Raw genomic sequence first — 111,807 nt, forward strand, 5'->3', positions numbered from 1 at the left:
CCTGCCGTTCTGCACCATGCCCACTACGCCAGTACCGGCCAAGCCGCGGTGGAAAGATATGCCCCACTCGGTCAGCTGACGTGCCACCAGGTCGGCGGTGCGTACCTCCTGAAAGCTCAGCTCCGGGTGGGCGTGCAGGTCGCGGCGCAAGGCTGCGATGCCGGGGGCCTGCTCGGCAATGGCTTCAATGATGGACATGGCTTGGCTCCTTCAGGTGCGTACCCGCCCATCGCCGGTCAGCATGGACAGGTCTACATAGCTCGACCCCACGTGGTCGGTGGAGGAAAAGGTGACGGAGAAACCCCCATAGGACTGCGCGCCCAGCGACTCCAGCCCACTCACCACCGACTCGCGGGACAGGCCCTTGCCGGCCGCTGCGCGCTTCAGGCCGTCCACCATCACCATGGCGGCCAGGTAACCCTCCATACTGGAGAAGTTGGCCTTGGCATCGCCGCCCGCGGCCTTGACCGCCTCCACGAAGCCGTGGGCCAGTGGCGTGCTCGCGCTGTACGGCGACGGCACCACCTGGCTTACCACCACGCCCGCGGCGTCGCGGCCCAGCTCGTCGGCCAGGGCCTGGGTTCCGACAAAGGACACATTGAAAAACTGCCCGCCATAGCCTGCCTTGCGTGCCCCACGAATAAAAGCGGCACAGGATTTGTAGGCACTGATCTGCACAATCGCATGCGGTGTGGCGGCGCGCAGGATCTCCACCGAACGCGCCACATCGACGGAATTGCGCTCCACCGTGGCGGTAGCCACCGGCTTGCGGCCCAGCTTGGACAGGGCCAAATTCACGCCGTCCAACCCGGCCTTGCCGTAAGCGTCGTTTTGGTAAAACACCGCGATACGGTCCAGGCCCAGCTGGGTCAGCTGCTTGACGATGCGGGCGGTTTCGTCCTGGTACGAGGCCCGCACATGGAAAGCATATCTGCTGAATGGATCACGCAGCGACATGGCGCCGGTCAGCGGCGCCACGAAAGGCGTTTTGGCCTGGATCGCCAGCGGCAACGCCATCAGGCTGGTGGGCGTACCTACATAGCCAAACAGAGACAGCACGTCGGCAGCCAATAGTTTGCGGGTGTTTTCCAGGCAGCGGTCAGGCTCGTAGCCGTCATCCAGCGAGCGCAGCTCGATCTGCCGCTGGGCAATCCCCCCTTGGGCATTCACGTGGTCAAAGTACAGCTGGGCACCCTGCGCATACTGGATACCCAGCTGGGCTGCAGGCCCGCTGAGTGCTGCAGATTGGCCCAGCACGATTTTCCCGCTGGACTGGGCACGCACCATGGGGCTGCCTGCCATGGCAGCAACCCCAGCGGCAATAGAAAAATGTCGGCGATTTATCATGGGTCCATTCTGTCAGAAGCGAATTAACCATCATGCACGTACCCGAATCCAGCAGCACCCACCAAGTGCGCGGCGCCTGCCCCCACGACTGCCCGGACACCTGCTCCCTGCTGACCACGGTGCAGGATGGCATCGCCCTCAAGGTACAGGGTAATCCGGCGCACCCGCACACCGACGGAGTGCTGTGCGCCAAGGTGTCGCGCTATACCGAGCGCACCTACCACCCCGAACGCCTGCTGCAACCGCTCAAGCGCACGGGCCCCAAGGGATCGGGCCAGTTTGCCCCCGTCAGCTGGGACGAAGCGCTGACGGACATCGCCGCACGCCTGCAGTCCATCGCCGCCCGCAACCCCGAGGCCATATTGCCCTATAGCTACGCCGGCACCATGGGCCTGGTGCAAGGGGAAAGCATTGCTGCACGCTTCTTCCACAAACTGGGCGCCTCGCTGCTGGACCGCACCATCTGTGCATCCGCCGGTGGCGAAGGGTTGCTGCAGACGCTGGGCGGCAAGGTGGGAATGCGGGTGGAGTTCTTCGCCGAGTCCAAGCTGATCCTGATCTGGGGCAGCAACTCTATCGGCAGCAACCTGCATTTCTGGCGCTATGTGCAGCAAGCCAAACGCAACGGCGCACGCCTGGTCTGCATAGACCCACGCAAAACCGAAACCGCAGAAAAATGCCACGAGCACATCGCCCTGCGCCCGGGTACCGACGCGGCCCTGGCCCTGGCCTTGATGCACCAGCTTATCACCCACGACTGGTTGGACCACGCCTATCTGGCCGACCACACGTTGGGCTGGCCGGGGCTGCGCGAACGCGCACTGCAATGGCCGCCAGAGCGCGCCGCCGAAGTCTGCGGCATACCTGTGGAGCAAATCCAGGCGCTGGCCCGTGATTACGGCCAATGCTTTCTGGACGGGCAGCCCGCCGCTATCCGCCTGAACTACGGCATGCAGCGCACCCGGGGTGGTGGCAATGCCACGCGGGCCGTGGTCAGTCTGCCCGCGTTGATTGGCGCCTGGCGGCACCGGGCCGGCGGCGTGCTGATGAGCAGCTCGGGGTTGTTCCCGGTACAGCGCGCCGCGTTGCAACGCCCTGACCTACTGGCCGGCCGGCAACCCCGGACCATCAATATGAGCACGATTGGCGACGCCTTGCTAGACACGTCTACAGCACCCATCGAGGCCCTGCTGGTCTACAACAGCAACCCGGTGGCCGTGGCCCCCGAATCCGGCAAGGTGGTGCAAGGCTTCGCGCGCGAGGACCTGTTTACCGTGGTGCTGGAACACTTCCAGACGGACACGGCCGACTACGCCGACTACATCCTGCCAGCCACCACGCAGCTGGAGCACTGGGACGTACACAGCGGCTACGGCCATACCGATGCGCTGCTGAACCGGCCGGCCATCGCACCCGTGGGGCAGTCCAAACCCAATACACAAATCTTTCGCGAGCTGGCGGCCCGCATGGGCTTTGACGAGCCCTGCTTCAGCGACAACGACGAAACCTTGTGCCGCACCGCCTACGGCGAGCAGCTTGATTTTCAGCTCTTGCTGGAGCAAGGTTTTGCCACCATCGCGCTACCGGACGCGCCGTTTACGCAAGGGCAATTCCCCACGCCTTCGGGCAAATGCGAGTTCTACAGCGCACGCCTGGCCGCGCAGGGCCTGGATGGCCTGCCCGATTACCTGCCGAACTACGAGGCTGCAGGCGCCTCTACAGACTATCCGCTGGCCATGATTTCACCGCCGGCACGCAACTTTCTCAACTCCAGCTTCGTCAACGTCACCAGCCTGCGCGACATCGAAGGCGAACCCTTGCTGGAAATCCATGCGGATGACGCACGGGCACGCGGCATCAGCAACGGAGCGGTCGTCCGTGTCTTCAACCAGCGTGGGATGTACCGCTGCAAGGCGAAGGTATCGCCCCGAGCCCGTCACGGAGTCGTCAACGGGCTGGGTATCTGGTGGCGCAAACTAGGCCTGGACGGCAGCAACGTGAACCAGCTCACCAGCCAAAGGCTGACCGACCTGGGACGCGCGCCAACGTTTTACGATTGCTGGGTGGAAGTCGCGTTGGACATCCCAGCTGAAATGCCTGGAACCCCAATCGCTTAGGCAGCGACGGCGTTCTTCTCCGACTTGCTTTTAGCTGCAGTGGCAGCTGGTGCACCGACTACCTGCCAAATAGTCTTGAACTTGGTTTCAGGAATGGGCAGGGGTTGGGTACGTTCTGCCTCTACGGGCGCTGCGGGAACCACGGGTGCTTTCTTAGCCATGAATACTTTCAAATTTTCGAGAGCGCCGATTGTCGCAGCTACGGAGCGACGTTCCGCATTGCGGGGCATCTGAAAACCATGACAACACCCACTCGCCGAGCATAAATGTTGCCCCCATGCGACATATATCCGAGCCCTACCGATGGACCTCACCAAACGGTCGCCTGCGACTATCCAGCTTATGGTTGAAAATGAGGGTCCTCGGGGCACGCAGACTGGCGCCCTTCCACTTTCAGAACACTCCATTTCCTGTGACCACTTCCCTCGCTCCGTCGCCTGCCTCCAAGAACGCACGCAAGCCACGCCCCGCACGTGCCCCACAACCCAGCCGCACCGTGCACCCACTGCTGGATGTACTGCGCAATCTATATCCCCAGGTTTTTGGCGACCGCGTAGTGCCCCTTAAGCTAGGCATCTTCCATGAATTGGTCGCAGCCCATCCTGAGGCCTTGGAAGCCAAGGCCTTACGTGAGGCCTTGGGCCAACACACACGTTCCACGCGTTATCTGGACCGGGTGGCCAGCGGCCTACCGCGCCACGGCCTGGATGGCCAAGCTGTGGAGAAGATGGCTCCAGAACACGTGCACCAGGCCATCATGGAAGTCGCTCGCCGGGACCGCAACAGCCAGAGCGCCGCCTCCCAAGCCAAACTGCGCTTACGGCTACGAAATGCCTTTGAAGCATCAGGACTTAGCCGTGGCGACTATGCAGAGCGCGTCAAGCCACCGCTGGAAGCCTGGAATGCATTGTTAGATGAGGCTTACACAGAGCATGGTGCTGAAGCCGCCAAACGAGAAGCTTTGCTGAAGGCATTTGAAGGTAGCGGCCAAACCCCTGCACAATTTGCGGACAGCTACGGTATGGATGCCCAAACTACAGAAAAGTCTTTGGCCCTGGCGCAGCAAGAGCGTGCATGCAAACAAGGTAATTAAAAGCATCCAGCGGGCATGCCCCGCTGTGAGCTCTGTACTTTTGAGGCTACAAACCGCTGCTGGATGGCGTTAAAAACTGAAAGATCCAGAAATGAAAAAACCCACTCAAGGTGGGTTTTTCATTCACGACAAATACTTGTCGAAACTGGTTGCGCGAGTAGGATTTGAACCTACGACCTTTGGGTTATGAGCCCAACGAGCTACCAGGCTGCTCCATCGCGCGGTATGTTTCTATTATAGCAGCTTATTCTTGGTCAGCTGATATTTCTACAACTTCTTTTGTCTCAGCACGATCGACCAGCTCGACCAATGCCATAGGCGCGTTATCGCCCACACGGAAACCCATCTTCAAAATACGGGTGTAACCACCTGGACGGGCGTTAAAACGCGGGCCCAGATCATTGAATAGCTTAGTCACGCTATCGCGATCGCGCAGGCGGTCGAACGCCAGACGGCGGTTCGCAACAGTTGCTTCCTTGGCCAAAGTGATCATGGGTTCGATCACGCGGCGCAATTCCTTGGCCTTGGGCAAAGTGGTCTTGATGACTTCGTGTTCAATCAACGAATTCATCATGTTGCGCAGCATAGCCAGGCGGTGCGAGCTAGTGCGGTTAAGTTTACGAAGTCCGTGTCCGTGGCGCATGGTGCATTCCTTTCAATTATTTTGACGCGCAGCCGGATCAGGTACTGCGCGTTGCACGCTGTCCTTTGCAGGACATTTTTAAATTAACGCTTGTCGAGGCCAGCAGGTGGCCAGCTTTCAAGCTTCATTCCCAAAGTCAGACCGCGGGAAGCCAAAACTTCCTTGATCTCATTCAAGGACTTACGCCCCAGATTAGGAGTCTTCAACAACTCATTCTCGGTGCGCTGAATCAGATCACCGATGTAGTAGATGTTTTCAGCTTTCAGGCAGTTTGCAGAGCGAACCGTCAATTCCAGCTCGTCTACGGGACGCAACAAGATAGGATCGAATTGAGTGCTACCGCGTGGTGCAGGCTGTTCAAATACGCCGGCCAACTCGCTACCTTCCAACTGCGCAAACACCGCGAGTTGTTCGACCAAGATTTTAGCCGATGCGCGCACAGCATCTTCTGCAGAGATCGCACCATTGGTTTCGATCTCAACCACCAGCTTATCCAGATCGGTACGTTGTTCAACGCGGGCGCTTTCCACCGTGTAGCTTACGCGCTTCACTGGGGAGAAAGATGCATCCAGAACAATGCGGCCAATCGACTTAGTCTGCTCATCCGCATAACGGCGCATGCTACCTGGAACATAACCACGGCCTTTTTCAACCTTGATTTGCATGTCCAGCTTGCCGCCCTGCGACAGGTGCGCAATGACATGTTCTGGGTTGATGATTTCCACGTCATGCGGAGTTTGGATGTCGGCAGCGGTAACAACACCGTCACCGTCCTTGCGCAGACTCAGCGTAACTTCATCACGGTTGTGCAGCTTGAAAACCACGCCCTTGAGATTCAACAGAATGTTGACAACGTCTTCTTGAACGCCATCGATCGAAGAATACTCATGCAAAACACCTGCAATCGTCACCTCAGTCGCTGAATAGCCCACCATAGACGACAGCAGCACGCGACGCAACGCATTGCCCAGCGTGTGCCCGTAACCACGTTCAAATGGCTCCAGCGCTACTTTGGCACGGTTGTGTCCCAATTGCTCAACATTGATGGCTTTGGGTTTCAGCAAATTAGTTTGCATGCATGCTTCCTCTCAATACCCCCAGCTCGTTACACCGGTAAGGCAAGTGTTGGTTCTAGACTGCAGTGCCCCGCAGCCTAGGAACAAAATCAAACGAAAAATGCGGAATTAACGCGAATACAACTCAACGATCAGAGATTCGTTGATGTCAGCAGCAAACTCGTCGCGATCAGGAACCTTCTTGAAAGTACCTTCAGCTTTCTCGACACTCACTTCCACCCAGGCAGGCAAACCAACTTGTTGTGCCAATTGCAGGGCTTCAACAATACGGTTCTGCTTCTTGGACTTGTCGCGAACGGAGACGATATCGCCAGTCTTAACCATGTAAGAAGGGATGTTCACCGACTGACCATTCACCGTGATAGCCTTGTGGGACACCAACTGACGTGCTTCAGCACGCGTGGAACCAAAACCCATGCGGTACACGACGTTGTCCAAACGGGACTCCAGCAGGAACAACAGGTTTGCACCGGTATTGCCCTTGCGACGATCTGCTTCTTCGAAATAGCGACGGAACTGACGCTCCAGAACACCATACATGCGCTTTACTTTTTGTTTTTCGCGCAGTTGGAGACCAAAGTCAGAAGTACGTGCACCAGAAGTACGGCCGTGCTGACCAGGTTTGGAGTCAAACTTAGCCTTATCGCTGATCGAACGGCGTGCGCTCTTCAGGAACAGATCTGTGCCTTCACGGCGAGAGAGTTTGGCCTTGGGGCCGAGATAGCGTGCCACTTGAGCTTCCTTTTATATTATCTTCCGCGAAAAATCCGCGGGAGCCGTCTGATTAATACAGACGGCGGTGGGCTTATTTAAAAACGTACCCAAAAATGTTGATCTGGAATTAGATCCGACGACGCTTTTGAGGGCGGCAACCGTTATGCGGCACAGGCGTCACATCCGCGATGGACGTGATACGGATACCGAGGGCACCCAATGCACGGACAGACGATTCACGACCAGGTCCAGGACCCTTGATTTCTACATCCAGGTTCTTGATACCTTGCTCAATGGCAGCACGACCAGCCACTTCCGATGCAACCTGGGCAGCAAACGGTGTGGATTTACGCGAACCCTTGAAACCCTGACCACCGGACGAAGCCCAGGACAAGGCATTGCCTTGGCGATCGGTAATCGTGATGATGGTGTTATTGAAGGAAGCATGCACGTGGGCCACGCCGTCGGAAACGTTCTTGCGAACTTTCTTGCGCACGCGCTGCGATGCATTACTTTGCTGAGCTTTTGCCATAGTGATCTCTCAATCTCTTTATTTCTTCAGGGACGCCGCAGCCTTACGCGGACCCTTACGGGTGCGGGCGTTGGTACGGGTACGCTGACCACGCATAGGCAAACCGCGACGGTGGCGGAAACCACGGTAGCAGCCGATGTCCATCAATCGCTTGATGTTCATCGTGGTTTCTCTACGCAAATCGCCTTCAATGGTGAATTGAGCGATCTGGTCGCGGATCTTTTCCAGATCTGCGTCGGTCAAGTCCTTGACCTTCTTGGAATATGCAATGTCGCATGCTTCGCAAATCTTGCGAGCGCGTGTGCGACCGATGCCGAAAATAGCCGTCAAGCCAATTTCTGCATGCTGTTGCGGCGGAATATTAATACCAGCGATACGTGCCATGTGCGTCCTCTAAAACTTTTCTATCAACCTTGACGCTGTTTGTGGCGGGGATCTGTACAGATCACACGAACCACACCCTTGCGGCGGATGACTTTACAGTTACGGCAGATTTTCTTAACCGAAGCTGAAACTCTCATTTAACTCTCCTAAAACTTTTTTGCCAGTCCTACCTATATCGGCCGGAACACAATACGAGCCTGCGAAAAATCGTAGGGCATCACCTACAAATACTCTTATCAAGTACCTGCTGAAGATTTGAAATTTGCCTTTTTCAGCAATGACTCATATTGCTGCGACATCATGTAGTTCTGCACTTGGGCCATGAAATCCATGGTCACTACAACAATAATCAACAGCGAAGTACCACCAAAATTAAACGGCACATTGTATTTAAGCACCAGTATTTCAGGGATCAAACAAACAAAGGTGATATAGACAGCGCCAGCCAAAGTCAGGCGGAGCAAAATTTTGTCTATATAACGCGCTGTATGCTCACCAGGCCGAATACCAGGAATAAAAGCGCCACTCTTCTTCAGGTTATCTGCTGTCTCACGGCTATTGAAAACCAAGGCCGTATAGAAGAAGCAGAAAAACACTATCGCACTTGCATAAAACAGCACGTAGACTGGTTGACCAGGACTCAGCATTCCTGCGACATCCTTTAACCAACGCAGCGATTCCGTTGTGCTAAACCAGTTCACTACTGTGGCTGGCAACAAGATGATGGAAGATGCGAATATTGGAGGAATCACGCCCGCCATATTTAGCTTCAACGGCAAGTGCGAAGACTGACCACCATAAACTTTATTACCAACTTGCCTTCTGGCGTAATTCACCAAAATCTTGCGCTGACCCCGTTCAACGAAAACAACGAAGTAGGTAACCAATGCAACTACAGCAACAATGAAAATGGAAGAAATAATGCTCATCGCACCAGTCCGCACCAATTCCAGCAGTCCACCAATAGAGCCAGGCAAACCCGCAGCAATACCAGCAAAAATCAGAATCGAAATACCGTTACCCAAACCGCGCTCAGTGATCTGTTCACCCAACCACATCAAGAACATGGTTCCTGCTGTCAAGCTGACAACAGCCGTCATACGGAAACCGAAACCAGGCGACAAAACCAAACCAGGCGAACTTTCCAACCCTGTTGCAATTACCAAGGATTGAAACAACGCCAAACCTAACGTTCCATAGCGTGTGTACTGGGTAATCTTACGACGACCAGATTCGCCTTCCTTTTTCATCTGCTCAAACATCGGCACCACATATCCCATCAATTGCATAATGATGGAGGCCGATATATAGGGCATGATTCCCAAGGCAAATACTGTGAAGCGCGACAAAGCGCCACCCGAAAACATATTGAACAGACTCAATATGCCGCCTTGCTGCCCTTTGAAAAGCTGTTGCAGTTGTGCTGGATCAATTCCGGGAACCGGAATATGCGCACCAATTCGGTACACAACCAGCGCCAGCAACAAAAACACCAAGCGGCGACGCAGGTCACCAAACTTACCCGTTTTTGCAATTTGAGCGCTAGTTGCCACCGAATATTTCCTTCAACTGTAAAGTCAAACCAAGCTGCCGCCAGCAGCTTCGATCGCAACCTTGGCTGCGGCCGTAGCGCCGATACCGGTCAATTTGACAGCCTTGGTCAATTCGCCAGTCTTGATGACCTTGACGACCTTGGCCAATTCACCAATCAAACCAGCTTGCTTCAACAGCATGACGTCAACTTCTGCTGCGCCCAGTCGCTCGAGAGCAGTGAGAGTCACTTCAGCATTGAACTTCAGCAAATGCGATTTGAAACCACGCTTTGGCAAGCGGCGTTGCATAGGCATTTGACCGCCTTCAAAACCTACCTTGTGGTAACCACCGGCACGCGATTTTTGACCTTTGTGGCCACGACCTGAGGTTTTGCCCAGGCCAGAGCCAATGCCGCGACCGACGCGACGCTTGGCGTGCTTTGCGCCCGCTGCGGGCTTAATGCCATTGAGTTCCATCGTCATCCCTTAGAGGACTTTGACCAGATAACTGATCTTGTTGATCATGCCGCGGACTTCAGGCGTATCTTGCAATTCGCTAACACTGCGAATCTTGCGTAGACCCAAACCACGAACGGTAGCGCGATGCGATTCTTTCGTGCCGATAGGGCTACGAACCAGCGTCACTTTGATTGTTTGTTGCGTTGTCATATCAATGCCCTTGCTTAAGCGAGGATCTCTTCAACGTTCTTGCCGCGCTTGGCTGCAATATCCGCTGGAGTGGTCGAATTACGCAAGGCGTCCAGAGTTGCACGCACCATGTTGTAAGGGTTGGACGAACCGTGGCTTTTCGCAACGATATCGGTGATACCCATTACTTCAAAGACAGCGCGCATTGGGCCGCCTGCAATGATGCCGGTACCCTTGGGAGCCGGAGCCATCATTACGTTGGCTGCGCCATGCTGGCCGGTCACCTTATGAAAAACGGAGCCGTTCTTCAAGGTCACCTTGACCATATTGCGACGCGCTTCTTCCATCGCCTTTTGAACAGCTGCTGGAACTTCCTTGGACTTGCCCTTGCCCATGCCAACGCGGCCTTCGCCGTCGCCGACCACGGTCAAAGCTGCAAAACCGAGAATTCGGCCGCCTTTAACAACCTTGGTCACGCGGTTCACCGCGATCATCTTCTCGCGCAGACCGTCCTCAGGCCCTTCAGCCTTACCCTGCATTTTTCCTTGAACTTTAGCCATGATTTTTTCCGATCTGCTTAGAACTGCAAGCCAGCTTCGCGGGCAGCATCGGCAAGCGCCTTGACGCGGCCGTGGTACGCAAAACCTGAGCGATCAAACGCTACTTTTTCAACACCAGCGGCTTTGGCTTTTTCGGCAATCAGTTTGCCGATAGCTTGAGCAGCAGTTGTGTTGCCACCCTTGCCAGAACCACCAAGCTCTTTGCGAACCGCAACTTCTGCAGTCGAAGCGCTGGCCAAAACCTTGGCACCGTCGCCAGAGATAACACTGGCGTAGATGTGCAGATTCGTACGATTTACCGTCAAGCGTGCAACGCCTTGGGTCGCAATACGAATGCGGGTTTGGCGAGCACGGCGGAGACGCTGTTCTTTTTTGGTCAACATGTTGCGGCTCCTTACTTCTTCTTGGTTTCTTTGATCGTGATCTTCTCATCCGAATAACGGATGCCCTTGCCCTTGTAAGGCTCGGGAGGACGAATCGCACGAATCTCAGCAGCCACTTGGCCAACGCGTTGACGGTCCGCACCCTTGATCAGAATTTCTGTCGGGGTGGGCGTCGCAACGGTGATACCAGCAGGCATATCGATATTAACGGGGTGGGAGTAACCCACAGCCAAGTTCAGCTTGGCACCTTGAGCGGCGGCTTTGTAGCCCACGCCTATCAGGCTCAGCTTCTTCTCGAAGCCCTTGGTCACACCAACAACCATGTTGTTTACCAGCTGACGCATGGTGCCCGACATGGCATTGGCTTCACGTGATTCATTCGCTGGGGCAAAGGTTAACTTGCCGGCATCATTCACCACTTTGACCAGTGCATTTTGGGTCAACGACAGCGTGCCGCCGGTGCCCTTGACATTGATTTGGTCGTCCTTGATTGCCACATCCACACCAGCGGGGATGGCAACAGGCATTTTTCCTACGCGAGACATTTGCTATTTCTCCTGCTTAAGCGACGTAGCACAAGACTTCGCCGCCAACGCCGGTAGCGCGGGCTTTGCGGTCGGTCATCACGCCTTGAGGGGTGGTGACAATCGCCACGCCCAAGCCATTCATGACTTGAGGAATGGCATCATGGCCTTTGTAAACACGCAGGCCAGGACGGCTTACGCGCTCGATACGTTCGATCACTGGACGACCGGCGTAGTATTTCAAAGTAATTTCCAGCTCGCTTTTGCCGGCATCGGTTTTCACCTTGAAGCCGTCAATGTAGCCTTCGTCCTTCAGCACTTGGGCAATCGCCACCTTCACTTTGGAAGAGGGGATCGATACGGTAGTCTTGGCTACCATTTGCGCATTGCGGATACGGGTCAGCAAGTCGGCAATGGGGTCACTCATACTCATGTCTAGTTCTCCTGCCTTACTTACCAGCTGGCCTTAACCATACCGGGGATATCGCCAGCGAAAGCCAGCTCACGCACCTTAGCGCGGGCCAGACCGAACTGACGGAACGTGCCACGTGGACGACCCGTGATCGCGCAACGATTGCGTTGGCGAGTGGGGTTTGCGTTACGTGGGAGCTGTTGCAGAGCCAGACGGGCTACTGCGCGCTCTTCTTCGCTTTTCTTTGCGTCGTTCGAAGTTGCCTTCAGTTCCGCATGCTTAGCTGCATATTTGGCGACCAGACGGTCACGCTTGAGCTCGCGCTCGATCAAAGCTTTTTTAGCCACACGTCACCTCAGTTCTTGAACGGAAAACGGAAACCAGCGAGCAGTGCCTTGCACTCTTCATCGCTCTTTGCCGTCGTCGTGATGCTGATATTGAGACCGCGCAAGGCATCAACCTTGTCGTACTCGATTTCAGGGAAAATGATCTGCTCTTTTACGCCGATGTTGTAGTTACCACGGCCATCAAAAGCGCGACCGGAGATACCTCGGAAGTCACGTACACGGGGCAAAGCCACGGTCACGAAACGATCCAGGAACTCAAACATCTGAACGCCGCGCAGAGTCACCATGCAACCAATGGCCTGGCCTTCGCGAATCTTGAAACCGGCGATAGCCTTCTTGGCCTTGGTCACCACAGGCTTTTGGCCGGCGATCTTGGTCAGGTCAGCAACGGCGTTGTCCATAACCTTCTTGTCGGATACAGCTTCGCTCACACCCATATTCAAGGTGATCTTGGTGAAACGTGGAACTTGCATCACCGAGGTGTAGCCAAACTTGGCCATCAACTCTGGAGCGACTTTTTCGCGGTAGTGTTGTTGTAAACGTGCCATGCTCATGCCACCTTGATTTCTTCGCCGCTGGACTTGTAAACGCGTGTGCGCTTGCCGTCCGCCAGCACCTTGATTCCAACACGATCAGCCTTACCGGTAGCAGCATTGAAAATGGCTACGTTGGACTGGTGAATTGGCATGTTCTTTTCGACGATGCCGCCAGCCTCACCCTTCATGGGATTGGGCTTAGCGTGCTTCTTGACCATATTGATACCATCGACCAACAGGTAAGAATCATCTTTACGCAGCGCGACAGTACCGCGCTTGCCTTTATCGCGCCCGGTGAGCACGACGACTTGGTCGCCTTTGCGAATCTTGTTCATGTCGCGTCCTTACAGAACTTCAGGGGCCAAGGACACGATCTTCATGAACTTTTCAGTGCGCAATTCGCGCGTCACTGGTCCGAAGATGCGGGTGCCGATGGGCTCCAGCTTTGCATTCAGCAACACAGCTGCGTTGCCATCGAATTTGACCAGCGAACCGTCTGCACGACGGATACCTTTGGCCGTGCGCACCACCACCGCACTGTAGATCTCGCCTTTTTTGACGCGACCACGCGGAGCGGCTTCTTTGATGCTCACTTTGATGATGTCGCCAACGCTAGCGTAACGACGCTTGGACCCGCCCAGCACCTTGATGCAGAGAACGGATTTCGCGCCGGTATTGTCGGCAACATCTAACCGGGATTCAGTTTGGATCATGTCTATGTTTTCCCAACTTGCATCGAGTGCCTCAGCCTAAGCCGCAGCACGCAATCAGTCTTGGGCCCGTCGTCCACGCTACAAACCACTCATAGCGCTTCCTTTGGGCAGAAGCATCGCTTTTTAGGAGCGAAGCCCGCAATTATGCAGAATATTTAAAAGCGCGTCAACTGCGTGCATATAAAAGACACGCACAGCAACGCCAACTATGTTTTTTCAGGTCGAAATGCCGCCAGAACGGCGTTTGCGACCTCGGCAAAGCCCGCGCCCCGCTCATTTTCGGCCACGTACTGTGGTTTAAATGCCAAATCTGCCTCAAATCTGCGGATGTTGGCTACGCCCACGGTTTGCTGCATCGCCTCGAACATGCGCTGGTCATTGGTCGAGTCACCTATATAGACCCAGCGATCCATTTCTGCCTCCAGCGCCCGCCCAAACAGCGTTTGAACGATCCAGCGCGCGCCCTCCCACTTGTTGTGCTCGCCAAGCCAGCCATTGATATGGATGGAACTGACGGTGGCGCGCATGCCACCCGCCTCCAGAACAGCAACCACCTGGGCGATCTGGGCCGGCGACAAATGGCTGAATTCGCTGTGGTCAATAGCGATATCGGTTTCCCGGCCCGCAGAATCTTCGGCCAGGCAAGCACCGGGCACTTCGGCCAGCACGCGCTCTGCCAGCCTCTGCATGCGCACCTTATTGGCTTGCCGCGTAACCGCGTCCTGCATATATATTTTTGATAGCGCCTGATGCAGATGGGTACTGCGCTGAAGGCCAATTTCATTGCTCTTTATCAGCGCGACGGCGCCATTCTCGGCAACAATGGCATCGACCGGCCAAGACTGGGCAAACGGCTCGCTCCAACCCACCGGGCGCCCGGTAATTGCAATCACCACCAGACCAGCAGACTTCAAATCCTGCAAAGCCTGCAAGGCGTCGGGGGTGATGGCACCGTCTGTTGTCAGGGTGTCGTCTATATCCGTCAGCACACCCCGCACGCCACGCCGCTGCGCGAGCGGCCATTGCGCCAGGGGTTTCATGCAGGCAAGGTGGCGTATTGCTCGGCCAGGGTCAAAAACGCCTCGGTCTGCGGGTCCACACCGGTTTCTTGCAACAGGATGTCTGCCACCGCCGGCGCCAAGGAGGCGGCCTGGCGCGCGTCCAGAAACAGCAGCCGACTACGGCGGGCCAACACGTCCTCTACCGTGCGGGCATATTCAAAGCGGGCAGCAAAGCGCACCATGGCTTCGCTCAGGCCTCCGCCCAGCGCGCGCCCACCACCAGGTAGAGACCGCACCAGATCCTGTTCTGTACCGTAGGCTTGCAAGCCCGGCGCATCGCTCATTTTGTGCTGCAAGCCACCCGCAGGCACCGTGCCCGCGCCAATCAGGCGCAAGGTCGCTGTACAGACCGGCTTGCGCGGCTGTAGCAACTCCGCGCCAAAGCATTTGTCCAACACGTCCTCGGCCATCGCGCGGTAGGTGGTCCATTTGCCGCCGGTCACCGTGACCATGCCGCTGCGGCTGACCAACACCGTGTGCTCGCGGCTGATGCCCTTGGTATTGCCGCCATCCTCATCTTGCGGCTTGACCAGCGGACGCAGGCCAACCCACACGCTTTTCACGTCTGCCCGGGTAGGCGCCCGGCTCAGATATCTACCTGATTCACCCAAAATGAACTCCACCTCCTCCTTGAACGGCAAAGGCTCACGGTCCAGGTCATGGCGCGGCGTATCCGTGGTGCCCAGAATGGTCTTGCCCAACCATGGCACGGCAAACAAAACCCGGCCATCGGCGGTCTTCGGCACCAGCATCGCATGGTCACCTGGCAAAAATTCACGGTCCACCACGATGTGCACACCCTGGCTGGGCGCTACCATGGGCTTGGCGGTGCGACCTGTTGCGTCGCCGTCCTTTTGGCGAAATTCGTCCACCCAGACACCGGTGGCATTCACCACACACCTTGCGCGCAGCGTCATGTGGGCACCGGTTTCGCGGTCCTGGCAATGCACGCCCGCCACCTTGCCGTCTTCATGCAACAAACCGGTCGCGGCGCAGTAATTGACCACCACAGCCCCTTGGTCGGCCGCAGTGCGGGCCAGCACCAATGCCAAACGGGCATCGTCAAACTGGCCATCCCAATACTTGACCCCGCCCTTGAGCCCCTGCGCACGTACAGTCGGCAGATAGTGCAGGGTCTTTTCTTTACCCAAAAATTCTGTGGACCCCAGGCCCGCCTTACCGGCGAGAGCGTCGTACATCTTGAGCCCTATGCCGTAAAAGGGCGTGTCCAGCAGCTTGTAGGACGGCATCACAAACGCCAGCGGCTGCGCCAGATGGGGCGCGTTATGCAGCAGCGTGGTACGTTCGTGCAGGGCTTCACGCACTAGCGCGATATTGCCCTGTGCCAAGTAACGCACACCGCCGTGCACCAGCTTGGTTGCACGCGATGAAGTGCCCTTGGCAAAGTCATGTGATTCGATCAAGGCCACGCTGAATCCGCGCGAAGCCGCATCCAGAGCCACCCCTAGACCTGTCGCGCCACCGCCAATAACCACCACATCGAATTGAGCAGGCCCGCTGAGCTGCGCCATTACTGCAGTGCGCAAAGTCGATCGGGGCGAGGGGGCAAGCGTCATAAACCAAGATTCCAGCAATCAAACAAGTTGACATGCGCGAAGCATGCCAACCAAAAGGGCTGCGTGGCGCAGAGGGCCACGCAGCCATTGCAGAGCTTATTGCATCTCTGTTACGCGCTTAGCGGACCTTGCCGTTCTTCCAAGCGTTCAACAAGGTGTCATAGGCAATGGTTTCGCCCTTGGGCTTTTCGTTCGCCAGCTTCTTCCATGGGGCATGTGCATCGCTCAGATACTTGTTGGGATCACCCTTGGGATTGAGCTTTGGCGCGCAATTGGCCATGCCAGCGCGTTCCAGACGCGACATCACGTTGTCCATCTCATCGGCTAGGTTATCCATGGCTTTCTGCGGCGTTTTCTCACCCGTTACCGCCTCGGCCACGTTCTTCCACCACAGCTGCGCCAGCTTGGGGTAGTCGGGCACATTGGTGCCGGTCGGCGTCCAGGCCACACGTGCTGGGCTGCGGTAGAACTCGATCAGGCCGCCGTACTTGTTGGCGTTTTGCGTGAAGTAGTCAGCACGAATATCGCTGTCGCGGATGAAGGTCAGGCCAGTGATCGACTTCTTCAAAGACACAGTCTTGCTGGTCACGAACTGGGCGTAGAGCCAGGCCGCCGCGACCTTGTTGGCGTCGTGGTCCTTGAAGAAGGTCCAGGAACCCACGTCCTGGTAGCCGTTCTGCATGCCTTGCTTCCAGTACGGGCCATTCGGGCCGGGAGCCATGCGCCACTTGGGCGTGCCGTCCGCATTAACGACGGGCAGACCGGGCTTCACCATATCGGCCGTGAAAGCGGTGTACCAGAAGATTTGCTGGGCGATCTGGCCTTGTGCTGGTACTGGACCGGATTCTCCAAAGGTCATGCCCATGGCTTCCTTGGGCGCGTACTTCTTCATCCAGTCGATGTACTTGGTCAAAGCGTACACAGCCGCTGGCGAGTTGGTCGCCCCACCGCGCGACACCGATGCACCCACCGGGGTGCATTTGTCATCGGCCACCTTGATGCCCCATTCATCGATAGGCATGCCATTTGGAATGCCTACGTCTGCCGCACCCGCCATCGATAGCCAGGCATCGGTGAAACGCCAGCCCAACGATGGATCTTTTTTGCCGTAATCCATGTGACCGTAGATAGGCTTGCCATCCAGTGTCTTCACGTCTTCGCTGAAGAAGGCGGCGATGTCCTCATAGGCGCTCCAGTTCAGTGGTACGCCCAGGTCGTAGCCATACTTGGCCTTGAACTTGTCCTTCAGGTCCTGGCGCGCAAACAAGTCGGCACGGAACCAGTACAGGTTGGCGAACTGCTGGTCCGGCAGCTGGTACATCTTCTTGTCGGGCGCCGTGGTGAAACTGGTGCCGATGAAGTCTTTCAAATCCAGATCCGGATCGGTGAACTCCTTACCCGCGCCAGTCATATAGTCCGACAGCGACAGTATCTTGCCGTAACGGTAGTGGGTACCAATCAGGTCAGAGTCCGAAATCCAGCCGTCGTAAATCGACTTACCCGACTGCATGGAAGTCTGCAGCTTCTCGACCACGTCGCCTTCCTGGATCACGTCATGCTTGACCTTGATGCCGGTGATTTCTTCAAACGCCTTGGCCAGGGTCTTGGACTCGTATTCATGCGTGGTCAGGGTTTCTGACACCACCGAGATTTCCTTGACACCCTTGGCTTGCAGCTTCTTCGCGGCTTCGATGAACCACTTCATCTCAGCGGCCTGTTTGTCCTTGCTCAGGGTCGATGGCTGGAACTCGCTGTCGATCCACTTCTTCGCAGCCGCTTCGTCGGCGAACGCATGGCCCGTCAGCGCACAAGCTGCGGCGATGGCCAGTATGGAATAACGCATCTTCATGTCTCGTCTCCTCATTGGTATACACCCCCATTCAACGAAAGGCGTGCTCGGCTCTGGGGGCAGTAAAAGCCGGATCCTCGGAACACCATGCCTAGCCCTTGCGCATGATCACCATCAGCAGGGCTACGGACAGCACAAAACTGATCCAGATGGACGGGTCGCCGTCCAGCTGGAACCACTCGGCAAACTTGCCACTCAATCCCACAAAAGCCAGATTCACATAGGCCGCGCTCAGCAAGCCAATGAACAAACGGTCGCCGCGCGTGGTGTCCATCGGCAAGAAGCCGCGCCGCAAGGTTGTGGGCGACTTGATCTCCCACACCGTCATGCCCACCAACATCAGCGCAATACAAATAAAGAACACTGCGACCGGCAAGGTCCAAGCCATCCACTCAAACATACAAATCTCCTGTTAGACCAATCACACCCGCCCCATGGCGAAGCCCTTGGCGATGTAGTTGCGCACAAACCAGATCACGATGGCGCCTGGGACAATGGTCAAGACACCGGCCGCCGCCAGCGTGGCCCAGTCCATGCCCGACGCCGACACGGTGCGCGTCATGGTCGCCACGATAGGCTTGGCATTCACACTGGTCAGGGTGCGGGCCAGCAGCAGTTCTACCCAGCTGAACATGAAGCAGAAGAATGCCGCCACACCCACACCTGCCTTGATCAGTGGCAAGAAGATGGTCAGGAAAAAGCGCGGGAAGGTATAGCCGTCGATATAAGCCGTCTCGTCAATCTCACGCGGGATACCGCTCATGAAGCCTTCCAGAATCCACACCGCCAGGGGCACGCTGAACAACAAGTGCGCCAGTGCCACGGCCAAGTGCGTGTCCATCAGGCCCACGGTGGTGTAGAGCTGGAAGAACGGCAGCAAGAACACCGCGGGCGGGGTCATACGGTTGGTCAGCAGCCAGAAGAACACATGCTTGTCGCCCAGGAAGCTGTAGCGCGAGAACGCATAGGCCGCAGGCAGGGATACGGTGAGCGTGATCACCATATTCATGCTGACGTAGATCAGGCTGTTGATATAGCCCGAGTACCAGGACGAATCCGTCAGGATGGTACGGTAGTTGCCCCAGGTGAAATGCTGGGGCAACAGCGAAAAGCTGGCCACGATCTCCTGGTTGGTCTTGAACGACATATTCACCATCCAGTAGATGGGTACCAGGGCGAAGATGATGTAGGCGAACAAAAAGATCGTCCGCTTCTGAAATTTTGGCTTATTCATGGCCGCCTTCTTTTTCTTGGGTGCCAACGCGCTGCATCCAGTTGTACAGAATGAAACACAGCAGCAGGATGATCAAAAAGTAGATCAACGAAAACGCTGCGGCCGGACCCAGGTCAAATTGGCCCACGGCTTTTTGCGTCAAGAACTGCGACAGGAAGGTGGTCGCATTGCCAGGCCCCCCGCCCGTCAACACAAAGGGCTCGGTGTAGATCATGAAGCTATCCATGAAGCGCAGCAGCACGCCAATCATCAGCACGCCGCGCATCTTGGGCAGCTGGATATAGCGGAACACCGCAAACTTGCTGGCACCGTCAATCCGCGCGGCCTGGTAGTAGGCATCTGGAATGGAGCGCAAACCCGCATAACCCAGCAAGGCAACCAACGGCGTCCAGTGCCACACATCCATCACCAGCACCGTCAGCCATGCATGGGTGGCGTTGCCGGTGTAGCTGTAGTCGATACCCATGCCCTGCAGCGCAGCCCCCAGCAAACCGATGTCGGAACGGCCAAAAATCTGCCAGATAGTGCCCACCACGTTCCACGGAATCAGCAGGGACAGCGACACGATCACCAACACCACCGACGCCTTCAAACCCTCGGCCGGCATAGACAATGCCAGCAAAATGCCCAAGGGCAACTCCACCGCCAGAACCGACAAGGAGAAAACCAGTTGGCGCAACAGCGCGGCATGCAGCTCCTCGTCGCGCATCACCTGCACAAACCATTCGGTCCCCACGAACACACGCCGCTCGGGCGAGATGATGTCCTGCACCGAATAGTTCACCACCGTCATCAGCGGCACAATGGCAGAAAAAGCCACGCAAATCAGCACCGGCAAGATCAAGAACCAGGCTTTCTGGTTCACCGGTTTGGTTGTGGTGCTCATATAGCCCCCACGCTTGCCGCCAAGGCGGTGGCGCTCCCCCCCAAGGGGGCGCGAACTTGTTTGAAGCGGTTCGGCACGGCGTTCATTGCACAATCTCCTCGTTCTTATAAAAGCAGGTGTGCTCGCCCAGCACCTGCAGCCAGACCACTTCACCCACCGCTGGCAGTTGCACCTCGGGACTCAGCCGGGCCTTGAGCACCTGTCCATCGACCGCGGCAGTCAGCATCACATGCGTGCCCACGTCCTGGATCTTCGATACCGTGCACAGCAGAGCCCCCCGCGTGGCTGGTTGTGCCAGCGAGACGTATTCCGGCCGTACGCCCAGCTTCAACGCACCCTGGGGCAGCGCCCGTGGCAGCTGCCATTGCGCACCGGCCACTTGCAAGGTTTCGGCCGAAGCATGGACAGGCAAAAAGTTCATCCCCGGCGAGCCGATGAAGTTCCCCACAAAGGTATGGCTGGGCCGCTCGAACAAGGCATCGGCCGAGCCCACTTGCACGGCACGGCCACGCGTCATCACCACCACCTGCTCGGCAAAGGTCAGCGCCTCCACCTGGTCATGGGTCACGTAGATCAGCGTCAATTTCAGCTCGCGGTGGATCTGCTTGAGCTTGCGGCGCAGCTGCCATTTCAGGTGCGGATCGATCACCGTCAGCGGCTCGTCGAACAGCACGGCCGACACGTCGGGCCGCACCAGGCCTCGGCCCAGCGAGATCTTCTGCTTAGCGTCTGCCGCCAGGTTGGCGGCGCGCTGGTTCAGCTGACCACTCATCTCCAGCATCTCGGCAATTTCGCCCACGCGCTTGTCGATCTGCGCCTGCGGCACCTTGCGGTTGCGCAGTGGAAAAGCCAGGTTTTCAGCCACCGTCATGGTGTCGTAGATCACCGGGAACTGGAACACCTGGGCGATGTTGCGCTCCTGCGGCGAGGCGAGGGTCACGTCTTTGCCGTCAAACAGCACTGTGCCCTGCGATGGCGCCAGCAGACCAGACATGATGTTCAGCATGGTCGTCTTGCCGCAGCCCGAGGGGCCGAGCAAGGCATAGGCACCGCCGTCGTTGAAGCTCATCTTCAAAGGCAGCAGCGCGTAGTCGCTATCTTGCGTTGGGTTGGCGCGGTAAGCGTGCGCCAGGTCCAGTTCAATGCGGGCCATTACACAGCTCCCAGGCGGACCGGGGCCAGCAGCAAGTCGCCCTGACCGTCAAACACATAAGCCTGGGTGGCATGGAAATACAAGGTCAATGCAGCCCCCAGTTCGAAATAATGCACGCCGGTGAGTTGAGCCACCAGTTCACCAATCGGCGTCGCCACGTGCACAAAGGTGTCGGAACCGGAGATTTCCGCCAGCTCGACCTGTCCGTTCAGGGCCACGTCACCGGGGCGCTGCTGCACCCGCAGCGCACTGGCGCGCAGGCCTACCGTCAAGCCCCCGGCCTGCGTAGCCGGCAAGGCCAGGGCCAGCAGCGGCCCTGCCTGCAACTGCACGCCGCCAGCCGCCGTGTGGCCAGCAGCCAGGTTCATCGGTGGATCGCTGAAAGCCCGCGCCACGCGCAGCGACTTAGGCCGGTGGAATACCTCGGCCGTGGGACCGTATTGCAGTAATTCGCCCGCATCCATCACTGCGGTATAGCCGCCTAGCAGCAAGGCCTCGCCCGGCTCGGTCGTGGCATAGATGACAGTGGATTCACCCGCGGCAAACAGCGAGCTGAGTTCGTCGCGCAGTTCTTCGCGCAGCTTGTAGTCCAGATTCACCAGCGGCTCGTCCAGCAGCATCAGGGGTGCCGCCTTGGCCAGCGCCCGGGCCAGTGCCACGCGCTGCTGCTGGCCGCCCGATAGCTCGGCTGGGTAGCGCTCCAGGAACATCTCGATATGCAGCTTTTCGGCCAGCTCACGGACACGCTGGTCCATGTTCTGCTCGCCGCGCAGCTTCAACGGCGAGGCGATGTTGTCGCGTACCGTAAGCGACGGGTAGTTGATGAACTGCTGGTAGACCATGGCCACATTGCGCTCGCGGACCGGCTGACCGGTCACGTCCACACCGCCCACCCGCACCCGCCCATGGGTAGGCACGTCCAGCCCAGCCATGATGCGCATCAGGCTGGTCTTGCCCGCCTGGGTTGCGCCCAGCAACACGGTCACGGCACCGGGCTGAGGCGCCAAACCCATCTCGTACAGCCAGGTCTGTGCCCCCACCTTTTTGCTGACGCCTTCTAAGCTCAACTGCATCACAATCCTTTGCCGAATTTACAAACTTGCGTTTTCGAATTTGATGATTATTGTTCGTTTGTGTTTCTTTTTTATCGGTAGCAACCCTTAGAACGTTCTTTGTCTTTCGTTTTAAAGTCAAGCGCTAGTTTTTTCCGAAACGAAACCCCGTGAACCCCAACCCCCGACAACTGCTGCTGCTGCAGGCCGTACAGGCCCAGGGCTCTCTCACCGTAGACCAGCTGGCCGACAAGCTCGGCGTCACGCTGCAAACCGTGCGCCGCGACGTACAGCGCCTGGCCGACGATGGCCTGTTGACCCGCTTCCACGGCGGCGTACGCGTGCCCAGCTCGACGATTGAGAACATTGCCCACCCGCAGCGCGAGAACCTGCACGCCGAAGGCAAGGCCCGCATTGCGCGCGCAGTGGCGGCCGAGGTGCCCAACGACTGTTCGCTGATCCTGAACATTGGCACCACCACCGAGGCGATTGCCAAGGCCCTACTGCAGCACAAAGGGCTGCGCGTCATCACCAACAACCTGAACGTAGCCACCATCCTTAGCGCCAATCCGCAATGTGAAGTCATCATTGCCGGTGGCGTGGTGCGCGGGCGCGACCGCGGCGTGGTGGGTGAAGCTGCTATCGATTTCATACGGCAGTTCAAGGTGGATATTGCGCTGATCGGCATTTCGGCCATTGAAGCCGATGGCACGCTGCGCGACTTCGACTACCGCGAAGTAAAGGTCTCGCAGGCCATCATCAGCCACGCCCGCGAGGTGTGGCTGGCCGCCGACAGCAGCAAATTCAACCGCCCGGCTATGGTGGAAGTGGCCAGCCTGTCGCAGATCGACCGCCTGTTCACCGACGCTCCGGTGCCCGAACCTTTTGCCAACCTGCTGCGCGATGCCCAAGTCCGCTGCCACCTCGCCACACAACCATGACCTACCTGCTCGCCCTGGACCAGGGCACCTCCAGCTCCCGCAGCATCGTCTTCCACGCCGACGGCCACATCGTCAGCCAGGCGCAACTGGAACTGCCTCAAATATTTCCCCAACCCGGCTGGGTCGAGCATGACCCGATGGAAATCTGGCGCACCCAGCTCAGCACCGCCCGCGAAGCCCTGGCAAAGGCAGGGTTGCAGGCAAAGGACATCCGCGCGGTGGGCATCACCAACCAGCGCGAAACGACGGTGGTGTGGAATCGCGCGACCGGCCTGCCCATTCACCATGCCATCGTCTGGCAGGACCGCCGCGCCGAGCCCACCTGCGTGCAGCTGCGCGCCGATGGCCTGGCCGATGTAATCCAACGCAAGACGGGATTGCTGGTCGATGCCTACTTCTCGGGTACCAAGCTGAAATGGCTGCTGGACCATGTGCCCAATGCCCGCGCCCAGGCGGAACGTGGCGAACTGGCCTTTGGCACTATCGACAGCTGGCTGATGTGGCAGCTGACCGAAGGCCAGGTGCACGCCACTGACGTCAGCAACGCATCCCGCACCATGCTGTTCAATGTGCACAGCAACCAATGGGACACCGAGCTGCTGGCCGCGCTGGACATTCCCGCCAGCCTGATGCCCACCGTGAAACCCAGCAGCGCCATCTACGGTGATGTCAGCCCCGCACTGCTGGGCCAGGCCATCCCGATCGGCGGCGTGGCCGGCGACCAGCAGAGCGCACTGTTCGGCCAGGCCTGTTTCAAAGCCGGCATGGCCAAGAACACCTATGGCACGGGCTGCTTCATGCTGATGCACACCGGCACCACCTTCCAGACCTCCCACAACGGCCTGCTCACCACCAGTGCGGCCCAACCCACGGCACAGCCCGAATTCGCCACCGAAGGCAGCGTCTTCGTGGGCGGCGCGGTGGTGCAGTGGCTGCGCGACGGCCTGCATGCCATCCATAACAGCGGCGAGGTACAAAGCCTGGCGCAAAGCGTGCCCGACTCCGGCGGCGTGATGTTCGTGCCGGCCTTCACCGGCCTGGGCGCGCCGTATTGGAAGCCGGATGCGCGCGGCAGCATTACCGGCCTGAGCCGCGGTACGACACTGGCCCACATCGCCCGTGCGGCACTGGAAAGCATTGCCTACCAAAGTGCTGCCCTGCTGCAGGCCATGGGCCGCGACGCGGTACAGGCCGGCGGCACACCCGTGGCCGAACTGCGGGTGGATGGCGGCGCCTGCGTGAACGACTTGCTGATGCAGTTCCAGGCCGACCTACTGGGCATCCCGGTGATACGCCCCGCCGTGACCGAAACCACCGCCTTGGGCGCCGCCTACTTGGCCGGTCTGGCCGTGGGCGTGTACCGTAATACCGAGGAGCTATCCGCGCTGTGGCGCGCCGAGCGGCGCTTCCTGCCCACACTCAGCACCGCACGAGCGACCGAACTGATGGCGCGTTGGGAACACGCCGTACGTCAAACGGTTTTGGAATAAAAACAACAACATGTGATCTAAATCACGATAGAGGGTTAACCCTAGGATTTTCATGGACCGAATCTAGGGTTAACCCTATAATTCACTCCAACGTCAACCCGATGTACAGGAGTAACCACCATGACTACCAATGCTTACCAACTGACCAGTTCCGCAACCGCACCTGCCGTCAGTTCCGCTGCCCGCGAATTCTTCGCCGCCACGTCCAACCTGTTTTCCGCTCTGCACGCCACGCTGTTCAAGACAGCTGCGCCACGTGCCCTGACCGTGTTCGAAGAAGCCGAACAAGTCCGCATGCTGGCCGAAAGCTACGCCGACACCGACCGTGGCTTTGCCGCTGATCTGTTCGCCGCAGCAGACCGCCACGAACTGCAAAACCGCGCCTAAAAAGCTCCTTCGGCTCCGGGTCACCGCTGCCGCGTCCCCTGGCGTAAGGCCTCAAGGCCAAGCCTGGGACATATAGCAAGAACCAAGCCGAAAACCCTATGGTGGGGTTGAACGACCATGCTGGCATTGACCTGCCAGCATGGAAAACACCATCAATTGCTACAATTTGAGTAGCATGCTGCGCACTATCTATCTGCGCCAGCGTCCATTTAGGCACCTATTGACGTGCAGCACTTTCAACCCAGGTGCGTATGCCGTTCGGGCCGGGATTCCACTTCCATCGCCGCCAGGCCCTGCAAGATGCCGCAGGCATCCGAAGCCTGTTCGCTGCTACACCGTTCGCGCAAACCCGCCAGTTGCTGTTTCAGCTGGGTCAGCTCACGTATGCGTTCATCCACATGGGCGATGTGCTGGTCAAACACTGCATTGATGGCGCCGCAGCCCTCGGCTGGCTGATCCGCCAGACGCAGCAAGCTATGGATTTCTTCATGGCTCATGTCCAGCGCGCGGCAGTTGCGGATGAAACGCAGGCGCTCCGCATGCTCCGGCCCGTACACACGGAAGTTGCCCGCCGTGCGCGCCGGCGCGGGCAGCAAGCCTTCCTTCTCGTAGTAGCGCACCGTCTCCACCGTGCACTGGGCCACCTGGGCCAATTCGCCGATTTTCATAAGGCTATCCAAGAATGGGGTTGACTCTATAGTAACTTCAGCTTGTCTAATGGGCGCAACGCTACCCAGAAAGCCCTTATGTCCGCCCACTCACACGACCACGACTCGCATGCGCACCATGACCACACACATGGTCATGCGCATGAGCATGGTCACGACCACGCTGCCAGCAGTTGCTGCGCGCACGATGCGGCGCCCGCACTGGAGCAGCTGCCCCCCCCCGTCAGCAGCGCCCAGGGCAGCACCACCCCGATCCGCATCCTGCAAATGGACTGCCCCACGGAGGAAGCCCTGTTGCGCAAAAAGCTGGGTGGCATGGACGGCGTGACCGGCCTGGAGTTCAACCTCATGCAGCGTGTGCTGACCGTCACGCACGCGCCCAAGGCCATTGACGCCATCCTGGACGCCGTGCGTTCGCTGGGTTTCACCCCCGAATTGGCCGATGCCGCAGCCCCGCCTCCTGCCCCCGAACCCGCCAAACCCTGGTCGCCGCTGGCGCTGGCTGGCATTGCCGCCATCGCCTCCGAGGCCAGCCACTGGGCCGGGCTGCCGGTCTGGGTGCCGGCGCTGCTGGCCATCATGGCCGTGCTGTCCTGCGGGCTGAGCACCTATAAGAAGGGCTGGATCGCCATCCGCAACGGCAACCTCAACATCAACGCCCTGATGAGCATCGCGGTCACCGGCGCGCTGCTGCTGGGCCAGTGGCCCGAAGCCGCCATGGTGATGGTGCTGTTCACCGTGGCCGAATTGATCGAAGCCCGCTCGCTGGACCGTGCGCGCAACGCCATCCAGGGCCTGATGCAACTCGCCCCCGAGCAAGCCACCGTGCAGCAGGCCGATGGCAGCTGGCGCGAGGTAGACGCCAAATCCGTCGCCCTGGGCGCCCAGGTGCGCGTCAAACCCGGTGAGCGCCTGGCGCTGGACGGCCAGATCACCCAAGGCCGCTCCACCATCGACCAGTCGCCCATCACCGGTGAGAGCCTGCCCGTGGACAAGGCCGAGGGCGACGACGTATTTGCCGGCACGGTCAACGCCACCGGCTCGTTTGAATACCGCGTCACCGCCCGCGCCAGCGACAGCACCCTGGCCCGCATACTGCACGCGGTGCAAGCCGCACAGGGCGCACGCGCACCCACCCAGCGCTTTGTGGACCGGTTTGCCCAGGTCTACACCCCCATCGTCTTTGCCCTGGCCGTCGCCGTCGCGGTGCTACCCCCGCTGTTGCTCGGCGGCGACTGGCTGGGCTGGATCTACAAAGCCCTGGTGCTGCTGGTGATCGCCTGCCCCTGCGCGCTGGTGATCTCCACCCCCGTCACCATCGTCAGCGGTCTGGCCGCGGCGGCACGCCTGGGTATTCTGGTCAAGGGCGGCGTGTACCTGGAAGAGGGCCGCAAGCTGGCCTGGCTGGCGCTGGACAAGACCGGCACGCTGACCCACGGCAAACCGGTGCAGACCGACTTTGCCCTGTTAGGCCAAACAACCGAAGCCGACGCACGCAGCCTGGCCGCCAGTCTGGCCACCCGTTCCGACCACCCCGTTTCCCGCGCCGTGGCCCAGGCCGCACAGCGCGACGGCATCGCCCTGCAAACCGTGGACCAGTTTGAAGCCCTGCCCGGGCGCGGCACCCAGGGCCAGATCGCGGGCACACGCTACACACTGGGCAACCACCGCCTGGTGCACGAACAAGGCCTGTGCTCCGATGCGCTCGAAGCCCAGCTCACCGCGCTGGAGTCGCAAGGCAAGACCGCCATCCTGCTGGCCAACACCCAGGGCGTGCTGGCCGTATTCGCCGTGGCCGACACCCTCAAAGACAGCAGTCGCCAGGCCATCCAGGAGCTGAACGCCCTGGGCGTGCGCACCAGCCTGCTGACCGGCGACAACGCCCACACCGCCCGCGCCATCGCCGACCAGGTCGGCATCGCCGAAGCCCACGGCGACCTGCTGCCGCAGGACAAGCTGCAGCGCATCGAGAGCGCATTGACCGAACATAGCCCACAAGGCAAGGTCGGCATGGTGGGCGACGGCATCAACGACGCCCCCGCCCTGGCCCGCGCCGACATAGGCTTCGCCATGGGCGCCGCCGGTACTGGCACGGCCATAGAAACCGCCGACGTAGCCCTGATGGACGACGACCTGCGCAAGCTCCCCCGCTTCGTCCGCCTGTCCCGGTCCACGCACACCCTGCTGGTACAAAACATCGTCCTCGCCCTGGGCATCAAGGCCGTTTTCCTGATGCTCACGCTGATGGGCTCCGGCACCATGTGGATGGCAGTGTTTGCCGACGTGGGGGCCAGCTTGCTGGTGGTGGGGAATGGGTTGAGATTGCTACGGTTTAAATAGCTGCTTGCGTTGGTTGGATATGCGCTGTGACCCATTTTCTTCAAATTTCAGCGCCACGCGCAAACCGTTCGGCCTAAGCTTGTCAAAGGACAGGCCCAGCACTGCCTTTCCCCAAAAAATCGGAGAGATTCAACTTTGCCTCGCTAGTACTGGGCGCTCAGCCCTTTACAGTACCTCCATGAGCACCGCATTCAAAGTCTTCGTCACAATCGTCCTTGCCGCCCTCAGTCTTCTCGCTCTTCTACTTACCGCCTCTGGCAACTGGAAAGCCGCTTCGGGTGCACTCTCCATTCTTGCTGTCGTGGCGTTCTTCGTTGGCATTGGTTGGTTTCACTTCCGATATCCTCTGCCGCCACTCCCGAAGGGTTCTAGCCAATCTTTATGGTCTGAGGTTCGCCGCTTCAAAGAGCATTACCCAGGCTGGCCAAGCAAACTTGTTGCCTACGGACTACCCACACTCTTCGCTCTGGCGATTGTTCCCAGACTATTCGCACTCATAAAAAGTATTGTTGGGTAATTGCACGCAAGAATCTTGCTCCAGTCAAAGTAAGACCTAATCGTCCAAGGAACAGGCTCGCAAAGGCAAAGCGCGCACGTCACACATTGCTACGATTTAAATAGCCTCCAGCGCAGACAACATATGCGCCAGCGACCTTTTCTACCCCCCAACCACCGCCCTGACAGCCGCTAGTACGCTAGCCCCTAACTTACGCGAACGCTCGCCGTTCCAGCCGTGTTCCAGATCCGGCAAGTTCGCGTTGTCCTTGAATGGCATCTCGATCGTAAAGGCCAGGCAGTCGAAGTTTTGGCCGACCCAGTTGGTGGCCAGGCTGAGGTTGGCCTGGCCGGGCGCGGCGCGGGGGTAGCCGACTTCCGTCTGGAAATCCGGGCTGGCGGCCAGCCAGGCGGCTTTGAAGGTGTTTTGCAGGGCCTCGATGCGCGGAGTGAAGCCGGGGTTGGCCTCGGTGCCGACGACGAAGTTATAGGGCAGGTTCTCGTCGCCGTGAGCGTCCAGGAACAGGTCTACGCCCACGGCCTGCATCTTCTGGCGCACATGGAAGACCTCGGGCGAAGTGTCCTGGCTGGGCTTCAGCCATTCACGGTTCAGGTTGGCGCCGGCGGCGTTGGTGCGCAGATTGCCGCGCACGGCGCCGTCGGGATTCATATTGGGCACCACAAAGAATTCGCAGTGCTGCAGCAAGGCCCGGCTGGTGGGGTCCTGGCGGTCCAGCAGACGGTCCAGAAAGCCCTCGACGAACCACTCGGCCATGGTCTCACCGGGGTGCTGGCGGGCGATGAGCCAGACCTTCTTTTTTGGCGTGGCGAATTGCGCATCGTTGACGTGCAGCAGGGTCATGTCGCGGCCCTCAACCGTGGCGCCCAGGCTTTCCACGCGTACCAGCTCGGACGCGGCGGCCCGACCCAGCAGATCCAAATGCCGCTCGTGCGAATAGGGCTCGAAATAGGCGAAGTACATGCGGTTGTGGCTGGGCGTGGTGGCCACGGTCATAACCTGGCCGTCGTACTGCGCGTCCAGGCGAAACCAGTGTTGGCGGTCCACGCTGGCGACGATGCGGTAGCCGTCCCAGCCGGGCGGATAGGCGCTTTGGCCGGCGTTCAAGAACTTCATCACCACCGGCACGCCAGCAGCACCCTGCAGGCAAAAGTAGAACCACTGCGCGTAGGGACTGGCGTTGTCGGGGCGGATGTTCAGCTGGATGTCTTGCGGGTCGGCCAGACTGAGCACCTGGATGGAGCCTCCATCAAACTGGGAGGAGATATGCAATGCGGTCATCCGCGAATGATACGGGGCTGCCGGATAATCGACCGCCATGGATAGCCCTTCTTCCGCGTCGCCCATGCGCCGCCCTACCGCCCGGTTTCTGCTTTCGCATCCCGCCCATTTCATGGCCCTGGGCTTTGGCTCTGGGCTAAGCCCCATCGCCCCCGGCACCGCCGGCACACTGTGGGCCTGGCTGGCGTTTCTGGTGATCCAGCCGCTGCTGACCACGGCACAAATGGGCTGGTTGATTGCCGCGTCTTTTGTGGTGGGCTGGTGGGCTTGCACGGTGTGTGCGCGGCACATGAACGTGGCCGACCCGGGCGCCATCGTCTGGGACGAGGTAGCAGCCTTCTGGCTGGTGCTGTGGCTGGTGATGCCGGTAGGGCTGCTGGGGCAGGCTGTAGCGTTCGGACTGTTTCGCTACTTCGACGCAGCCAAACCCGGGCCGGTGGCCTGGGCCGACCGGGCCTTCAAGGGGCTGAACGCGCGCGGTGGCTTCGGCATCATGTTCGACGACCTGGTGGCGGCCTTTTGCACACTGCTGGTGATTGCAGCCTGGAGGGTTTGGTAATGGATTCGCTATCAAATTCAGAGCTGCCTGCGCAATTAATTCCTGCGCTGGTGGCCGATTTGATGCTGAAAAATAATTGGTTTCTGGCGACGGCTGAAAGCTGTACCGGCGGCATGATTGCCGCCGCCTGCACAGACCTGTCCGGCTCCAGCGCCTGGTTTGACCGGGGTTTTGTGACTTACTCCAACGCTGCCAAGACCGACATGCTGGGTGTGGACGCCGCCCTGATTGCTACGCATGGTGCTGTCAGCGAACCCGTGGCGCGGGCCATGGCGGCGGGTGCACTGGCCCATGCGCGGGCCCAGGTAGCGATTGCCGTGACTGGCGTTGCCGGCCCCACGGGAGGCAGCGTAGAAAAGCCGGTGGGAATGGTGTGGCTGGGCTTTGCCCTGCCAGGCGCGGTGCATACCGAGGTGCAGCATTTCCCTGGCGACCGTGCCGCAGTGCGCGCCGCCACTGTGAACTATGCGCTGCGCCGTGTGGCGCAGCTGCTGCAAGCTCTTACTCCGTCGCAGCCTGGCTGATGCGCTCGATGGCCAAGGCCATCCAGTCCGAAGGCAATGCCGCCGGTGTGCCGCCCACAGCCAAGCGCACGCTCAGGCCCTGACCGCTGACCTGTAGTTGGGCATTGCTGCCCCACCACATCAGCCAGGCCAGCCAGGCCACCAGCGGGCCGGATGGCGGTTCGTGGCTCGGTGCTTCCAGCAACCAGGTGAGTGGATGGCGGCCGTTGAAGACGGCGGTATCACCCTGCAAGCTGATCTGGCCCGGCAGGGCATCGACCAGAGCCTGTAGCGCCTGCGCCGGCGTTTCCAGTACGGCAAACCGCGGCTGCCACTGTGCCAACGCCTGGCCCACGGAGACGCTGCGCTGGGCTTCGTACTGCATCAGCTCCGCATGGTCCATGCTGCGCCAGTCTATGGGCGGCAACATGCAGCCGGCCAGCTCGGCCGCGCGCAGATAGGCTAGCAGGCCAGGCTCGTAGTCGGCATTCAGAAAGCCGGCGCACACCACAGCCAGTTGCGAGATGCGGCTGGCCAGCAGCTGCTGGCGGTGCACCGCCATCTTCTCGCGCAGCAGGTCATCGCGCTCGCAGCGGGTGTCGGACAGCTCCAGCGCATTGCGGATGTCCGCGCGCAGCAGCTCCAGGTCCCAGGGCTTGGTGATGTAGCGGTAGATTTCGCCGGTGTTGATAGCCTCTATGGCCTCGCCCAGCTCGGAGTAGGCGGTGGTCAGCATGCGCACCATGGCCGGATGGTGGTCACGGGCGTAGCGCAGCAGCTCGTTGCCGTGGGCGCCGGGCATGCGCTGGTCGGACACCAGCACGGCAATCTCGTTGCCGCGCGCCTGTAGCACGGCCTTGCCCTCCTCCACGGAAAGCGCGGTCAGCACTGGCGCCATGGGGCTGATCAGGCGTTCAAAATACTTGAGCGCCATGGGTTCGTCGTCTACATACAGAATTTTGTCAGGTCGCATAGCGTGATCTTGCCAGGGTTATCAACAAAAAGGACTAGATTCAGGCATTTTCGGTTGCCAGACCCAGGTCAAAAGCGAATTCGGTCCATACACCGGGCTCGCTGCTGACCCGCAATGCCCCACCGTGGCGCTGCACGATGGCATAGCTCACACTCAAGCCCAAGCCCAGGCCCTTGCCTACGTCTCGGGTGGTGAAGAAAGGTTCAAATACGCGGGCCAGATGCTCAGGCAGGATGCCGGTGCCGTTGTCGCGCACTGTCACCTCCAGCCGGCTGGCGGTGCGCACGGCCCGCACCTCGATACGCGGCGCCTTGCGCGCGGCCTTGTGCAGCGCCAGCGCCGCATTGCCCAGCAGGTTGATCAGCACCCCGATCAAGGCAGGTTCGTCGCCGCGCACATGGGTGTCCATGGGTAGCTCGACCGACACGGCAATGCCTTTGAGCTCGAAACCGGTCAGGCGCAGAGCCGATTGAAGGGCTTTTTCAAACAAAAAGATGCGGCCCGGGTCGTCACCCGGCTTTTGGTAGGCAAAGGTTTTCAGGTCCGAGACGATGCTTTGCACCCGCTGCATGCCCTCCTTGGCATCGCCCAGGCTTTCCTTCAGGTCGGGGCTGTTCACGACTGCGGCATCCATCATGGACATATTCAGCGCCATCAGGCTGTAATTGACTGGGTTATTGACCTCATGCAGCAAGCCCGCCGCCAGCGTGCCCAGGGCAGCCATTTTTTCCTGCTGCATCATGTGGCCCTTAATATCGGCCAGTGCCTGGTTGGTGCTTTGCAGGATGGTGTTTTTTTCCTGGATCTCTTTCTTCAACTGAAAAGAAAGCCAGCGCCAGCGCTCGTTATATAGCGCCAAGGCTATACCGATCAACACGTAAAACGACATGAAGATCATATTGCCCCAAAAGGCATGAAAATTTTGAATTCCGCCAATCCGTGATATACATGCCGCACAATAGACCAGTAACGTCAAAATGCCGGCCAAACCGGCCTCGATTAACGTAATGGGCAGAAAAAAAGCCATGCCGCTCAAAACAAAAGTCAAGCCCACAAAATAAATGGAGGACTCGCCTTCTGTATAAAAGATCATCCAGGCAATCATGACCTGGGGCACACACAGCCAAAAATAGGTGAGTGCCTTGATATTGCGTCTACCCCAGGCAAACTGGTAGCTCATCAGTACCGCGCCGATCAGCAGGCATGCCAGCAACCGGACTTGGGCAAATTCCACGGCATGCAGCGGATAAAACACTGCATCCAGCGACAATCCGGCCATGATCAGGCCCATAGTCATCAAACAGGCCGCCCGGCTATTGAAAATCAAATAGCTGTGCAGCTCTGCCTGGTAATCTTCGTTTTTACGCTTTGTTATGAATTCAAGCATCAATGCCCAATAAGCGCAGGAACTCGAGACTCCACAAATAGATTGACACCTGTGACGTCAGTAAATACTTCAATATCCTTCAAACCGGCTGGCAATATTCTGCGCACATCGTTTTCGTCGCGGTATATCAGATGCCATTCCAAAAAATACTCCATCCAGCGCCGCTCCTGGTTGTTGGAGTGCACATTGGTGAATAATATTTGACCGCCTGCGCGGGTGCGCAAAGCCATATATTTAACCAGACGGGCACACACTTTATCGGTCAGATAATCAAAAAGGCCGGCGCAATACACAAAATCAAACTTGTCTGATTCTTCTATCACTTGGGCCTGGGCCGAGCGTTTGAGCAGCTGGTTTACCGACTCGTGCTGCGTACGCAAGTGCAGCTGCTTGCCGCTGTGCTGCAGGCTTTCCAGTCTTTCACGCGTATAGGCAAGAGTTTCCTCGCTGAAATCCACCAGCACAAACTCTAGTTGGTCGAAATGCGCAGATTGCAGAACCAGGCGCTGGATCTCCTGCGCCGGCCCGCAGCCGATATTCAAAACCCGCATAGGCCGCCCGGCATGCACGGCCTGTTGCGCCAAAGATTCCAGGCGGCTGTACAGAATGTCGATACGGTTGCGATGCGCCTGGGCCACGCCAGCCTGCAGGAACATGAAATTCACCAACTGAAAATAGCTGGTCGGGCCCTGGCGCGGGTCGCCCACGATCTGGTTCACCATCTCGTAATCGCCGGCATAGCCCAAAGGCTTGGAAAAAGTACGGTGCACAAACGGAGCCCGCAAAACCAGCGGGTGGATGGCCGCCTGGGCAAACGCACGGTGCAGGGGCACGGCATCCTCGGGCACCAGGGCTGCTTCGCGGTCAAACCATTCCAAGTACTCGCGGCCCTTGCGCAGTAGCGGCAAGCTCAGTTCCTGGAACACATCCTGCTGCACCCGGCCATCGGGCTCATGCGGCAGGCGGCCCGCCACATCCATCTGGTCCACCCAGCGCGCCACCTCAGCAAAGTAAGCGCGCATCTCGCTGACCACCACCTGGTAATCACGTCGCACATTGAAACGGGATTCCCAGTCCTGGATAAAGAACCCGGCTGCGCTGGCCACGCCAGCCACACCCGGTTGCATCAACACGACATCGTTCCAGGCGTCCATCAAATTCAGCGACACCACCGCCATCAACCCGGTATTCAGCAGACTCACCACCACAGCCTTGCCGGTATAGATACTCTGATGACCGGAACGCACGGTCAGTTCGTGCAAAACCTCGCTGACCTGCATCAGCGAGTCGGGGTTGTACACCTCCAACACCATGGAGCCGCGCTGGTGGCTGATGAGGGTGCCCCGCATAGCCTCGTTATGGCTGTTTCGGAAAGTAATCACCGGGCTGATCGGACTGAGGGACTGCACAAACGGGCACTCTCATGAATTCGGGCTAAAACAGCTGACATATCCTCGCTAAATATTGGCGATGGCGTGTCGGCACCACGGAGCAGGACGCGACTGCAGGTCGGGAGGCTTGCTGAAAGACCGGCATTCTGTCACCTTGGCGAACCCGCTAAAAGGGTTCGCAGCCGCAATATAGACGCTTTGTCGTCAGCCCGTGAATTTGTCCAATGAATTTGCGCTCCATATTACGAAATTCGTTACGCTGCCAAAGTTTTACATAGAGAAGAAATTTTTATGCATGCCCATCAGCACACACTTGAGCGCTTCTACGCTGCCTTCGCCCGCCTGGACGCCGACACCATGGCCAGCTGCTATGCCGAAGATGTGCAGTTCAACGACCCGGTATTTACGCTGCGCGGCCGGCGCGAAGTTGGCGGCATGTGGCGCATGCTGTGCGCCGCCACCCGTAGCAAGGGCTTGGACGTGTGGAAGCTGGAATACCGGGATCTACAAGCCGACGCCACAACCGGCCAGGCGCATTGGGAGGCGCACTACCGCTTCAGCACCACCGGGCGCATGGTGCACAACCGCATCGACGGACGCTTCCGCTTCAATGCGGCCGGCCTGATCACCCAGCACACCGACCAGTTTGATTTCTGGACCTGGTCACGCCAGGCACTGGGCACGCCCGGCCTGCTGCTGGGCTGGACGCCTTTGTTGCGCAACAAGGTACGCCGACTGGCGGCTACGAACCTGGAGAAATTTCTGGCGCAACCGTGAAGCGACACAGCATACGGGCATAACCCACTGCTTCAGCCAGAACGCACACCCCTAGAGATGCCGTGGAACTGGCTTTGCCAGGCCACTGGCATCGCCCCCTTCGAGGGGGTTGGCGGAAGATGCGAAGCACTGCAGCCTGGGGGTGTTCAATAAGCTAGGCGCCGTGGCACTTCTTGTACTTTTTGCCACTACCGCAGGGGCACAGGTCGTTGCGACCGGGGGTAGGTTCCCTACGCACCTGCTCCACGCGTGGGCCGAGTGAGCGCCAGAGTTCGCGCAAGTCATATACCGCCCACATGGCTTCACCAAAGGCCTCCATGCGCGCTTCGGACATGCTGGGTGGCGGCTCTTCACCGCCCTCTTCCTCAGGGCCGAAAGCCGACACCTCGGCCGGGCCGGTGTCGTCCTCGGTCAGGGCCACGATGGCGCTCAGGGCGCCGTCCAGCCACTGCACGGCCTCCTTGTCCTTGGCCGGCGCTTCCCACTCGTCGGGCCAGGCCTCGACTGCAAACATGAAGCCCAATGCCCAGACCTGGCCGAACGAAGGCAGCGGGCCTTCTTCTTCACCGACCAAGGCATCGGCACGCTCTTCGGGGCTGAGTGACAACATCATGGCGCGCACGTCCAGCACCTCGGGGGTGTAGGCACGCTCGTCGGACAGGTTGTTGACATCTTTTTCATCCAGTGCGGCCTTCACCTCGTTCCAGCGACGGTCCCACAGTTCCATGAAGCGTGCACGCTGGGCTTCGTCGGCAAAACTGCCTTCACCGTCTTCGCCGATATCCAGCAGCACCGGAAGATATTCGCTGGCCGGAATGGCTCTGCGGCAGCACACCACGGCGGCCATGAAGCCTTCACAAAACTCCCACTGTGGGGTTTCGTCATAACGCTCGCGCAAGTCCTCCAGAATCAGGTCCAGGGCATCGAAGTCGTCGGGTTGTAAAGGCGCAGCGGTAGGGGCGGTCATGGTGTTCTCGGATAGCAAACCCCAAGTTTAGCCAGTAGCATCGCGCCAGGAGAAAACACCCTTATGCTGGACTATTTGAATTCGATCTACCCCATCCGCTACACCGTGTTCGGCATGTGCATCATGGGTTTGCTGCTCAGCCTGTTCAGCTTGCTCGTGTTCCACACCGGCGCCCTGCCCGGGCTGGTGTTTCTGGGTCTGGTCGGCCTGGGCCTGTATGACCTTCAGCAGACCAAAAAATCGGTGCTGCGCAACTACCCGGTAATAGGCCATATGCGCTACATGCTGGAGTTCGTGCGCCCGGAGATCCGCCAGTATTTCATCGAAGCCGACAACGACGCGACGCCGTTTTCACGATCGCAGCGCGCCCTGGTCTACCAGCGCGCCAAAGGGGATATCGACAAGCGCCCATTCGGCACCCAGCTCGACGTGCTGGCCGAAGGCTATGAGTGGATCAACCATTCCGTATCGCCGACCGAGGTGCCGACCCACGACTTCCGCATCACCATCGGACTGGACAGCCAGACCGGCCTGCAGGCTGACAGCTCCAACTGCACCCAGCCTTATGACGCCAGCGTGTTCAGCATTTCGGCCATGAGTTTTGGGGCCCTGTCGGCCAACGCCATCCTGGCGCTAAACAAGGGCGCGCAGCGCGGGCGCTTTGCGCACGACACCGGCGAGGGTTCGATCTCGGTGCACCACAAGGTGCATGGCGGCGACCTGGTGTGGGAGATTGGCTCGGGCTACTTTGGCTGCCGCAACGACGACGGCACATTCAACCCCGAGCGCTTCGCCGTGAATGCCTGCCAGCCGCAGGTCAAGATGATCGAGCTCAAACTGAGCCAGGGTGCCAAGCCAGGACACGGCGGTGTGCTGCCCGGCCCCAAGGTCAGCGCCGAGATTGCCGAGGCGCGCGGCGTGCCCGAGGGCGTGGACTGCGTGTCACCCTCGGCCCACAGTGCCTTCAACACACCGGTGGAGATGATGCTCTTCATCGCCCGGCTGCGCGAACTCTCGGGCGGCAAGCCCACCGGCTTCAAGCTGTGCATAGGCCACCCCTGGGAATGGTTTGCCATGGTCAAGGCCATGCAAGTCACCGGCATCACCCCCGACTTCATCGTGGTCGATGGTGCCGAAGGCGGCACCGGCGCGGCGCCGCTGGAGTTCACCGACCACGTGGGTGCCCCCCTGCAGGAAGGCCTGCAGCTGGTGCACAACACGCTACGCGGCGTGGGCTTGCGCAGTCGCGTCAAGCTAGGCTGTGCGGGCAAGGTGGTCAGCGCCTTCGATATCGCGCGCATGATGGCGCTGGGCGCCGACTGGTGCAATTCAGCACGCGGCTTCATGTTCGCCCTGGGCTGCCTGCAAGCCCAGTCCTGCCATACCGGCCACTGCCCCACCGGCGTGACCACCCAGGACCCGGTGCGCCAGCAGGCGCTGATCGTGCCCGACAAGGCCGAACGGGTACACCAGTTCCACGAGAACACGCTGAAGGCACTGAAGGAAATGGTGCAAGCCGCCGGCCTGCTGCATCCGAATGAAATCACCGCCCACCACATCGTGCGCCGAGTGAATGAAACCGGGGTCAAGCTGCTAGTGACCATCATGCCGCCCCTGGCCATGAATGCACTGCTGGACCGCGACATCAGCAGCCTACCGAATGTGTTCAAGTTCTACTGGCCGCATGCCAGCGCGGACAGCTTCAAGCTACAAATGGAATAAGTAGGAACACCCCCAGGCTCCACACTTCGTGTTTTCGCCAACCCCCTTGCAGGGGGCGATGCCAGCAGCCCGGCAAAGCCGGTTCTGCGGCATCCCTGGGCTACGCGGCTCGCTGCGCATCGCCCACTCACGTTTTGCTATTTTTTATATAGCTGCTTGCACAGATACTTCGTGCGCTAGCAGGCGTTTTTTCATACACAGCACGGCCTTGTCCTTGCTCAGCAACAGGGCGCGATGGGCCACAGCGAGGTCGATGAAACACTGGTCGTCCGGATCTTTGCAGACTAGTTGGACGCGCGGCGCCACCTCTACCAGCGTGGTGTGGCGGTCAAACGCGGCCAGCACGTCGGCAGCGGTCAGCTGGTAGAACGCCAACTTGGGCACCAGGTGGGCGTAGTCCAGCACCCGCTCCAACTCATTGCGCATGTGCTGGGTTGCCAGCCAGCGCAGCTGGCCCGCCTCCAGCGCGGGTTTCAGCGGCTTGGCCACCTTGTCGTCGAACAAAAAGATGTCCAGCACGATGTTGGTGTCCAGCACCGCGTTGCGCACTGGCTGCGGCTCAGACATCCTTGGGAGCGTCCGCACCACGACGGGCCGAACCAGCGACCATGTCGAAACGGAACAGGCGGCATTCGATGGGGCCGTTCCACATGGGTACGCGGCGCGACTCTTTGAGGCGCATCTTGCCGGGCAGCTTGAGGTCGGGCGTCAGCATCCAGGCGGTCCAGCCGGCATAGTTACGCTTCCAATGGGTGGCCAGTTGGGGGAAGAAGTCGGCGCTGCCGTCCTCGGTCTGTGCGGCTTCGCGCCGGCCCGCGACACCTGCCACCTCAATCCGCTCGCCGTAGGGCGGGTTCAGCAACATCACGCCGGATTCGGCCGGTGGCATGCGCTGCAAGGCGTCGCCGCCACGGAACTCGACCACGCCACTGACGCCCGCGCGCTCGGCGTTGCGGGTGGCAAAATCGACCATGCGGAAGGCCACATCGCTACCGAAGATCTGCGTCTCGGGCTCATGCTCGGCGGCGTGGGCCTGCTCCTGGATGGCGCTCCACACATGGGGCTGGAAGGGCAACAGCTTCGCAAAGCCAAAGCGGCGCAGGCTGCCGGGCGCAATATTGCAGGCGATCTGCGCGGCCTCGATGGCAATGGTGCCGCTGCCGCAGCAGGGGTCGTACAGGGGCGTAGTGCCATCCCAGCCGCTGGCGGCGATCATGGCGGCGGCCAGCGTCTCTTTCAGCGGCGCGTCGCCCTTGTCTTCACGCCAGCCGCGCTTGAACAGCGCGTCGCCCGAGGTGTCAATGTAGATGGTGGCGCGCTCGGTGGTCAGGTGCAGGTAGATGCGCACATCGGGCCATTGCACGTTGACATCGGGGCGCACGCCGGTCTTGAAGCGGAAGCGGTCGGCCACCGCGTCCTTCACTTTCAGCGCGGCGAAGTTCAGCGAATTGAGCGGGCTGTGCTGCGCCGTGACTTCGATCTTGAAGCTTTGCTTGGGCGTGAACCAGATCTCCCAGGCCACGTTGCTGGCGGCTTCGTACAGGTCTTTTTCGCTGCGGTATTCGGTGTTGGACAGCTCGATCAGCACGCGCTGCGCCAGGCGGCTGTGCAGGTTCAAGCGCATCGCGTCACGCCAGGAGGAGCGCACCAGCGTTCCGCCCCGCATCACCCGCAGGTCTTCGCCCTGCAGGCCGGTAATACCGTGCACCTCTTCGGCCAGCAGCTCTTCCACGCCGGCGGCGCAGGGTAAGAATAATTGGAGTTGGTTCATATCGTTATTTCCATGGTGTCACGCTACGCTGCTTGGGGCAAGCGGGGCGAAGCTCTTTCCTCCAGCTGCGGCATACCGTGCACGCGGCCTGGGGGAGAGCATGTTCTACAGCGCTTTGCGCAGGTTCGTAGGGGCAATGCGCAGCGCTTCGCGGTACTTGGCCACGGTGCGGCGCGCGCATTCAATGCCCTGCTCTTTCAGCATGTCGGACAGCTGGCTGTCGCTGAGCGGCTTCTTCGGGTCTTCGGACGAAACAAACTGCTTGATCAGCGCGCGCACCGCCGTGCTGGACGCATTGCCGCCGGTCTCGGTGCCCAGGGACGAGCCGAAGAAATACTTCAGCTCGAAGGTGCCGTAGGGCGTGGCCATGTATTTGGCGGTGGTCACGCGGCTGATGGTGGACTCGTGCAGTCCCAACTCGTCGGCGATCTCGCGCAGCACCAGGGGACGCATGGCCAGTGCGCCGTGGCTGAAGAAGTTCTTCTGCCGCTCCACGATGGCGTTGCTGACCCGCAAGATGGTGTCAAAGCGCTGCTGGATGTTCTTGATGAACCAGCGCGCCTCCTGCAGACGCTGCTGCAGCGCGGCGTTGTTCGATGAATCCTTGCCGCCGCCCTTGTGCTGGCGCAGCGCATTGGCGTAGATGTCGTGCACGCGCAGGCGCGGCATGACCTCGGCATTCAGCTGCACCCGGAAGCGGGCCTGGGCGCCACGCCCGACCTTGACCACGATCACGTCGGGCACCACGATGTTGCGCTCCACATCGACAAAGCGCCGCCCCGGCTTGGGCTCCAGCCGGGCGATCAGCGCCATGGCAGCCTTGATATCGGTCTCGGTGGCGCGGCACAGCTGGGCCAGGCGCTTCACGTCGCGCCGGGCCAGCAGGTCCATGGACTGGCGGCAGATGCGCATGGCCACCTTGCGCGCCGGGTCATCGCCCAGCACGGGCTGCAAACCCTCCAGCTGCAGCAACAGGCATTCACCCAGATGCCGCGCGCCCACGCCCGCCGGCTCCAGGCTTTGCAGCAGGCTCAGGGCCACGGTAAAGCGGTGTACCAGCTCTTCCACGGCCTCGGCGTCGTCGCCCGCCAGACCACGCGCCAGGGTTTCGAAATCGTCTTCCAGGTAGCCGTCGTCGTTCAGCGATTCGATCAAAAAGCGCAGCGCGGCCTGGTCTACCTCGCCCAGCCGCAGGGCCAAGGCCTGGCGGTGCAGAAAGCTGGTCAGCGACTCCTGGTTGCGGGCCAGCTCGGTGGCGTCCATCTCGCCGTCTTCACCCAGGTTGTTCTGGCGCGCCGGGGCATCGCCACCCCATTCGCTGTCGTCGGGTTTGATCTCGGAAGTGCCATCGCCATCCCAGCTGGTGTCGTCACCGCCAGTTAAAGGGGATTCAGCATCATTTGGGGCTTCTGCGCTGGATTCACTTGCGTATTCAGCTACAGAACTTGTAGCAATTTCAGCCTCGCGCTCCCCTGTGCTGACCGGCGTGTCGGACTGGGCCAGGCCGAACTCCTCACGTGCAGCCTCGTCCATATTGCGTTCCAGAAACGGGTTGTCGTCCAGCATCTGGTCCACTTCCTGGCTCAGTTCCAGGGTGGACAGTTGCAGCAGGCGGATGGACTGCTGCAGCTGGGGCGTCAGCGCCAGATGCTGTGAAACGCGTAGGGATAAGCCTTGCTTCATCGGAGCATCACATCTTGAAATGTTCGCCGAGGTAGACGCGACGCACATCGGCGTTGTCCACGATCTCGGACGGCGTACCCTCGGCCAGCACATTGCCGTCGCTGATGATGTAGGCGTGGTCGCAAATGCCCAGCGTTTCGCGCACATTGTGGTCGGTGATCAGCACGCCGATGCCACGCGACTTCAGGAAGCCGATGATGCGCTGGATCTCGATCACCGCAATCGGGTCGATACCGGCGAAAGGCTCGTCCAGCAAAATGAAACGCGGCTGGGTGGCCAGGGCACGGGCGATTTCCACGCGGCGGCGCTCGCCACCAGACAGGGCCATGGCCGACGAATCACGCAAATGCTCCACCCGCAAATCCTGCAGCAGCGCCGTCAGGCGCTTTTCGATCTCGGCACGGGTGAGGGACTTGCCGGCCTCGTCGTGCTGCAGTTCCAGCACGGCGCGCACATTTTCTTCCACCGTGAGCTTGCGGAAAATCGAGGCTTCCTGGGGCAGATAGCTCAGGCCCAGGCGCGAACGCCGGTGGATAGGCATGTGTTCCACCGACTGGCCATCGATGGAAATATGGCCGCCATCGGCCCGCACCAGGCCCACGATCATGTAGAAGGAAGTGGTTTTGCCCGCGCCGTTGGGGCCCAACAAACCGACCACCTCGCCTTTTTTGACGGCCAGCGTCACGTCTTTCACGACCTTGCGCTTGCCGTAGGCTTTTTGCAGATGGCGCGCCTCCAGGCGGCTTTCTCCCGACTCCACCACCGCCGTCACTTCTTCACGCCCTCCAGCGTGGTGGTGGGACGCAGCACCGGAGCTGGCCCTGCAGGCGCCGTGCCGCTAGCGGCCGACGCCGCAGCCTTGGGTGTCAACATGGCGCGTACGCGGCCATTCTGGCCACCGGGATTGCTGCCGGCTGTGCCACTGTCCACGGTGAATACATCGGTGGTGTTGTCGTAGACGATCAGTTCGCCGGTGATTTCGTCATTCACCTTGCTGCCGACCAGGCGACGCAAAATGGCCCGCTTGATAAAACGCACGTTGTCCAGCTTGCTGCTGTACTCGATGGTTTCGCCCTCGCCTTCTATGTATTCGTCCAGGCCGTCGCGTTTTTGCTTGAAATACGCTAGCTTGCCCGGCTCCGCCGTCACCACGCCGAACTGGTTGCCCTCGGCATCCTGGCGCACATCGACGCGGGCGCCACGGATGATGATGGTGCCCTTGGTCATCACCACCTTGCCGGTAAAGACATTGGTCTGCTTCAGATCGTCATAACGCGCCGCGTCCGCCTCGATATTCATAGGCTTGAGTTTGTCGGCTTTTTCCGCATGGGCCGCTCCGCCTAGGCCGACGAAACAAACCACGAGCAGTGAGAGTAGGGTGTTGATTTTCATAGAGGCACGAATCTTGCAATTCATTGTAACGGCCCCTCACCCCGAGTTGGACGTAGCCAGAAAAAAGCCCGCTGACGCGGGCTTTTTCATCTCTCCGACCTTGCCGGCCATGCCGGGATCAGGCTTTCTTGCGCTGCTCAGCCACCAGATATTCCACGATGGTCAGTGCACGCGGCATGCTCTGCGCCTGACTGCCGTCGGTGTAGAACTTGCCGGCCACGCCCAGAGCGGGCACGCCCGCGACCTGGTAGGCCTGCTGCAGCTGGGACGCCTTGCGCACCTTGGTGCTGACGCCAAAAGACTGGTACGTCTCGGTGAACTTGGTCTTGTCCAGACCCTGCTTCACGGCCCAGGCGATCACCAGATCATCTTTGTCCAGCCGCTGATGCTCCACATGGATAGCGTTGAACACCTTGCCATGCAGGGCGTCCAGTTGGCCCAGAGCCTCCAGCGTGTAGTACAGCTTTTGCGGCGGGATGAAGCTGTCCTGGAAGTTCACCGGCACACGCTTGAAGGAAATATCCTTGGGCAGGCGCTTGAGCCACTCCACCAGGGTGGGCTCAAACGCATTGCAATGCGGGCAGGCGTACCAGAAGAACTCGATCACCTCGACCTTGCCGGCTGGGGCTTCCGTAGCGACTGGCTTGTCCAGCACCAGGTAATCCGTGCCCGCCACAGGCGGCTTGCCCTGCGCCAGGGCGCTACCGGTATGGCCTACGGCCAGCGTGGAACCAGCCAGCACACCCGCTGAAGCCAGCGAAAACTCACGACGTTTCATTGCAAATCACTCCTTGTGGGGGGTCGGATCGGTGCCGAGCGCAAAAGTTCAGCGCGCGGCACCAGCTTCAAGAGAACTGGTCAGCGCTGTACGCGCACCAGGGTGGTTTCGCTACCGGCACTTTCCAGCCGGTCCTTGGCATGCTCGGCATCGTCGCGCTTGGCATACGGGCCCATGCGCACACGGTAGACGGTGCGGCCGGACTGCTCGCGCTCGGTAACCTTGGCTTCCATGCCCATCATGGCCAGCTTGGCACGCTGGGCCTCGGCATCTTCGGGCGTACGGTAGGCACCTGCCTGCACGAAGTACTCAAACGGCTCGGCTGTGGGTGCCAGCGCAGGCGCCGTGGCCACGGTGGCCGACGCAGCCGCCTTGGCTTTGACCTTGGCCAGATCACCCAGCGGGTCGGCCGAGGCTGCGGCCGACGGCTTGGCATCCGGCTTCACCGCAACGGCCGCCGGTGGCGTGGGCACCACGGCCGGAGTCGCCGCTGGCGCCGGTGGCGGCACCACCAGCGGAGCCGCAGCATCCACCGCGCCGGATGCCGCGGGCGCCGCAGAGCGCACCGGATTTTTACCGTGCAAGGGGGTATTCGGATCCCAGTCCTTGTTTTTCTGGCTTTCGACCGCATCGTGGTCGGCGCCATTGGCCTGGGTCTTGCCATTCATGAACGGCACCGGCACCTTGGTGACATAGACCGCCACCGCCAGCGCCGAGCCCAGGCCGACCACCACCCCGATGATGAAACCCAGGATGGTGCCGCCGCTTTGCTTTTGTTTAGTCATGCTTGCTGTCAATTACATTTTTTCCGGAGCATCCACGCCCAGTACTGCCAAGCCATTGTGCAATACCTGCGCGCAGGCGGCGACCAGGGCCAGGCGGGCCAGCTTGAGCGGCTCGTCGTCCACCAGCACGCGCTCGGCGTCATAGTAGCTATGCAGGTTGGCGGCCAGCTCGCGCAGGTAGAAAGTCACGTCATGCGGGGCAAAACCTTCGGTAGCGGCTGTCAGCATCTCGGGGTACTTGGCCAGCTGCAGCATCAGCGTCTGGGCCTGCGGCACCAGCAAGCTGGACAGGTCCACGCCCTGCAGCGACGCCACATCGCCACCCCAATCGCGCAGCATCTTGCAGATGCGGGCGTGTGCGTACTGCACGTAGTACACCGGGTTGTCGTTGTTCTTGGCCAGCGCCAAATCGATGTCAAAGGTGTATTCGGTATCGGGCTTGCGGCTCAGCAGGAAGAAGCGCACCGCGTCCTTGCTGGTCCAGTCGATCACGTCGCGCAGCGTCACATAGCTGCCAGCGCGCTTGGAGATCTTCACCTCTTCGCCGCCGCGCACCACCCGCACCATGGTGTGCAGCACGTAGTCGGGGTAGCCCTGGGGAATGCCCACATTCGCCGCCTGCAGGCCGGCGCGCACCCGGGCGATGGTGCCGTGGTGATCGGTGCCCTGGATGTTCACCACCTTGGTGAAGCCTCGCTCCCATTTGGCGATGTGGTAGGCCACGTCGGGCACAAAGTAGGTGTAGCTGCCATCGGTCTTCCGCATCACGCGGTTCTTGTCGTCGCCGTAGTCGGTAGACTGCAGCCACAGCGCGCCGTCTTGCTCGTAGGTCTTGCCGGCTTCCTGCAGGCGTTTGACGGTGGCGTCCACCCGGCCACTGGTGTATAGGCTGGACTCCAGGTAGAAGTTGTCAAACTTCACCTGGAAGGCTTGCAAATCCAGGTCCTGCTCGCGGCGCAGATAGGCCACGGCGAATTCGCGAATGGAGTCCAGGTCATCCACCTTGCCCGAGGCCGTGACTTCGCGGTCGTCAGCCTTGACGGTCTTGCCGGCCAGGAAGTCCTGCGCGATATCACCGATGTAGTCGCCGTTGTAGGCGGCTTCGGGCCACTCGGCGTCGCCCGGCTTGAAGCCTTTGGCGCGCATCTGCGTGCTGGTCGCCAGGGTGCCGATCTGCACGCCAGCGTCGTTGTAATAGAACTCGCGGTACACGTCCCAGCCCTGGGTGGCGTACAGATTGCAGATGGCATCGCCCAGCGCTGCCTGGCGGCCATGACCGACATGCAGCGGGCCGGTGGGGTTGGCCGAGACGAATTCCACCAGGATGTGCTGGTTGTTGCTGGGCTGCACGCCGAAGCTGGCAGCAGCGGACAGCACCTCGCGCACCACTTCCTGCTTGGCAGCGGGCTTGAGCTTGATGTTGATGAAGCCCGGGCCGGCGATGTCGATGGCCTCGACCCATTTTTCGAACGCCGGCTGCTCCAGCAGGGCCACGCGCAGGTTTTCACCTAACTGGCGCGGGTTCAGCTTGAGCGGCTTGGCCAGCTGCATGGCGGCGGTGCAGGCGAAATCGCCGTGTGCGGCCACTTTGGGGGACTCGAACGCAGCTTTGGCGCCAGCGCCGGGGGCAATTTTTTCCAGCCCGACGGCCAGCGCCGCGAGCAATTCGTGTTTGACTGAGAGCATGGCCGGATTTTACCGGGGGGTGCCCACCCCTCGCGTCATCCGGCTTGCGCATTGCGGCGTTATGGGTTGCAATCCAGTCGTCTTCGGACCTTGCGCACAGGATTTACCCCACAACCTCTTCTTCTGGAGCCTGCATGAAACAACTATTACCTCTCGTCGCCGCCCTGGGTCTGACTCTGTCTATGGGCCTGGTCCACGCTGCCGACAAGGAGCCCACGCCCCAGCAAGCCAAGATGTCGGCCTGCAGCAAAGAAGCCAAGGGCAAAAAAGGCGATGAATACAAGGCTGCCGTAAAAGCCTGCCTGAGCGCCGATGCACCTGCAGCCGCAGCAGATGCCAAGCCCACGCAACAGGAAAAAATGAAGACCTGCAACGCCGACGCCAAGACCAAGGCACTGAAGGGCGACGAGCGCAAGAAGTTCATGAGTGAATGTCTGAAGGGTTGAACCTCCGCCCTCCCCGTCAAAACCCGGTTCGCCGGGTTTTTGTGTTTTTAAGCCCGTCCGCTGCGATCCGCACTCGTCCAGAAGCCCGGTTGGCTGTAGTGCAGCTTCAAAAAGTCGATCCACAGCCGCACCCGTAGCGGCAGGTGCTTGCGCTGCGTGAACACCGCGTAGATGCCATTCGGCGGCGCAGCAAAGGCGTCCAGCACCGACACCAGCTGGCCGCTGGCAATCTCGGCCTCCACCTCCCAGGTGCTGCGCCAGGCAATGCCATAGCCGGCCAGGCACCAGTCATGCAAGACCTGGCCGTCGCTGCAGGCCAGCGGACCGCTGGGCTTGGTGTAGAAAAGCTCAACCGCATCCTTGTCGCCGCCCGCCGCCGGCAGCTGAAAGGCCCAGCCGCGGGTTTGCGACGACTCGCTGGACAAGGCCAGGCAGGCAAAGCGCGCCAACTCACTGGGGTGCTGCGGCGTCCCAAAGCGCTGCAGAAAAGCGGGTGTGGCCACGCACAGGCGGCGGTTATCGGCCAGGCGCATGCTGACCAGGTTGGAGTCGGGCAGGTCGCCCACGCGAACCGCGCAGTCAAAGCCCTCGCCGCCCAGGTCCACCACGCGGTCGCTGAGGTTCAGCGACACCGTCACCTCGGGGTGCCGCTCGCGGAACCAGGGCACCAGCGGCGCCACATGGCGGCGGCCAAAACCCGCCGGCGCGGTAATGCGCAAATGCCCACTGGCCTTGACGCCGCCTGCCGACACACTAGCCTCGGCATTCGCCAGGTCGCCCAGCACGCGCTGACAATCTTCCAGAAAGGCCGTACCTTCGTGCGTCAGGCTGATGCGCCGGGTGGTACGCAGCAGCAGCTTGACGCCCAGCCGCTCCTCCAGCGCGTCCAGCCGGCGGCCAATGATGGCCGGGGCCACACCCTCGGCCTGGGCCGCCGCCGTCAGGCTGCCGCGCGCCACGACGGCAACAAAGGTTTCCAGGGTTTTGAGGCGGTCCATCGGTCCAAAAATTTAAAGAAAACAAGGCTCCAGCGCAGGTAATACCTGCGCAAGCAGCTATTTATTCAATAGCATCAAGGCAGAAATCTCGGCCTCGCCGTAGCCCAGCCCGCGCAGCAGCTCGGCGCTATGCTCGCCCAGCTTGGGTGGGTTCAGGCGCACACCGGGGCGCTGGCCGTCCAGCGTCAGCGGCAGCAGCACGGTCTGGCTGGCACGGCCATCGGGTAGCTCCATGGGCGCCAGTCCGCCGGTGGCCAGCAGATGCGGGTCATCCAGCAGATCCTGCGGGCGGGTGATGGGCGCGTAGGGCAGCGCGTGCTTTTCAAACACCTCGGCGATATGCGCCGCGCTGAACGGCGCCATGCGCTCGCGCAGGATGGGCATCATCCATTCGCGGGCACGCACACGGTCGTTGCTGGACTTCAGGCGCTCGTCGGCAAACAGGTCGGCAAAGCCAAACACCTCGCAGAACACGGCCCAGGCCGAGTTGCTGACCACGGCCAGAAAGATCTGCTCGCCATCCTTGACCTTGAACACGTCGTAAATCGCCCAGGGCGACAGGCGCTCAGGCATGGGCGCGGCGGGCTTGCCAGTCACGGCGTACTGCATCATGTGCTGGGCCACCAGGAAGACGTTGTTTTCGAACAGCGCGCTTTGCACCTCCTGGCCCAGGCCGGTTTTCTCACGTTGCGCCAGGGCCGCCATGGCCCCGATGGCGCCAAACATGCCGCCCATGATGTCGTTCACGCTGGTGCCGGCGCGCAGCGGGTCGCCGGAGCGACCGGTCATATAGGCCAGGCCGCCCATCATCTGCACCACCTCGTCCAGCGCCGTGCGGTGCTCGTAGGGGCCGGGCAGAAAGCCTTTGTGGCTGATGTAGATCAGGCGCGGGTTCAGCGTCTTCAGGCTGGCGTAGTCCAGCCCCAGCTTTTGCATGGTGCCGGGCTTGAAGTTCTCGCTCACTATGTCGGCCGTGGCGATCAGACGCAGCACCGCCTCCTTGCCTTCAGGTGTCTGCAGGTCCAACGCCAGGCTTTTCTTGTTGCGGTTGAACAGCGCGAAGAAACCAGCCCCGGCACCCAGCAGCTGGCGCGTGGCATCGCCCTCGCGGCCATGGCCAATGGACTCGACCTTGATCACCTCGGCCCCCAAGTCCCCCAGCACCAGGCCGCAGGTGGGGCCCATGACCATGTGGGTGAATTCGACGACGCGCAGGCCGGCGTAGGGTAGTGCGGGCGCCGGGTTTTCTTCATTGTGGACAGCGGACATGCAGGTTTTTCCCAGGATTGGTGACAATAAGGAAGCAAGGGCTCATTACATCTATTTTTGTCACATATAAATGCAATTTAATCGAATTAATACCCTATTAAGTATCGAATAAAGTAGGCCTATCGTTTGCTTGAAGCATTTTCCACCGATCCACCCCATTGCAAAGGCGCACCACTATGACAGCACGTACCACCCGCCACCAGCTCCAAGTAGCCACCGTTCTGGACCAGTTCATTGAAGAGAAAGTGCTACCCGGTACCGGTGTGGACAGCGCCAGCTTCTGGGCCGGGTTCAGTGCGATCGTGGCCGACCTGGCGCCCAAGAACATTGCCCTGCTGGCCGAGCGTGACCGCCTGCAAACGGCACTGGACGGCTGGCACAAGTCCCACCCCGGCCCCATCTCCGACATGCCGGCCTACAAGGCCTTTCTGGAAGAAATCGGCTACCTGGTGCCCTCGCCTAAGAAGGTGAAGATCAGCACCAAGAACGTGGACGCCGAGCTGGCCATCCAGGCCGGCCCGCAGCTGGTGGTGCCGGTGCTGAACGCCCGCTACGCGCTGAACGCCGCAAACGCGCGCTGGGGCTCGCTGTACGACGCGCTGTACGGCACGGACGTGATCAGCGAAGAAAAAGGCTGCGAGAAAGTGGGGCCGAAAGGCTACAACCCCAAGCGCGGCAAGAAGGTCATTGAATACGCACGCAATGTGCTGGACCGCTGCGCGCCGCTGAAGAAGGGCACACACGTAGGCTCCACCGGCTACCGCGTCAAGGGCGGTGAGCTGGTCGTTACGCTGAAGGACGGCAGCACCTCCAAACTCGAGCACAAGTCGCAGTTCGTGGGCTTTCAGGGTGAGGCCAAGGCGCCCTCTTCCGTGCTGCTGGAGCACAACGGCCTGCATCTGGACATCATCATCAACCGCGCCACGCCGATCGGCAAGAGCGACGCGGCCGGCGTGAGCGACCTGGTGCTGGAAGCAGCCCTGTCCACCATCCTGGACCTGGAAGACTCGGTGGCCGTGGTGGACGCCGAAGACAAAGTACTGGCCTACGGCAACTGGCTGGGCATTCTGCAAGGCACGCTGACCGAGAGCTTTGACAAGGGCGGCAAGACGCTGACCCGTGGCCTGAACGCCGACCGCATCTACACCTCACCCGAGGGCAAGAAGGACGTGAAGTTGCACGGCCGCAGCCTGATGTTTGTGCGCAATGTGGGCCACCTGATGACCAACCCGGCCATCACCTACACCGCCGCCGACGGCAGCACGCAAGAGATTCCCGAGGGCATCATGGACGCGGTCATCACCACGACCATCGCCCTGCACGACCTGAAGAAGACCAAGAAGGACGCCATCCGCAACTCGCGCAAGGGCTCGGTCTACATCGTCAAGCCCAAGATGCACGGCCCCGCCGAGGTCGCTTTTGCGGCCGAACTGTTCAGCCGCGTGGAAAAGATGCTGGGCCTGGCCGACAGCACCGTCAAGCTGGGCATCATGGACGAAGAGCGCCGCACCAGCGTCAACCTGAAAGCCTGTATTGCCGCCGCCGAAAGCCGCGTGGCCTTCATCAACACCGGCTTCCTGGACCGCACCGGCGACGAAATGCACACCGCCATACTGGCCGGCCCCATGGTGCGCAAGGGCGATATGAAGACCAGCGCCTGGATCCAGGCCTATGAGAAAAACAATGTGCTGGCCGGCCTGAGCAGCGGCCTGCGCGGCAAGGCGCAGATCGGCAAGGGAATGTGGGCCATGCCCGACCTGATGAAGGCCATGATGGAGCAAAAGATTGCCCATCCCAAGGCCGGCGCCAACACCGCCTGGGTGCCCAGCCCCACTGGCGCCACCCTGCACGCCCTGCACTACCACCAGCTGCTGGTGCGCGACGTGCAAAAGGAACTGGAAAAAACCAACTACGAGAAAGCCCGCGACGGCATTCTGGACAACCTGCTGCAAATCCCGGTCACCGCCATGCCGAACTGGAGCGCCGCCGAGAAGCAACAGGAGCTGGACAACAACGCCCAGGGCATCTTGGGCTATGTGGTGCGCTGGGTGGACCAGGGCGTAGGCTGCTCCAAGGTGCCCGACATCCACAATGTGGGCCTAATGGAAGACCGCGCCACCCTGCGCATCAGCAGCCAGCACATGGCCAACTGGCTGCACCACGGCGTGGTGACCAAAGAGCAGATCACCGAAACCTTCGAGCGCATGGCCGCCGTGGTGGACAAGCAGAACGCCAGCGACAAGCTTTACAAGAACATGGCCGGCCACTTTGCCACCAGCGCCGCGTATAAAGCTGCCTGCGACCTGGTGTTCAAGGGCCTGGCCCAGCCCAGCGGCTACACCGAGCCTTTGCTTCACGCGTGGCGCCTGAAGGTGAAGGCCGGTACGGCCTGAGGTTTTGCTATTGAATCAGTAGCTACCTGCGCAGATGTTACCTGCGCCAGAGGCTGATTTCATGCATAAAAAATGGCACCCTAGGGTGCCATTTTTTTAACTTGCAACAGGTCGGCTCAAGCCGGTTTTGCTATGGAATATGCAGCTACTACCGCAGGCAACACCTGCGCTAGAGCCCATTTTCCCCACAATAGGAAACGGCAGCTTGCGCTGCCGATTTTGTTACAAACCCACTGCTCGCCCGGCGTGGCACCGGGGGGTGGGTCGCAGGCACTTTAACGTGCGGGCATCCGGCGACGATCGCGGTCGTCAGAGGGCCAGTTGTATTCAGTGGGGTGGGCTATCGATGTCATGGGAAACTCCTTGTGCACCTACAACGAGCAGTCCCAAGCATCGGTTGACAAAGTTTTTACAAGTTTTTTATACCGTGACGGAGTTGGCAAAAACGTGGGCCTGGCCCATCACGGTGATTTGCACGGTAGAACCCAGCGGTGGAATGTGGATGGCCGGGCTACGCACCAGCAGCGGCTCGGTACCCGCCTGCGCCTCGCCCAGCAGGCGCACGGTGAGCCCGCACAGGGCGCCGCCGAAGTCAATGTCCTCCACCACACCGCAGCAGGCTTCAGCATCCGGGTCCAGCTGTTCCGCCGGAACCGGGGTCAGCTGCAGTTGCTCAGGACGCAACATGATCTGCGCCGAACCGGTGCGTTCACTGTCGTGCACAGGAATCACGCCCAGCGCGCAGGTCGCCCAGCCCTGCGCCAACTGGGCCGGCAGAACAATGGTTTCACCCAGAAACTGGGCCGTGGCGGCGTCTACCGGGCGCAGATACAGCGCATTGGGTGCGCCAACCTGGACCAGCTTGCCGCCGCGCATCACAGCAACTTGGTCGGCGAACGACAAGGCCTCGGCCTGGTCGTGCGTGACCAGAATGGTGGTGATACCGGCCGCGCCCAGCAGTTGGGCCACGGCCTTGCGGGTACTGGCACGTAAACCGGTGTCCAGCGCCGAAAACGGCTCGTCCAGCAGCATCAGGCGTGGTCGCAAGGCCAGGGCGCGGGCCAGAGCCACGCGCTGCTGCTGTCCGCCCGACAGCTCGTGCGGGCGGCGTGACAGCATGACCGGGTCCAGGGTCACCATCTGCATCAGCTCGGTGATGCGCTGGCTGCGGTCGGGCGCGTTGCGAGCCAGGCCGAAACCAATGTTGTTGGCCACGCTGAGGTGAGGAAACAAAGCCCCTTCCTGCGGCACAAAGCCGATGCCGCGCTGGTGGGCCGGCACGGATTGCAGGCCCTGGGCCAGTTGCTGACGCCCCAGGCTGATGCGGCCGGCGTCGGGCGCTTCAAAGCCGGCGATCAGGCGCAGCAGCGTGGTTTTACCTGAGCCGGAAGGCCCGACGATGGCGGTTCGGCTACCGGCGGGCACATGCAGGTCCACGCCGTCCAGTGCTACCACCTGGCCATAGCTTTTACGCACCGCATTCAATTCAAGAAAACTCATCTTCCGGCGGTCCGTTTCGATTGCACATATAAAAGCCAGGTCATGGGCATGGACAGCAGCACCATGGTCAAGGCATAAGGCGCGGCTGCGGCGTAGTCGATTTCGCTGCTGAAAGCCCAGAAGGCCGTTGCCAGGGTTTGCGTGCCGCTGGGCGCCAGCAGCAAGGTGGCCGTCAACTCATTGGTAATACCCAGAGAGACCATGGCCATGCCGGCCGCAGCACCCGGCGCAGCCAGACGCAGGGTCACGGACCAAAGCGCCTGCGCGGGCGAGCGGCCCAGGCTGCGCGCCGCGTATTCCAGCTCGACCGGCGCCTGGGCAATGCCCGCACGCAGGCTGACCAGGGCACGCGGCAAAAACATCAGCGCATAGGCCAGCAACACGGTGAACACGGTTTGGTAAATCGGCAACGCCACGCGCACGGTCACGGTGACCAAAGCCAGGGCCACCACCACGCCAGGCAAGGAGCCGACCAAGTAATTGCAAGCCTCGGTAAGCCGCTGCAGACGACCCGGTGCGCGGATAGACAACCAGGCCATGGGCACGGACACCAGCGTGGTCAAAATGCCGCCCGCCACCGCCAGGGCCAAGGTTTGGCCGAGGGCCGAGGCCATCACATCCCAGTGCCAAACGGCCGCACCACCGGCAATCAGCCAACGCCCGAGAGTAAACAGCGGCACGCCCAAGGACAGCAATGCCGTCACGGCCGGCAGCAGCCAGGCCAGCACGGTGTAGCGGCCAAGCCGGGCGCGCATGGGCATGCGGGCCGCACCCGTGCCCACGCGGGCATAGCGCTCGTTGCCGCGCAGGCCGGACTCCAGCGCCAGCAGAGCAAAGCAGCACACCACCAGCACACCGGCCAGCATATTCGCGGCGGGACCGTTGTAGGTGGACTGGAACTGGTCCACGATGGCGGTGGTGAAAGTGTCAAACCGGATCATCACGAACAAGCCGTATTCGGCCAACAGATGCAGGCCCACCAGCAGGCCGCCGCCACACAGGGCCAGGCGCAGCTGCGGCAGCACCACGCGTAAAAACACCGCCCAGGGCCCCAGGCCCAGCGATGCGGCTGCGTCTTCCATGCCCGGGTCCAGGCGGCGCAGCGCTGCCGACAGGGGGAGGTACATAAACGGGAAATATGCCAGGATGGACACCAGCATGCCGCCGGCCAGGCCATGCAGGCCGGGCGCCACGGTGATCCAGGCATAGCTATGGACAAAAGCCGGCACCACCAGGGGTGCCACCGCCAGCCAGGCCCAGGTGCGGGCACCGGGCAGGTCACTGCGCTCGGTCAGCCAGGCCAACGCCAAGGACAAGATCGCACACAAGGGAACGGTGCAGGCCACCAGCCAGGCGGTGTTGACCAGGAGTTCGCCAACGCGCGGGCGGAACACCAGCGGAGCAGCAAGCTCCCACCCCGTGTTCCAGGCCACCCAGACCACAAAGCCCAGCGGCAACAGCGCAAACAAAGACACCAAAACCGCCGCTACACCCACCCAGGACGCAGAAAAGCGCCGCATGCGGCGCAAGAAATGCGGCAGCGCGCCTGGCATGGCAGGCGCGCTAGGAAGAACCGAAGGTACTACGGACACTCAATTTTTATAGCAAGCCCGCCTGGGTCATCAGGTCCGACACTTTTTTGCTATTCAGTTTGGAAGGCTCGACTTTAGGTGCCTGCAACTCTGCCAGAGGCACCAGTTTGGAGTTGGATGGGGCACCGAAACCCACGGCATACTCATACGAGTCACCGGTGCGCAGAATTTCCTGGCCACCCTTGCCCGTCACCCATTTGACGAAGGCCTGGGCCTGGGCTTGGCGCTTGCTGTTAGCCAACACACCACCACCGGAGATGCTGACAAAAGCACCCGGATCTTCGTTGCGGAAGTAGTACAGCGCGGTGTTGTTGCTGTTTTCACCGGTCTTGGCCTGGTCGCCGAAACGGTAGTAGTGGTAGATGATGCCGCCATCGATCTGACCTGCATTCACGGCCTTCAGGACAACGCTATTGCCCTTGTAAGGCGTGGCGTTTTCCTTCATCGCCTTCAGCCAGGCGGCCGTCGCGGGCTCGCCCTTGAGTTCCAGCATGGCGCTGACGATGGCCTGGAAGTCTGCGCCCGCAGGCGATGCGGCCCAGCGGCCTTTCCAGCTAGGGTTGGCCAGATCCATCATGGACTTGGGCAACTGTTCAGGGGTGAATTTTTTCTTGTTGTAAACAAACACCGTGGTGCGGGCTGCAACGCCAATCCAGCGGCCGTGCTCAGGACGGAAGCTGACAGGCACCTGGGCCAGGGTGGCCGGGTCCAGCGGCGCAAACAGGCCAGCGGCATCTACCAGAGCCATGGCGGGGGAGTTTTCGGTCAGGAACACGTCGGCATTGGAGGCCGCGCCTTCTTGCACCAGTTGGTTGCCCAATTCACTGTCGCCACCATTGCGCAAAATCACCTTGATGCCGGTTTCCTTGGTGAAACCATCGGCCCAGGCCTGGGTCAGGCTGACGTGCTGGGCGTTGTACACCACCAGCGGATCAGACGCCTGCGCCCACACGGACGTCGCCAACACACCCACTGCCAGTGCCGCAGCGCGTGCCAAAAACGGAATGGAAATTTTCATGAAAAGAATGGTGAGGGTAGGAGCTGCATTCCAAGGGTGCAGACCCTATGCCCGCTCCACAAAAATGCAAATACGAATTAATTGCATCTGAATTGTACTCTTGCCTGTATGCGGCCGACGGTACAAAGCCACACGGGCAGGTAGAGAACTCAGCGGGAACGGACCATGGAACGGCGGTGCCTGCGCCGCCGAGACGATTTCGCCCGGCTACGCAGCAAAAAATAGCGCGCGATCTTCATGCCGAGATACAGGACCACGGCACCACCCACCCAGGGCGCCACCTCGTCCAGCAGTTGCGCGGCCAACAAGGACGCACGGGCCTCGTCCTGGCGCATTTGCTCTTCTGTGCGCGCCGGGCCAGCGGTACGCATGCCGGCAGATGCATCGTTGTTCGCACGGGCCCTGCGCGCGGCATCGATTTCGTCCTCGCTGCCCGCATCCAGCACCTGGCGGGCTTTTTCCATGCTCAAGTCGGCACTCAGGTTCTGGTAGGTATCCTGGGCGCCGGTCGCCTTCACCAGGTCTTTGTAAGCGGCGCTAATCGACTCGTCATTGGCAGGCTTGCCAATGGAGACATTCGCGTTCGTCACGGCGGCTGGTGCTTCAGGGGCTGCACGGGCTGCCGAAGGGGCTTCGTCGGTCTTGGTGACCGGAGATTTGTGCGCTGCCTCGGCGGAGGCTGCATCGTTGCCAACCGGAAGATCCAAAGCCGCCGCAGTCGCCGGGCTTCCAGCCGACATGCCTGCAGAACCGGCCAGTGTTGCGGCAAAAACCATAGACCCTAGGCCCATACCCATCAGCGTCAACAGTGCTTTTATTGTGAAATTTATGCGCATATCCGGCCTTTGCACTACTTTGCTTTCTCACCGCAAAGTAAATATTGTCTGCCCCATGTTCGATTGTGTAAGGTATTGATACATTTGATTTTAGGGAAAACCGCCAGCACCCGATATTTATGCTGCGAGCCTACCGGGTTGCGCCGGAAACACTACAAAATAAGTAGCGCCAAGCGTAGGTAAATAGAGCACGGAACCCCGTTTTTTACCTAAACCCCAGCCGGCCAGCCCCTTCGCCTTAAGATTCCCCATGCCCGCCGATACGCCCCCTACAGCCATCCTCCCCAGCCAGTGCCCGCTGTGCGGTCAGGCCAACCACTGCGCCCTGGAACTGGAGCGCAGCAGCGGCATTGCGCAACCCCCGTGCTGGTGCACAACACAAAGCGTGGCCCCGCAGGCGCTGGCCCAGTTGCCACCCGAGGCACTGAACCGGGCCTGCCTGTGCCCACGCTGTGCTGCGGGCCCCCTCTCCACGCCGAAAGACTGACCCCATGTGCCAACTGCTGGGAATGAACTGCAACACGCCGACCGACGTGGTGTTCAGCTTCAGCGGCTTCGCCGAACGCGGCGGCCGCACCGACCACCACAGCGACGGCTGGGGCATCGCCTTTTTTGAGGGCCGGGGCCTGCGCCATTTCGTGGACCACCAGGCGGCCTGCGAGTCGCCGGTGGCCGAGCTGATACGCCGCTACCCGATCCAGAGCCGCAACGTCATCGCCCACATCCGCAAAGCCACCCAAGGCGTGGTAGCGCTGGAGAACTGCCACCCCTTTGTGCGCGAACTCTGGGGCCGCTACTGGGTGTTTGCCCACAATGGTGATTTGAAAGACTTCCACCCCCGCCTGCACAGCAGCTTCCAACCGGTGGGCAATACGGACAGCGAACGCGCCTTCTGCTGGGTGATGCAAGAGCTGGCCAAGTCCCACGCCGGCGTGCCCAGCGTGGCCGAGCTGACCCTGACCCTGCGCGAGCTGGGCCAGCGCATCGCCCGCCACGGCACCTTCAACTTCCTGCTCAGCAACGGCGAGGCGCTGTGGGCCCATGCCTCCACGCAGCTGCACTACTTGGAGCGCCAGCATCCGTTCGCCCACGCCACGCTGAAGGACGAGGACCTGAGCGTCAACTTTGCCGAACACACCACCGCCCAGGACCGCGTGGCCCTGGTGGCCACCGCGCCGCTGACCACCAACGAGGCCTGGACGGCCTTCGCACCGGGCGAGCTGAAGGTGTTTGTGGACGGCGCACTGGTCGGCTAGCGGCTTCAAGTCAAATACGCCTCTGGCACAGGAAATACCTGCGCAAGCAGCTACCAAATCAATAGCACAACAGTGCGACTCCGGCGACGGGGCATGCCAGCGCACATGCGCCGTCCACGCAGCTGAAACCACCCAAACCTAGGACGTGGTTTTCTTCTTGTCCGCTTGCTGCTGCAGAGCCTGGTTCAATTGCGGCGCCGGCCACTGCTCCGCCAGGGCACGCAACACCAGGCCTTGCTGGCTCTCCGGCGCCAGACCACCCAGGGGCGGATCGCGGTCCAGATTGGTCGGGAAGGCATAGCCCTCGGCGCAGGCGGCGACGGCGCAAGCCAGGGCTGCGTCTGTTACAGCACCCGCCTGTTGCAGTGCACGCAGCGCCGGGTACAGCGCCTGCACCATGCGCTGCCGGTCCACCGACTCCATGGCGCGGCCGAAGGCTGAGGACACCTGCAGCAGATTTGCCATACGGCAGATATCGGTAGATCGGTTATGGCCCGCGGCGTGCATCAACGCGGGGTTGAAAAACACCGCATCGCCCTTGCGCAGCGGCAGCTGCACTTGGTGGGCATCAAAATACGCCTGGAACTCCGGCTGACCCGCCACCAGATAGCCCGGCAGGTATTTGTGCGAATGCGGCAGGTACAGCGTGGGGCCGCTGTGCAGCGGCATGTCCACATGCGCTACCGCGCCCTGCAACGTCAAGTAGGGCGACAGGCGGTGCACCGGCGCCGGGTAGCGCGCCGCCTGCGCGGCGGTCAAAAAGCCCAGGTGGTAGTCGCGATGCGCCATCTGCGCTGCGCCACCGGGGTTCACGCTGTTGATCTGCGAAGTCATCTGGTAGGCCGGGCCCAGCCAGGCCTCGCAGACCAGCGCCAGCAGCTCGTTGCCGTAGTAGGCTGCGAATACCTCGGGCGCTTCCACACAAAACTTCTCCAGCGCGTTCCACACCCGGTCGTTGGCGCCAGGCTTGGCGAAATGGTCGGCCTTGGCGCCCAGCAGCCGCTCGGCGGCAATCATGCGCAGGAACACGGCGGTGGCGGCGTCCACCACGGCCAGGTCGGCAAACAGGCCTTGCAAGGCCAGCACACCCGGGCCGTCACTCCATACCCGGCTCCATTCGGCCATCAGCTGCTGCTGGAAGAGCACCGGCTGGGAAGTCGCCGCCATCTGCTGGCGCAACTGCGCGCAGTCGTACTGCGGCACGCCCATGCCCACCCCGCTGGCCAGCGGGTAATCGGCGGGATTGGCGGGGGTGCGCAGCACCGCATCCAGCTCGGCCACCGTGCAGTCTTCGGGTCTGAGCCAGTGGTGCGAGCGGGATGCGGCTGTATCGTTTTGCAGGGAGGGCATGGCTGGAGTCCATCGGTGAAAGATGCGCCAGTGTAGGTATTGCAGATGAATAATAGGGACTCAAAAGCCTTCAAAAACACCTCAAAAATCCATCAAAAAATGGCCCATACACACCTTCTGAAAGACATCGCCTCGCAGGCCGGCACCAGTCTGGCCACGGTGGACCGGGTGTTAAACCAGCGCGGTGGTGTGCGCCAGCACACAGTGCGGCGGGTGGAGCAGGCGCTGCAGGAACTGGACCGGCAAAAGAACCAGGTCGGCCTGGTCGGGCGCAAGTTCTGGGTGGATGTGGTGATGCAGGCGCCACAGCGCTTCAGCCTGCTGGTACGCACGGCGCTGGAGCAGGTGCTGCCGGGCCTGCACCCGGCCATCTTCCGCGCCCGCTACCACCTGGGTGAGGACCAAGCCACCACGCTGCTGGTGGCCACGCTGGACAAGATCCTGCAGCAAGGCAGCCACGGCGTGCTGCTGAAGGCCCCCGATGTGCCCGAGGTGTCCCAAGCCGTTGCCCGCCTGCAGGCCAAGGGCATTCCCGTGGTGACGCTGGTGACCGACCTGCCGGGTTCGGCACGCCTTGCCTATGTGGGCATGGACAACCGCGCCGCCGGCCACACCGCGGCCTACCTGGTGTCGCAGTGGCTGGGTAAGCGCAAAACCGGCGTGCTGGTGTCCATCAGCAGCAACCGCTTCCGGGGCGAGGAGGAGCGGGAAATCGGCTTTCGCCAGGCCGTGCGCTCCCAGTTCAAAAACCTGGTGCTGCACGAGGTGAGCGAGGGACTGGGACTGCACGATGCCACGGTGGCCCTGGTGCGCAAGAGGCTCAAGCAGCTACCGGATGTAGAAGCGGTGTATTCCATTGGCGGCGCCAACGCGGCGATACAGCAAGCCTTCGCGCAGCTCCAGCGCCCATGCCGGGTGTTCATTGCCCACGACCTGGATGCCGACAACCTGGCGCTGCTGCGCGACGGCACGCTGCAGGCGGTGCTGCACCACGATCTGCAACAGGACATGCGCCAGGCCTGCTTGCACATCATGGCGGCGCATGGTGCGGCGCCGGCCGGCATCTCAACCACCTCGTCCGCCGTGCAGGTGGTGACGCCTTACAACCTGCCCTGACCGCTGCGGGCCTATGCCGCGCGCTGTATTGGCAACACCAGTTGGCTACTGGGCACGGGCCGCCCGAAGTAGTAGCCCTGGTAGGCATCGCAGCCTATATTGGCCAGGAATGCATGCTGGCCTTGCGTCTCCACACCCTCGGCCACCACGCGCAAACCCAGGCTGTGGCCCATGTCCACGATGGTGCGGGCAATGACAGCATCGCTGGGGTCGGTCAGCAGGTCGCGCACAAAGGATTTGTCGATCTTCAGTTGGTCCAATGGCAGGCGCTTCAACGAGCTCAACGAGGAAAAGCCTGTCCCAAAGTCATCCAGCGACATGCGTACGCCGTAAGCCTTGATGGCATTCATCTTGGCCACCACCTCCTCCACGTCATGCATCAGCATGCTTTCAGTGATCTCCAGCTTCAGGCGGCCCGGGTTGGCCCCCGTCGCTTGCAGCGCGGTGCTGACGGTGGACACGAAGTCGGCCTTGGAAAACTGTGCGGCACTGACGTTGACCGCCACCGTCCAGTGCGCCGTGTCCGGCTGCCTGGCCCAGGCCACCAACTGGGCACAGGCGGCTTCCAGTACCCACTGGCCCAGCGGCAGGATCAGGCCGGACTCTTCGGCAATCGGAATGAACGCGGCGGGCAACACCAGGCCGCGTGTCGGATGCTGCCAACGCACCAGGGCTTCGGTGCCAATGGTGCGCACGGTGCCGTCAGCATGGGTTTCCACCTGGACCTGGTAGTACAGGACGAACTCGCCACGCACCAGACCCTGGCGCAGGTCTTTTTCCAGCTGCGCCCGGGCCGCTGCGGCGGCCTGCATGGCGGGCTCGTAAAAGCGCGCCACGTTGCGGCCCGCCGCTTTGGCCTGGTACATGGCGATGTCGGCTTTCTTCAACAGCTCGTCGATGGATTCGTTGTCTTGGACGAAAACCACGATGCCTATGCTGGGCGTGCTGTGGTGCCGGTGTTTGCCCAGCGCATAGGGCTCGCCCAGGGTGTGCAGAATCTTGCTGGCCACCATCTCGGCCTGTGCCGCGGCCTCCGGGCCATGCGGGCTCAGCGCTTCCAGTAGCAGCACAAACTCGTCGCCCCCCAGCCGCGCCACGCTGTCGCCTTCGCGCACACAGGAGGTGAGCCGCTGCGCCACCTCTTGCAGCAGCATGTCGCCCACATCATGGCCCAGGGTGTCGTTGAGCTGCTTGAAGTTATCCAGATCCAGGAACAACACGGCCGCATGCTGCAGCGTACGGGTGGTGCCGAGCTGGGCATGGCGCAGCCGGTCCAGCAGCAGGCGCCGGTTCGGCAGGCCGGTCAACGGGTCGTAAAACGCCAGTCGGCGGATTTCCTCCTCGTTCTGGTGGCGCTTGGTGTTGTCGCGGATGACACCAATGAAATGCGTCAAGGTGCCCCGCGCATCGCGCACCGGCGAGATGGTCAACTCGTCCCAGAAGGTGCTGCCGTCCTTGCGGTAGTGCAGGATGTCGCCGTAATAGTTCGAGCCGTAGGCCATGTTCAGGCGCATCGCATCCACGGAATCCAGGGCCGTATCCGGCCCCTGCAGCAAGTCCCAGGTCCGGCCCATGGCCTCGGCGGAAGCGTAGCCGGTGATGCTGGAGAAGGCGTCGTTCACCGACACGATGCGCTGCTGCGGGTCGGCGATCACCACGCCTTGCGAGATCGCCTTCAGCGACTGGTGGCTGACACGCAACTGCTGCTGCTCCTGCTGGCGCGCGGTGATGTCTACCATCATCCCGCGCAGCCATTTGGGTTTGCCGTCCTGCATGGCGATCTTTGTGCTGTCGTGTATCCACACCACGCTGCCGTCCCGCTTGATGAAGCGGTACTGGAACTCATGGTCCTCGCCACGGGCAATGCAGTCGGATGAATACTGCATGGCATGCCGGCGGTCTTCAGGATGGATGTGGTTGGCCCAGAAATCAGGCGTCAGCCAGTCTTCCGACGGATAACCCAACAGACGTTCGGCGCTTTTGCTGATGAAGGTGTTGTTGAAGGTGGTGGCTTCAGCCTCCCACACAATGCCGTCGGTGAAATCCACCAGATCGCGGAAGCGCTGGTCATAGGCCTGCAGGTCAGCATAGGCCTGGCGGCTATCTGTCACGTCCTGTATGACTTCGATCAAGAATTGCGGTTGGCCCGCAGCGTCAAACAGCGGCGTTTTCAGGCTGTGCAGCACGCGGTTTTTCCCATCCACAGGGCTGCAATACACCAACTCAAAAGAAGCCGTCACGCCGCTGGCGAATACCTTGGCATCAGCGGCCAGAGAATCGGCCACCTGCTCCGGCGAAAAAACCGGCTCGCCGTGGCCGCCACGCAATGCATCGCCGGTCGTGCCAAACAAGGCTTCAAATGCCTGGTTGGCGAACAGATAACGGCTGCCAGCATCCTTGACACACACCGGCATGGCCATGCCCACCAGCCAGCGCTGTAGGCTGGCAGGGTCGGGACCGGGTGGGGCTTGTTCTGGCATCAATGGGCGACTGGAAGTTTACAAAGATGATAAGTGCCCACCACGCGCACAAACAACTCTTGCTTGCGCGGATTTACCCTCTGCCGCGTGCTTTCGGCCGCAGCGTGAATAAAGTCAGGCTTTTCAGCGCCGCGCTAGGCCAGCGCGGCTTCCAGCGCGTCGACAAACAGCGCCGCCACGTCGCAGCCAGTCTGGTCGAAGATTTCCTGGAAGCAGGTCGGGCTGGTGACGTTGATCTCGGTCACGCAGTCGCCGATCACGTCCACGCCCACCAGCAGCAGGCCGCGCGCGGCCAGGATGGGGCCCAAGGCTTCGCCGATCTCGCGGTCCCTCGCCGACAGTGGCTGGGCTACGCCCTTGCCGCCGGCCGCCAGGTTGCCGCGCACCTCACCGCCCTGCGGAATGCGTGCTAGGCAAAACGGTACGGGCTTGCCGCCAATCACCAGCACGCGCTTATCGCCCTGGGCGATGGCAGGGAGAAACTTCTGCACCATCACGCTCTCGGCGCCGTTCTTGTTCAGCGTCTCAATGATGCTGCCCAGGTTCAGCCCGTCTTCCTTGACGCGGAAGATGCCCATGCCGCCCATGCCGTCCAGCGGCTTGAGGATCACGTCCTTGTGTTCGGCATGGAAGCGGCGGATGGCGTCGGCGCTGCGCGTCACCAGGGTCGGGCCGCTGAACTGCGGAAACTCCATGATGGCCAGCTTTTCCGGGTGATCGCGCAGCGCGCGCGGCTTGTTGAACACCTTGGCGCCTTCGCGCTCGGCCTGCTCCAGCAAATGCGTGGCGTAGAAAAACTCGGAATCAAACGGCGGATCCTTGCGCATGATGATGGCGCCAAAGTCCTTCAGCGCGCGCGGGCTGCCGGCGAACAGCGGCTGGCTGACGCTGAACCAGTCGGTCTTGTCACCGGTGAGATGGATATCGCGCACCTGGGCCGTCACCACGCCGCCGGTCTGCCACTGCAGGTCTTGCGGCTCGCAGGCCGAGATGCTGTGGCCGCGACGCTGGGCCTCGCGCATCATCACAAAGGTGGTGTCCTTGTAGATCTTGAAAGACTCGAGGGGATCGGCGACGAAGAGGAGGTTCATGGGTCTGGGCAGTCGAATAGTGAGCGGCGCAAAGCTTAACAGTCAGGCGCAACAGCTGCTGTAGCTAGCGCAATACCCTCCTCATGTCGCCTAAGAACAAACAAAAAACCCCATGTATGACAGCTACGCGTCAGGAAATTCCGACCACTTGAAATACCTACTGACTCAATTATCAGGATGGCCTGATGGCTTGCACGACCATGAACTGTCATGCTGAGAGCGTTGTCACAACCGTTTCAATTTCAAAAATGATGTCCCCGTTTCCGCCGGCCGGCTGGCATCCTGGGCGAATGTTACACATACAAGAATATATACAAATGGGGAACTTACCCATTTGCAACTTTGCTACATGCGCTTTCATACCCCCTCTTCCTCCGCCATCACCTCACCTGGCAAACCATCAGCGGTAAGGGGCTTCACTCTGATCGAGCTCATGATTACCGTGGCCGTGGTCGCCATCTTGGCGGCCGTGGCACTGCCGTCCTATAGAAATTACGTCATACGCGGGCATCTGGCGACCTTGACCAATGACTTGCAGGCAACCCGGGCGCAGATGGAGCAGTTCTACCAAGACAACCGCACCTACAAGACGACTTCCACGGCGACACCTCCGTGTACCGCCACCGCAACCAACCACACCAGCCCCACGCCGTATTCGGTGGTGTGCTCCAACATCGACGTCGCGACCTTCACCGCCACCGCCACCGGCTCAGGGGTGATTGCAGGCTTCAGCTACACCATCGACCAGTCGGACAGCAAAACCAGCACGCTGTCTACAGCCTGGGGCGGCACCACTGCTGCGTGTTGGATCATGCGCCAGGGGGACACATGCTGAAGCAGCGCGGATTCACCCTGATTGAGCTGATGGTGACCTTGACCATCGCCGCGCTGCTGCTGCTGGCGAGCATGCCATCCTTCAGCACCTGGATTGCCAACGCCAAAGTGCGCAGTGTTGCCGAGGACGTGCAAAACGGTCTGCGCATGGCCCAGGCCGAGGCCTTGCGACGCAACCGAGTGACCGTCTTTGCCTTGACCAGCGCCACCCCGGCCCTCAGTGCAGCCCCCAGCGCCAACGGCACAAACTGGTTTGTACAGACACTGCCGGTGACCAGCGGTGCCACGACCGAGACGGCTGCCACCACAGACTACGTCCAGGGCGGCAACCACGCAACACAGGCCGGAGTCACGATTACCGGTCCGGCCATGGTGTGCTTTGGCCCACTGGGTAGTGTGGTCACTTTGGCCTCCTCCAGTGCCATCAACGTGCTGAGCACCGCATGCACCTCCGCGGCCAACACCTATGTTGTGGCCAGAACCGCTTCCGACCGCCCGCTCCAGGTCACGCTTTCGGTGGGCGGGCAGGTCCGAATGTGCGATCCGAAAAAGACCCTCTCCAGCACAGTCCCCGATGGCTGCTAGGTCGACACTGCAAAGGCCATCCAGCATGCGCCGCCCCCCCTCTTCCGCAGGCTTTGCCCTGATCGAAGTGCTGATTTCGCTACTGCTGTTCTCCATCGGGGTGCTGGGTATGGTGGGCATGCAAGCCAAGGCTACAGGCTATGCAGTCGATGCCGAAAACCGCTCCCGGGCCGCGCAACTGGCTAGTGAACTGGTTGCCAGTATGTGGGCGGAGCAAACCACCTCCCCGTCAACCCTGGAGAAATGGAAAGCCCGCGTCCAGGACCCCACAGGCTCTGGCCTACCCAACGCGACTCCGAGCGACCCCACCACCAGCACAGACTCCGCCACCGGCATCAAAACCACCACGATCACCATCACATGGAAAGCGCCATCGAAGAAAAGTGGCGACGCCAACAGCAAGTACATCACGCAAGTGGTGATTCCATAATGCGTAGCGCCCGTGCCAAGCAACGCGGGGTAACCCTGCTTGAGTTGATGGTGGCCTTGCTGATAGGCATGGTTTTGTCGCTGGCCATGTTCATGGTTATGACCGCCGCCGAAGGCCGCAAGCGCACGCTGACCTCAGTCAACGACACCAACCAAGCCGGCAACTATGCCATGCAGCTGATTGAGCAATCGGTGCGCAGTGCCGGCAGCGGCTTCACGCAATCGGCAGCGTATTCGTTTGGCTGCCAGCTGTATGCGTACCAGGCCTCGCAAATCCTGCCCACCCCCAACAACGCGGCGCTGCCCGCACCTTTTGCCAGCGTCAATGAAGGCACCGGCAGCAGCACCCGGGGTGTCTTTCGCCTAGCACCGGTGCTGATATTGCCAGGCCAGACCAAACCCACGGTGAGCAACCAGACATCCGATGTACTGGTAGTGATGGGCGGAGCAGCAGGCGTGGGGGAGACACCTGTTGATTTTTCAAATTTTGCCACCGACGCGCAGCTAAATCTAACCAATACTGTCCCATTCAAAGCCAATGACCTCGTGCTCATCACGCAGATAGAACCCGATGCCAGCACCATCGGAGTCTCAAACTGCCTGATTGACCAAGTCACCGGCAAAACAGCTGCGGCACTGACCTTGGGTGGCGACTACCACGCCGCCGGCACCATGCTCGCCACACTGTCCGACCACAGTGCCACCATGGCGCTGGGGAACATCCACAGTTTCAGCGCCAGCACCACGGCGACAAACAGCCCTCCCCAGTTTCAAGTCATTGGCGTCGGCAACAACGACACACTGTACAGCTATGACCTGCTCAATACCAACAACGACAGCACCCGCGCCGCCGTAGCCCGGGCCGACGGGGTGTTTGAAATGCATGCCCTGTATGGCATAGACGCAGACTGTGACGGCAAGATCAGCAGCACCGAATGGTTCAAGCCGACCGACACCACCTACAGCCTATCTGCCCTGATGGCCGGTACAGTGCAAGAGGTACACAACCGCCCCGCCAATGCCGCAGCCAGAACCACAGCCTGCGCCAGTCTGACCACCTCCAACGACTTCCTGCAGAAAATTCTGGCCATCCGGGTCGGCCTGATCCTGCGCACCAGCCTACCCGAAAAGGCCGTGGCCACCAGCCAAAACGCCGCTAGCCAAACCGTGATGGGCACCAGCACCCAGAGCAGTATCAGGCTGTTTACGGATCTGGACGCGGCCACCAGCCCACCGACCACGGCGGTAACCTTCACGCGCAACCTCACCGACGCCGAGCGCCTGTACCGTTATCGCACCGTCGAGGCCACCATTCCGATACGCAACCCGTTGATGCTGCCATGAGAACGTCTGCGTGCAAACGCCTTCCGCAGCGGCCCGCCAAACGCCGATCACAGTCCGGCATCGTGATGGTCATGACGCTGATCTGCCTGACGCTGATGCTGGTGGCGGCAATTGCCCTGACCCGCTCCTCGACCAATTCGCTGCTGCAGTCTGGCAACCTGGCCTTCCGGCGCGACCTGCTCAACCAGGGTGAGCGCGGCATGGCAGCGGCGGTGAAGGCCCTTAACAGCGGCACCCTGAACACCACCGACTTAGCCAATGACACCACTTATAGGGTCCACTACTCGGCCTCTACGCTGGAGAACAATGCCCAAGGCATTCCCCTGGCTCTGGTGAATGCCATTGACAGCAGCACCAACGACATTCGGGACGACGCCGCCCAGGTCACCATCGTCACCGTCATTGACCGCCAATGCTCGGCATCAGGCGCCTACGATTCCGCCACTTGCGTCGGCTTCACCGATCCTGTAGCCGCAGCCCAGACCGGCTCCATGCATATCAAACGACCTAAAGGCGAAAGCCGCGCGAGCTACCGCATCAGCGTGCGCGTGACAGGCCCGCGAAACACCCAGGTTTTCCACCAGATGGTGGTTGCCTATTGATCCGGTTCCGACCCGGTTCCGCTTGTCTTCAAGCATCACCATCACATTACCGAGCCCCGAATGATGCAATCTCCGCTCCATCTAATGCTCACCCGTCTAGTCAGCACCGTATGCGGCGCTTTACTCGGTTGTTGCATGACACTGCCCGCGCAAGCCGCTATCGACCTGGCGGATTACCCGCTGTTTTCCACCGTCAAGGTGCCCGGCAATCTGGCCTTGGCTCTGTCGGTGGAGTGGCCGACGGCGACCACCTCAGCCTATCTGAGCACCACCGCATATGCCACCAGCTCCACGTTCATCGGGTATTTCAACCCGGAGATGTGCTACCAGTACGTCTACAACTCGACGACGCCAGCCAACAGCTATTTCAAGCCCAACATGGCCGCCAGCAGCCATGTGTGCACCACATCCAGCACCCCCCTATGGAGTGGCAACTATCTCAACTGGGCTTCCATGCAGACCATGGACGAGTTTCGCTGGATCATGACCGGGGGCTACCGGAGCACCGACACCAATACAGCAACCAGCACCAGCGACACTACGATCGACACCGTCCTGACCAAGACCTGGTCAGCTTCCGGGCGTGCCACGTCGTCCAATGTGCCCAACAAATCCACAAGCCTGGTATCGGGTGCCACACCCTTCAACTGGAGCGCCGCGACCACGCGCATCTGGGCATTGGGCTCCCGCATGTGGATTACCAAAAACGGCAGTATTGACTCAGCAACGACAGCCACGCCCTACCAGGCCCAAAGCGGCTCCGACGGAAACTCCAACACCGTTTACGAGGTCTACATCAATGTGGCGGCCTGTGTCTCCGCCGCATTGAAAGAAGACAACTGCGTGCTATATGGCAACGCCTACAAGCCCGAGGGCTTGATGCAAACCTATGCCATGCAGCTGCGCTATTCGGCTTTCGGCTACCTCAACCATGATGGAACCCTGACCGGCACGACTGCCCAGCAGCGTGACGGCGGAGTAATGCGAGCCCGCATGAACTACATCGGTCCAAAGAAACCCGTTCCGGGCTCGGCTGACATCACCAACGACGGTGCCCCAGAGTGGAGTGCGACCACCGGCATCATGGCCACCAACCCCGCGCCACTGGATGCATCAGACACCGTCAATACTTTTAGCCTGGCCTCGACAGCCGTGGTGCAAAGTGGTGCGATGAACTACCTGAACAAATTTGGCTATTACTCACAAGGTTACAAATCCAAGGACCCGGTAAGCGAGCTGTACAACACGGTCTTGCGCTATTACAAAGGTTTGGCCAACTTCAACACCTACACCACGGGCACGACGGCCGCCTATGCCGATGGTTTCCCGGTGATTACCAAATGGCGCACAGCGGACAGCAGCACCATGGGCGCGGATCCAATCGTGTATGCATGCCAGAAGAATTTCATACTGGGCATTGGGGATGTCAACACCCATCGCGATGGTAATTTGTACGGCAGCACAGTCCGCTCGCTCAGCACACCGATTGATACCGCCAATTCCTACCCCAGCGACGACACCTCCGTGGATGTCGGAGTCGCCACCAATATGGTCGGCACTCTGGAAGGGAAAAGCAGCCTGGCCAGCACATTCGCCGCAACAGGCGGCACCACTTGCGACAACACCAGCGGCAACTCCGTTGGCGCCAGGCAATGTAACACTTACTACATAGCAGGATTGGCCTACGACGCGCACACCATGGACATGCGTTCCGATTTGACGGGCAAGCAAACCATCAACACCTACTGGATGGACGTGATGGAGAACCAAACCTACCTGCACAAGAACCAGTATTGGCTGGCCGCCAAATATGGCGGCTTTACGGTGCCGAGCAGCTTTTCACCCTATTCCAGTAGCAACAGCACCACGACTCTGGCGGACAGTTCCTGGTATACCAATTCAGACACCTCATCCAGCTTCACCACCAGCTCTACCACCACCTTCAGCACGGATGGAACGTCGGATAAGCGCCCCGACAACTACTTCTTCGGTAGCTCACCCGCCACCATGAAGTCCGGCCTGATCGCCGCCTTCAACAAGATTTCCACCGAGCTGAGCGAGGCCAATAGTTCCACCTTTGCCTTGCCGTCGCCCAATGTGGTCTCCGGCAACGCCGGCTATTCGGCGAGCTACGACCCTACAAACTGGACCTCCAAGCTCATTGGATCCACCATCAGCTACGACAGCAGCGGCAATCCCACCCCCACGCCGATCTGGAATGCACGCGACAAACTGGAAGCACTGGCGACACCCGCAAGCACACGCAAGATCATCACCTTTTGCGACACCGCCAAAGCAGGCATTGCCTTTACCTCCACAGCTTTGACCGCCTGCGGCAGCACCGGCCGCCTGTACTACCCCTCGTTCGCCAGCATCACCGGAACCACGTCAACCTCCAGCACACCTGCGGCAGACTACCTGGCCTATCTGCGCGGCGACCGCAGCAACGAATTGAGCGCTACCGTCACCGCGACGAACCGGATCTACCGCCAGCGCGACTATTTGCTGGGCGACATCGTCAACTCCAAAGTCACGGCAGTGGGAGCGCCCAGCATGCCTTATTACGAGATGTACAACCGGGGCTATAACGCCTTCAAGATCGCCTACAGCAAACGCAAAACTGTGGTCTACGCCGGCAGCAATGACGGCATGCTGCACGCCTTCGACGGCACCATGCCTGGCACCACCAGCACAGGCGCCAGAGCGGCTGCCTCCACCTGCACGACCTGCGGCCAGGAACTGTTCGCCTTCATCCCCAGCTTTGTCTATGGCACATCCAGCACCGCCGCGACCACCGGCCTGGCGTCCATCGGCAGCCCAAGCCGCTCGCATTATTACCAGGTGGACGCCACGCCACTGGATTTTGACATGGACCTGGCCAAGGTCTGCACCAGCGATACCAGCAGCACCACGGCCGTCTGCAGCAAGATCAGCGCCACGCCAGATTGGCATACCCTGTTGATTGGCGGCCTGGGCAAAGGCGGCAAAGGCTTTTACGCGCTGGATGTCACCAACCCCGGCGAGGCCGAGTCCACCACATCGGGGGTCACCACCAGTGCCAGCTATGGCGACTGGACCAGCGAAACTACGTTGGCCGCCAAGGTCCTGTGGGAGTTCCCCCTGGTGACCGACACCACCACCATTGCCCGCATGGGCTATAGCTTCGGCGAACCCATGGCGATGAAAACCAACAAATACGGCTGGGTGCTGGTATTCACCTCGGGCTACAACAACAGCGACGGCAAAGGTTATTTCTTTTTTGTCAACCCAAAAACAGGAGCCCTGCTGGAAACGGTAGCCACCTCGGAGGGGTCAACCACCTCGCCCCTCAATTTGGCCCATGCCACAAGCTACTCGTCCAACCGCACCGATTTCACGGCCGACTCCATCTATGCAGGCGATCTACAAGGCAATCTGTGGCGAGTGGACCTGACCCCTACAACATCCGCCTACTCCACCCCAACGAAGATGGCGACCCTGTACAAGACATCGGGCACACCGCAGCCCTTGACGACGCGGCCGCTGGTTGAAATCAACCCCACTACCTCCAAACGCTATGTCGTCGTGGGCACGGGCCGCTTGCTGGCCGACAGCGATGTTGCCAGCACAGCAGTCCAGAGCATTTACTCCATTTATGACGGCACCATGGGCTTTGGCGCGTTCCAGACCGCAAGCACCTATGCCACACCGTTGACGCGCAGCGCACTGGAGGCCAATACCAGCATGCTGACCGGCATTGGCAGCGCCCCCACCTCGGCTTTGGGCTGGTATTACGACCTGTCCGTCGACGCCTCTACCGGCATTGCTGAGCGCGTCAACATCGACCCCACGGCCAACAGCGGCACAGCCGCTATTGGCGTGAACCTGCCGAATGGCTCGGTGTGCAGCCCGTCCGGCACCGGCTACCTGCGGAGTTTCAATATCGCAACCGGCGCCAGCGTGCTGCAAAACAGCGCGGGCACCGCCACCATCGGGCAGTCGGCCACCATGGCCGGTGTAATCGTCGACGTGGCGATCCAGAACGTCAACGGCAAGCTGCGCGTGGTGGCCGGCGACAGCACGGGCACCGCGGTAACCACGCCGGCAGCCCTATCCACCGCCAGCGGTGTCAAGCGCCTGAACTGGCGCGACGTAACAGCGCAATAACCCGCCGCGATGAGATTCCTTGGCACACCAGGCCTCGCTCGGGCGGCAGTCTGTTCCATGCTCGCACACCTGGTGCTGTACGAGGCCTGGCTCGCTACCACCCCCGCACAGTCCCAGACGCCAGCTGGCGCCACATTGCCTCCAATGCACGTCCAGCTACTGCCGCCCCCTGCAACCAGCAGCCGTGCACCTGCGCCGGCAGCGCCTCCCGCAACCGCTCCCGCCGTCACGCTAGCAGCAGCCCCGCCAGACACATTCATCGCATCTACCCAGTTAGACCAACCGGTACTACCCAAGTCGGAACCCGATCTCAGGCAGTTGGAAGGCCTGGGCTTCACCGGCTACCCGATCCGCCTGCGCCTGTTTATTGACACCCAGGGTCGGGTGGTGGATGTGGCCGTGCTACAGGTCAGCAGCGGCGACGAAGAGGCGGTGGAGCACATGAAAACCATGTTCCTGGCAACCGCCTATGTGCCTGGGCTTTTGCATGGCCGGGCTGTGCCATCGCGCCTGGACATCGAACTAAGCCTAGGGGTGATCTGACCCGGACGCCCTCTCAAGTGCTGGCCCGCCCCCCGCGCCCCAGGCTCTGCACAAACAGCGCCAGCGTGCCCGCCACCACACCCCAAAACGCCGAGCCGACCCCGGCTATCACCACGCCGCTGAGCGTGACCAGGAAAGTGATGGTAGCGGCCTCGCGGTGCTGCACGTCCTGCAGCGCGGCCGATAGCGCATTGCCTATGGTGCCCAGCAGCGCCAGGCCGGCAATCGCGGCGATCAGCTCGCGCGGGAAGGCTGTCAACAGGCCGGTGATGGCCGCGCCAAAGATACCGATCAGCACGTAGATCAGGCCGCACGACACGGCTGCGGTATAGCGTTTGGCCTTATCTGCATGCGCCTCCGGCCCCATGCAGATGGCGGCGGTGATGGAGCTCAGGCACAGCGCATAGCCGCCAAACGGTGCCAGCACCAGCGTCGCCAGGCCGGTGATGCTGATCAGCTTGGAGATCGGCATGGGGTAGCCGGCCGCGCGGATCGCCGCCACACCGGGCAGGTTCTGTGAGGCCATGGTCACCACAAACAGCGGCAAGGCCATGCCGATGGTGGCAGCCCAGCTGAACTGCGGCGTCACCCACACCGGGCTTGCCAAGGAAAATACGATGCTGGCGCCCGCCACTTCTCCGCGAGAAGCTACAAAAGCAATAGCAACCAACAAAGTCAATACCACCGCGTAGCGCGGCAGCCAACGCCGCGCCAACAGGTACACCGCCAGCATCAGCAGCACCAGGGGTAAGGCGGTATGGGCAGCGGCAAAGCCGTTAAGCCCGAAGCGCGCCAGCACGCCGGCCAGCAGCGCAGCGGCGATCGCCATGGGAATACGGTCCATCACCTTCTCGAACCAGCCGGTCACACCGCACAGGGTGATCAGCGCCGCGCTGACCATGAAAGCCCCCACCGCCTCGGCCATGCTGAAACCGCCGGCCACTGCCGCCGTGGCCACCACTGCCGCGCCGGGCGTGGACCAGGCCACCATCACCGGCATGCGCAGCCACAGCGAGGGCAACAGCGTGCACAGCCCCATGCCCAAGCCCAGCGCCCACATCCACGAAGTGGTTTGCTCGGGCGTGGCGTGCAAGGCCTGCGCGGCCTGGAAAACGATGGCCACGGAACTGGTGAAACCCACCAACACGGCCACAAAGCCGGCGGTAGCGGCCGAAAGATTGGTGTCTCTAAAAAATCGCATGCGGCATTGTCCCCGACGCACGAAATCGCAAAATCCGTTAAACTAGATAGCAAGCTAACTAATTTAATATTCCACCATGCCCACCCCATCCCCCGCAGACAGCGCCCAGCGCACGGCGTCCCTGATGGCTTTGTCGGTGTCCCTGGCCGGCCTGCAGCGCGGCTACAGGGCGGCGGTGGACAAGACCGTGGCCCACGCCGGCTTGTCGCAGGCACTGGCCCTGCCGCTGGTGATGATCGGCCGCCACGGCGACGGCTTGCGCCAGGGTGTGCTGGCCAACCTGCTGAACATCGAAGGCCCGTCCCTGGTGCGATCCATCGCCCAGCTGGAAAAGTCCGGCCTCATCAGCTGCCAGGAAGACCCTGCCGACCGCCGCGCCAAGACGCTGCACATGACGACGGCCGGCGCCGTCGCCCGCGCCCACATCGAAGCCGCCCTGGAAGACATGCGCGCCGTGCTGTACGAGGGCGTCAGCGACGAAGACGTGGCCGCCTGCCTGCGCGTCTTTGCCACGCTGGAGCAACGCCTGGGCCGCAAGAGCAGTGCCGAGCTCGGCATGGCCGTCCCCGCCAAAGCCGACACGCCATGAAGCTGCCGCGCTTCAGCCATGCCGAAGTGCTGTTTTCTCTCAAGACTTTCGGCTCCGGCATGCTGGCCATGTATATCGCCAACCGCGCCGGTCTGCCGCGCCCGTTCTGGACGCTGCTGACGGCCTACGTAGTGGCCAACCCGCTAGCCGGCGCAGTGCGCTCCAAGGCACTATTCCGCTTCCTGGGCACCTTGCTGGGCAGCAGCGCCGCCGTGTTGCTGGTGCCCACACTGTCCAACGCGCCCGAGCTGCTGACCCTGGCGCTGGCCTTGTGGACCGGCCTGTGCCTGTTCATCTCGCTGCTGGACCGCACGCCGCGCGCCTACATCTTTCTACTGGCTGGCTACACCGCTGCGCTGATCGGCTTCCCCTCGGTACAGGCACCGCTGCAGATGTTCGACACCGCCGTGGCCCGGGTGGAAGAAATCGGCCTGGCCATCCTCTGCGCCAGCCTGGTCCACAGCATCGTCCTGCCCACCAGCCTAGCCCCGACCCTGCTGGGGCTGATGGACCGCACCCTGGGCGACGCCCAACGCTGGTTGCGCGACCTGCTGCGCCCCGGCCCACGCCAAGGTAGCCACGACCCGCACGCACTGGGTGCCGACCGGCGCCGGCTGGCGATGGACATCACCCAGCTGCGCCTGCTGTCTACCCACGTACCGTTTGACACCACCCATCTGCGCTGGACCGCCGACGCCATCCGCGCCATGCAGGACCGCGTCGCCGCGCTGACGCCCACGCTGTCCTCCGTCGAAGACCGGCTGGCCGCACTGGAGCAAGCCCAAGGCGGCACGCTGAGCGCCGACGTCTCCGCGCTGCTGGCACAGATAGGCCGCTGGCTGGAAGCCGCCACGCCGGACCAGTCGACGGAACTGCCCGCGCTGCAAGCCGCCGTCCAGGCCATCGCCGAGCAACCCGCACTACCAGCCTGGGAACGCGCATTGCGCATGGGCCTGGCCGCCGGGCTGGAAGAACTGGTGCAAGGCTGGCGCGCCTGCGCCCAGCTGCGGCGCGACATCGACGCCGGCCTGTCGGGCGTGGCCATGCCACACCACCAGGCCAGTAGCAACCGCGTGCTGCACCGCGACTACGGCATGGCGCTGCTGTCCGCCCTGGCGGCGGTGCTGGCGATCTGCCTGTGCAGCGCCTTCTGGATCGCCACCGGCTGGTCGTCCGGTTCGGCCGCCGCGATGATGGCGGCGGTGTTTTGCAGCTTCTTCGCCAGCATGGACGACCCGGTGCCGGCCATCCACGGCTTTCTGAAATTCACGCTGTGGTCCATGCCGATCTCCGTCGTCTACGTGCTGGTGCTGCTGCCGCTGGTGCACGACTTCGGCATGCTGGTGCTGGTCTGTGCACCGCTGTTTCTGCTGGCCGGCTGCTACATGGCCCGCCCCGCCACCATGGGCAGTGCACTCGCTCTGCTGTTCGGCGTGGCCGGCACGCTGGCGCTGCACGACACCTCGAATGTGGACTTGGCCTTGTTCTTCAACTCCATGGCCGGACAGATCGTCGGCATTGTGGTGGCCGCCCGGGTGACCCGGTTGGTTCGCTCGGTAGGTGCGGAATGGAGCGCCCGCCGCATCCAGCGCGCCATCTGGCGCGAGCTGGGCGACATGGCCGCCGCCCGCGGCGCGCCAGGCAATGCCGACTACACGGTGCGCATGCTGGACCGCATCGGCCTGCTGGCGCCGCGCGTGGCCCTGGCCAGCCCGGACGACCCGAACCTGGTGACGAATGACGCCCTGCGCGATCTGCGTGTCGGCATGGACATCGCCGGCCTGCAGGGCAGCCGCGACCAGTTACCTGCGCAGTCCGTCGGCGCGGTGCTGGCCAGCATGGCCCGCTTCTTCCGCCAGCGCGGTGCCGGCCGCAGCAGCCCCTGGCCGTCAAGCCTGCTGGCGCATATAGACCATAGCCTGGCTGCCGCCCTGGCCAGCCCGCATGCCGACGGCCGCAACGCCGTGACTGCGCTGGTCGGCCTGCGCCGCAACCTGTTTCCCCATGCCCCAGCGGCACTCAGCCCCGAAGGAGCCCCCACATGATCGGCCAAACCAGTGTTTACGGCCTGTACCTGCCCTGGCTGATGTTGCTGGCCCTGGGCGCCCTGTTCGCGCTCTGGGGTGTGCGCCGGCTGCTGGCCAGCGCCGGCCTGTACCGCTGGGTCTGGCACCCCGCACTGTTCGACCTCGCCCTGTATGTGCTGCTGCTGTATGCGATCAGCCGCGCCTCCGCTCTTTTGCACTAAGTTCACCATGACAAGCTCTACCTCCACCCCCACCACCTGGGCCCTGCGCGGAGCCCGCATCCTCGTCACCCTGCTGATGGTGGCCGCCGCCATCTGGGCCGCGCTGCGCCTGTGGGACCACTATGAACTGGCGCCCTGGACGCGCGACGGCCGGGTGCGCGCCAATGTGGTCCAGGTGGCAGCCGATGTGTCCGGCCTGGTCACCACCGTCGCCGTGCGCGACAACCAGCAGGTGCATGCCGGCGAGCTACTGTTCGAGGTGGACCGCGCCCGCTACGCGCTGGCCCTGCGCCAGGCCCAGGCCGTGCTGGGTGCCCAGCGCATTGCCCTGGCCCAGGCGCAACGCGAAAGCGAGCGCGATGCCGGCCTGGGCACCCTGTTGTCGCAAGAGCTGCGCGAACAGGCCCGCACCCGCGCCGACCAGGCCCAGGCCACCGTGGCCCAGGGCGAACTGGCGGTCGACGCCGCCCGGCTGAACCTGGAACGCGCCCTGGTGCGCGCGCCCAGCGACGGCTGGATCACCAACCTGGACCTGCACACCGGCAGCTACGCCAGCGCCGGCCACCCGGTACTGGCCCTGGTGGACGAACGCTCCTTCTACGTCGAGGGCTACTTCGAAGAAACCAAGCTGGCCCGCATCCACGTGGGCGACCGCGTGGGCGTGACCCCCATGGGCGGCGGCGCAGCCCTGCCCGGCGTGGTGGAAAGCGTGGCCGCAGGCATTGCCGACCACGACCGCAGCCCCAGCAGCAACCTGCTACCCAATGTGAACCCGACCTTCAACTGGGTGCGCCTGCCGCAGCGCATACCGGTACGCATCCAGCTCGACCCGCTGCCCGCCGGCGTGCGCCTGGTGGCCGGCGAAACCGTCACCGTGCAGGTGCAGGAAGAGGCCACGCCCGAAAAAACCGAGCCCCTGGCCAGCAACGCCGCACCGGCTGCCCCCAAAGGTTGAAACCATGCAAGCGATATTCCGCCCTAAACCCATGCGGCCGCTGCTGGCCTTGCTGGCTGCAACCGCACTGGCATCCCTGGCCGCCTGTAGCACCGCCCCCGTAGGCCCCGATTACCAGCTGCCGCCACAGGCGCTGGCCAGCCAGCCCGCCGCCGCCAAGCCCTTTGCCGACGTGGACGGGCAGGCCCCGTTCTCCGCCCAGCCCCTACCCGCCCACTGGTGGCGGCTGTACCAGGACCCGCTGCTGGACCGGCTGGTGCAGCAGGCCCTGGAGCACAACACCGACCTGCGCCAGGCCGTGGCCAACCTGGAGCGTGTGCGTTCCCTTGAGAGCGAAGCTGCCGGCGCGCAAAAACCCACGCTGAACGCCAAGGCCGGCCCCGAGTTCGGCCATGTGTCCGGCCTGTCGCTGCTGCACAAAGACTACGAGCCACCGAATAGCTATCTGTACAGCGCCAGCGCCGGCCTGTCCTACCAGGTCGATCTGTTCGGCCAGATCCGCCGCGGCATCGAGGCCGCCAACGCCGCCGGCGATGGCGCCCAGGCCGCACTGGACCTGGCCCGCATCAACGTGGCCGCCGGCACCACCCGCGCCTATGCCGAGGTCTGCTCCAGCGGGCTGCGCATCGCCGCCACCGAGAAATCCATCACCCTGCAAAAAGAGGCGGTAGACATCTCCGAGAAGCTGCAGCAAGCCGGCCGCGCCGGCAGCCTGGACGCCGGCCGCGCCCGCGGCCAGCTGCAGCAGTTGAACGCCAGCCTGCCGCCGCTGCAGGCCGAGCGCCAAAGCGCGCTGTACCGGCTGGCCACACTCACCGGTGCACTGCCGCAGGACTTCCCGCGCGACGTGGCCGGCTGCAGCACGCCGCCGCAAGCCGCCGGCACGCTGCCAGTGGGCGACGGTGCGGCCCTGCTGCGCCGCCGGCCCGACATCCGCCAGGCCGAGCGCAACCTGGCCGAGGCCACGGCCCGCATCGGCGTGGTCACAGCCGACCTGTACCCCAAGATCAGCTTTGGCCTGCAGGGCGCGTCCGAAGGCGAGGCCGTGGGCTTTGGCCGCAAGGACACGCTGAGCTGGGGCATAGGCCCGCTGATCAGCTGGAGCATCCCCATCAACGGCGTGGTACAGGCCCGCATCGCCCAGGCCGAGGCGACCACCCGTGGCGCACTGGCCAAGTTCGACGGCACGGTGCTGACCGCCCTGCGCGAGACCGAGACCGCCCTGAACACCTATGCCCGCGAGCTGGACCGCCACGCCGCGCTGCAAGCTGCCGCCCGAGAAAACGCCGCCGTGGCCCAGCAAGCCCGCCAGCTGTATCGCAACGGCAAGACCGGCTACCTGGAAGCCCTGGACGCCGAGCGCGCCCTGGCCAGCAGCGAAGCCGCCCTGGCCGCGTCCCAGGCCCAGCTGGCCGACGACCAGGTGTTGCTGTTCCTGGCGCTGGGCGGCGGCTGGGAGCCGGATACAGCGTCCTGAGACATTTAAAGAAAAACAGGCTCCAGCGCAAGTATTACCTGCGCAAGCAGCTATCTAAACAATAGCAAGGCTTAGTTCAACCGGCCCATCCACTTCAGCAGCCGCTGGATGGACGGCCGGTACGGCGGATACACCAGGCCGCCCGCCGACCAGCGCGACTGCAGGAACACCGGCTTTTCCTTGCTGAACTGGCGAAAACCATATTCCCCGTGGTAATGCCCCATGCCCGACGGCCCCACACCGCCGAACGGCAGACCGTCCTGCACCAGGTGCAGCAGGCAATCGTTGATGCACACGCCACCCGACTGGGTCTGCGCCAGCACCTGGTCGCGGTGCGCCGTGTCGGTGCCAAACCAGTACAGGGCCAGCGGCTTGTCGCGGGCGTTCACATAGGCAATCGCCTGGTCCAGCGTGTCGTAGGGCACGATGGGCAGGATGGGGCCGAAGATTTCCTCCTGCAGCGCGCGCATGCCGGCGTGCACATCCAGCAGCAGCACCGGCGCCAACTGGCGGCCCACGCCAGGCACGGCGGACGGCTCCAGCTCCACCACCCTGGCGCCCTGCTGGCGCGCGTCGTCCACCAAGGCGTGCAGGCGCTGCAGATGGCGGTCGCTGGCGATGCTGGTGTAGTCGGGGTTGCCCTGGAAGCGCGGGTACAGGCGCTGCATGCTGGCGCGCAGCGCATCCACAAAAGCGCCCTGCTGGCCGCGCGGCACCAGCACGTAGTCCGGCGCGATGCAGGTCTGGCCGGCGTTGATCAGCTTGCCCCAGGCCAGCCGGTCCACCACCTGGTCCAAATCGCAAGACGCATCCACGATGGCCGGCGACTTGCCGCCCAGCTCCAGCGTCACCGGCGTGAGGTTCTTCGCTGCCGCCTGCGCCACCAGCCGCCCCACGGCGGTGGAGCCGGTGAACACCAAGTGGTCAAACGGTGTAGCGCAAAAAGCCTGGCCCAGGGCCGCGTCGCCGGTCAGTACCGCCACTTCTTCGGGCGCAAAAAATTCGGCCACTGCGGCCTGCAGCGCATCGGCAAACAAGGGAGTGAGCTCGGACGGCTTGAGCAGCGCCCGGTTCCCCGCCGCCAGCACATCCACCAGCGGTGACAAGGCCAGCAGCAGCGGGTAGTTCCAGGGGCTGACGATGCCCACCACGCCCAGCGGCTGGACCAACAGGCGGCTGCGCCCGGGCCAGAATGCCAGCGCCGTCGCCACCCGCCGGGGCCGCATCCAGGCGCGCAGATGGTGGCGCGCATGGCGTATCCCACCACGCACCGGTAGCAGCTCGGTCAGCCGGGTCTCCACCGCCGAACGGTTGCCAAAGTCCTGGCTGACCAGGGCCGTGAAATGTTCGCCATGCTTCTCCAGCAGCGCGTCCAGCCGCTGCAAGCGGTCCAGGCGCAGCGCGTAAGCAGGTGCCGGGTCGGCCGCATGGGCCTGGCGCTGCAAGGTGAGCAGGCGCTGGAGTTCAGTTTCTGGGGTATGCATAAGACACATAGTGCCAGTCTTGCAAGCCCATGGCGGCAAAAGTGCGACACGGATGTGACACACTTCCGTTCCTTCCTAGCTGCCCGACCCTCGCTCCACAACAATGAAGACAACGGTTTTTGATTTTTCTCCCGCGCAGATCCAGGCCCTGGCCGAGGCCGACGCGGCCCGCGCCCTGGCCGAAGACGTGGGCTCCGGCGACCTGACCGCCGCCCTGGTAGACCCGGCCCGGCAGGTCCATGCCCGCGTGCTGGCGCGCGAAGCCGCCACCGTCTGCGGCGCCCCCTGGGTGGAAGCCACGCTACGCCAGATCGCCCCCACCGCCACCTGGCTCTGGCTGGTGAATGAAGGCGAGCGCTGCTCCGCCGACCAGGTGGTGCTGGAACTGCACGGCCCGGCCCAGGCCCTGCTGACGGCCGAACGCACCGCGCTGAACTTTCTGCAGCTGCTCAGCGCCGTGGCCAGCCGCACCGCCCTGCACGTACAGGCCGTGGCCGGTACCGGCACGCAGATCGTCGACACCCGAAAAACCCTGCCCGGCCTGCGCCTGGCGCAGAAATACGCAGTACGCACCGGCGGCGGCACCAACCACCGCATCGGCCTGTATGACGCTGTGCTAATCAAAGAGAACCACATCGCAGCCGCTGGCGGCGTGACCCAGGTATTGCAGCGCGCTGCCGCCTTGGCCCAGCAGGCCAGCTTCATCGAGATCGAGGTCGAAACCCTGGCCCAGCTGGACGAGGCGCTGGACGCCGGCGCCCGCATGGTGCTGCTGGACAATATGGACCTGGCCACACTGCACGAGGCAGTACGCCGCAACGCCTCACGCGGCAAGCAGAAAGCCGTTCTGGAAATCTCTGGCGGCGTCACGCTGGAGAGCCTACGCAGTCTTGCCGAAGTCGGCGTGGACCGCATCTCCATCGGCGGCCTGACCAAGGACGTAAAGGCCACCGACTATTCGATGCGCTTCCTGGATCTGTGAGGAGACGGCCATGCACACGATGATGGAAGTCGAATACGAGCAGCCGGCAGAGGGCGCGAGCTGCACCCCGCGCCACGCCTGGGCCCGCGTGCCGGTCGAGCCCGGCCCGGCCGAGCGCCTGGCGCTGAAGGACCGCATCCGCCGCCTGCTGAAGGAGCGCAACGCGGTCATGGTGTCGCACTACTACGTGCACCCCGATCTGCAGGACCTGGCCGAAGAAACCGGCGGCCTGGTCAGCGATTCGCTGGAGATGGCCCGCTTCGGCCGCGACCATGCGGCGCAGACCCTGGTGGTCTCCGGCGTGCGCTTCATGGGCGAGACCGCCAAGATTTTGTCGCCCGAAAAGCGCATCCTGATGCCCGATCTGGACGCCACCTGCTCGCTGGACCTGGGTTGCCCTAGCGACGAGTTCAGCGCGTTTTGCGACGCCCATCCGGACCGTACCGTGGTGGTCTATGCCAACACCAGCGCCGAGGTGAAAGCCCGCGCCGACTGGCTGGTGACCTCGGGCTGCGCGCTCGACGTGGTGCGTGCGCTGAAAGACCAGGGCCACAAGATTCTGTGGGCGCCCGACAAGCACCTGGGCAGCTACATCCAGCGCGAAACGGGCGCCGACATGGTGTTCTGGAACGGGGCCTGCATCGTGCACGACGAGTTCAAGGTCTTCGAGCTGCAGGCCTTGAAGGCCGAGCACCCCGAAGCCAAGGTACTGGTACACCCCGAGTCGCCCGCCGACGTGGTGGCACTGGCCGATGCCGTGGGCTCGACCTCGGCCATCCTGAACGCCGCACGGACCATGGATGCCACCACCTTCATCGTCGCCACCGACAACGGCATGCTGCACAAACTGCGCACGCAGAACCCGCACAAACTGTTCATCGAAGCCCCCACGGCCGGCAACAGCGCCACCTGCAAAAGCTGCGCGCACTGCCCCTGGATGGCGATGAATGGCCTGGCCGGCCTGGCCCAGGTGCTGGAACTGGGCACCAACGAGATCCATATCGACCCCGCGCTGGGCCTGCGCGCCCGTGTGCCCATCGACCGCATGCTGGCCTTCACCGCAGCCCTCAAGTCCGGCCAGCCCACCGCCGGCCTGGTGCCGCATATCGGCGCAGCCTGATGGACGGTATCACCGCGCTGGTCGACTTCAGCGATCCTTCGCAGCCCGACGCGCCGCGGCTGCGCCACGCGTTTGGCACGCCGCTGCAGACGCTGGTAGCCCATAGGCTGGACCAGGTGCGGCCGCTGCTGGATGCCGTGCAGGCCGCCAGCGCACAAAGCCTGTGGTGCGTGGGCTATCTGCAGTACGAGGCCGCGCCGGCCTTCGATGCGGCGCTGGCCGTGCATGCAGCCGATGGGCCGCTGGCCTGGTTCGCGGTATTCGACCAAGCCCTGCCCTGGCCTGAGGCTGCTGTGGGCACTGCGCAGATCGATTGGCAAAGCTTTATCGCCCGTGCGGATTTCGACGCCGCGATGGCGACCGTGCTGCAGGCGATTGCCGATGGCGAGCTGTACCAGGTGAACTTGACGGCGCAGATGCGGGGCCGCTTCAGCGGCGCACCGCAGGCCTTGTTTGCCGCCTTGCAGCGTGCCCAGCCGGGCGGCTATGCGGCGTATATCGATACCGGTGACACACACATCCTGTCGGTCTCGCCCGAACTGTTTTTCGACTGGCGCGGTGGCAATATCCTGGCCCGCCCGATGAAGGGCACGGCACGCCGCGGCGCGACCGAGGCCGAGGACACGGCCCTGGCGGCAGCGCTGCGCAGCTCGTCCAAGGAACGGGCCGAGAACGTGATGATCGTGGATCTGCTGCGCAACGACGTGTCGCGCATCGCCGAACCTTTCAGCGTCCAAGTGCCGCGGCTGTTCCATACCGAGGCGCTGCCGACGGTATGGCAGATGACCTCGGATGTGAGTGCCCGCACCCGCGCCGGCTGCAGCCTGGCGGAGGTATTCGCTGCACTGTTCCCTTGCGGCTCGGTCACCGGCGCGCCCAAGGTGCAGGCGATGCGCAAGATCCAATCGCTGGAACCCAGCGCGCGCGGCGTCTACTGCGGCGCCATCGGCGTGGTGCAGCCGGGCGGCACATCGACCTTCAACGTACCTATCCGCACCGTGACCCTACGTGGCGCAAAGGCGCAGTGCGGCATCGGCAGCGGAATCACCTTTGACGCGAATGCCGAGGGCGAGTGGCAGGAATGGGCCAACAAGCAGGCCTTTGTGCAGCGCGCCAGCGCGCCGTTCGCGCTGCTGGAAACCCTGGCCCTGGTCGATGGCAGGCTGCGCAACCGCGCCGAGCACCTGGCGCGGATGGCCCAGGCGGCCGCGCATTTCGGCACGCCGTGGAACCCAGAGCATGTCGCGCACACCCTGGACAATTTGATCGCCGGCCGCCCAGAAAAGTCCTGGCGCGTGCGCTTGCTGCTGGACGCGCAAGGCCATGCTACCGCCGAGGCCTATGCGCTTGAAGCCTCGCCCGCGCGCGTGCGACTGCAGCTGGCGGACCGCCCACTGGCCGAGGCCTATGGCGAATTCGTGCGCTTCAAAACCACCCGCCGCGCCCACTACGACGCATTCACTACGCCGCCCGGCGTGTTCGACACCTTGCTGTGGAGCCCGGCTGGCGAAATCACGGAATGCACACGCGGCAATATCGCCCTGCTGCTGGACGGCCGCTGGGTCACGCCGCCGCTGGCCTGCGGCCTGCTGGGCGGCATAGGCCGGGCCGTAGCGCTGGCCGACGGCCGGCTGGAAGAAGCCGTGGTACGGGTAGACGACCTGCCGCGGGTACAGGCCCTGGCGTTCCTGAACAGCCTGCGCGGCTGGATAGACGCGGATTTGGTTTAGCTACGGTTTTTGTAGCTGCTGGCGCAGGTAGTGCCTGCGTCAGGACACGATTTCACAAAAATTTTCACATTACGCTGTACGCGGCCACTGCAGGCCATGTGGCAATTCACACGGCCCAAACACAAAATGAAGAACGCGCCTGCGGCTCAATCCTCTAGATTTAGAAGATGCATGCAGAACCAGGGGACGCAACACCAAGACATCGCCCTGGTCCGCGGGACAGGCGATATCGCCCACGGCATCTCGCATACGGAGGGCCTCAGCTGAATCTATTCGCCCAGCAAGATGGGAGCCTGACACAACCCGTAACGGGCCATCCTCCGTACCACAAACATCGAGGTGCAAACGTATTGCGACCAATTGCTCCAATACGGCTATGGGCGGCTGCACAAACAATGCGCCTTCCTTTTCTGACCAGCCACGCAGTTCGGGGGCATCCACATGTTCTGCCACGGGAATACTCAAATCCTGGTGGATAGCCACCAACCAATTACGCTCAGCCGATTTTTCAAAGTAGGTGCATTGGAGGGCCACCAATTTCGGGCCAATCAAGTTAGATAAAACCGTATGTTGGCGTAAGCGCTGAGCCAGCACAGCGCACCAAGCCTGCTGCAAAAGGCAGCGGGTACCACTCGTACCAGCGTCGAGCGCCAGCTTCCCCGCAATGGCACCGCACTCGTCAACAGAAAACACTTCTGGCACAAGCGCAAAACCGTTCTCTGCAAATGCATCGGCATTCATGGACGAGACTCCTTCACGCCCGCCAGTACCTGACAATTACGGCACCAGCACGGTGGGCTCAGACGATGCCGCCAGCTCCGGGTAGTCCCGGCTGAAGTGGCCGCCGCGGCTTTCCAGGCGGGAGCGGGCGCTGCGCACGATCAGGTCGGCCACCTGCACCAGATTACGCAGCTCCAGCAGGTCGCGGGTGACGTGGAAGCGGGCGTAGAACTCGTGGATTTCGCTCTGCAGCAGGGCGATGCGGTGGGCGGCGCGCTCCAGGCGCTTGGTGGTGCGCACGATGCCCACGTAGTCCCACATGAAGCGGCGCAGCTCGTCCCAGTTGTGCGACAGCACGACCAGCTCGTCGCTGTCGGTGACCTGGCTGTCGTCCCAGTCTGGCAGCTGGGGGGCGGGTTTACGGTCCAGCAGGGCCAGGGCTTGGGCGGCGGCGCGGGCAAACACCATGCATTCCAGCAGCGAATTGCTGGCCAGGCGATTCGCGCCGTGCAGGCCGGTGCAGGCGGTTTCGCCCAGCGCATACAGGCCGGGCACATCGGTGCGGCCCTGCAGGTCGGTCAGCACGCCGCCGCAGGTGTAGTGGGCGGCGGGCACCACCGGGATGGGCTGGCGGGCCATGTCGATGCCCAGCTCCAGGCAGCGCGCGTAGATGTTGGGGAAGTGCTCCAGCAAGAATTCCTTGGGCTGGTGCGAGATGTCGAGGTAGACGCAGTCGAAGCCGCCCTTCTTCATCTCGAAATCGATGGCGCGGGCCACCACGTCGCGCGGGGCCAGTTCGGCGCGTTCGTCGTGCTCGGGCATGAAGCGGCTGCCGTCGGGGCGCAGCAGGCGGCCACCTTCGCCGCGCACGGCTTCGGTGATCAGAAACGATTTGGCCTGTGGGTGGTACAGGCAGGTGGGGTGGAACTGGATGAATTCCATGTTCTCCACCGTGCAGCCGGCGCGCCAGGCGGCGGCAATGCCGTCGCCGGTGGCGGTATCGGGGTTCGAGGTATACAGATACACCTTGCCCGCGCCGCCGGTGGCCAGGATGGTGTTGGGCGCACTGAAGGTGCGCACGGTGTCGCTGTCGCCGTCCAGCGCATACAGGCCCACGCAGCCCTGCTCGGCTAGGCCCAGTTTGCTGCCCACGATCAGGTCCACCAGGGTGTGGTTTTCAAACAAGCTGATGTGCGGGTGGTGGAGCACCTGCTCGATCATGGTCTGCTGCACGGCCGCGCCGGTGGCATCGGTGGCGTGCACGATGCGGCGGTGGCTGTGACCGCCCTCACGGGTCAGGTGCAGCTGGCCGTCTTCCATGGAAAACGGCACGCCCATGGACTGCAGCCAGGCGATGCATTCGGGCGCGTGTTCGACCACGTAGCGGGTGGCATCCACATCGCACAGGCCGCCACCGGCCACCAGGGTGTCGTCCACATGGGCGGCAAAGCTGTCGCCCTGGCCCAGCACCGCCGCAATACCGCCCTGGGCCCAGGCGCTGGCGCCGTCGTTCAGGCCACGCTTGGTGAGTACCGCTACGCGGTGGGTGGGGGCCAGCAGCAGCGCGGCACTCAGGCCGGCCAGGCCGCTGCCCACGATCAAGACATCGAAATCCAGGGGGGATGGGGAAGACAACACGGTGGGATGGGTCCGGAAGCAAGCGGCAAATCGGAAAAGCCCCGGGGGCCCGGGGCACTGTGCGGACCGGATTGTCGCACCCTGGCGGTGCGGCTAAATTTCTATCTTGGAGCCCAGCTCGACCACCGCGTTGTTCGGCAGGCGCAGGAAGTCGGCCGCGTCGCTGGCGTTGTGGTGCATCTGGGCAAACAGCTTTTCACGCCAGGGCGCCATGCCGCCGCCCAGGGTAGGAATGACGGTGTCGCGCGACAGGAAGTAGCTGGTGGTCATGACCTCCAGCTCGCAACCACGGCCGCGGATCAGCTCCAGGGCACGTGGAACGTCCGGGCCGTTCTTGAAGCCGTAGTGGATGGTGACCTGCCAGCAGTTGTGGCCCAGGGCGATCACCTCCAGGCGCTTATCCATGCCCACCCAGGGAATCGGGTGGTTGTGCACGGTAACGAAGAGGTTGTTCTCATGCAGCACCTTGTTGTGCTTGAGGTTGTGCAGCAAGGCATTGGGCACCATGCCCTTGTCAGCGGTCATGAACACGGCAGTGCCTTCCACGCGCATGGGCGGGCTGATAAACACCGAGTCCAGAAAGCTTTGCAGGTCCATGGCGTTTTCACGCTGCTTGAGGGCCAGCAGCCGGCGGCCGTCCTTCCAGGTGGACATCACGATGTACAGAACAATAGCCATGGCCAGCGGAAACCAGCCGCCTTGCAGGATCTTCAGCGAATTGGACGCCAGGAAGACCACATCCACCACCAGGAAAAAACCGGTCGCAGCCAAGCACAACGGCAGGGAATAACCCCAACCGTAGCGCACCACAAAGAAGGTCAGCGCGGTGGTGATGACCATCAACAAGCTAACCGAAATGCCGTAGGCCGCAGCCAACGCATCGGACGAGCCGAACATCAGCACCGCCGCCACCACCCCGGCCAGCAGGGTCCAGTTGACTACCGGCACATAGATTTGTCCGGTGTCGCGTACCGAGGTGTGCAAAATGCTCAGGCGCGGCAAATAGCCCATCTGGATGGTTTGCTTGGTGGCTGAGAAGGCGCCGGAAATCAACGCCTGCGAGGCGATCACCGTGGCGGCAGTCGCCAGACCCACAGTCGGAATCAGTGCCCAGTCGGGAACCATCAGGTAAAAGGGGTTGTCAACAGCCGCCGGGTCCATCAACACCAGCGCGCCCTGGCCAAAATAATTGAGCGTCAGCGCCGGCATCACCACCGCAAACCAGGCAATACGGATGGGCTGTTTGCCAAAGTGCCCCATGTCGGCATACAGTGCCTCGGCTCCGGTCAGGCACAGGAACACCGCGCCCAACGTAATGAAGGCAATGTGCAGGTTCTGAAACGAGAATTTCAGCGCGTAAATAGGCGACAAGGCCATGAGCACGGCGGGGTAGCGCAGGATCTGGGCGACACCCATCACCGCCAGCAAACCAAACCACAGCAGTGTCACCGGGCCGAAAAACTTGCCGATGTCACCCGTACCCCGGCGCTGCACCATGAACAGCAGCACCAGGATCACCAGGGAAATGGCTTTCACGTAAGGCGCTGCGCCCGGTGTGATGATTTCCACGCCCTCGACCGCCGACAGCACGGAGATGGCCGGGGTGATCACGCCATCGCCAAAAAACAGTGCCAGGCCGAACACGCCCAGCATGAGCAAAGCTTGTCGCAGACGAGGGCTGGTCTTGACCGACTCCGCCGCCAGCGCCAGCAGGGCCATCAGCCCGCCTTCACCGTTGTTGTCGGCCCGCATGATGAGCACCACGTATTTGAGTGACACCACCACCATCAGAGCCCAGAAGAACAGGGACAGGACGCCGAGCACATTGAACTCGCTTACCTGCACATGGCCGTGGGCAAAAACTTCTTTGAATGCGTAGAGGGGAGAGGTACCGATATCGCCGTAGACCACACCGAGTGCACCGAGTGTGAGCGCCGTAAGCGAAGATTTTGAACTTTGCACAAATAAGGTCCCGCGGGGACGACCTCCATAAGGTCAGCGGGGTTCCATAAACTTTGGGAAGCGTATTTTGCGCCTTGCACAAGCGCTTTCAAGCCGGGCAGACTGTCTATTCGGGGGGAATTGAAAAAATGTTGCAATGCAGCAACTCATTCCCTCCGCCGCTTCAATCGTAGGTTTCAGCGTCCGGGTCGGTGGCTTCCAGCTCATAGCTGGCCGCCGCCATGGCTAGGCGCGCCACCACGCCATACATGTAAAAACGGTTCGGCGCGCTGGCGCCGGGGCGCACGCCCACCTGGGGCAGATGAGCGCTTTCGGCGAAGGCCAGCGGCACATAGCTGGAACCCGGTGCGTTGAGGTATTCGTCCACCCCGCGCTCGGCATGGATGCGGTAGAAACCGCCCACCACGTAGCGGTCCATCATGTAAACCACGGGCTCGGCCACGGCGTCGTTGATGCGCTCGTTGGTCAGCACACCCTCCTGGATGATGGTGTCGCGCACCGGCAGATCGTCCTTGCGGGTCTTGGCACGGTGGTGCAACACGGCCAGATCCTTGACGTCGCGCACCGTCAAAATGCCCATACCAGGGGCACCGAAGTCGGACTTGACGATGACAAACGGCTTCTCGTGGATGCCGTATTCCTTGTATTTGCGCCGAATCTTGCCCAACAAGGCGTCCACATTGGTGGTCAGGCAGTCCATGCCGTGGCCTTCGGCCATGTCCACCGCGCCGCATTGGTTGAACATGGGGTTGATCAGCCAGGGGTCTATGCCCAGCAGCTTGCCCAAGCGCTTGGCCAGCTCTTCGTAACTGCGGAAATGGGTGCTTTTGCGCCGCACCGAGCCACCCGCGTGCAGCGGCGGCAGGAGGTACTGCTCGTGCAGGTCTTCCAGAATGCCCGGAGGGCCGGCCGACAGGTCGTTGTTCAGCAGAATCGTGCAAGGGTCGAAATCCTTCAGACCCAGGCGGCGCTTGCTGCGCACCACCGGCTCCAGTGTGACCTGCTCGCCATTCGGCAAATTGATGGTCTTGGCTTCCTTTACGTCGGGGCTGATGGAGCCAATGCGTACGTTCAGGCCAGCCATGTGGAAGATGCGCTGCAGCTGCGCCAGGTTCGCCAGGTAGAAGGTACTGCGCGTATCGTTTTCGGCAATCAGCAGCAGGTTCTTGGCCTCGGGGCAGATCTTCTCGATGGCGGCCATGGCCGACTGTACGGCCAGGGGCAGCATTTGCGGCGTCAGGTTGTTCCAGCTGCCGGGAAACAGGTTGGTATCCACCGGTGCCAGCTTGAAACCGGCGTTGCGGATATCCACCGCGCAATAAAACGGCGGGGTGTGCTCCATCCACTCCAACCGAAACCAGCGCTCAATGGCGGGCATGGAGTCCAGGATGCGCTGCTCCAGTTCATTGATAGGGCCGGTCAGCGCAGTAATGAGATGGGGAACCATGGGTTTTTCTTTGAAGGGTATAAGCGCATTGTAGGAAGCTGGCAAGACAGACCCGGCGCTAGGCAGCCGGATGGGTCAACGCAAAAATCCCTGCACGCGCGAGGCATTGGCACAGAATATGCGGATTCTTTGCGGCTCTGCAAGATGCAGCCGCCGCCCATTCGCAACTTTTTCCCCACCCCTGCACCTGCCATGGCTTTTCGCTCCTTTTGCTTGTCCACTTGTATGGTCTTTTGCTGCAGCCTGACGGCAGGTGCCGGCACGCTGGAAAACATCCGCGCCAGTGGTGAAATCACCCTGGCGCACCGCAATGCATCCATTCCCTTCTCGTATGTGGAAGCCGACGGCCGCCCCATGGGCTATGCCCTGGACCTGTGCCTGAAAGTGGTGGAGGCCATCAAGCACGAATTGAAAATGGACAAGCTGGCGGTGAAATACCTGCTGGTCACGCCCGACAAGCGCCTTAGCGCCATCTCCGAGGGCCAGGCCGCGATGGAATGCGGCTCCACCACCAACAATGCGGAACGCCGCAAGACGGTGGACTTCACGATTCCGCACTTTATCTCCAGCGCACGTCTGCTGGTGCGCAGCAACGACCACATCGAATCCCTGGCCCAACTGGCGGGCAAGACCGTGGTCTCGACCAAGGGTACGACGCCGCTGGAGCGCCTGCGGCGCATCAACAACGAGCAGTCGCTGCACATCAATGTGGTGGAGGCCGCCGACCACGCACAGGCCTTCGCTATGGTGGCCGCCGGCCAAGCCGCGGCGTTCGCGATGGACGACGTGCTGCTGTCGGGTCTGCGGGCCAATGCCAGCAAGCCTGAGGACTTTGTGGTGACGGGCAAGCCGCTGACCATCGAGCCCTACGCCATCATGCTGCCCAAGGACGACGCGCCGTTCAAGAAAGTAGTGGACCAGGAAATGCGCCGCATCATCCAGAGCGGTGAGATCAACGCCCTGTACGCGCGCTGGTTCCAGCTACCGATACCGCCCAAGGGCATCAACCTGGCACTGCCCATGCCCTATATGTTGCGCGACTCGTTCAAGTACCCTAGCGATAAGGTAGGCGACTTGAATTAGCCGCGCACCTCGCCCTGGCCTAAGACCACATATTTGAGCGAGGTCAGGCCAGCCAGACCGACCGGACCGCGGGCGTGGAACTTGTCGGTGCTGATGCCGATTTCTGCGCCCAGACCGTACTCGAAGCCATCGGCAAAACGGGTGCTGGCGTTCACCATCACGCTGGCCGAATCTACCTCGCGCAGGAACGCTTGAGCATGCATGTGGTCGCGCGTGAGGATGGCGTCGGTGTGGTGGGATGAGTACTGGTTGATATGGGCAATCGCCTCGTCGACACCTTCGACGATCTTGATGCTAATGACCGGCGCCAGGTACTCCTCGGACCAGTCCTGCTCGGTGGCGGCCACGATATTTGCTACATCTTTGGTAGCTGCATGTGCAGACAGTATCTGCACCGCAGCCGGATCACATCGCATTTCCACGCCCTTGGCGGCATAAATGGCGCCGATCAATGGTAGGAACTCGGCCGCCACGCCACGCGCCACCAGCAGGCCCTCGGTGGCGTTGCAGGGGCTGTATTTTTGCGTCTTGGCGTTGTCGGCCACCTTCACCGCCATGGCGATGTCGCAGGGGTCGTCCACATACACATGGCAGTTGCCGTCCAGGTGCTTGATCACCGGCACCTTGGCGTCACGGCTGATGCGCTCGATCAGGCTCTTGCCGCCGCGCGGGATGATTACGTCCACGTACTGGGGCATGGTGATGAGTTGGCCCACGACTTCGCGGTCGGTGGTCTGCACCAGTTGCACCGCGTCGGCGGGCAGGCCGGCTTCGACCAGGGCTTGCTGCACCAGCAGGGCCAGAGCCTTGTTGGAGTCGATCGCCTCGGAGCCGCCGCGCAGAATGCAGGCATTGCCGCTCTTGATGGACAGGCTCGCGGCCTCGATGGTCACATTCGGGCGGCTCTCGAAGATCATGCCGAACACGCCGATCGGCACGCGCATCTGACCCACGCGGATGCCGCTGGGCTGCTGCTGCAGGCCGATGATCTCGCCGATGCTGTCGGGCATGGCGGCCAGTTGCTCGCAGCCCTGGGCGCAGGTTTCCAGCGTCTGCGGGCTGAGCTTGAGGCGGTCCACCATGGGCGCGGCCAGGCCGGCGGCGCGGGCGCGGTCCAGGTCCTTGGCATTTTCAATCTGCAGCGCGGCGGTGCTATCGCGCAGCAGGCGGGCCAGGGTGCGCAATGCTATGTTTTTAGCAGCTGCTTGCGCACGCGCCATCTGCGCAGAAGCCACTTTTGCTTGCAAACCCAAAGTCTGGGTGTATTCGGCGATGTTCAGAGCGTTCATCGCCCTATTTTCTCACGCAAGAATATTTAGCGCCCGGCTGGGGGCACACAAGCCTGGCACAGCATGCCGGCGAGACGGTGCAGAGCCTGCCAGGAATCGGCCGGCCAATTCGGCAGCTTCAGGCCTTTGACGATGCCATCCACCTGGTGCGCGGCCGCCAGCAGCTCGGCGATGGTGTGGGCGCCCAGGCGTGGCAGCACGCGCTCAAACAAGCGCTCTTTGGCGCCCCAGACGCGGTTGTCGCGCAGCGCCATGGGCAGGGGCTTGCCGGCGTCCATGGCGTCTTTCACACGCTTGAGCGCGCGGATGTCTTCGGCAATCGCCCAGTGCACCAGCACCTCGGCCTCGCCCTCGGCCTGCAGGCCGTCGAGCATGCGCTGCACCCGCAGGCGCTGGCCGGCCAGCACGGCCTCGGACAGCTTGAACACGTCGTAACGGGCCACGTTCAGCACCGCGGCCTCTACCTGCTGCCATTGCAGCTCGCCCGCCGGGTACAGCAGGGCTAGCTTCTGGATTTCCTGGTGCGCGGCCAGCAGATTGCCCTCGACCCGGTCGGCAAAGAACTGCAAAGTGCGCTGGCCCTCGACACCGGCTTCGACACGCTGCCCCTGTGCCTGTAGGCGCTGGGCGATCCATTGCGGCAGGGCGCCGCGCTCCACCGGCTCCACCTGCACCGTCACGCCGTAACGCTCCAGCGCCACAAACCAGGCGGCGGACTTGGCCTGCTTGTCCAGGCGCGGCAAGACCACCAAGGTCAGGGTGTCGGTATTGCCCTCAGCCTGCTCGGCCAGGCGCTGCAAGGCCGGGCTGCCCTCCTTGCCCGGCTTGCCGGACGGGATGCGAACCTCCAGCATCTGCTTGTCAGCAAACAGGCTGAGCGAGCCACCGGCGGCCAGCACCTCGCTCCAATCGAAATGCGCGCCGGACACGGTATGCACCGTGCGCTCGGTAAAGCCCTGGCTGCGCGCCACGGCACGGATCGCGTCCAGTGCCTCCTGCACCAGCAGCGGCTCGTCGCCGTGCAAGGTGTAGAGCGAGCGCAGGCCTTTCTGCAGCTGCGCCGTGAGTTGGCCGGGAGCCAGTTGCATCGCGGCGGCTAGAGTTCTTTGACGGAGCCAAGCCGACGCATGATCTGCTGCACCACGTCGGTCTGCATGCTGCGGTACAGCAGTTGCTCTTCGGCTTCCTTGGACAGAGCCGTGCTTTCCGAGTAGCTGATATCGCGCTGCTGCACGATCTCGGAATCGGGGATCAGCTCTTTGCCGTCTGGCGTGCGCAGGCGGAACTTCATGCGCACGCGCAGCTGGAATTCACGCACCTGGCCCGACGAGGTGAGCGAGGCCACGGTTTTCTCGCGCTGGTCTTGCAGCACCTCCAGCACCACCTGGGCCGTCGCCAACTTGGCCGGGTCGGTGATGACCTCGACCTTGCCGCTGGCCTTGATATTGCGCTTGAGCTCAATGCCCAGCGAAGACGCCTCGGCCACACGCACAAAAATAGTGGTGAACGCATAGTTGGGTGCCTGGCGCAGCTGGAAGCCGCAGCCCACCAGGCCCAATGCGGAAAGTGCGGGCAGTGTCAGAAGCAGGCGGCGGCGCATCACAGCACCAGGTTCACCAGGCGCCCGGGCACCACGATGATTTTTTTAGGTGCCGCTCCAGCGGCGATCTTGGTAAACGCCTCGCAGGCCAGGGCCGCAGCTTCGATCTCGGGCTTGGCGGCAGTGGCGGCCACAAAGATGGAGCCGCGCAGCTTGCCGTTGACCTGCAGCATCAGTTCAATTTCGTCCTGCACCAGGGCCAGCGGGTCCACCACCGGCCAGGGCGCATCCAGCAGGTCGCCAAAACGGTCTGCGTAGCCGAGCTCAGTCCACAGCGCATGGGTGATGTGGGGCGTTGCCGGGTACAGGCAGCGCAGCAGGATGCTGAAAGCCTCGATCAGCGCCACCTGGGCACCGGCGGAGTCCTGCGCCTTGAAGTCTTCCAGCGCGTTCAGCAGCTTCATGCAGCCGGACACCACGGTGTTGTATTGCATGCGCTGGTAGTCGTAGTCCACCTGGCGCAGCACGGTGTGCACCTCCAGCCGCAAGGCCTTGGCCTCCTTGCTGAATTCCACATCTTTCAGGCTGCTAGCGCCCGTAACACTTGCGACAGCCGCTACGGAATCCATAGCAGCCAGCTTGACGCCGAAGTTCCACACACGGCGCAGGAAACGGTAGCTGCCTTCAACAGACGCGTCATTCCACTCCAGCGTGGCTTCGGGCGGCGCGGTGAACATGGTGTACAGGCGGGCCGTGTCGGCGCCGTACTTCTCGATCAGGTCCTGCGGGTCGACGCCGTTGCTCTTGCTCTTGCTCATGGTGGTGAGCTCGTAGTCCAGCAGTGTGCCGTCGGCCTTCAGCGTGCCGCCGACGATCTGGTCGCGCTCGTTGCGCTTCACATCGACTTCGCTTTCCCAGTGGTACTGGATGCCACCGCTGGCCGGCTTGTGCGAGAAGGCGCCGTTCAGCACCATGCCCTGGGTCAGCAGTTTGCTGAAAGGCTCGTCCACCTGAACCAAGTCCAGGTCGCGCATCACCTTGGTCCAGAAGCGTGCGTACAGCAGGTGCAGGATGGCGTGCTCGATGCCACCGATGTACTGGTCCATGGGCATCCAGTAGTTGGCGCCCTCGGCCACCATCTTGTCGGCGTTGTGCGGGTCGCAGTAGCGCATGAAGTACCAGCTGGAATCCACAAAGGTGTCCATGGTGTCGGTCTCGCGCCGGGCCTTGGCGCCGCAGATCGGGCACACCACGCCAGCGTGGAAGCCTTCGTGCTTGTTCAGCGGGTTGCCAGAGCCGTCGGGGATGCAGTCCTGCGGCAGCACTACCGGCAGATCCTTCTCGGGCACCGGCACCGCGCCGTGTTCTTCGCAGTGGATGATGGGGATGGGCGTACCCCAGTAGCGCTGGCGGCTCACGCCCCAGTCGCGCAGACGCCAGGTGGTCTTCTTCTCGCCCAGGCCCTTGACCTGCAGCGCGTGGGCCACAGCATTCACCGCGTCCTGGAAGCCCAGGCCGCTGAAGCTGTCGGAATTGATGGTGACGCCGCGCTGCTTGTCGCCGTACCAGTCGTTCCAGTGGTGGTAGTCGTAATGCAGGTGGTCTACATGCACTACCTGGACGATGGGCAGCTCGTACTTCAGCGCGAAGGCGAAGTCGCGCTCGTCGTGGGCGGGTACACCCATCACGGCGCCGTCGCCATAGCCCATCAGCACATAGTTGCCAACCCAGACGTCGATCTTGTGGCCATTCAACGGGTGGATGACTTGCAGGCCGGTGGGCATGCCTTCTTTTTCACGCACTGCCAGCTCGGCCTCGGTGGTGCCGCCCTGCTTGCAGCTCTCAATGAAGGCCGCCAGCTTGGGATTGGTTTGGGCCGCATGCGTGGCCAGCGGGTGCTCGGGCGCCACGGCGCAAAAGGTCACGCCCATGATGGTGTCGGCACGGGTGGTGAAGACATACATCTTGCCGTCGCCGATCAGCTGGCCGCTGCTGTCCTGGATGGTGTGCGGGAAGGCGAAACGCACGCCTTCGCTCTTGCCGATCCAGTTCTCCTGCATCAGCTTGACTCGCTCGGGCCAGCCGGGCAGATCGTCCTTGACCTGGCCCAGCAGCTCGTCGGCGTAGTCGGTGATCTTCAGGTAGTAGCCGGGGATTTCACGTTTCTCGACCACGGCACCGGTACGCCAGCCCTTGCCGTCGATGACCTGCTCGTTGGCCAGCACGGTCATGTCCACCGGGTCCCAGTTGACCACCTGGGTCTTGCGGTAGGCAATGCCCTTGTCCAGCATCTTCAGGAACAGCCACTGGTTCCACTTGTAGTACTCGGGCGTGCAGGTGGCGACCTCGCGGCTCCAGTCGATGGCCAGGCCCATGGCCTGCATCTGCTTCTTCATGTAGGCGATGTTGTCGAAGGTCCACTGCGCGGGCGGTACACCGTTCTTCATCGCCGCGTTTTCAGCCGGCAGGCCGAAAGCGTCCCAGCCCATGGGCATGAGCACGTTGTAGCCCTGCATGCGCAGCTGGCGCGCCAGCATGTCGTTGATGGTGTAGTTGCGCACATGGCCCATGTGCAGCTTGCCGCTGGGGTAAGGCAGCATGGAGCAGGCGTAGAACTTCTTCTTGGATGCATCTTCGGTGACGCGGTAGGCGTCGCGGCCATTCCAATAGTTTTGCGCAGACGGTTCGACGTCGAGATGGTTGTATTTTTCGAGCATGGCAGGCGTAAAAAGCGGGAAGAAGCAGAAAGACGGGGCGGCACACAAGCCGCAAGGGGCTGATTTTAGGGCGTGGCCGTGGGCTGGGCCACAAATCCTATGCGATTCAGGCCGGCGGCCTGCGCGGCACCCATGACTTCCACCACGCGGCCATAGGGCACGGTGGTATCGGCACGCAATTGCACCTCGGTATCAGGGTTTTGCTCGGCTACGGCGGCCAGTTGGGTCGCCAGTTGGGCCGCGTTGACCGGCTTGTCGTCCAGAAAGGCCTGGCCGGACTTGTCCACCACCAAGGTGACAGACTGGGGCGCGGCCTGCGACTTGGCCGCATCGGTCTTGGGCAGGTCCAGCTTGATGGAGCTGGACAGCAGCGGCGCGGTGATGATGAAGATCACCACCAGCACCAGCATCACGTCCACCAATGGCGTCATATTGATGTCGCTCATGGGCTCGGAACCCTTGGTGCGCTCAAGACGGCCGAATGCCATGGTGGGTCTCAGGCCTTAGGCCGTATGGCTGGCCAACAGCTCGCGCAGGTCGCGGGCAAAACCTTCCAGATCGGCCTCGATGCTGCCGATCAGGCGTCCAAACACGTTGTAGGCCAGCACCGCCGGAATTGCCACTGCCAGGCCGGCGGCCGTCATCACCAGAGATTCGCCCACCGGGCCGGCCACCTTGTCGATGCTGATCTGGCCTTCGAGTGCGATGGCGCCGAGCGCGTGGTAAATGCCCCAGACCGTGCCCAGCAGGCCGACAAACGGCGCAGTGGAACCCACGGTAGCCAGCAATACCTGGCCAAACTGCAGCTTGTGCAGCACGGCATGCAAGGCATTGCGCAACACGCGGGTCAGTTGCTGGGCGCGGTCACCGGCTGCGGCCAAGGTACCACTTGCTTCCATTTTTGTAGCTGCAACCAAAGGTAGTACGAGCGCCAGAGGGTCAAAAGACACCAGACGTTCCGAGGCCTCGGCCACGCTAGGCGACTGCCAAAACGCAGCGGTGCTGCGGGCCACGTCGGTGCGCGCACGACGCAGCAGCCAGCCCTTCCAGAAAATCACCATCCAGCTGGCCACAGACATGCACAAAAGCACGAGCGCCACGATGCGGCTGACGATGTCGCCCCGCATCAGCACCTGTAGCGGGTCCATGGTGTTATTTCAGGCCCAAGACGTCGAACATGTCGAACAAGCCCTTGCGCTTGTCAGCCAGGAAGCGCACAGCACGCAGGCTGCCCTGTGCGTAAGTCACACGGCTGGACGACTTGTGGCTGATCTCGATACGCTCGCCAATGCCAGCAAACAGCACGGTGTGGTCGCCCACGATGTCGCCACCGCGGATAGTGGCGAAGCCAATGCTGGACGGGTCGCGCTCGCCGGTGATGCCTTCACGGGCGTACACGGCGCAGTCTTTCAGATCACGGCCCAGCGCATCGGCAATCACTTCGCCCATCTTCAGCGCGGTGCCGGACGGTGCATCCACCTTGTGGCGGTGGTGGGCCTCGACGATCTCGATGTCGTAGCCGGTGGACAGGGCCTTGGCGGCCATTTCCAGCAGCTTCAGGGTGACGTTCACGCCGACGCTCATATTCGGCGCCAGCATGATGGCGATATCTTGCGCGATGTCGGCGATTTCGGCCTTTTGCTCGTCGCTGAAACCGGTGGTACCCACTACGGCGTTCACACCCAGGCTGCGGCAGATGCGCAGATGGTGCATGGTGCCTTCGGGCCGGGTGAAGTCGATCAAGGTACGGGCATTCTGCAGGCCGGCCTTCACGTCGGCCGTAATGGCCACACCGGTGCTATGGCCCAAAAATGCAGCGGCATCGACGCCGATATTGGGGTCGGTAGCCAAACCCAGGGCGCCAGCCAGCACGCAGTCGTCGGCATTGTGGATGGCCTCCACCAGCATGCGGCCCATACGGCCAGAAGCGCCAGCAACGGCAATCGCGTGGGGCACGCCCGCCGTGGTGGCCTGTAAGGAAAGAGAATCGGTCATGGAAAAGCCAGAATTAAGGCGCCGCAGGGGCTTCTAAAGGGGGGTAGGTTGTGGCCGCCGTCACCGGGGCGGCGGGCGCTTGCGGAGCAGATGCGGCAGCGGCGGGCGCGGGAAAGGACTTCAGGCTGCTTTCATCGGCCTCCAGCAGAGGCACCGTCTTGACAGGACGGGAGCGGGCCAGCAAGCCCACGAATTCGCTCTCGCTGGGCATGGGGTCGCCTTCTACACGGTCTACCGCATCACCCTTGAAATACACAGTCAGCTGGCGCGACTGGGGCTCGGTACCTTGGCGATCCAAGGTAAAGACATAGTCCCAACGGTCGGCATGGAAGACGCTTTGCAGCAAAGAGGTCCCCAGAATGTCCTTGACCTGCTCGCGGGACATGCCGGGCTTGATGGCCTCAACCTGCTCCTTGGAAACAAAATTACCTTGCACCACTTCTATCTTGTAGGGCGACACGACAGCCAGCAAACTACGCGTTTTCGTATCCACTCCGCTGCACGCCGCCGAGGCCGCGCAGACAGCAAGCACAAGGGCGCAACGGGTACCGCGCAATAAAGGTTCGAACATGGATAAAGGCTCTGGCGATATGATCAAACGATTGTAGCGGCTGCCTCCCAGCCACCCCGCCCCCGAAAGATACGACACCATGGCCAACATCGACGAGCTCAAAAATACCGGCCTCAAAGCCACCCTGCCACGACTGAAGATTCTGGAGATTTTCCAGAAAGGCGAACTGCGCCACATGACGGCAGAAGATGTATTCCGGGTTTTACTGCTGGAGCATTCAGACATCGGCCTGGCCACCGTCTACCGCGTGCTAACCCAGTTTGAACAAGCCGGGATTTTGTCGCGTAGCAACTTCGAATCGGGCAAGTCGGTGTACGAGCTGAACGAAGGCCACCACCACGACCACTTCATCTGCACATCCTGCAGCAAGGTGGAAGAGTTTTACGACGCAGAAATCGAGCAGCGCCAAAAAATCGTGGCCAAGGAAAAAGGCTGGACGGTGCAGGACCACGCCATGTCGCTGTACGGACTGTGCGCCGACTGCAGCAAAAAGCAGGCTTAAAAACCTGCTCAAGGGCCTGAAAGGCCCTAGCCCTCGTTTTCCATGGCCTTGCGGTGGCGCTCGACAAACTCTTGGTAGGTGTCAATGCCACGCAGCTGCAAGATCGTATTGCGCACGGCCGCCTCGACCAGCACGGCGATGTTGCGGCCAGCCACCACCTGGATGATGACCTTGCGCACCGGCACACCCAGCACATCCTGGGTCAGCGGCTCGTAAGGTAGGCGCTCATACTCGCGCTCCATGGTCTCCTTGCGTACCAGGTGCACGATGAGCTTGAGCCGCATCTTGCGCCGCACCGCGGTCTCGCCAAAGATGCCACGGATATCCAGCAAACCAATGCCGCGCACTTCCAGCAGGTTTTGCAGCAGCTCGGGGCAGCGACCTTCAATGGTGGTCTGGTTGATACGGTACAGATCCACTGCATCGTCGGCCACCAGGCCATTGCCACGTGAAATCAGCTCCAGGCCCAGCTCGCTTTTGCCCAGGCCGGATTCACCGGTGATCATCACGCCCAGGCCCAGAATGTCCATGAACACGCCGTGCATCGAGGTGCGGTCGGCGAAATGTTTGGACAGATAGGCGCGTAGCACGTCAATCACGAAGGCCGATGAATCCTGGGTGGAAAACATCGGGATTTGCGCGCGTTCGCACATGGACAGCAGTGCGTCCGGTGCTGCCTGGCCATCGGCAATCACCAGCACCGGCGGCTCCAGCGTGACGATGCGGGCGATGCGGCGCGCGCAGTCCTCACCAGAGGCGCTGGTCAGGTAAGCGACTTCGCGCTCACCCAGAATCTGCACACGGTAGGGGTGGATGTAGTTCAGGTAGCCGACCAGATCGGCACCAGAACGGGCCGCACGCACAGCCACCTCGTCAAAACGCCGCTCCGAAGCACCGAGACCCGCAATCCACTCCCAGCGCAACAGGCCACGAAAAGCTTCAAACAGGACGTCAGCGCTGACGACGGTGGGTTTCAAAGACGGTACCGACCCTGAACGCTATTAAACAGCCAACAGACTAGGCGGGTTGCGCCGACTGCCAGGTGCTGATCAGGCCGTGCAGGGCCGCAGCGTCTTCGGCAGTCTTGATTTTTTCACGCAGGGGCGCGTCGCTGAGCAGCTCGGCGATTTCCGACAGGATTTCCAGATGTTTCTGGGTTGCAGCCTCGGGCACCAGCAAAAAAATCAACAGGCCCACGGGCAATTCGTCGGGTGCATCAAAACCGATGGGCTGGGCCAACTGCACCACAGCGGCCATGGGCGACTTCAGCCCCTTGATGCGTCCGTGCGGGATGGCCACCCCATGCCCTAAACCGGTGGAGCCCAGACGCTCTCGGGCAAACAGGCTGTCCGTGATCAGGGCGCGACTCAGGCCGTGCAGGTTTTCAAACAGCAAGCCGGCTTCTTCAAAAGCACGCTTTTTGCTGGACGCGTCAACGCTCACGAGCACTTGAGCGGAGGGCAGGATGGAGGCGAGTCGGTTCATGGTGGGGAGTGAATTATGCACGTGCTGCGTCGCACAACAAAAAAGCCGCCTGATTATGCGGGCGGCTTTGTGGTTGGCGCGCAGCGCCCGAGACTACATCAGGCGCTTGGGCGCTTCATGGTGGTGGTCTTGCACACGGTCTTTGTGGCGTCCCACCTGGCGATCCAGCTTGTCGACCAACTCGTCCACGGCAGCATACAAATCCGCATGGGAGCTCTCGGCGAACATGTCATTGCCTTTGACGTGGATGTTGCACTCGGCGCGTTGTCGTCCCTGCTTTTCCTTTTGCTTCTCGATTGTCAGAAGAACTTTGACATCCACCAGTTGGTCAAAATGCCGGGTTATTCGGTCTAGCTTGGTGGTCACGTAGCTACGCAGTGCGGGAGTCACCTCCAGATGGTGTCCGCTGATCGTCAAGTTCATGTACAGCCTCCTAGTGCATTACTTTCACCGTTGAAAGTCGATTAACTATGCGCCCGATACAGGCGGAACGCAAGCACTAACCCGACCTGATGACATGGCTGTTACAACGGCTAACGAAAACGTGAATAAGTACGCCAATACACCATTCAACACCGCAAAACGCACACCAAAACCAGCACTTTTGCGATGCCATAATCCATAGCATTACCACATCGGAAATAACCCATGGAAAGCATACCTAGTCGGTAGCTTTCACCTCCCTGCGCTGCACGGGGGGTTGAAAGCCAACCCATTCCCCCGCCCGTAGCCATCATTTCCAGGGAGTGCCCCATGCTCAATATTTTTTCGCTCGCCAACGGTCGTTTATTCCAGGAGGAAATCGAATCGCTGGAAGAGCTGTCCCGTTTTCAACCGATCTGGGTCGACCTGGAGTCGCCGACGCTGGAAGAAAAGCGCTGGATCAAGCAGTACTACGGCCTGTCCATACCCGAAGACGCGATGGACGAAGATATCGAAGAATCGGCCCGGTTCTATCAGGAAGACAACGGCGAACTACATATCCGCAGCGACTTCTTGGTAGCCGACGAATCCGACCCGCGTACCGTGCGGGTGGCTTTCATCCTGAACCAACACAACACCGAGCTGAAAAGCCGCGGCGTACTGTTTTCCATCCACGATGAAGACGTGCCCGTATTCCGTCTGCTGCGCATGCGCGCGCGCCGGGCACCAGGCTTGATCGAAGACGCGAAAGAAGTTTTACTGAAACTTTTCGATGCCGACGCAGAGTACTCCGCCGACACACTGGAAGACATCTACGTGGACCTGGAAAAGGTCAGCCGCCGGGTACTGGCCGGCAATATGACCGACGCCTTGGCGGGCGAGGTACTGGCTTCTATCGCACGGCATGAGGATTTGAACGGCCGCATCCGCCGCAACATGATGGACACCCGCCGCGCCTTGAGCTTCATGATGCGCAGCAAGATGCTGAATGCCGAGCAGTTTGAAGAGGCCCGCCAGATCCACCGCGACATAGACTCACTGGACTCGCACACCGCCTTCCTGTTCGACAAGATCAACTTCTTGATGGACGCCACCGTCGGTTTCATCAACATCAATCAGAACAAGATCATCAAGATCTTCTCGGTGGCCAGCGTGGCCCTGCTGCCGCCGACCCTGGTGGCCAGCGTCTACGGCATGAATTTGAAATTCCCTGAGTTGGAATTTTTGGGCGGCTGGAGCTACCCCTATACCGTCACACTGATGGTGGCCAGCGCACTGGTACCCATGTGGTACTTCTACAAACGGGGATGGCTAACTTAGCCCAAGCGCTGCACAAATTCTGTGAGGATGGCCTGCGCATAGCGGCTGGCCACTGTGCGGACGAACTCGGGAAAGTCCACATGCGCGCTGTCGTCGGCGCGGTCGGAGATGGTGCGCATGGCGGCAAAGGGAATGCCGTAGTCATGGCAAACCTGGGCCACGGCGGCGCCTTCCATTTCCACGGCCAAGGCTTCATGGCCGGCGCCACGCAAAACAGCTTGCAAGCGCTGCACTTCAGTGGCGGCAGAGACGAAACGGTCACCGCTGGCCACCAAGCCATGGTGCACTTGGGGCTTGGATGCATTTAAAGAAAAAAGGCCGCTGGCGCAGGAAATACCTGCGCTAGCCGCTTGCAAAAGCATAGCAGTCTGCACCGGATCGCAGGCAAAGCGAGCCTGGCCATAGAGCGGTATTTCGAAGGTGGGAAACAGCGGTGCCGCGTTCATGTCGTGCTGGATGAAGTCGCGGGCCACCACCACGTCCCCCACCTGCACGCCCTCGCCTACGCCTCCGGCCACGCCGGTAAAGACGATGCAGCTGACCTGGAATTTCTCGATCAGCGCCGTGGCCGTGGTGGCCGCCGCCACCTTGCCTATGCGCGAAAGCGCCAGCACCACCGATTGGCCGTGCCAGACGCCCAGGCCAAATTCACGCCCAGCGTGTTGCACACGCCGGGGCTGCTCCAGCTGCTCGAAAATGCCCTGCTGCTCCTCGGCCAGGGCACTCAAGATGGCCAGGGTCATGCCTTGCTGCGCAGCTCGCGGCGCAGGATCTTGCCCACCGGGGTCTTCGGCAGCTCGGTGCGGAACTCGATGACGCGCGGCTGCTTGTAGCCGGTGAGCTTGGCCTTGCAGTATTCGCGTACCTGGGCTTCGGTCAGCTCGGGGTTTTTCTTCACGATCACCAGCTTCACGGCTTCGCCTGTCTTTTCGTCAGGCACGCCCACACAGGCACACTCCAGCACGCCGGGCATGGCCGAGACCACGTCTTCCACCTCGTTCGGGTAGACGTTGAAGCCGCTGACCAGCACCATGTCCTTTTTGCGGTCCACGATCTTGAAGAAGCCACGCTCGTCCATGGTGCCAATGTCGCCGGTTTTGAAATAGCCGTCGGCCGTCATGGCCGATGCGGTTTCGTCCGGGCGCTGCCAGTAGCCGGCCATGACCTGCGGGCCTTTGATGGCGATCTCGCCCGGCTGGCCCATGGGTACTTCCACACCCGCATCGTCCAGCAACTTGAAATAGGTGCTGGGAAGGGGCACACCAATCGAGCCGCTGTAGGACTTGCTGGTGGGCGGGTTGCAGCTGGCAGTGGGCGAGGTTTCACTCAGCCCGTAGCCTTCGGTGATGGGGCAGCCGGTCTTCTCCAGCCAGAGCTTGGCCACGGCCGCCTGCACCGCCATGCCCCCGCCAATAGACACCTTCAAATGGCTCCAGTCCACGGTATTGAAGTCGGGGTGGTTGGCCAGGCCGTTGAACAGGGTATTCACCGCCGGCAGGCTGTGGATGCGGTGCTGCGACAGCTCCTTCAGCACGGCCTTGAGGTCGCGCGGATTCGGAATCAGGATCAGCTTGCCGCCGGTGCGCATGGACAGCATCATGCCCACGGTAAAAGCGAAGATGTGGTACAGCGGCAGCGCGCAAACGCTGGTGGGCTGTTCGTCAGCGGGTACAGCATCCATCACCGGTTGGTTCCAGGCCTCGGACTGCAATACGTTGGCGATCACATTGCGGTGCAGCAGCACCGCACCCTTGGACACGCCGGTGGTACCGCCGGTGTACTGCAGCACGGCCACATCGTCGTGCTGCACCGGTACCGGTTTGAAGACACCTTGGCTGCCCTTTTCCAATGCTGCATTGAAGCGCACCGCGCCCGGCAACTGGAACGGCGGCACCAGCTTCTTGAGCTTGCGCACCACGTAGTTGACCAGTGCGCCCTTGAGCAACCCCAATTGGTCGCCCATGGCGCACAACACCACGTGTTTCACCGGCGTGGCAGCGATGCAGTGCTCCAGCGTGGCGGCAAAGTTCTCCAGAATCACGATGGCCTTGGCGCCCGAGTCCTTGAGCTGGTGCTCCAGCTCACGCGGGGTGTACAGCGGGTTCACATTGACCAGCACCAGGCCGGCCCGCAGCAGAGCTGCCACGGCCACCGGGTACTGCGGCACATTGGGCATCATCACCGCCACGCGATCGCCCTTGACCAGGCCCAGACCTTGCAGATAGGCGGCGAACTTGCGGCTCAGCGCATCGGTCTCGCTGTAGCGCAAGTCCTTGCCCATGAAGCTGTAGGCCGTGCGGTCGGCATACTTCTGGAAGCTCTCCTCGATCAGCGCCTGCAATGAGGGGTAGCACGCCGGATCAATGTCGGCGGGTACGCCCGGTGGGTAGCTGTTGAGCCAAATGCGCTCGGTCATTCACGTTCCTTCAAAAATACATACACACAGCAATTAGCCCAGAACAGCGCGGAACCGGCTTTGCCGGGCCGCTGCTGTTGCCACCGGCAAGGGGGTTGGAGGCCACACGAAGTGGGCAAGCCTATTCAATGGCCTTGACCATATCCTCGACCACCTTCTTGGCGTCGCCAAACACCATCATGGTCTTGTCCATGTAGAACAGCTCATTGTCCAGCCCCGCGTAGCCGGCGGCCATACTGCGCTTGTTGACGATGATGGTCTTGGCCTTGTAGGCCTCCAGGATGGGCATGCCGTAGATCGGGCTGCCCTTCACATGCGCGGCCGGGTTCACCACGTCGTTGGCACCCAGGATGATGGCCACGTCGACCTGGCCGAACTCGCCGTTGATGTCTTCCATCTCAAACACCTGGTCGTAAGGGACCTCGGCCTCGGCCAGCAACACGTTCATGTGGCCTGGCATACGGCCGGCCACTGGGTGGATGGCGTATTTGACGTTGACGCCCTTCGCTGTGAGCTTTTGCGCCAACTCTTTGACTGCGTGCTGGGCCCGCGCCACGGCCAAGCCGTAGCCGGGCACGATGACCACGGTTTCGGCATTGCCCAGCACAAAGGCCGCATCGTCGGCGCTACCGCTCTTCACCGCGCGCTGCACAGCCGCGCCGGACGCTGCAGCCGCCGCATCGCCACCAAAGCCACCGCCGATCACATTGAAGAACGAGCGGTTCATGGCCTTGCACATGATGTAGCTCAGGATGGCGCCACTGGAGCCCACCAGGCTGCCGGCAATGATCAGCATGCTGTTGTTCAGGCTGAAGCCGATGCCGGCCGCGGCCCAGCCGGAGTAGCTGTTCAGCATCGATACCACCACCGGCATATCGGCTCCGCCAATCGGGATGATCAGCAGCACGCCCAGCAAGAAGCCGAGCGCGATCACCAGGCAGATGTCCAGCCAGCTTTGCGAATGCCAGAAGCCGAACACAAAGAACACCGCCGCCAGGCCCAGCACCAGGTTCAGCTTGTGCTGGCCGGGAAAGCTCACCGGCGTGCCCTGGAACAGGCGGAACTTGTACTTGCCGCTGAGCTTGCCAAACGCAATCACCGAGCCGCTGAAGGTCACTGCGCCAATGAACGCACCCAGCGCCAGCTCGATGCGGTTGCCGCCGGGAATGGCGCCACCCTTTTCCACAATCGCAAATGCCCAGGGTTCTGCCACAGCGGCCACGGCGATGAACACCGCCGCCAAGCCGATCATGCTGTGCATAAAGGCGACCAGCTCGGGCATCTTGGTCATCTCGACGCGCTTGGCCATCAGCGTGCCGACGCTGCCGCCGACCACCAGCGCGCCCAGTACCCAGGCAATGCCGGTACCGCCGTCCACACCCATCTGGCCGGCCAGCTTGAAGATCAGCGCAATGGTGGTGAGTACGGCCACCGCCATGCCCACCATGCCGAACAGGTTGCCACGGATGGATGTGGTGGGATGCGACAGGCCCTTGAGCGCCTGGATGAAGCAGACGCTGGCGAACAGGTACAGCAGGGTGACGAGGTTCAAGCTCATGCTGCCTCCTTGGCGGCAGCCTTTTTGTCCTTCTTCTTGAACATTTCCAGCATGCGCCGGGTGACCATGAAGCCACCGAACACATTCACCGCCGCCAGCGCCACGGCCAGCACGCCCATGGTCTTGCCCAGGCTGGTTTCGGTCAACGCAGCGGCCAGCATGGCGCCGACGATGACGATGGCCGAGATGGCATTGGTCACCGCCATCAGCGGGGTGTGCAGTGCCGGCGTGACGGTCCAGACCACGTGGTAGCCCACGTAGATGGCCAGCACGAAGATGATCAGGTTGGTGACCGTGTGGGAAAGTATGTCCATGCTCTTGTCTCCTTGTTTATGGGGAAGGCTGGTTGGCATTGAACGCCACGGCGGGCATCAGCAATTCACCGCCCATCGAGTTCACCGCCTCTTTCGATGCCGCGCCCAGCGCGTCAGCCCAGGCTGCAACCACCGGGCGCAAATTGACCGGCAATTTGTCCAGCGGCTCGTGGTTGGGCAAGCCTGCAAAATCCCTAGCCACCACGCCCTCCACCATCACAATGGAGGCATTGTGGTTGGACATGAAGATCCATACCGGATACGCCACTTCAGGCAACTTTAGCGATGGCGACAGCGGCTCAACGGCCGCCTTCAGCTTAGGCATGGCTTGCTTCAGCAGCATCTCTGTCGAGAACGGACCACCGGTCCGCGCACATTCCATGGCCTTGGCCTGGCCCCCACTGAAGTCATGCGCATACAGCGGCTCCTGGGCTTGGCAGCTGTTGTTGATGTAGAGCTGACTGCGGCCCCAGGTCGCGCCCACCATGAAAGCCGCCGCCACCTGGCCATCCGCGCGGCGCAGTACCAGCAACCCGGCTTCACTGCGGACCTCACCATTGCCCCCTGACACTTTGATACCCAAGGACGGTGCAGGGTACTTTTCCCAGTTGCTTTCGGCCAGGGCCACTTTGACGCGACCTATGGTGATTGCCGAGCCCTCTACTGGTTCGGCCCTTGCCACCGTCAGCACCGCCACGCCCATGGCCAGCGCGGCATAGATATTTTTCAACTTCATACCCGCGTCACCTTTCCACCCTGCGTCACCAGGCAAGCCGCGACGATATCGTCGGCCATGTCCACGTTCAGCGTGCCCTCCTTGGTCAAGATGAGCTTGAGGAAGTCCAGCACATTGCGGGCATACAGGGCCGAGGCGTCAGCCGCCACCAGGGCCGGCAGATTGGTTTCGCCGATCAGGGTCACGCCGTGTTTGACCACGGTCTTGTCGGCTTCGGACAGCGGGCAGTTGCCGCCACCATTGGCGCCTTTGCCGGCGGCGATGTCGACGATCACCGAGCCGGGCTTCATGCTTTTGACCATGTCCTCGGTGATCAGCGTGGGCGCGGCGCGGCCGGGGATCAGCGCGGTGGAGATCACCACGTCGGCCAGGGCCACGCGCTTGGCGACTTCGATCTGCTGGCGCGCCAGCCAGCTGGGCGGCATGGGCTTGGCGTAGCCGCCGACGCCGACGGCGGCTTCTTTCTCTTCCGGCGTGTCGTAGGACACTTCGATGAACTTGCCGCCCAGAGATTCAATCTGCTCCTTGACGCTGGGGCGTACGTCGCTGGCTTCGATGACGGCGCCGAGGCGCTTGGCGGTGGCGATGGCCTGCAGGCCGGCCACGCCGACGCCGAGGATCACCACGCGGGCGGCCTTGACGGTGCCGGCGGCGGTCATCAGCATGGGGAAGAAGCGCTGGTATTTGTCGGCGGCCATCATGACGGCCTTGTAGCCGGCGATGTTGGCCTGGCTGGACAGCACGTCCATGCTCTGGGCCCGGCTGGTGCGCGGGGCGGCTTCCAGCGCGAAGCTGGTCAGGCCGGCGGTAGCCAGGCGCTGCAGGCCAGGGGCGTCAAACGGGTTGAGCATGCCGACCAGGGTGGTGCCGGGGCGCATCAGCGCGGCTTCGGCGTCCGAGGGGCTGCGTACCTTGAGCACCAGATCGCAGGCCAGCGCACCAGCAGTGTCGGTGATCTCCGCACCGGCGGCCTGGTAGGCCTCGTCGGTTACGCTGGCGGCCACGCCGGCTCCCGACTGGATGCGCACCGTGTGGCCCTGGGCTTTGAGCTTCTTGGCGGTTTCGGGGGTGACAGCAACTCGGGTCTCACCGGTCGCAGTCTCGGCAGGCACGCCAATCAGCATATTTGTCTCCTCTGGATGGGATCAAGGATGGTGTACATCAATACTTTTCGCGGAATTTCGCCAAAGTTAATGTCTTCTGCCGACAAGCTTAACTGAGTTTGCCGACGCTCCCGGACACACCGACACCCAGGCGACAGCCAGTCCGCATAATGGATGCATGAAAAGCAGATGGAAACCCAGTGTCACCGTGGCCGCCGTGGTGGAGTACAACGGCCGCTTCCTGTTAGTGGAAGAACACACCCCCGAGGGCCTGCGCCTGAACAACCCGGCCGGTCACCTGGAAGCCGGCGAATCCCTGATGGAAGCCTGCGCGCGTGAGGCGCTGGAGGAAACCACTTACCTCTTCAACCCCACGGCCCTGGTCGGCATTTACCAGGCCCAGCTACGCAACACCAGCACACAGGAGTCCACCACCTATTTGCGCTTTGCCTTCTGCGGCGACCTGGGTGCCCTGCAGCCGCAGCGCAAGCTGGACCGCGGCATTGTGCGCACACTATGGATGACGCCCGACGAAATCCGCGCCAGCACCGCGCGCCACCGCAGCCCCCTACTGCTGCGCTGCGTGGAGGACTACCTGGCCGGGCGGCGTTATCCGCTGGATCTGGTGTACACCGCGCCCGAAATAAGCTAGGCCGCCGGGTACAGGCCGCGCACCCGCGCGTGCAAGCGCGCCATACCCAGCAGTGCGTCCATGAATGGCGTGTCCACGCCGGTCAGCCGGCCCAGCTCCTGCACCGCCGTCACCAAAGCGTCCAGCTCCACCGACTTGCCAGCCTCCACGTCCTGCAGCATGGAGGTCTTGAAAGCCCCCAGCTTGCGGGTGATGGCGTGCCGGTCTTCCGGCTGCTGGTCGATGGGAATGCCCAGCCGCTGACCAATCTCCTTGGCCTCCAGCATCACCCGGGTGGTGAAGCCGCAAACCAGCGGGTCCGCCATGATCAGGTCGGTGGTGGCGCCGGTCAGTGCGCTCACCGGGTTGACCGTCATATTGCCCCACAGCTTGAACCAGATGTCTTTCTGTATGCAGTCGGACACCGGCACCTCGAAGCCGGCCCGCGCCAGTAACTCCGCCAGCTGCTGTACCCGTGGGCTGCGCCCGCCGGCCGGCTCACCCAGGATCAGCTTGTTGCCGAAATGGTGCTGCACCAGGCCCGGCTCGGGCACCGAGGTGCCCGCATGCACCACGCAGCCTATGAGCTGCTCCGCCGGTATGGCCGCCGCGATCGCGCCCGTGGCATCCACCGCGCGCAGCGGCGTGCCCTGGTAGGCGCCGCCAAAGCCCTGGAAAAACCACCAGGGCACGCCGTTCATGGCGGTCAGCACCACGGTGTGCGGCCCCAGCAGCGGTGCGATGCCGCGTGCCACGTCGGCCAGCGCCGGCGCCTTGACGGCCACCACCACCAGGTCTTGCACGCCCAGGGCGGCGGCGTTGTCGGCCACCTGCACGGGCAACTGCAACAGGCTGCCGTCCTGCTGCAGGCGCAGACCGTGCGTACGCAGCGCCTCCAGCGTGGCACCACGCGCCAGCACACTCACTTGCGCGCCCTGGGCCGCCAGGCGTGCGCCAATCCAGCCGCCAATGGCGCCGGCACCATAAATACAGATTTTCATAAAAAGTCCTGACTCGCTGCTGCACACCTTCGACGCGTGCGCAATGTTTGGCCCGACATGGTAGCGGCCGCCGGCCCCAGGCTGGCTCAATACAGCGTGCGCTCCGCCAGCGGGGGTGGCGCCCACTGGTAAAGCCATGTTTCGGTCAGCGGCTGGCCATCGGCCTGCAAGTACATGCGCAGGTTGATGGGTGCGGTACTGTCTCCGTCAGGGCGCAGATCGAACATCGCCCGCCAACCGTTGATGGCAGCCAGCGGACGAGCCGAAGTCAGCTCCACCTTGCCGCGCGAGGCGCTGATCACCGCCTCCACCTTGGTTTTCTCGTTCAGCAGCGCAAAGTCCCCGCCAGAAAAATCCACAGCAAAACGGCGCGAATACGCCGTGCGCTTTTGCCCCACCACACCGCCCAGGCCGGTACGTGTCGCCACGCAACGCGCCAGCTCCATGCGTACCGCCGGCGGGTTGCCGCCCCAGTGCAGGCGGTAGGCGTACAGCAGTTCCTGTCCCGGCTGGGGCTTTTCAGCCGGGTTCCAGAAGGCCACGATGTTGTCAAAAGTTTCGTCCACGGTGGGAATCTCCACCAGCTGCACCGAACCCGCGCCCCACCCGCTCTTGGGTTCCACCCACAGACTGGGGCGTTTTTCGTAGAACACCCCGTCGTCCTGGTAGTGGTCGAAGTTGCGGTCGCGCTGCATCAGGCCGAAGCCACGCGGATTGTTGTCCTGGAAGGCATTGAACTGCAGTTGCGCCGGGTTGCTCAGCGGCCGCCAGACCCACTCGCCTGCACCGGTATGCATTGCCAGGCCGTCCGTATCGTGGATCTCGTAACGCCAGTCCCAACCCATGCGGCGGTCGTTCTCGCCAGTCTGAAACATGCTGGTGCAGGGCGCAATACCCATGCGCTCGATGGTCTTGCGCGGGTACAACGCCACGTCCAGGTCCATGGTCTGCGTATCGCCCGGTGTGATCAGGAAGCGGTAGGCGCCGCTGACGCTGGGCGAATCCAGCAACGCGTAGACGGTAAGGGTGGGCGACTTCGGGTCTGGCTTTTCCAGCCAGTAGGCTATGAAGTCGGGAAACTCCTCCGGATAGGGCTGGGCCGTGTTAACCGCCAGGCCCCGCGCCGACTGACCGTACTGCCATTCGCCACCCACCGCGCGGAAATAGCTGGCGCCCAGAAAGGCCGCCACATCGCGCACCGGATCGGTGTGGTAGTTCAGCCGGAAGCCGGCAAAGCCCAGGTTGGCCGGCAGTTTGCTGCCGTCCACCCCACTCTTGCCGTAATCGAACATGGCCGGGTCATAAGCCAGCTCCTGCGCCTGGCCGCCACTGACCTCGTACATGCGCACAGGCGATTTGAAGAACAGACCCAGG

At 61.9% G+C, this 111,807-nt stretch carries 110 protein-coding genes and 1 tRNA gene (2 of these 111 running past the window's edge); 35 read left to right on the forward strand and 76 right to left on the reverse strand.

All coding sequences use genetic code 11. The features are described from left to right. Nucleotides 1-198, reverse strand: partial view of a M20 aminoacylase family protein gene (locus AC07O2_RS16240; protein WP_495076786.1) — the beginning only. It extends 1,011 nt beyond the left edge of the window; the window shows 198 of its 1,209 coding nt (coding positions 1-198); it begins with the start codon at nucleotides 196-198; the stop codon falls past the left edge of the window. A gap of 12 nt (nucleotides 199-210) precedes the next feature. After that, complete coding sequence (locus AC07O2_RS16245) at nucleotides 211-1,347, reverse strand: ABC transporter substrate-binding protein (RefSeq protein ID WP_495076787.1); 1,137 nt, start codon at nucleotides 1,345-1,347, stop codon at nucleotides 211-213. A gap of 32 nt (nucleotides 1,348-1,379) precedes the next feature. On the opposite strand from AC07O2_RS16245, the gene AC07O2_RS16250 reads away from it, so the two are divergent. Beyond that, nucleotides 1,380-3,464: a molybdopterin-containing oxidoreductase family protein gene (locus AC07O2_RS16250; RefSeq protein WP_495076788.1), complete on the forward strand. Its 2,085-nt coding sequence runs from the start codon at nucleotides 1,380-1,382 to the stop codon at nucleotides 3,462-3,464. A gap of 412 nt (nucleotides 3,465-3,876) precedes the next feature. Further along, nucleotides 3,877-4,557 (forward strand): ProQ/FINO family protein, encoded by a 681-nt coding sequence (locus AC07O2_RS16255; RefSeq protein WP_495076789.1) that lies wholly within the window; start codon nucleotides 3,877-3,879, stop codon nucleotides 4,555-4,557. Between the two features lie 146 nt (nucleotides 4,558-4,703). Here the strand turns inward: AC07O2_RS16255 and AC07O2_RS16260 are convergent. The 26 genes from AC07O2_RS16260 to AC07O2_RS16385 form a co-directional block, all read right to left on the reverse strand. Further along, nucleotides 4,704-4,780 (reverse strand) — tRNA-Met (locus AC07O2_RS16260). Nucleotides 4,781-4,801: 21 nt separating this feature from the next. Continuing rightward, nucleotides 4,802-5,200 (reverse strand): 50S ribosomal protein L17, encoded by a 399-nt coding sequence (gene rplQ, locus AC07O2_RS16265; RefSeq protein WP_490591324.1) that lies wholly within the window; start codon nucleotides 5,198-5,200, stop codon nucleotides 4,802-4,804. Between the two features lie 83 nt (nucleotides 5,201-5,283). Then, the gene (locus AC07O2_RS16270; protein WP_490591325.1) at nucleotides 5,284-6,276 is read right to left on the reverse strand and encodes a DNA-directed RNA polymerase subunit alpha; all 993 of its coding nucleotides are present in this window, start codon (nucleotides 6,274-6,276) and stop codon (nucleotides 5,284-5,286) included. 108 nt (nucleotides 6,277-6,384) lie between these two features. Next, nucleotides 6,385-7,008: a 30S ribosomal protein S4 gene (rpsD, locus tag AC07O2_RS16275; protein ID WP_495076790.1), complete on the reverse strand. Its 624-nt coding sequence runs from the start codon at nucleotides 7,006-7,008 to the stop codon at nucleotides 6,385-6,387. Nucleotides 7,009-7,117: 109 nt separating this feature from the next. Beyond that, complete coding sequence (rpsK, locus tag AC07O2_RS16280) at nucleotides 7,118-7,522, reverse strand: 30S ribosomal protein S11 (protein ID WP_092757621.1); 405 nt, start codon at nucleotides 7,520-7,522, stop codon at nucleotides 7,118-7,120. An 18-nt stretch (nucleotides 7,523-7,540) separates the two neighbouring features. Continuing rightward, nucleotides 7,541-7,906 (reverse strand): 30S ribosomal protein S13, encoded by a 366-nt coding sequence (gene rpsM, locus AC07O2_RS16285; protein ID WP_483302262.1) that lies wholly within the window; start codon nucleotides 7,904-7,906, stop codon nucleotides 7,541-7,543. Nucleotides 7,907-7,929: 23 nt separating this feature from the next. Next, nucleotides 7,930-8,043 (reverse strand): 50S ribosomal protein L36, encoded by a 114-nt coding sequence (rpmJ, locus tag AC07O2_RS16290; RefSeq protein ID WP_028820150.1) that lies wholly within the window; start codon nucleotides 8,041-8,043, stop codon nucleotides 7,930-7,932. A 99-nt stretch (nucleotides 8,044-8,142) separates the two neighbouring features. After that, complete coding sequence (gene secY / locus AC07O2_RS16295; protein ID WP_495076791.1) at nucleotides 8,143-9,459, reverse strand: preprotein translocase subunit SecY; 1,317 nt, start codon at nucleotides 9,457-9,459, stop codon at nucleotides 8,143-8,145. Between the two features lie 24 nt (nucleotides 9,460-9,483). Beyond that, nucleotides 9,484-9,915 (reverse strand): 50S ribosomal protein L15, encoded by a 432-nt coding sequence (rplO, locus tag AC07O2_RS16300; RefSeq protein WP_495076792.1) that lies wholly within the window; start codon nucleotides 9,913-9,915, stop codon nucleotides 9,484-9,486. 9 nt (nucleotides 9,916-9,924) lie between these two features. Beyond that, nucleotides 9,925-10,107, reverse strand: coding sequence for a 50S ribosomal protein L30 (gene rpmD / locus AC07O2_RS16305; RefSeq protein WP_495076793.1), 183 nt, complete (start codon nucleotides 10,105-10,107; stop codon nucleotides 9,925-9,927). A gap of 14 nt (nucleotides 10,108-10,121) precedes the next feature. Next, nucleotides 10,122-10,646: a 30S ribosomal protein S5 gene (rpsE, locus tag AC07O2_RS16310; protein ID WP_490591330.1), complete on the reverse strand. Its 525-nt coding sequence runs from the start codon at nucleotides 10,644-10,646 to the stop codon at nucleotides 10,122-10,124. 17 nt (nucleotides 10,647-10,663) lie between these two features. Next, complete coding sequence (gene rplR / locus AC07O2_RS16315; protein ID WP_490591331.1) at nucleotides 10,664-11,029, reverse strand: 50S ribosomal protein L18; 366 nt, start codon at nucleotides 11,027-11,029, stop codon at nucleotides 10,664-10,666. Between the two features lie 11 nt (nucleotides 11,030-11,040). After that, nucleotides 11,041-11,574 (reverse strand): 50S ribosomal protein L6, encoded by a 534-nt coding sequence (gene rplF, locus AC07O2_RS16320; protein ID WP_495076794.1) that lies wholly within the window; start codon nucleotides 11,572-11,574, stop codon nucleotides 11,041-11,043. 16 nt (nucleotides 11,575-11,590) lie between these two features. Then, a complete protein-coding gene (rpsH, locus tag AC07O2_RS16325; protein ID WP_490591333.1) occupies nucleotides 11,591-11,986 on the reverse strand; it encodes a 30S ribosomal protein S8 in 396 nt (131 codons plus the stop codon). Between the two features lie 20 nt (nucleotides 11,987-12,006). Beyond that, the gene (rpsN, locus tag AC07O2_RS16330) at nucleotides 12,007-12,312 is read right to left on the reverse strand and encodes a 30S ribosomal protein S14 (protein WP_490591334.1); all 306 of its coding nucleotides are present in this window, start codon (nucleotides 12,310-12,312) and stop codon (nucleotides 12,007-12,009) included. 8 nt (nucleotides 12,313-12,320) lie between these two features. Continuing rightward, nucleotides 12,321-12,860, reverse strand: a complete 540-nt coding sequence (rplE, locus tag AC07O2_RS16335) for a 50S ribosomal protein L5 (protein ID WP_495076795.1) — start codon at nucleotides 12,858-12,860, stop codon at nucleotides 12,321-12,323. 2 nt (nucleotides 12,861-12,862) lie between these two features. Then, complete coding sequence (rplX, locus tag AC07O2_RS16340) at nucleotides 12,863-13,183, reverse strand: 50S ribosomal protein L24 (protein ID WP_495076796.1); 321 nt, start codon at nucleotides 13,181-13,183, stop codon at nucleotides 12,863-12,865. 9 nt (nucleotides 13,184-13,192) lie between these two features. Continuing rightward, a complete protein-coding gene (gene rplN / locus AC07O2_RS16345) occupies nucleotides 13,193-13,561 on the reverse strand; it encodes a 50S ribosomal protein L14 (RefSeq protein WP_315192381.1) in 369 nt (122 codons plus the stop codon). Nucleotides 13,562-13,767: 206 nt separating this feature from the next. Then, nucleotides 13,768-14,601: an HAD-IIB family hydrolase gene (locus tag AC07O2_RS16350; protein WP_495076797.1), complete on the reverse strand. Its 834-nt coding sequence runs from the start codon at nucleotides 14,599-14,601 to the stop codon at nucleotides 13,768-13,770. Continuing rightward, nucleotides 14,598-16,199: a glycerol-3-phosphate dehydrogenase/oxidase gene (locus AC07O2_RS16355; RefSeq protein ID WP_495076798.1), complete on the reverse strand. Its 1,602-nt coding sequence runs from the start codon at nucleotides 16,197-16,199 to the stop codon at nucleotides 14,598-14,600. Before AC07O2_RS16355 ends, AC07O2_RS16350 begins: the two co-directional genes overlap by 4 nt. A 118-nt stretch (nucleotides 16,200-16,317) precedes the next feature. Next, nucleotides 16,318-18,048, reverse strand: coding sequence for an ABC transporter substrate-binding protein (locus AC07O2_RS16360; RefSeq protein WP_495076799.1), 1,731 nt, complete (start codon nucleotides 18,046-18,048; stop codon nucleotides 16,318-16,320). Between the two features lie 91 nt (nucleotides 18,049-18,139). Beyond that, nucleotides 18,140-18,448 (reverse strand): DUF2160 domain-containing protein, encoded by a 309-nt coding sequence (locus tag AC07O2_RS16365; RefSeq protein WP_495076800.1) that lies wholly within the window; start codon nucleotides 18,446-18,448, stop codon nucleotides 18,140-18,142. 21 nt (nucleotides 18,449-18,469) lie between these two features. Next, nucleotides 18,470-19,282 (reverse strand): carbohydrate ABC transporter permease, encoded by an 813-nt coding sequence (locus tag AC07O2_RS16370; protein WP_495076801.1) that lies wholly within the window; start codon nucleotides 19,280-19,282, stop codon nucleotides 18,470-18,472. Beyond that, nucleotides 19,275-20,168, reverse strand: coding sequence for a carbohydrate ABC transporter permease (locus AC07O2_RS16375; protein WP_495076802.1), 894 nt, complete (start codon nucleotides 20,166-20,168; stop codon nucleotides 19,275-19,277). The genes AC07O2_RS16370 and AC07O2_RS16375 overlap by 8 nt, the downstream gene beginning before the upstream one ends. Nucleotides 20,169-20,250: 82 nt before the next feature. Then, a complete protein-coding gene (locus AC07O2_RS16380) occupies nucleotides 20,251-21,321 on the reverse strand; it encodes an ABC transporter ATP-binding protein (protein ID WP_495076803.1) in 1,071 nt (356 codons plus the stop codon). After that, nucleotides 21,321-22,394: an ABC transporter ATP-binding protein gene (locus AC07O2_RS16385; RefSeq protein ID WP_495076804.1), complete on the reverse strand. Its 1,074-nt coding sequence runs from the start codon at nucleotides 22,392-22,394 to the stop codon at nucleotides 21,321-21,323. Before AC07O2_RS16385 ends, AC07O2_RS16380 begins: the two co-directional genes overlap by 1 nt. 149 nt (nucleotides 22,395-22,543) lie before the next feature. On the opposite strand from AC07O2_RS16385, the gene AC07O2_RS16390 reads away from it, so the two are divergent. From AC07O2_RS16390 to AC07O2_RS16400, 3 genes are all read left to right on the forward strand, one after another. Next, nucleotides 22,544-23,314, forward strand: a complete 771-nt coding sequence (locus AC07O2_RS16390; protein WP_495076805.1) for a DeoR/GlpR family DNA-binding transcription regulator — start codon at nucleotides 22,544-22,546, stop codon at nucleotides 23,312-23,314. Further along, nucleotides 23,311-24,804, forward strand: a complete 1,494-nt coding sequence (gene glpK, locus AC07O2_RS16395) for a glycerol kinase GlpK (protein ID WP_495076806.1) — start codon at nucleotides 23,311-23,313, stop codon at nucleotides 24,802-24,804. Before AC07O2_RS16390 ends, glpK begins: the two co-directional genes overlap by 4 nt. Nucleotides 24,805-24,924: 120 nt before the next feature. After that, complete coding sequence (locus tag AC07O2_RS16400; RefSeq protein ID WP_495076807.1) at nucleotides 24,925-25,191, forward strand: hypothetical protein; 267 nt, start codon at nucleotides 24,925-24,927, stop codon at nucleotides 25,189-25,191. 236 nt (nucleotides 25,192-25,427) lie between these two features. On the opposite strand, the gene cadR is transcribed toward AC07O2_RS16400, so the two are convergent. Next, complete coding sequence (gene cadR / locus AC07O2_RS16405) at nucleotides 25,428-25,859, reverse strand: Cd(II)/Pb(II)-responsive transcriptional regulator (protein WP_495076808.1); 432 nt, start codon at nucleotides 25,857-25,859, stop codon at nucleotides 25,428-25,430. A 78-nt stretch (nucleotides 25,860-25,937) separates the two neighbouring features. Here cadR and AC07O2_RS16410 point away from each other — a divergent pair, with 78 nt between their 5' ends. Next, nucleotides 25,938-28,199: a heavy metal translocating P-type ATPase gene (locus AC07O2_RS16410; protein ID WP_495076809.1), complete on the forward strand. Its 2,262-nt coding sequence runs from the start codon at nucleotides 25,938-25,940 to the stop codon at nucleotides 28,197-28,199. Between the two features lie 178 nt (nucleotides 28,200-28,377). Beyond that, entirely contained in the window at nucleotides 28,378-28,716 is a 339-nt protein-coding gene (locus AC07O2_RS16415; RefSeq protein ID WP_495076810.1) for a hypothetical protein, read from the forward strand. Nucleotides 28,717-28,857: 141 nt separating this feature from the next. Here the strand turns inward: AC07O2_RS16415 and AC07O2_RS16420 are convergent, their stop codons facing one another. Next, on the reverse strand, nucleotides 28,858-29,994 hold the full coding sequence (locus tag AC07O2_RS16420; RefSeq protein WP_495076811.1) for a M14 family metallopeptidase: 1,137 nt from the start codon (nucleotides 29,992-29,994) through the stop codon (nucleotides 28,858-28,860). A 37-nt stretch (nucleotides 29,995-30,031) separates the two neighbouring features. Here AC07O2_RS16420 and AC07O2_RS16425 point away from each other — a divergent pair, with 37 nt between their 5' ends. Together AC07O2_RS16425 and AC07O2_RS16430 are read left to right on the forward strand one after the other, a co-directional pair. Then, the gene (locus AC07O2_RS16425) at nucleotides 30,032-30,553 is read left to right on the forward strand and encodes a phosphatidylglycerophosphatase A family protein (RefSeq protein ID WP_495076812.1); all 522 of its coding nucleotides are present in this window, start codon (nucleotides 30,032-30,034) and stop codon (nucleotides 30,551-30,553) included. Continuing rightward, the gene (locus AC07O2_RS16430; protein ID WP_495076813.1) at nucleotides 30,553-31,077 is read left to right on the forward strand and encodes a CinA family protein; all 525 of its coding nucleotides are present in this window, start codon (nucleotides 30,553-30,555) and stop codon (nucleotides 31,075-31,077) included. The genes AC07O2_RS16425 and AC07O2_RS16430 overlap by 1 nt, the downstream gene beginning before the upstream one ends. Here AC07O2_RS16430 and AC07O2_RS16435 read toward each other — a convergent pair. The 3 genes from AC07O2_RS16435 to AC07O2_RS16445 form a co-directional block, all read right to left on the reverse strand. Next, nucleotides 31,055-32,029, reverse strand: coding sequence for a response regulator (locus AC07O2_RS16435; protein WP_495076814.1), 975 nt, complete (start codon nucleotides 32,027-32,029; stop codon nucleotides 31,055-31,057). The two genes, AC07O2_RS16430 and AC07O2_RS16435, sit on opposite strands and share 23 nt — an antisense overlap. A gap of 40 nt (nucleotides 32,030-32,069) precedes the next feature. Continuing rightward, nucleotides 32,070-33,308: a sensor histidine kinase gene (locus tag AC07O2_RS16440; RefSeq protein WP_495076815.1), complete on the reverse strand. Its 1,239-nt coding sequence runs from the start codon at nucleotides 33,306-33,308 to the stop codon at nucleotides 32,070-32,072. Nucleotides 33,309-33,415: 107 nt separating this feature from the next. Continuing rightward, nucleotides 33,416-34,825 (reverse strand): class I SAM-dependent methyltransferase, encoded by a 1,410-nt coding sequence (locus AC07O2_RS16445; protein ID WP_495076816.1) that lies wholly within the window; start codon nucleotides 34,823-34,825, stop codon nucleotides 33,416-33,418. Nucleotides 34,826-35,098: 273 nt separating this feature from the next. On the opposite strand from AC07O2_RS16445, the gene AC07O2_RS16450 reads away from it, so the two are divergent. After that, the gene (locus AC07O2_RS16450) at nucleotides 35,099-35,584 is read left to right on the forward strand and encodes a nuclear transport factor 2 family protein (RefSeq protein ID WP_495076817.1); all 486 of its coding nucleotides are present in this window, start codon (nucleotides 35,099-35,101) and stop codon (nucleotides 35,582-35,584) included. A 154-nt stretch (nucleotides 35,585-35,738) separates the two neighbouring features. Here the strand turns inward: AC07O2_RS16450 and AC07O2_RS16455 are convergent, their stop codons facing one another. Further along, nucleotides 35,739-36,551 carry a UPF0149 family protein gene (locus AC07O2_RS16455; protein ID WP_495076818.1) on the reverse strand — a complete coding sequence of 271 codons (813 nt, stop codon included), beginning with the start codon at nucleotides 36,549-36,551 and terminating at the stop codon, nucleotides 35,739-35,741. Nucleotides 36,552-36,614: 63 nt separating this feature from the next. On the opposite strand from AC07O2_RS16455, the gene AC07O2_RS16460 reads away from it, so the two are divergent. Further along, a complete protein-coding gene (locus tag AC07O2_RS16460; RefSeq protein ID WP_495076819.1) occupies nucleotides 36,615-38,273 on the forward strand; it encodes an FMN-binding glutamate synthase family protein in 1,659 nt (552 codons plus the stop codon). Nucleotides 38,274-38,417: 144 nt separating this feature from the next. Here AC07O2_RS16460 and AC07O2_RS16465 read toward each other — a convergent pair whose 3' ends face one another. From AC07O2_RS16465 to argS, 8 genes are all read right to left on the reverse strand, one after another. Then, nucleotides 38,418-38,840, reverse strand: coding sequence for a putative toxin-antitoxin system toxin component, PIN family (locus tag AC07O2_RS16465; protein ID WP_495076820.1), 423 nt, complete (start codon nucleotides 38,838-38,840; stop codon nucleotides 38,418-38,420). After that, nucleotides 38,833-40,044, reverse strand: a complete 1,212-nt coding sequence (locus AC07O2_RS16470) for a THUMP domain-containing class I SAM-dependent RNA methyltransferase (protein ID WP_495076821.1) — start codon at nucleotides 40,042-40,044, stop codon at nucleotides 38,833-38,835. Before AC07O2_RS16470 ends, AC07O2_RS16465 begins: the two co-directional genes overlap by 8 nt. 105 nt (nucleotides 40,045-40,149) lie before the next feature. Then, on the reverse strand, nucleotides 40,150-41,727 hold the full coding sequence (locus AC07O2_RS16475; protein WP_495076822.1) for an RNA polymerase factor sigma-54: 1,578 nt from the start codon (nucleotides 41,725-41,727) through the stop codon (nucleotides 40,150-40,152). Nucleotides 41,728-41,734: 7 nt separating this feature from the next. Continuing rightward, nucleotides 41,735-42,487, reverse strand: coding sequence for an LPS export ABC transporter ATP-binding protein (gene lptB / locus AC07O2_RS16480; RefSeq protein ID WP_495076908.1), 753 nt, complete (start codon nucleotides 42,485-42,487; stop codon nucleotides 41,735-41,737). 8 nt (nucleotides 42,488-42,495) lie between these two features. Continuing rightward, nucleotides 42,496-43,119 carry a lipopolysaccharide transport periplasmic protein LptA gene (gene lptA, locus AC07O2_RS16485; RefSeq protein ID WP_495076823.1) on the reverse strand — a complete coding sequence of 208 codons (624 nt, stop codon included), beginning with the start codon at nucleotides 43,117-43,119 and terminating at the stop codon, nucleotides 42,496-42,498. A gap of 118 nt (nucleotides 43,120-43,237) precedes the next feature. Continuing rightward, entirely contained in the window at nucleotides 43,238-43,897 is a 660-nt protein-coding gene (locus AC07O2_RS16490; protein WP_495076824.1) for a thiol:disulfide interchange protein DsbA/DsbL, read from the reverse strand. Nucleotides 43,898-43,977: 80 nt separating this feature from the next. Then, on the reverse strand, nucleotides 43,978-44,682 hold the full coding sequence (locus AC07O2_RS16495; RefSeq protein ID WP_495076825.1) for an SPOR domain-containing protein: 705 nt from the start codon (nucleotides 44,680-44,682) through the stop codon (nucleotides 43,978-43,980). A gap of 12 nt (nucleotides 44,683-44,694) precedes the next feature. Continuing rightward, nucleotides 44,695-46,368 carry an arginine--tRNA ligase gene (gene argS / locus AC07O2_RS16500; protein WP_495076826.1) on the reverse strand — a complete coding sequence of 558 codons (1,674 nt, stop codon included), beginning with the start codon at nucleotides 46,366-46,368 and terminating at the stop codon, nucleotides 44,695-44,697. A gap of 134 nt (nucleotides 46,369-46,502) precedes the next feature. On the opposite strand from argS, the gene AC07O2_RS16505 reads away from it, so the two are divergent. Then, nucleotides 46,503-46,814, forward strand: coding sequence for a PsiF family protein (locus AC07O2_RS16505; protein ID WP_495076827.1), 312 nt, complete (start codon nucleotides 46,503-46,505; stop codon nucleotides 46,812-46,814). 47 nt (nucleotides 46,815-46,861) lie between these two features. Here the strand turns inward: AC07O2_RS16505 and AC07O2_RS16510 are convergent, their stop codons facing one another. Together AC07O2_RS16510 and AC07O2_RS16515 are read right to left on the reverse strand one after the other, a co-directional pair. Next, on the reverse strand, nucleotides 46,862-47,812 hold the full coding sequence (locus tag AC07O2_RS16510; RefSeq protein ID WP_495076828.1) for a LysR family transcriptional regulator: 951 nt from the start codon (nucleotides 47,810-47,812) through the stop codon (nucleotides 46,862-46,864). 57 nt (nucleotides 47,813-47,869) lie between these two features. Beyond that, nucleotides 47,870-49,081, reverse strand: a complete 1,212-nt coding sequence (locus AC07O2_RS16515) for a CaiB/BaiF CoA transferase family protein (RefSeq protein WP_495076829.1) — start codon at nucleotides 49,079-49,081, stop codon at nucleotides 47,870-47,872. Between the two features lie 176 nt (nucleotides 49,082-49,257). Here AC07O2_RS16515 and AC07O2_RS16520 point away from each other — a divergent pair, with 176 nt between their 5' ends. Further along, a complete protein-coding gene (locus AC07O2_RS16520) occupies nucleotides 49,258-51,474 on the forward strand; it encodes a malate synthase G (protein ID WP_495076830.1) in 2,217 nt (738 codons plus the stop codon). A gap of 420 nt (nucleotides 51,475-51,894) precedes the next feature. Here AC07O2_RS16520 and AC07O2_RS16525 read toward each other — a convergent pair whose 3' ends face one another. From AC07O2_RS16525 to AC07O2_RS16540, 4 genes are all read right to left on the reverse strand, one after another. Further along, nucleotides 51,895-52,974: an ABC transporter ATP-binding protein gene (locus tag AC07O2_RS16525; RefSeq protein ID WP_495076831.1), complete on the reverse strand. Its 1,080-nt coding sequence runs from the start codon at nucleotides 52,972-52,974 to the stop codon at nucleotides 51,895-51,897. Continuing rightward, nucleotides 52,971-54,494 carry an ABC transporter permease gene (locus AC07O2_RS16530; RefSeq protein WP_495076832.1) on the reverse strand — a complete coding sequence of 508 codons (1,524 nt, stop codon included), beginning with the start codon at nucleotides 54,492-54,494 and terminating at the stop codon, nucleotides 52,971-52,973. Before AC07O2_RS16530 ends, AC07O2_RS16525 begins: the two co-directional genes overlap by 4 nt. Nucleotides 54,495-54,573: 79 nt before the next feature. Beyond that, entirely contained in the window at nucleotides 54,574-55,584 is a 1,011-nt protein-coding gene (locus tag AC07O2_RS16535; protein ID WP_495076833.1) for an iron ABC transporter substrate-binding protein, read from the reverse strand. A 149-nt stretch (nucleotides 55,585-55,733) separates the two neighbouring features. Then, nucleotides 55,734-56,324: a hypothetical protein gene (locus AC07O2_RS16540; protein ID WP_495076834.1), complete on the reverse strand. Its 591-nt coding sequence runs from the start codon at nucleotides 56,322-56,324 to the stop codon at nucleotides 55,734-55,736. 346 nt (nucleotides 56,325-56,670) lie between these two features. Here AC07O2_RS16540 and AC07O2_RS16545 point away from each other — a divergent pair, with 346 nt between their 5' ends. Together AC07O2_RS16545 and AC07O2_RS16550 are read left to right on the forward strand one after the other, a co-directional pair. Then, nucleotides 56,671-56,907 carry a cysteine-rich CWC family protein gene (locus AC07O2_RS16545; RefSeq protein WP_495076835.1) on the forward strand — a complete coding sequence of 79 codons (237 nt, stop codon included), beginning with the start codon at nucleotides 56,671-56,673 and terminating at the stop codon, nucleotides 56,905-56,907. Between the two features lie 4 nt (nucleotides 56,908-56,911). Next, nucleotides 56,912-57,676, forward strand: a complete 765-nt coding sequence (locus AC07O2_RS16550; protein ID WP_495076836.1) for a class II glutamine amidotransferase — start codon at nucleotides 56,912-56,914, stop codon at nucleotides 57,674-57,676. A 138-nt stretch (nucleotides 57,677-57,814) separates the two neighbouring features. On the opposite strand, the gene AC07O2_RS16555 is transcribed toward AC07O2_RS16550, so the two are convergent. After that, a complete protein-coding gene (locus AC07O2_RS16555) occupies nucleotides 57,815-59,026 on the reverse strand; it encodes a phytanoyl-CoA dioxygenase family protein (protein WP_495076837.1) in 1,212 nt (403 codons plus the stop codon). Nucleotides 59,027-59,125: 99 nt separating this feature from the next. Between AC07O2_RS16555 and AC07O2_RS16560 the strand changes: the two genes are divergently transcribed. Further along, nucleotides 59,126-60,142, forward strand: a complete 1,017-nt coding sequence (locus AC07O2_RS16560) for a LacI family DNA-binding transcriptional regulator (protein WP_495076838.1) — start codon at nucleotides 59,126-59,128, stop codon at nucleotides 60,140-60,142. Between the two features lie 11 nt (nucleotides 60,143-60,153). On the opposite strand, the gene AC07O2_RS16565 is transcribed toward AC07O2_RS16560, so the two are convergent. Together AC07O2_RS16565 and gshB are read right to left on the reverse strand one after the other, a co-directional pair. Beyond that, entirely contained in the window at nucleotides 60,154-62,622 is a 2,469-nt protein-coding gene (locus AC07O2_RS16565) for a sensor domain-containing protein (RefSeq protein ID WP_495076839.1), read from the reverse strand. Nucleotides 62,623-62,756: 134 nt separating this feature from the next. Next, a complete protein-coding gene (gshB, locus tag AC07O2_RS16570) occupies nucleotides 62,757-63,713 on the reverse strand; it encodes a glutathione synthase (protein ID WP_495076840.1) in 957 nt (318 codons plus the stop codon). 349 nt (nucleotides 63,714-64,062) lie between these two features. Here gshB and AC07O2_RS16575 point away from each other — a divergent pair, with 349 nt between their 5' ends. From AC07O2_RS16575 to AC07O2_RS16605, 7 genes are all read left to right on the forward strand, one after another. Continuing rightward, nucleotides 64,063-64,548 (forward strand): type IV pilin protein, encoded by a 486-nt coding sequence (locus AC07O2_RS16575; protein WP_495076841.1) that lies wholly within the window; start codon nucleotides 64,063-64,065, stop codon nucleotides 64,546-64,548. After that, the gene (locus AC07O2_RS16580) at nucleotides 64,542-65,132 is read left to right on the forward strand and encodes a GspH/FimT family pseudopilin (protein WP_495076842.1); all 591 of its coding nucleotides are present in this window, start codon (nucleotides 64,542-64,544) and stop codon (nucleotides 65,130-65,132) included. The genes AC07O2_RS16575 and AC07O2_RS16580 overlap by 7 nt, the downstream gene beginning before the upstream one ends. A 25-nt stretch (nucleotides 65,133-65,157) precedes the next feature. Continuing rightward, nucleotides 65,158-65,562 carry a type IV pilus modification protein PilV gene (gene pilV, locus AC07O2_RS16585; RefSeq protein WP_495076843.1) on the forward strand — a complete coding sequence of 135 codons (405 nt, stop codon included), beginning with the start codon at nucleotides 65,158-65,160 and terminating at the stop codon, nucleotides 65,560-65,562. Further along, entirely contained in the window at nucleotides 65,562-66,905 is a 1,344-nt protein-coding gene (locus tag AC07O2_RS16590) for a PilW family protein (protein ID WP_495076844.1), read from the forward strand. Before pilV ends, AC07O2_RS16590 begins: the two co-directional genes overlap by 1 nt. After that, nucleotides 66,902-67,507 (forward strand): pilus assembly PilX family protein, encoded by a 606-nt coding sequence (locus AC07O2_RS16595; RefSeq protein WP_495076845.1) that lies wholly within the window; start codon nucleotides 66,902-66,904, stop codon nucleotides 67,505-67,507. Before AC07O2_RS16590 ends, AC07O2_RS16595 begins: the two co-directional genes overlap by 4 nt. Nucleotides 67,508-67,642: 135 nt before the next feature. Further along, complete coding sequence (locus AC07O2_RS16600) at nucleotides 67,643-71,653, forward strand: pilus assembly protein (RefSeq protein ID WP_495076846.1); 4,011 nt, start codon at nucleotides 67,643-67,645, stop codon at nucleotides 71,651-71,653. 57 nt (nucleotides 71,654-71,710) lie between these two features. Further along, nucleotides 71,711-72,196 (forward strand): energy transducer TonB, encoded by a 486-nt coding sequence (locus tag AC07O2_RS16605; protein ID WP_495076847.1) that lies wholly within the window; start codon nucleotides 71,711-71,713, stop codon nucleotides 72,194-72,196. A 13-nt stretch (nucleotides 72,197-72,209) separates the two neighbouring features. Here AC07O2_RS16605 and AC07O2_RS16610 read toward each other — a convergent pair whose 3' ends face one another. After that, nucleotides 72,210-73,397, reverse strand: a complete 1,188-nt coding sequence (locus AC07O2_RS16610; protein WP_495076848.1) for a benzoate/H(+) symporter BenE family transporter — start codon at nucleotides 73,395-73,397, stop codon at nucleotides 72,210-72,212. A 76-nt stretch (nucleotides 73,398-73,473) separates the two neighbouring features. On the opposite strand from AC07O2_RS16610, the gene AC07O2_RS16615 reads away from it, so the two are divergent. From AC07O2_RS16615 to AC07O2_RS16635, 5 genes are read left to right on the forward strand one after another with little or no spacing between them, the layout of a single operon-like run. Then, on the forward strand, nucleotides 73,474-73,986 hold the full coding sequence (locus tag AC07O2_RS16615) for a MarR family winged helix-turn-helix transcriptional regulator (protein WP_495076849.1): 513 nt from the start codon (nucleotides 73,474-73,476) through the stop codon (nucleotides 73,984-73,986). Further along, nucleotides 73,983-76,031 (forward strand): FUSC family protein, encoded by a 2,049-nt coding sequence (locus tag AC07O2_RS16620; RefSeq protein ID WP_495076850.1) that lies wholly within the window; start codon nucleotides 73,983-73,985, stop codon nucleotides 76,029-76,031. The genes AC07O2_RS16615 and AC07O2_RS16620 overlap by 4 nt, the downstream gene beginning before the upstream one ends. Further along, nucleotides 76,028-76,234, forward strand: coding sequence for a DUF1656 domain-containing protein (locus tag AC07O2_RS16625; protein WP_495076851.1), 207 nt, complete (start codon nucleotides 76,028-76,030; stop codon nucleotides 76,232-76,234). The genes AC07O2_RS16620 and AC07O2_RS16625 overlap by 4 nt, the downstream gene beginning before the upstream one ends. Before the next feature lie 7 nt (nucleotides 76,235-76,241). Beyond that, complete coding sequence (locus tag AC07O2_RS16630; protein ID WP_495076852.1) at nucleotides 76,242-77,189, forward strand: efflux RND transporter periplasmic adaptor subunit; 948 nt, start codon at nucleotides 76,242-76,244, stop codon at nucleotides 77,187-77,189. A 31-nt stretch (nucleotides 77,190-77,220) separates the two neighbouring features. Then, complete coding sequence (locus AC07O2_RS16635; RefSeq protein WP_495076909.1) at nucleotides 77,221-78,666, forward strand: efflux transporter outer membrane subunit; 1,446 nt, start codon at nucleotides 77,221-77,223, stop codon at nucleotides 78,664-78,666. 71 nt (nucleotides 78,667-78,737) lie between these two features. Here the strand turns inward: AC07O2_RS16635 and AC07O2_RS16640 are convergent, their stop codons facing one another. Next, entirely contained in the window at nucleotides 78,738-80,150 is a 1,413-nt protein-coding gene (locus tag AC07O2_RS16640) for a coniferyl aldehyde dehydrogenase (protein ID WP_495076853.1), read from the reverse strand. A gap of 103 nt (nucleotides 80,151-80,253) precedes the next feature. On the opposite strand from AC07O2_RS16640, the gene nadC reads away from it, so the two are divergent. From nadC to pabB, 3 genes are read left to right on the forward strand one after another with little or no spacing between them, the layout of a single operon-like run. Continuing rightward, the gene (gene nadC, locus AC07O2_RS16645; protein WP_495076854.1) at nucleotides 80,254-81,132 is read left to right on the forward strand and encodes a carboxylating nicotinate-nucleotide diphosphorylase; all 879 of its coding nucleotides are present in this window, start codon (nucleotides 80,254-80,256) and stop codon (nucleotides 81,130-81,132) included. Between the two features lie 10 nt (nucleotides 81,133-81,142). Beyond that, complete coding sequence (gene nadA, locus AC07O2_RS16650; protein ID WP_495076855.1) at nucleotides 81,143-82,252, forward strand: quinolinate synthase NadA; 1,110 nt, start codon at nucleotides 81,143-81,145, stop codon at nucleotides 82,250-82,252. Beyond that, nucleotides 82,252-83,982 (forward strand): aminodeoxychorismate synthase component I, encoded by a 1,731-nt coding sequence (gene pabB, locus AC07O2_RS16655; protein ID WP_495076856.1) that lies wholly within the window; start codon nucleotides 82,252-82,254, stop codon nucleotides 83,980-83,982. Before nadA ends, pabB begins: the two co-directional genes overlap by 1 nt. A 69-nt stretch (nucleotides 83,983-84,051) precedes the next feature. On the opposite strand, the gene AC07O2_RS16660 is transcribed toward pabB, so the two are convergent. From AC07O2_RS16660 to gshA, 4 genes are all read right to left on the reverse strand, one after another. Next, the gene (locus tag AC07O2_RS16660) at nucleotides 84,052-84,723 is read right to left on the reverse strand and encodes a phytanoyl-CoA dioxygenase family protein (RefSeq protein WP_495076857.1); all 672 of its coding nucleotides are present in this window, start codon (nucleotides 84,721-84,723) and stop codon (nucleotides 84,052-84,054) included. A gap of 36 nt (nucleotides 84,724-84,759) precedes the next feature. Continuing rightward, a complete protein-coding gene (gene nadB / locus AC07O2_RS16665; protein ID WP_495076858.1) occupies nucleotides 84,760-86,340 on the reverse strand; it encodes an L-aspartate oxidase in 1,581 nt (526 codons plus the stop codon). Nucleotides 86,341-86,433: 93 nt separating this feature from the next. Next, nucleotides 86,434-88,302, reverse strand: coding sequence for a potassium transporter Kup (locus AC07O2_RS16670; protein WP_495076859.1), 1,869 nt, complete (start codon nucleotides 88,300-88,302; stop codon nucleotides 86,434-86,436). 163 nt (nucleotides 88,303-88,465) lie between these two features. Beyond that, nucleotides 88,466-89,749, reverse strand: a complete 1,284-nt coding sequence (gshA, locus tag AC07O2_RS16675) for a glutamate--cysteine ligase (RefSeq protein WP_495076860.1) — start codon at nucleotides 89,747-89,749, stop codon at nucleotides 88,466-88,468. A 192-nt stretch (nucleotides 89,750-89,941) separates the two neighbouring features. On the opposite strand from gshA, the gene AC07O2_RS16680 reads away from it, so the two are divergent. Continuing rightward, a complete protein-coding gene (locus tag AC07O2_RS16680) occupies nucleotides 89,942-90,832 on the forward strand; it encodes an amino acid ABC transporter substrate-binding protein (RefSeq protein WP_495076861.1) in 891 nt (296 codons plus the stop codon). Here AC07O2_RS16680 and AC07O2_RS16685 read toward each other — a convergent pair. The 8 genes from AC07O2_RS16685 to AC07O2_RS16720 form a co-directional block, all read right to left on the reverse strand. Continuing rightward, nucleotides 90,829-92,121, reverse strand: coding sequence for a glutamate-5-semialdehyde dehydrogenase (locus AC07O2_RS16685; protein WP_495076862.1), 1,293 nt, complete (start codon nucleotides 92,119-92,121; stop codon nucleotides 90,829-90,831). The genes AC07O2_RS16680 and AC07O2_RS16685 overlap by 4 nt on opposite strands. Before the next feature lie 26 nt (nucleotides 92,122-92,147). Then, nucleotides 92,148-93,209, reverse strand: coding sequence for a DNA polymerase III subunit delta (gene holA / locus AC07O2_RS16690; protein ID WP_495076863.1), 1,062 nt, complete (start codon nucleotides 93,207-93,209; stop codon nucleotides 92,148-92,150). A gap of 8 nt (nucleotides 93,210-93,217) precedes the next feature. Continuing rightward, the gene (locus AC07O2_RS16695; protein ID WP_495076864.1) at nucleotides 93,218-93,721 is read right to left on the reverse strand and encodes an LPS-assembly lipoprotein LptE; all 504 of its coding nucleotides are present in this window, start codon (nucleotides 93,719-93,721) and stop codon (nucleotides 93,218-93,220) included. After that, complete coding sequence (gene leuS, locus AC07O2_RS16700) at nucleotides 93,721-96,378, reverse strand: leucine--tRNA ligase (protein WP_495076865.1); 2,658 nt, start codon at nucleotides 96,376-96,378, stop codon at nucleotides 93,721-93,723. Before leuS ends, AC07O2_RS16695 begins: the two co-directional genes overlap by 1 nt. Before the next feature lie 65 nt (nucleotides 96,379-96,443). Then, on the reverse strand, nucleotides 96,444-96,866 hold the full coding sequence (locus AC07O2_RS16705) for an ExbD/TolR family protein (protein ID WP_495076866.1): 423 nt from the start codon (nucleotides 96,864-96,866) through the stop codon (nucleotides 96,444-96,446). Nucleotides 96,867-96,881: 15 nt separating this feature from the next. After that, nucleotides 96,882-97,526, reverse strand: a complete 645-nt coding sequence (locus AC07O2_RS16710; RefSeq protein WP_495076867.1) for a MotA/TolQ/ExbB proton channel family protein — start codon at nucleotides 97,524-97,526, stop codon at nucleotides 96,882-96,884. A gap of 4 nt (nucleotides 97,527-97,530) precedes the next feature. Next, nucleotides 97,531-98,373 (reverse strand): 4-hydroxy-tetrahydrodipicolinate reductase, encoded by an 843-nt coding sequence (dapB, locus tag AC07O2_RS16715; RefSeq protein ID WP_495076868.1) that lies wholly within the window; start codon nucleotides 98,371-98,373, stop codon nucleotides 97,531-97,533. 13 nt (nucleotides 98,374-98,386) lie between these two features. Beyond that, the gene (locus AC07O2_RS16720) at nucleotides 98,387-98,866 is read right to left on the reverse strand and encodes an outer membrane protein assembly factor BamE (RefSeq protein WP_495076869.1); all 480 of its coding nucleotides are present in this window, start codon (nucleotides 98,864-98,866) and stop codon (nucleotides 98,387-98,389) included. 157 nt (nucleotides 98,867-99,023) lie between these two features. Here AC07O2_RS16720 and fur point away from each other — a divergent pair, with 157 nt between their 5' ends. Continuing rightward, nucleotides 99,024-99,446 carry a ferric iron uptake transcriptional regulator gene (fur, locus tag AC07O2_RS16725; protein ID WP_495076870.1) on the forward strand — a complete coding sequence of 141 codons (423 nt, stop codon included), beginning with the start codon at nucleotides 99,024-99,026 and terminating at the stop codon, nucleotides 99,444-99,446. Nucleotides 99,447-99,472: 26 nt separating this feature from the next. Here fur and hprK read toward each other — a convergent pair whose 3' ends face one another. The 3 genes from hprK to hpf form a co-directional block, all read right to left on the reverse strand. Continuing rightward, the gene (gene hprK / locus AC07O2_RS16730; protein ID WP_495076871.1) at nucleotides 99,473-100,423 is read right to left on the reverse strand and encodes an HPr(Ser) kinase/phosphatase; all 951 of its coding nucleotides are present in this window, start codon (nucleotides 100,421-100,423) and stop codon (nucleotides 99,473-99,475) included. A 40-nt stretch (nucleotides 100,424-100,463) separates the two neighbouring features. After that, nucleotides 100,464-100,931: a PTS sugar transporter subunit IIA gene (locus AC07O2_RS16735; RefSeq protein ID WP_495076872.1), complete on the reverse strand. Its 468-nt coding sequence runs from the start codon at nucleotides 100,929-100,931 to the stop codon at nucleotides 100,464-100,466. Between the two features lie 93 nt (nucleotides 100,932-101,024). Beyond that, complete coding sequence (hpf, locus tag AC07O2_RS16740; RefSeq protein ID WP_490591461.1) at nucleotides 101,025-101,354, reverse strand: ribosome hibernation-promoting factor, HPF/YfiA family; 330 nt, start codon at nucleotides 101,352-101,354, stop codon at nucleotides 101,025-101,027. Between the two features lie 330 nt (nucleotides 101,355-101,684). Between hpf and AC07O2_RS16745 the strand changes: the two genes are divergently transcribed. Beyond that, nucleotides 101,685-102,674, forward strand: coding sequence for a magnesium and cobalt transport protein CorA (locus tag AC07O2_RS16745; RefSeq protein ID WP_495076873.1), 990 nt, complete (start codon nucleotides 101,685-101,687; stop codon nucleotides 102,672-102,674). Here the strand turns inward: AC07O2_RS16745 and AC07O2_RS16750 are convergent. From AC07O2_RS16750 to AC07O2_RS16775, 6 genes are all read right to left on the reverse strand, one after another. Next, a complete protein-coding gene (locus AC07O2_RS16750) occupies nucleotides 102,671-103,417 on the reverse strand; it encodes a 5'-methylthioadenosine/adenosylhomocysteine nucleosidase (RefSeq protein WP_495076874.1) in 747 nt (248 codons plus the stop codon). The genes AC07O2_RS16745 and AC07O2_RS16750 overlap by 4 nt on opposite strands. After that, nucleotides 103,414-105,090: a long-chain-fatty-acid--CoA ligase gene (locus tag AC07O2_RS16755; protein ID WP_495076875.1), complete on the reverse strand. Its 1,677-nt coding sequence runs from the start codon at nucleotides 105,088-105,090 to the stop codon at nucleotides 103,414-103,416. Before AC07O2_RS16755 ends, AC07O2_RS16750 begins: the two co-directional genes overlap by 4 nt. A 121-nt stretch (nucleotides 105,091-105,211) precedes the next feature. Next, a complete protein-coding gene (locus AC07O2_RS16760) occupies nucleotides 105,212-106,648 on the reverse strand; it encodes an NAD(P)(+) transhydrogenase (Re/Si-specific) subunit beta (protein ID WP_495076876.1) in 1,437 nt (478 codons plus the stop codon). After that, nucleotides 106,645-106,962, reverse strand: coding sequence for an NAD(P) transhydrogenase subunit alpha part 2 (locus tag AC07O2_RS16765; protein ID WP_495076877.1), 318 nt, complete (start codon nucleotides 106,960-106,962; stop codon nucleotides 106,645-106,647). Before AC07O2_RS16765 ends, AC07O2_RS16760 begins: the two co-directional genes overlap by 4 nt. 16 nt (nucleotides 106,963-106,978) lie before the next feature. Continuing rightward, the gene (locus AC07O2_RS16770) at nucleotides 106,979-107,698 is read right to left on the reverse strand and encodes a hypothetical protein (RefSeq protein ID WP_495076878.1); all 720 of its coding nucleotides are present in this window, start codon (nucleotides 107,696-107,698) and stop codon (nucleotides 106,979-106,981) included. Next, nucleotides 107,695-108,822, reverse strand: coding sequence for a Re/Si-specific NAD(P)(+) transhydrogenase subunit alpha (locus tag AC07O2_RS16775; protein WP_495076879.1), 1,128 nt, complete (start codon nucleotides 108,820-108,822; stop codon nucleotides 107,695-107,697). Before AC07O2_RS16775 ends, AC07O2_RS16770 begins: the two co-directional genes overlap by 4 nt. Before the next feature lie 157 nt (nucleotides 108,823-108,979). Between AC07O2_RS16775 and AC07O2_RS16780 the strand changes: the two genes are divergently transcribed. After that, entirely contained in the window at nucleotides 108,980-109,453 is a 474-nt protein-coding gene (locus AC07O2_RS16780; protein WP_495076880.1) for an NUDIX hydrolase, read from the forward strand. On the opposite strand, the gene AC07O2_RS16785 is transcribed toward AC07O2_RS16780, so the two are convergent. Beyond that, a complete protein-coding gene (locus AC07O2_RS16785; protein ID WP_495076881.1) occupies nucleotides 109,450-110,433 on the reverse strand; it encodes a 2-dehydropantoate 2-reductase in 984 nt (327 codons plus the stop codon). The two genes, AC07O2_RS16780 and AC07O2_RS16785, sit on opposite strands and share 4 nt — an antisense overlap. A gap of 86 nt (nucleotides 110,434-110,519) precedes the next feature. Beyond that, nucleotides 110,520-111,807, reverse strand: partial view of an OpgD/OpgG family glucan biosynthesis protein gene (locus AC07O2_RS16790; RefSeq protein WP_495076882.1) — the 3' portion only. Its footprint extends 314 nt past the window's final position; 1,288 of the gene's 1,602 nt are visible here — the last part of the coding sequence; its start codon lies off the right edge, out of view — the gene reads right to left on this strand; the stop codon is at nucleotides 110,520-110,522.

Source organism: Rhodoferax sp. GW821-FHT10B06 (assembly GCF_059415605.1).

What these genes read in the sequence shown, in the direction of transcription:
- AC07O2_RS16245 (WP_495076787.1), bottom strand. Translation starts at nt 1,347, where the DNA reads ATGATAAATCGCCGACATTTTTCTATTGCCGCTGGGGTTGCTGCCATG.
- AC07O2_RS16250 (WP_495076788.1), top strand. Translation starts at nt 1,380, where the DNA reads ATGCACGTACCCGAATCCAGCAGCACCCACCAAGTGCGCGGCGCCTGC.
- rplQ (WP_490591324.1), bottom strand. Translation starts at nt 5,200, where the DNA reads ATGCGCCACGGACACGGACTTCGTAAACTTAACCGCACTAGCTCGCAC.
- AC07O2_RS16270 (WP_490591325.1), bottom strand. Translation starts at nt 6,276, where the DNA reads ATGCAAACTAATTTGCTGAAACCCAAAGCCATCAATGTTGAGCAATTG.
- rpsK (WP_092757621.1), bottom strand. Translation starts at nt 7,522, where the DNA reads ATGGCAAAAGCTCAGCAAAGTAATGCATCGCAGCGCGTGCGCAAGAAA.
- rpsM (WP_483302262.1), bottom strand. Translation starts at nt 7,906, where the DNA reads ATGGCACGTATCGCTGGTATTAATATTCCGCCGCAACAGCATGCAGAA.
- rpmJ (WP_028820150.1), bottom strand. Translation starts at nt 8,043, where the DNA reads ATGAGAGTTTCAGCTTCGGTTAAGAAAATCTGCCGTAACTGTAAAGTC.
- rplO (WP_495076792.1), bottom strand. Translation starts at nt 9,915, where the DNA reads ATGGAACTCAATGGCATTAAGCCCGCAGCGGGCGCAAAGCACGCCAAG.
- rpmD (WP_495076793.1), bottom strand. Translation starts at nt 10,107, where the DNA reads ATGACAACGCAACAAACAATCAAAGTGACGCTGGTTCGTAGCCCTATC.
- rpsE (WP_490591330.1), bottom strand. Translation starts at nt 10,646, where the DNA reads ATGGCTAAAGTTCAAGGAAAAATGCAGGGTAAGGCTGAAGGGCCTGAG.
- rplR (WP_490591331.1), bottom strand. Translation starts at nt 11,029, where the DNA reads ATGTTGACCAAAAAAGAACAGCGTCTCCGCCGTGCTCGCCAAACCCGC.
- rplF (WP_495076794.1), bottom strand. Translation starts at nt 11,574, where the DNA reads ATGTCTCGCGTAGGAAAAATGCCTGTTGCCATCCCCGCTGGTGTGGAT.
- rpsH (WP_490591333.1), bottom strand. Translation starts at nt 11,986, where the DNA reads ATGAGTATGAGTGACCCCATTGCCGACTTGCTGACCCGTATCCGCAAT.
- rplE (WP_495076795.1), bottom strand. Translation starts at nt 12,860, where the DNA reads ATGGCACGTTTACAACAACACTACCGCGAAAAAGTCGCTCCAGAGTTG.
- rplX (WP_495076796.1), bottom strand. Translation starts at nt 13,183, where the DNA reads ATGAACAAGATTCGCAAAGGCGACCAAGTCGTCGTGCTCACCGGGCGC.
- rplN (WP_315192381.1), bottom strand. Translation starts at nt 13,561, where the DNA reads ATGATCCAAACTGAATCCCGGTTAGATGTTGCCGACAATACCGGCGCG.
- AC07O2_RS16350 (WP_495076797.1), bottom strand. Translation starts at nt 14,601, where the DNA reads ATGAAACCCCTGGCGCAATGGCCGCTCGCGCAGCGGCGTGGCGTGCGG.
- AC07O2_RS16355 (WP_495076798.1), bottom strand. Translation starts at nt 16,199, where the DNA reads ATGACGCTTGCCCCCTCGCCCCGATCGACTTTGCGCACTGCAGTAATG.
- AC07O2_RS16360 (WP_495076799.1), bottom strand. Translation starts at nt 18,048, where the DNA reads ATGAAGATGCGTTATTCCATACTGGCCATCGCCGCAGCTTGTGCGCTG.
- AC07O2_RS16365 (WP_495076800.1), bottom strand. Translation starts at nt 18,448, where the DNA reads ATGTTTGAGTGGATGGCTTGGACCTTGCCGGTCGCAGTGTTCTTTATT.
- AC07O2_RS16370 (WP_495076801.1), bottom strand. Translation starts at nt 19,282, where the DNA reads ATGAATAAGCCAAAATTTCAGAAGCGGACGATCTTTTTGTTCGCCTAC.
- AC07O2_RS16375 (WP_495076802.1), bottom strand. Translation starts at nt 20,168, where the DNA reads ATGAGCACCACAACCAAACCGGTGAACCAGAAAGCCTGGTTCTTGATC.
- AC07O2_RS16380 (WP_495076803.1), bottom strand. Translation starts at nt 21,321, where the DNA reads ATGGCCCGCATTGAACTGGACCTGGCGCACGCTTACCGCGCCAACCCA.
- AC07O2_RS16385 (WP_495076804.1), bottom strand. Translation starts at nt 22,394, where the DNA reads ATGCAGTTGAGCTTAGAAGGCGTCAGCAAAAAGGTGGGGGCACAGACC.
- glpK (WP_495076806.1), top strand. Translation starts at nt 23,311, where the DNA reads ATGACCTACCTGCTCGCCCTGGACCAGGGCACCTCCAGCTCCCGCAGC.
- AC07O2_RS16400 (WP_495076807.1), top strand. Translation starts at nt 24,925, where the DNA reads ATGACTACCAATGCTTACCAACTGACCAGTTCCGCAACCGCACCTGCC.
- cadR (WP_495076808.1), bottom strand. Translation starts at nt 25,859, where the DNA reads ATGAAAATCGGCGAATTGGCCCAGGTGGCCCAGTGCACGGTGGAGACG.
- AC07O2_RS16410 (WP_495076809.1), top strand. Translation starts at nt 25,938, where the DNA reads ATGTCCGCCCACTCACACGACCACGACTCGCATGCGCACCATGACCAC.
- AC07O2_RS16415 (WP_495076810.1), top strand. Translation starts at nt 28,378, where the DNA reads ATGAGCACCGCATTCAAAGTCTTCGTCACAATCGTCCTTGCCGCCCTC.
- AC07O2_RS16420 (WP_495076811.1), bottom strand. Translation starts at nt 29,994, where the DNA reads ATGACCGCATTGCATATCTCCTCCCAGTTTGATGGAGGCTCCATCCAG.
- AC07O2_RS16425 (WP_495076812.1), top strand. Translation starts at nt 30,032, where the DNA reads ATGGATAGCCCTTCTTCCGCGTCGCCCATGCGCCGCCCTACCGCCCGG.
- AC07O2_RS16430 (WP_495076813.1), top strand. Translation starts at nt 30,553, where the DNA reads ATGGATTCGCTATCAAATTCAGAGCTGCCTGCGCAATTAATTCCTGCG.
- AC07O2_RS16435 (WP_495076814.1), bottom strand. Translation starts at nt 32,029, where the DNA reads ATGCGACCTGACAAAATTCTGTATGTAGACGACGAACCCATGGCGCTC.
- AC07O2_RS16440 (WP_495076815.1), bottom strand. Translation starts at nt 33,308, where the DNA reads ATGGCCGGATTGTCGCTGGATGCAGTGTTTTATCCGCTGCATGCCGTG.
- AC07O2_RS16450 (WP_495076817.1), top strand. Translation starts at nt 35,099, where the DNA reads ATGCATGCCCATCAGCACACACTTGAGCGCTTCTACGCTGCCTTCGCC.
- AC07O2_RS16455 (WP_495076818.1), bottom strand. Translation starts at nt 36,551, where the DNA reads ATGACCGCCCCTACCGCTGCGCCTTTACAACCCGACGACTTCGATGCC.
- AC07O2_RS16460 (WP_495076819.1), top strand. Translation starts at nt 36,615, where the DNA reads ATGCTGGACTATTTGAATTCGATCTACCCCATCCGCTACACCGTGTTC.
- AC07O2_RS16465 (WP_495076820.1), bottom strand. Translation starts at nt 38,840, where the DNA reads ATGTCTGAGCCGCAGCCAGTGCGCAACGCGGTGCTGGACACCAACATC.
- AC07O2_RS16470 (WP_495076821.1), bottom strand. Translation starts at nt 40,044, where the DNA reads ATGAACCAACTCCAATTATTCTTACCCTGCGCCGCCGGCGTGGAAGAG.
- AC07O2_RS16475 (WP_495076822.1), bottom strand. Translation starts at nt 41,727, where the DNA reads ATGAAGCAAGGCTTATCCCTACGCGTTTCACAGCATCTGGCGCTGACG.
- lptA (WP_495076823.1), bottom strand. Translation starts at nt 43,119, where the DNA reads ATGAAAATCAACACCCTACTCTCACTGCTCGTGGTTTGTTTCGTCGGC.
- AC07O2_RS16490 (WP_495076824.1), bottom strand. Translation starts at nt 43,897, where the DNA reads ATGAAACGTCGTGAGTTTTCGCTGGCTTCAGCGGGTGTGCTGGCTGGT.
- AC07O2_RS16495 (WP_495076825.1), bottom strand. Translation starts at nt 44,682, where the DNA reads ATGACTAAACAAAAGCAAAGCGGCGGCACCATCCTGGGTTTCATCATC.
- argS (WP_495076826.1), bottom strand. Translation starts at nt 46,368, where the DNA reads ATGCTCTCAGTCAAACACGAATTGCTCGCGGCGCTGGCCGTCGGGCTG.
- AC07O2_RS16505 (WP_495076827.1), top strand. Translation starts at nt 46,503, where the DNA reads ATGAAACAACTATTACCTCTCGTCGCCGCCCTGGGTCTGACTCTGTCT.
- AC07O2_RS16510 (WP_495076828.1), bottom strand. Translation starts at nt 47,812, where the DNA reads ATGGACCGCCTCAAAACCCTGGAAACCTTTGTTGCCGTCGTGGCGCGC.
- AC07O2_RS16515 (WP_495076829.1), bottom strand. Translation starts at nt 49,081, where the DNA reads ATGTCCGCTGTCCACAATGAAGAAAACCCGGCGCCCGCACTACCCTAC.
- AC07O2_RS16520 (WP_495076830.1), top strand. Translation starts at nt 49,258, where the DNA reads ATGACAGCACGTACCACCCGCCACCAGCTCCAAGTAGCCACCGTTCTG.
- AC07O2_RS16525 (WP_495076831.1), bottom strand. Translation starts at nt 52,974, where the DNA reads ATGAGTTTTCTTGAATTGAATGCGGTGCGTAAAAGCTATGGCCAGGTG.
- AC07O2_RS16530 (WP_495076832.1), bottom strand. Translation starts at nt 54,494, where the DNA reads ATGCGGCGCTTTTCTGCGTCCTGGGTGGGTGTAGCGGCGGTTTTGGTG.
- AC07O2_RS16535 (WP_495076833.1), bottom strand. Translation starts at nt 55,584, where the DNA reads ATGAAAATTTCCATTCCGTTTTTGGCACGCGCTGCGGCACTGGCAGTG.
- AC07O2_RS16540 (WP_495076834.1), bottom strand. Translation starts at nt 56,324, where the DNA reads ATGTCGGCTGGAAGCCCGGCGACTGCGGCGGCTTTGGATCTTCCGGTT.
- AC07O2_RS16545 (WP_495076835.1), top strand. Translation starts at nt 56,671, where the DNA reads ATGCCCGCCGATACGCCCCCTACAGCCATCCTCCCCAGCCAGTGCCCG.
- AC07O2_RS16550 (WP_495076836.1), top strand. Translation starts at nt 56,912, where the DNA reads ATGTGCCAACTGCTGGGAATGAACTGCAACACGCCGACCGACGTGGTG.
- AC07O2_RS16555 (WP_495076837.1), bottom strand. Translation starts at nt 59,026, where the DNA reads ATGCCCTCCCTGCAAAACGATACAGCCGCATCCCGCTCGCACCACTGG.
- AC07O2_RS16560 (WP_495076838.1), top strand. Translation starts at nt 59,126, where the DNA reads ATGGCCCATACACACCTTCTGAAAGACATCGCCTCGCAGGCCGGCACC.
- AC07O2_RS16565 (WP_495076839.1), bottom strand. Translation starts at nt 62,622, where the DNA reads ATGCCAGAACAAGCCCCACCCGGTCCCGACCCTGCCAGCCTACAGCGC.
- gshB (WP_495076840.1), bottom strand. Translation starts at nt 63,713, where the DNA reads ATGAACCTCCTCTTCGTCGCCGATCCCCTCGAGTCTTTCAAGATCTAC.
- AC07O2_RS16575 (WP_495076841.1), top strand. Translation starts at nt 64,063, where the DNA reads ATGCGCTTTCATACCCCCTCTTCCTCCGCCATCACCTCACCTGGCAAA.
- AC07O2_RS16580 (WP_495076842.1), top strand. Translation starts at nt 64,542, where the DNA reads ATGCTGAAGCAGCGCGGATTCACCCTGATTGAGCTGATGGTGACCTTG.
- pilV (WP_495076843.1), top strand. Translation starts at nt 65,158, where the DNA reads ATGCGCCGCCCCCCCTCTTCCGCAGGCTTTGCCCTGATCGAAGTGCTG.
- AC07O2_RS16590 (WP_495076844.1), top strand. Translation starts at nt 65,562, where the DNA reads ATGCGTAGCGCCCGTGCCAAGCAACGCGGGGTAACCCTGCTTGAGTTG.
- AC07O2_RS16595 (WP_495076845.1), top strand. Translation starts at nt 66,902, where the DNA reads ATGAGAACGTCTGCGTGCAAACGCCTTCCGCAGCGGCCCGCCAAACGC.
- AC07O2_RS16600 (WP_495076846.1), top strand. Translation starts at nt 67,643, where the DNA reads ATGACACTGCCCGCGCAAGCCGCTATCGACCTGGCGGATTACCCGCTG.
- AC07O2_RS16605 (WP_495076847.1), top strand. Translation starts at nt 71,711, where the DNA reads ATGCTCGCACACCTGGTGCTGTACGAGGCCTGGCTCGCTACCACCCCC.
- AC07O2_RS16610 (WP_495076848.1), bottom strand. Translation starts at nt 73,397, where the DNA reads ATGCGATTTTTTAGAGACACCAATCTTTCGGCCGCTACCGCCGGCTTT.
- AC07O2_RS16615 (WP_495076849.1), top strand. Translation starts at nt 73,474, where the DNA reads ATGCCCACCCCATCCCCCGCAGACAGCGCCCAGCGCACGGCGTCCCTG.
- AC07O2_RS16620 (WP_495076850.1), top strand. Translation starts at nt 73,983, where the DNA reads ATGAAGCTGCCGCGCTTCAGCCATGCCGAAGTGCTGTTTTCTCTCAAG.
- AC07O2_RS16625 (WP_495076851.1), top strand. Translation starts at nt 76,028, where the DNA reads ATGATCGGCCAAACCAGTGTTTACGGCCTGTACCTGCCCTGGCTGATG.
- AC07O2_RS16630 (WP_495076852.1), top strand. Translation starts at nt 76,242, where the DNA reads ATGACAAGCTCTACCTCCACCCCCACCACCTGGGCCCTGCGCGGAGCC.
- AC07O2_RS16635 (WP_495076909.1), top strand. Translation starts at nt 77,221, where the DNA reads ATGCGGCCGCTGCTGGCCTTGCTGGCTGCAACCGCACTGGCATCCCTG.
- AC07O2_RS16640 (WP_495076853.1), bottom strand. Translation starts at nt 80,150, where the DNA reads ATGCATACCCCAGAAACTGAACTCCAGCGCCTGCTCACCTTGCAGCGC.
- nadC (WP_495076854.1), top strand. Translation starts at nt 80,254, where the DNA reads ATGAAGACAACGGTTTTTGATTTTTCTCCCGCGCAGATCCAGGCCCTG.
- nadA (WP_495076855.1), top strand. Translation starts at nt 81,143, where the DNA reads ATGCACACGATGATGGAAGTCGAATACGAGCAGCCGGCAGAGGGCGCG.
- pabB (WP_495076856.1), top strand. Translation starts at nt 82,252, where the DNA reads ATGGACGGTATCACCGCGCTGGTCGACTTCAGCGATCCTTCGCAGCCC.
- AC07O2_RS16660 (WP_495076857.1), bottom strand. Translation starts at nt 84,723, where the DNA reads ATGAATGCCGATGCATTTGCAGAGAACGGTTTTGCGCTTGTGCCAGAA.
- gshA (WP_495076860.1), bottom strand. Translation starts at nt 89,749, where the DNA reads ATGGTTCCCCATCTCATTACTGCGCTGACCGGCCCTATCAATGAACTG.
- AC07O2_RS16680 (WP_495076861.1), top strand. Translation starts at nt 89,942, where the DNA reads ATGGCTTTTCGCTCCTTTTGCTTGTCCACTTGTATGGTCTTTTGCTGC.
- AC07O2_RS16685 (WP_495076862.1), bottom strand. Translation starts at nt 92,121, where the DNA reads ATGAACGCTCTGAACATCGCCGAATACACCCAGACTTTGGGTTTGCAA.
- holA (WP_495076863.1), bottom strand. Translation starts at nt 93,209, where the DNA reads ATGCAACTGGCTCCCGGCCAACTCACGGCGCAGCTGCAGAAAGGCCTG.
- AC07O2_RS16695 (WP_495076864.1), bottom strand. Translation starts at nt 93,721, where the DNA reads ATGCGCCGCCGCCTGCTTCTGACACTGCCCGCACTTTCCGCATTGGGC.
- leuS (WP_495076865.1), bottom strand. Translation starts at nt 96,378, where the DNA reads ATGCTCGAAAAATACAACCATCTCGACGTCGAACCGTCTGCGCAAAAC.
- AC07O2_RS16705 (WP_495076866.1), bottom strand. Translation starts at nt 96,866, where the DNA reads ATGGCATTCGGCCGTCTTGAGCGCACCAAGGGTTCCGAGCCCATGAGC.
- AC07O2_RS16710 (WP_495076867.1), bottom strand. Translation starts at nt 97,526, where the DNA reads ATGGACCCGCTACAGGTGCTGATGCGGGGCGACATCGTCAGCCGCATC.
- dapB (WP_495076868.1), bottom strand. Translation starts at nt 98,373, where the DNA reads ATGACCGATTCTCTTTCCTTACAGGCCACCACGGCGGGCGTGCCCCAC.
- fur (WP_495076870.1), top strand. Translation starts at nt 99,024, where the DNA reads ATGGCCAACATCGACGAGCTCAAAAATACCGGCCTCAAAGCCACCCTG.
- AC07O2_RS16735 (WP_495076872.1), bottom strand. Translation starts at nt 100,931, where the DNA reads ATGAACCGACTCGCCTCCATCCTGCCCTCCGCTCAAGTGCTCGTGAGC.
- hpf (WP_490591461.1), bottom strand. Translation starts at nt 101,354, where the DNA reads ATGAACTTGACGATCAGCGGACACCATCTGGAGGTGACTCCCGCACTG.
- AC07O2_RS16745 (WP_495076873.1), top strand. Translation starts at nt 101,685, where the DNA reads ATGCTCAATATTTTTTCGCTCGCCAACGGTCGTTTATTCCAGGAGGAA.
- AC07O2_RS16750 (WP_495076874.1), bottom strand. Translation starts at nt 103,417, where the DNA reads ATGACCCTGGCCATCTTGAGTGCCCTGGCCGAGGAGCAGCAGGGCATT.
- AC07O2_RS16755 (WP_495076875.1), bottom strand. Translation starts at nt 105,090, where the DNA reads ATGACCGAGCGCATTTGGCTCAACAGCTACCCACCGGGCGTACCCGCC.
- AC07O2_RS16760 (WP_495076876.1), bottom strand. Translation starts at nt 106,648, where the DNA reads ATGAGCTTGAACCTCGTCACCCTGCTGTACCTGTTCGCCAGCGTCTGC.
- AC07O2_RS16765 (WP_495076877.1), bottom strand. Translation starts at nt 106,962, where the DNA reads ATGGACATACTTTCCCACACGGTCACCAACCTGATCATCTTCGTGCTG.
- AC07O2_RS16770 (WP_495076878.1), bottom strand. Translation starts at nt 107,698, where the DNA reads ATGAAGTTGAAAAATATCTATGCCGCGCTGGCCATGGGCGTGGCGGTG.
- AC07O2_RS16775 (WP_495076879.1), bottom strand. Translation starts at nt 108,822, where the DNA reads ATGCTGATTGGCGTGCCTGCCGAGACTGCGACCGGTGAGACCCGAGTT.
- AC07O2_RS16780 (WP_495076880.1), top strand. Translation starts at nt 108,980, where the DNA reads ATGAAAAGCAGATGGAAACCCAGTGTCACCGTGGCCGCCGTGGTGGAG.
- AC07O2_RS16785 (WP_495076881.1), bottom strand. Translation starts at nt 110,433, where the DNA reads ATGAAAATCTGTATTTATGGTGCCGGCGCCATTGGCGGCTGGATTGGC.